This is a genomic window from Brevibacillus fulvus (assembly GCF_016908525.1).
Lineage (GTDB): Bacteria > Bacillota > Bacilli > Brevibacillales > Brevibacillaceae > Brevibacillus_G > Brevibacillus_G fulvus.
Map to the genome: position 1 here is coordinate 1 of NZ_JAFBEB010000005.1, position 115343 is coordinate 115343.

Genomic DNA, 115343 nt, shown 5'->3' on the forward strand with positions numbered 1-115343 from the left:
TACAAAGAATCGCTATTACACGGTAAATAATTTAGGGGTTGGCAAGTGGTACATTTTTAATTGCCATTTGCTACATTTCTTACTTGCCAAAAACACATAAATTGATGATTTTTCTGTACTGAAAAGGTAAATAGTATTCTTTAGCGAGTGTTCAGGAGGGAGAGACGAGCAATCCGATTGACTTTTCTGAAGCGCCGCTCTCTGATCAGGGATTCTTAGAGTTTTTCAGTTAGAGTCGAAAAGATTTTGCAGTGAGTCTGATTGACGGTTCTCAACATGGTTACCGATCGACCGCAACCGCTACATATGAAACGGTACAGAGGGCCGGCAGTAACCAAGACCGTCCAGATCCAAGCGCAGCTGTCGGAACGATTAACGGGTTTCGTGAACAGTACCGGTTACACAGTAAAGGACGTGGTAAACAAAGCCGTTGAGGATTTTTTGGAGAGGTATGGTGGATAAGGAGACCCAAAGGCTTCCTTTTTGTTTAGAGAATCTATAAGAAAACAACAATAATTAAAAAGAGCCTACCTCATTCGACATTATCGGGTTGTGGGAAGCACCTATTTGTAAAAGAAAAAAGAGCCCAGATATCGGGCTCTTCTTAATATATGTTACTTAGAAATGTTAACTGTTACGTTTGCTGCTTGAGAGTTACCAGCTTTGTCCGTAACATCTGCACCAGTAGCTGGTACGAGTGTTTTAATTACAAGATCTTTAGTCAGATCGAGGGTTGTTGCAGTTGTTCCCGGAACAGCAGCGACAGCAGCCTTTGCTGTAAATGAGAATGTATCATTTACCGCATTAGTTCCAGACAGAGTCAAGGTCAAACCGTCTCCGATATCCACACCATCAGTGTAGTTGATGTCAGCACCATAATTTGTACCACCATCTTTAGAAACAGCTACCTTAGTTACAGCACCAGTATTTGCGTCAACTTCAGTAACTTTAACTACAAAATTAGTGTCAGAAGTACCATTGAATGTACCACCGATAGTAGCTGACCCAGTTCCAGATGGAGTTACTGTTCCAACTTGAGCATCTTGAGCTGGAGTTCCAGGGCTATCGGAACCTTGTTTTACAGTCAGTTTGACTTTGTTAGCGAAGCCAGAAACAGGATCTGCAACCAGTTCACTATCAGCCAAGGTCAATTCAGAACCACCTTGAGTAATGGTGAATTCTGTACCTACACTAGTGTTAGAAACAGAAGCCAAAGCTTCACTGAAAGTGAGCTCAACTGTTTTGTTATCAAGTACACGGGCTGATTGGAGAACAGGCGCTGTATTATCAACAACATCAACTGTAGTAGTTACAGGAGTGATTGTTGTTCCAGCCGCGTTTTGTACTCCACTGATAGTGAAGATTGCCTTATCGGATGCAGAGATAGCCTCTGTATCTGGCAAGTCAATGATTGCTTTCATTCGGTCATCAGAGAGTGTAATAATAGTACCCTGTGGCAATGCTTTACCTGCCAGAGTATAGTTGCTAACATCTGTTGCAGAACCAGCTACAGCGCCACCTTTTACTACTTGCTTATAGTCAACAGTGATTTTGTTATCTTTATTATTTGAACCCTTAACATCACTTGGATCAATTTTGAACTCACCTGTTGGTGCAGTACCAAAATCAATTGTGCTAGTGAAAGCAGCAGAAGTATTAGCAGTTTCTGCTAAGTCAGACACCGCATCTTTGGCAATGATAAAGGTGTATACACCTGAAAGCTGAGTAGCAGTTTTAAGTTTAACAGTCGCTTTAGTTGCACCATCAGCAATTGCAGGTTGAGTAGTGTCAAAGAAGTTAGCAGTTGCATCAGTTCCGTTCGGTGCAAGTACGCGGATTTTTCCTTCGTCAAAGCCGTCAGTTTGACCAAGTACACCTTCGCTAAAGTTAACAATGATTGCTTCTGTTTTACCATCAGCTGCTTTTTTAGCCTGAATGCTTGTGATCGCAGGAGCTGTTGCATCTTTAGTGAGAGTCACTGTTTTAGTAACGGCTGCAGACTTATTGCCCAGAGTATCAGTGATGTCTTTGTTGAATACCACAGTTAAAGTTCTAGAAGTAGCAGTTGTGTAGAGCTTATCTTTAACTGGGATAATGAATTGAGTGTCAGAATCAGTAGCCCCTGGGGTAGCAACAGTAATGGTGTCTATGTTAACATCTGCAAGCAATTCATCTTTGATTTTGGTACCGACAGCTGCTTGAACGGAGGCAAGTGTAACCTCTTTATTAAAGGTAACAAGAATTTGATGGTCTCCCTTCGCAGCCAAGCTGACAACTTGAGGAGCATTTGCATCTGTAGTAATGGAGAAAGTCTTGGATACAAGAGAAGTAACGTTATCTGCTGTATCAGTCAGATTCACAATCTCAAGAGTGTGAGTTTTAGATGCATCCAAGGACAGGTTGCTTAATGTTAATTTAGAACCTGCCACAGTTGTTCCAGCAACAGCCCCATCAATCTTGACTACCGCAGCAGCTTTAACTGGCTCAGTAAAAGTAAGATCTACAGAAGAAGCAGTAGCACTATTAGTTTTAGAAACGATAGTGGCTACATCAGGCTTAACTGTATCCTCAACAGAGATTACTTTGGTGAAAGTTGAAACAACTTTCGTATTATCTGCATCTAATTTTACACCTTTAACTGTTACTACAACATCTGTTTTAACTTTGATTGGGGTATTTGTTGTTACAATCAGAGTTTTCCCATCTTCTTGTAATTCTCTGGTGTCACCAGCAAAACCGTCAAAGGTTACGTTTGCAGGAAGTTCAGCAGAATCCTTATCTACTACATCACTGAACTCGATTTTGATTTGAGAAGCGTTAATTGCACTTACACTTTCAACTTCCAGATCGCCTGTAGGTTCGTCGCCACCCAAATCGGTTACTGGGTTCACTTTTTCACCTGTAGTACCGTCTTCTTTGATAGCGGTATAATCGTTATCTTCGAAGTCAGCAGCAGTTGGCTCATGGTAAGTTTCGCCATCCAAGAGTGCATCGATCGTAGCAGCACCAGACGGTGTTACGAATACAACTTTATCCAAGTTGGTTACCATGTCGGCAATGTCTTCTTGGAACAAAGCTTGGGAATCATCAGACAGAAGTGCATCGTAGGAGTAATATCTGTCAACATCTCCGCCGATGTAGATACCAGTGCCAACGTTTGCTGCGAATGCGGATGTAGCCAAGCTTGCTACGACTGCGCTGGAAAGAACAGAAACAGCTACTTTTTTATTCACGTACTACCCCTCCAAAAATTGATAGGATTTTCTCGTTTACGATGATTCAGGAGATTGATTATGTAGGAGATCAGAGGGCCGAAACCCTCTGATCCCATCATCTATTTAGGTCCCCTGAACACCTGTTATACTCGATCGGAGTCCCAAGTTTATTTATTATTCGTTGATGTCGAAGTCAACTTCTTGCTCATCGCCATCTACAGGAACTACAGTCAAAGTACCTTCGGATGGATCTGCACCGCCATCAAGAGTGATGTCGATTTTCACTTCACCATCTTCAATTACATCTGCAGGATCGAAGGAGTACTCTTCGCCATCGATAGTAACTACGAGTTCATCGATGTCGGAAGCATCTACATCGCTACCCAAATCTGCAGTTACACGAACGATTGTTGCTGCACCAGCAATGTCAACTTTTTTACCAGCTACGTTGTCAACGAATTCACCATCAACTGGTTCTTCATCGTCATCGTCGCCGTTGCCAGCGTCATCGTTCAAAGATGCAGCCCATTGATCCATATCGTCAACGATGTCGTATTCGTCAGCGTCATCGCCAGCTACCACACGAACAACGTATTGATATTCGTCACCGCTATCTTCGGTTTGAATCAAGAGGACATAGTCATCTTCATCTACATCGCTCAAGGAATCTGGACCGTCAGCATCGTAGTAGGATACATCGTTGTCAAGGCTGTAACGAACCATGTCGCCATCTTCGTTTTCATAGGAGATTCTGTCGTCTTCGAATTCATCAACGCGAACTGCTTTGATGTCATTCACATCGACATTTTCCCAATCGTCTTCATCAGCGAGTTCAGTGTCATAGTAGTCACTGTCAGTCCAGTCAACCAAGTTTACAACATCGTCAACTACGAGCTCATCACCATCAAGCGTGAAGGCAATGAAGTCACCTTGTTCGAATACATCTTCAGCATCGTTCACATCGTCATCCAAAGTGTATTCCACTTCTTCAACTTCACCGTTTTGGTCTTGATCCTCAAACAGTGTTACGCTGTTTTTCGCATCAGAGAAGCTGCTTACCAAACCGTAGTGAACATCGCTAGCTGCGCCGTCGCCACCTACTACGAAGATGAATTCAACTTCATCGTCATCGTTGGTTACAACAACAACATCGGAGTTGTCTTTCTTCGCAACAGTAGAGAATTTGGTTGTTTTCGGATTGTCGATTTCAGCCAAATCAGAGTCTTCGTCAACTTCTACACCTTTGTGCAGATCCCATACAACCGTGTCATCAGTTACATCGTAGGTAGTACCATCGATTTTCACACTGTCGCGGTCTTCGTCAGCAGCGTCATCCCACTCTTCGCCAGAGATAACATCACTGAATTGAGCGTCAACCAATTGAACTTCATCTACATCGTTGTTGTTGTCATAAGAAACTTCAACAACTACCGGTTGTTCTGCATCTGGAGTCAGAGCAGCAACTACATCGCCGTCATACTCTTTGCCATCAACATCTTTGATGTCGTCTTTTTCAAGACTGATGGTCTCGGATTTGCCTTTTTCTGTGTACACTTTGAATTTGTATTCGTCATCGCCAGCATCATAGGTAGCTTGACGAGTTACTACAGCGTATACGCGTTTCGATTTAACATCATCCAAAGCTTCGATGTGACGGATACGACCGGAAGCGTCGAGGTATGCTTTTACTTTCACACCATCGAGGTCACGGATGGTTTGTTCGTCATTTTCATCGTTGTTTGGATTCAATTTTTCTACATCTTTGTTGCCGTTATCGGAGTAAGAAACACCGCGGAAACGATATTCTTTGTCACCGATTTTCAGACGGTTGTCGCTCTTGATTACAACGTCGTCTACTTTACCTTCTACTACGTTGCGAGTAGCGAAGATCAACGGTTTGTCTTCATCGCCATCAGCATAGTAAACGTTGTAAACGTCCATTGGTTGCAAGTCAGCCAATTTCGCTGGTTTGCCGTTCAAGAATACGAGGAAGTCTTCGCCTTCTACTTTGTCATCCAAATCGAAGGAACCGTCTTCCAGGTTTTTAATTTTGTTGTTGGATACTTTTTCGATTACTTCAGAACCGTATTTGGAATCGGTGTCGATGTCTGGTTGAACATCGTCAACAACGCTCAAGTAACCGATTTTGCCTTCGCCGTTCAAAACGATTTTCACAGCGAACGGATAGCTGTCAGCGAAGTCGTCAACCAATTCTTTCAAGCCTTTTACAGCATCTTTGCCATCTTCATAACGTTTGAAGTTGTAAGTGATTTGTACATCTTCATCCAGTTTGTAGCCACGGCCAAGGCTGTCGAGGTTGATTTCTACATCTTCCAATTTTTCCAACTCATCGTTGTCGTTGCTTTCTTCGATATCGATATCGTCGCCAGCGTCAACGTTTTTGCCGTCAAATTGGATTGTATCCAAACGGTCGTTGATTACAGTTTCGTCTTCGGAGTTTTCCATCCAAACTACTGTATCTTGAGCAGCATCTTTGATCCATACTTGAACGTGTTGTCCAAGGAATTGGTTAGGATCGATACCAGCTGCCACTTTGAAAGTTTTGGAAGAAGTTTGTTTGTCGTTATCGTTGTCAAGAACAACGTTGCGCAAAGTAACTTCGTCGCCTTTCAGATCGCCAAGACCTACAGCAGGTACGTTCTCAACGAATGGCAGAGAGTCGTTGCTCAGGTTGTTATCGCCAGTCCACTCCATGTCACGAACCGTTACATCGAGGTACTCGCTGAGCAAAGTTTGACCTTTTTGCTCTTCGAAACGAAGTTCAGTACCGTAAGATACTTGTTTCATCAAGTCAACGGTCAAAGCGTTGTCCAGGAAAGTGAAGATGTCACCGCGAGTAGCTGCTTTGTTAGGATCAACGATTGTTTTGGTGATTCCCAACTCGGAAGCTTTGCTGATGAAGTTGTTTGGCCATACGCCTTTAACAGCTGGCTCATAACCAAGTGCACGAACGATCATGGTGATCGCTTCAGCATAAGTTACTTGAGCTTGTGGTTTGAAGGTTTTGTCTGCATAACCTTTAACGATTTCTTGGTTAGAAGCTACGTTTACGAAACCAGCGAACCAGTCAGTGGTGTGAACGTCAGCAAAATTGTTTTGGTATTGAGCCAATTTCGCTGCTTCTTCGAGACCGCGAGCACGAGCAACCAAAGTTGCGAACTCAGCGCGAGTGATCGTACGGTCTGCACCGATTTGACCATCTTCATAACCAGCTACCAAACCGAGAGCTTGGAGGCGGCCAACAACTTGTTGAAGCGCAGGATCTACAGTTTCAGCAGCTGCAGGAGCTGCGGTTTCTTCAGTTGTAGTGGTGGTTTCTTGGGTAGCTGCAGCATCAGTAGTAGTAGTTGCTTCTTCAGCACCTACAACTGCAGGCGCAACGGTCAGTGCGAGTGCACTAGCTAATACACTGTTAACAACCTTTTTCATAATCTTAGGTTCTCCTCCTCTAGTATAAACAAATTGTTCTTGGGGAATAATTGCCTTACATGTATTTTTCTTTTTAAAGCCCGAATCCTGCAAGCGCGTTTCACCTCCTTTCGCAGGATCGTGGTTTTGCCTATGTTTTTATTTTTGCAATAAATCTTTTATTGTGTAAAAAGCAAACAATCATAAGTGTACCACAGTTGGTAGAGTTCGTGAATCTGTTTTTACACAATTCCCCGTTTTTCTGTGACATTCTATTAAACGCTTCACGATTCGAAAAGTTGCGGTTCGGTTTTAAAAATTTTTTCTTTTTTTTGTCGAACCGTCTCGCAGCCATCGTGATTGGCTACAATTCGTATTATAGGTTGTTCGTCAGCGTAAGTCATCTACAACCTTTTTCCAATCTCAGTCGGGTTATTTTTGTTCCTCTTCTGTTTGCGGAACACCCAGCGAATTCTCGAAGCTGACGACGGCCAGATTGTAGTCGCGCAGCGCTTCCTGATAGTTGTTTTCCTGCGTGGACAGCTCTTCTTCGGCCTGGATCACATCGAGCGTGGTTGCCAAACCGTTTTGAAAGCGCAAGTTGGTCAAACGGTAGTTTTCCGCCGCCGATTCTTTTGCTTTCAGCGTAAATTCGACCGTTTGTTTCGCCGCATCAAGGTTATAGTACGCCTGGGCGACATCGAGTTTTACATTATCCTGTTCTTCCTGAATGCCCAGTTCGGCGGCATCGATGTCGTTATTTGCCTTTTGTCCGGCATAAGACACGGCGGAACCGTATTTGGCGATAATGTCATAGTTCAATTTGGCCAGGGTCAATTCTTCCTGTGCCTGAATGATTTCCACACGCTGTTTGAGCGCTTTTTCCGTTGCCTCCTGCAGACTCATGCTGATCGGCTGCAGCTGTTTGTTCTCCGGACTGAGCACCCATTTTTTATTCAAGTCGACACCAATATATTGATTGAATTTCATCATCGAGGTTTTCAGCGTATTTTCCGCGCTGACCAGGGCAGCTTGCGCCTGCGCTACGCCCATTTCCGCCTGCAGAACGTCGGATTTCGCTTTGGTGCCGACCTTCAAGCCCGCTTCCGCTACTTTCAATTGCTCCTGGGAACGAGTCAAACTTTGTTTTTTCAATTCCACCTGCGCTTGCGCATTCAGCAAATCATAGTACATTTGCTGGGTGGTCGCTTTGGTCGTGTTTTCCGTATTTTTCAACGAAAGCGCATTGACCCGTTTGGTCGACTCCGCTTGCGCCGGGCTGCTGTATTTGCTTTGCGCCTGGGAGATATCTTCGATCGCGTCATTGGAAATGTGGCGAGCGGAGTTGCGGGCGAGCAGCGCATTGGTATTGGCGGTATCAATCTGGATGCGCAACGATTGCAATGTTTTGTTTGTTTTCAACGCTTGGGCGATCGCCTTGTCCAACGATAACGGCTCCGCTTCGGCAGATGCTTGTGTGCTGTCAGCCGCAGGTGCGGTCGTTTCGGCGGTTGTTGCCGCAGCATTGGCAGCTCCGTTTGCGGTCGTCGCCGCAGCAGCCGGCGCCGTTGTGCTGGCCGCAGCTGTTTCCGTTGTTGTTGTCGCAGCTGTCGCAGCCGCCGTGTTGGCAGTCGTCTTATTGTCTGCCGCATAAACCGAGCCGGCGGTGATGGCAACAGCAGCTGCCACCGTCACGGTGATCCATTTTTTCGAATATGGAAAATTCATCATAAACACTCCTTTTTCAGCATTGTTATCCATTTTGCAAGCCAGTTCCCTGCGTAAACCTGGACTTTACGAGGTTCATTCGGATTGTCCCAACGATACTATACCATAGTCAATCAATATTTTATTGTATCTAGAGATATATCCTATAACAAATTTCTTACAAATTTTTTAAAAACACACTAGTTTATTTCTGGTAAACTTTTTTGACGTCCTGTTGCCGCTTCGTCCTTGCAACCGCTGACAGGCATGTTATCCTTGTTTACAGAGGTGATACTATGCTGGATCAATACAAAACCGTCGCCGGGTACGGAGAAGATGAGATCGTGATCGAACGTTCCCGCTTTATCGGATATGCCCAACGCGCCACCACCGAAGAGGAGGCGGTGGCCTTTATCGCCATGATCAAGAAAAAGCATTGGGACGCCACCCATAACTGCTCCGCGTTCGTAATCGGCGAACAGGATCACATCCAACGTTCCAGCGATGATGGCGAACCAAGCGGCACAGCCGGCAAACCGATTCTCGAGTGCATCAAGAAAAACGGCTGCAAAGATACCGTGGTCGTCGTCACCCGCTACTTTGGCGGCATCAAGCTGGGCGCCGGCGGTCTGGTCCGCGCCTATACGGCCGGTACCGTCACCGCCTTGAACGCCGCCGGCATCGTCGCCCGCATCCTCCATCAGGAAGTGGTCGTCAGTGTCGATTATCATTGGTGGGGCAAGGTGGAAAACGAACTGCGCATTCGCGCCAGCCGGGTCAAAGATACGGTCTATACGGACAAGGTCGCGGTGCATATTCTCGTCCCGCATGGCGAAGAAGATGCGTTTGTCGCCGACATGATCGAACTGACCAACGGCCAGGCAGCGATTACGCTGGGCGAAAAAGAGTATGTGGAAGTACCGATAACCGCTGTTGGCGATGAAGCAGAAAGAAGCTGACCAGGGATGATTCCTGATCAGCTTCTTCTATTATATATTACAGTTTTTTCAGCTGCTTCATTACACGAACGGTAATGACCGCCATGTCAGCCCTGGTCAATTTTGATTCCGGCAAGAATCGATATGTTGGTTTTTTTGCATTCGCATCAACCGGTTCGCCAGTCATCAGTTTTGCTTTCGTTACCGCCAGCACCGATTGGGCTGCGTAATAACCAACATCTTTTCCATCTGTAAACAGCTTTTCCAGATTCGCTTGAGCGGCTTCCGGAGTTCCAGTTGTTTTTAAATTCATCGCGCGAGCAATCATAATTGCTGCTTCTTGACGAAGCAATGGCTCATCCGGTTCAAAGAAACCAGGCTCCGTTCCGCGCACGATCCCGGCGCGGGCAGCTGTTTCGATGTACTTGTACTCGTAATCCCATGTATCCCAATCGGGCTTCACATCGCTGAATGTCGGGGAAACAGGATCATCTCCATCGTAAGGACCGTCATTGATTGGCAGATCCAACGCTTTTACCAGCATCGTTGCAAATTCTCCACGGCTGATATCCAGATTGGCTCCAAAGCTGCTTCCGCTGTAAGCCGACATGATCCCTTTGGAATAAAGAGTTTCCATATCGTCACGAGCGTAATCGTGGTTCACCACATCGTCAAAAGACTCTTTGTTTTTCAGAACAATGTAGTAACCGAAAGCCCGAAACGGAACTGTGATTGTTTGGTTACCTGTATTCACTACGCCGCCAAGGCTATGCCAATCTCTACCGTCAAAGAAGAATACAGAAAGAACGTTGTTGGCAGCATTAACGACTGAAGTATCGTAAGCAATCGTTAAGGTTCCTTCTTTATTCGGTACTAAATTCTCATCATAGCGAGATTTAAAATCGTCCGTATCCCCTTCATCGTCATAGGGATCTTTCCCGCCGGGATTATCTTCATAACCGCCATCAATGTAATAAAGCGGACTTGCGTAATTAAACTTTTCTAACAGCGTATCATTGTCTAATTCCAAATCATCTGCCAGATCATCGCCCGGAATCGTTACTTGCCCGGTTGTTTTATCGGCAATCCCGAAATACAACGGCACATCTGTATAAATGCGAGCGTTGGGATTATCCACTTTTTTCCCGGCTTCATTATCGTCAGGTGACATAAGAACAGTACCGGTTGGAAATTTCAAAGTCAGTCCTTTATCAAACAGGGAAAAACTAACTTTCTTACCCAAAGTATCCCGATACTCAGCGCCGCTGACAGAAGAGTTGGCATTGTAAATTTCCACTTGATCGTTATAGCTGTTGTTTCCAACTTGCACCGTAAATTTAACTGTGTTTAACCCCTTTTTCAAGGATACATTCGCTGTAAAGACATAATAGGTTTTAGGCACAGCCTTACCAAGATCTTCGTCAAAGGTGAAATCTCGATTGGTGGTATTTTCTACGGTTGCCTCCACTTTGCCGAACATCACTTTATCCGCGTTTTCAGCGAAAATCTTGATCGGTATACTGTTGCTGTTCACGATAATGTACTCATCGCTGTCTCTAATTTTTGTGGGAGATATGATTTCCCAACTGTTTGTTTGTTGATTGATGGTGATCTCATAGCGAACTCTGGCGCCGTTATCGTCTTCAGCGACGATCGTATAGATGGTTTTTCCGTTCTTCTCTAAGATTAACGGGAAAAGATTTAGCGCTTCCTCCTGATCATCAGGATCAGTTACCTTATCTTGAACACTTTTTAAAATCTTATTATATTGCGTTGTGCTCATTTCGCCTTCAAAATCATTTTTGCCAGACGATTCAAAATTATATTCCTCAAAATAGTCGGTGATATCGTCGTCATCCGGCAATTGATCCAGCGTATCCAGATATTCGTAATTTTTCCGGTCTGCTTTCCAGTCACCATCATCATTGACAAAATCAATGATCCGATTTCCGTTTTTCTCCACATAAACATGTGTAGCATCATTGACTTCGAAGGTGAAATCGGTGAGGAATTCCGCTCCTGTTTTATATTCCGAATCGCCTGCATCCTTTTCCAAATCAACATTCTTGCCGTTTGCGTTCACTTTCAGCTTTACTCCGGTAATGGTCGGAGCTTGCGAAGTGATAAACAAAATGTCATAGGTGAACGTATATTTTTTATTTAAAACAATTTCCAGCTTATTCGTACCTTTTTTCAATCCGTCACTGATTTTATCATCCAGGATACGGAATGTATCTGTCTGTTGACTGGTTATTGCCAAAGGTTCACCGTTCAATTCAGCTTCCAAGGTGGAAATGGTAGTGTTATACACTTTCCCGTCAAGATTTGGAATATCATCGATGTCATTAACGACAAAACCATCTTCAAAAGATCGCACTTTTCCGCTGCTATCGACATAAGTCAACTGAACAAACGGAGAGACATTAACCTCCAGATGGTACTCCGGGGTATCCGCCGATTCCCCCCCATTTTCATAAGAAATTTTTAGTACCCCTTCACCAGATCCGAGACTTTTAAGGGTAAATTCAAATCCTTGACCGTCAGCTGTCGAAAATGAATTGAAGTCAATATCACTCATTACATCGTTATTGTAGCGGATCGTGAAATTACTTTCGTCCAATGCCATGTTTTGTGTATAAACCTTAAACTTGGCAGGAACCGTTGAGATAACGTTGTTTTCCGTGGTGGACAGCGCACTTGACAAATACTCAACATTCCCAAACAAAGGTTTGTCTTTGTCTACATAAGTAAACAGGTATTTATAATTGTTCATGCTTGTACTACCTGCTGGCGAATGGCCACCGGATGAATCAACTTCGTCATAACTATAACTTAAGGAGACACGATACGTGTGATCTTCCGTTAACGAAGAAGAAGAAACTGCCGCCGGCTTATTCAACTTATAGCGATTGAATCCGTCTTGCGTTGTCCCTTCCTTCGTCAACTCGCTTCCGGATATTTCAAAAGTGATTGGGGTTGCGGAAGCATTGGTAGTATCCTCAACTTTTACCTCAAACTTGAGATTCGTATTCCTTGTTTCGTCAAATTTAATTGCAGCGTACCCAACGAAATCGAAACTGGTCACATCGTTATACAAATTTACCGACTTATCCGGATTCAAAGCGATCGAGCCCAGGCTAACATCATAAAAAAGGCTGTCTTCGTCATCTTCTGAAGTCAAAATAAAAATAGTCCGATCAATTTCGCCCACTTTTTTGTTGTTATTGATTGCAGTGAAAGCTAATATGTTTTCCCCCAGCCGAGCAGGCAAGTCGGCGGAAAAGAGACCGGTCCGGCTAACTGTTGCCTCTACCGCTTCCCCTGTTGTTTTGTTTCGGATTTCTACTGTGTCTGCGTTGGTTGCCTTCCCGCTGACCCGCAGTTCCATATTATCCGCGGAATCAACAGTTATAAAAGTTGTATCTATAGGCTCAAGCGGAGTATCTTCAATTGTCAGATTGCTGAGCAACGGCGTGTTATTATACTGCACATAAAAATTGAGGTGCTCTGCTGTTGTATTGCCTAACTTTTCATAAAAGACAATCTGGTTTAATCCAGCACTTAACGGAATATCGCTAAAAGTGAATCTGTTATTGGTTCCCAGTTTTGGCGGTGTTTTTTCCAGATCATTGACTGTTTGACCGTTATTGGTAATGATCTTTATTCGCAAATTACTTCCGGTCAGGCCAGCGCCATATGTACCGCTTAGCGTAATCTTCGAATCACCAAAAACTACCGCATTATACGGATCAATCCCTTGGTTTTGATATCCATCCAGTATAATCGGTCGATTGTCTTCGGTCGGGTTGTATTGATAATAAATATAAGCTTTATTTCCTGTGCTTACGATTTGTGCCATCAAAACGTTAGCACCTGGACTTAAGTTGAAATTTTTAATGGTATAGGACGGATTAACAGGGTCTGTTGTATCCGGCAAAGTTTGCAACGGATCACCGTTTAACGTAATGCGAATTTGTGGACTGAGTTCTGTAGTTCCGGAAAAAGCAACTTTCAAACCTGATATAGTTTGGGAGCTAACGACGTAAGCTTTTGATTGTGATGTTCCGTCACCACTTGATGCAACAGGTACCGCAGTACTGGCATCAAAGTTAATCGTTTCCGCTGCAAGAGCCACTCCCGCCGGCAGGAGACCTGTGATCAGCAACAGCATCGACAAGCTTGTCGCCAGCCACTGCCTAATTTGTCTCATTGATGTGCGCAATTCTTTTCACCTCTCCTTGAGTTTTAGCCTGGTTGGGCTGGAAAATTTGCATTCGATTAGAACTACTTCTTCTATCTTTTATGTATCGGCAATTCGAATCTTCAATTTTAGACAAAATCTTGCAAATAGGCATTTTCGCCTAACTGGACCGTACCACAAATCAAAAAGCCGACCTGCTCAGGCAGATCGGCTCGTTATGATTAGTGACTGCGTCTTTCCGTATATTTGATTTTCAACCGCCGATAGGCATTGATCAGCGGGCGATAACGCCGCCCGACAAGTCCGACGATCTCGGTGCCGATATGAACGGCGAACAGCAAAATCGCTATGAGAATGATGGTCGTCCACAATTGGGTTGTCTTGGACAGAACGATGGCAATCGTTCCGAAGAAGATGCTGATTGCATAGATCGTCAAAACGGTCGCCCGATGGGAGAGTCCCATATTTAACAGGCAGTGATGCAAATGACCCTTGTCCGGAGCCGAGATCGGTTTGTTATTGACAATCCGCCGCACAATCGCAAAAAACGTATCCCACAGCGGCACACCCAACACGACGATCGGGATGATGAACGAAACAAACAACGCTTCCTTAAAGCCCATGATCGACAGAGCCGCCAGGTTGAATCCAAGGAATAACGATCCGGTATCGCCCATGAAAATTTTCGCCGGGTGGAAGTTGAAGTACAGGAACCCGAGAATTGCCCCCAACAATACGAAGCAGTAAGTGGCGACATCATTGTAATAGGCGCCGGCACCGGAATAACCCATGATCAGCGCGACGACGGCCATAGTGCCGACCGCGATCCCCGACACCCCGGCCGACAATCCGTCGAGACCGTCAATCAGGTTGATCGCATTGGTTACCCCGACAATCCAAAAGATCGTGATCGGAATCGCCAGCCACGCCAACCAGCCGCTGCTGAAATCGATATATCCGTTATAGGGCAAATGAACGATGCCGATTTTCAAGCCAAACGGGATCACGACAACCGCTGTGCCGACCAGCTGCCCAAGCAGCTTCCACTTGGGTGACAGCTGAAATTTGTCATCCAGCATCCCGGTGAGCATAATGATTGTCCCGCCGACGAAGATGCCCAGCATTTCCTCTGTTTTCTCGTAGGGGACAAACAGAAAGAAAGAAACCAGGTATCCAATGTAAATCGCCAGTCCGCCCAATCTTGGCATAATCCGCTTATGTACCTTTCTTTGGTCGGGCGCATCGACGGCGCCAATCTTGACGGCCAGTTTTTTGACATATGGCGTTGCGATGAATGTAACGATGAGCGAAGTCAAAAGTCCGTAAACAAGACTAGACATCCGTTCTTTTCCCCTCTCTATACGATTCCGTTATCCTTTTTTATGCTTTCTTTGTTTCCCGAACCACTTTCCACAAAAAGCGCGGAATAGCCAACTGCCTGCGCCAGCGCGACGGCTGGGACAGCAACCGGTACAGCCATTCCAGATGCAATCGCTGCCAGACGCGGGGCGCCCGTTTCACTTTCCCGGCAATTACATCAAAGCTGCCGCCTACCCCCATCATCAGCGATACCTGCAAATTTGCGGCGTAACGGTCCATCCAGAGATCCTGCTTCGGCGCTCCCAATGCCGCAAACAGCAACTCGGGTTTGTGCTCGGCAATCTCTTGCACGATCGCCGCTTCCTCGTCTTGGGAAAAGTACCCGTCGCGATGTCCGACGATCTTTGCCCCGGCATACCGCTCGGCCAGACGTTCGGCTGCCAGTCGGTTTACTTCCGGAGAAGCTCCCAACAAGTAGACTTTCCAACCGCGCTGATCGGCAACCTGCATCAACGCTTCCAACAATTCGATTCCAGTTACGCGTTCATAAATCGGCAAGCCCAGCCACTTGGCCGCGTAAACAATGCCAATCCCATCGGGAACCACATAGGCTTGCTCGACAATTCGACGGAATTCTTGATGTTCTTGCGCAATCATCACGATTTCCGGGTTGGCCGTGACCACATGCGTCTGTTCACCGCGCTCGATCCGGTCGACCAACTCTTCCACCGTCTCATGGAAGCCGCGGATTGAAAACGGTATCCCTAATATTCTCGCGACTTTCATTGTGAATATATTCCACCTTCGCTACTTATATAGACACAGACGTCAAAAAAACGCAAAAAGTTGCACCTTAGCCATTCTACTCCAAAAGAAAAGCACATTCAAGAAAAAATCATGAATGTGCCTCTTGTTGTGCCGAAAGAGCAAACATAATGTCTCCTTCTGCCACGATTTTCTCATCCACTTTGGCGATGGCATGGCCTTTGCCGATCGAACCGCGCAGCCGCGTCAACTCCACTTCCAGTGTCAATGTATCGCCGGGTTTTACCTGCTCCTTGAATCGGAAGCCGTCGACACCGGCCAAAAAGCCCAGTTTCCCCTTGTTTTCTTCCATGCTCAGGACGGCTATGGCCCCTACTTGCGCCAGCGCTTCGACAATCAATACGCCGGGCATGACCGGATAACCGGGAAAATGGCCTTGGAAAAACGGCTCGTTAATTGTCACATTTTTTTGCCCGACGACTCGTTTGCCGACCTCCAACTCGATGATTCGGTCGACCAACAGGAACGGGTAGCGGTGTGGAATAATTTTTTGAATTTCCGCACTGTCCAAAAGCGTTTTTGTATCCATTTGCACAACTCCATTTCCATCTTTTTGTTGACTTGCTGATGCATGAAGAACTTCCGCGAAACTTAGACTATGGATAACTCCCTTTCTCTTGATGGGAACGGGGTTAAGATAAAGGGGCACGCCCACTGGCCGGGCCGTGCTCTTTTCCTTATTATAGCATGCGATTCAACAAACGAAACTTGATGACATAAACCGCGCTGGTGACAAAGGAAAAGGCGATCACCAGCCACAGCAGCGGCTCCGCATATGGCACTTCAAACATCAGCAGCGGAAAGGTGATATAAAACAAAACCGTGGTGATTTTGCCAAACACGTTGGCCGGCACCGTTTTTTTGCCCCGAAAGTGAAAAAACGCGGACACGACAATCATGCCCAAATCCCGGGCAAAGAAAAACAGGGCGGCCCACACACTGATCCGCTCTGTAAACAATAACGAAAATATGACCGCCATCATCATCAACTTGTCCGCCAGCGGATCCATCATCGTACCAAAGCTTGTTACCAGTTTATACTTGCGAGCGATGTAGCCGTCGACAATATCGGTCAATCCGGCCAGTACCAGGATGCCAAAAGCAATGTGCGTGTGATAAGATCCCGGCAAAAAGAAAATATATAAATAAACAGGTATCAGGACAATACGAAAAAGCGTAAGCAGGTTTGGAACATTCACGGATATCCCTCCGCCGTACCGGTTGCGGCCGCAGCCGACAGGTACCTTTATTAGACGAGCGCTGTCCCCTTGTAATTGCCACTCTATTATACTCTGTGGCCAATAAAGGCAACAAGTCTGTTCTGTCTCCTCCGCTTTTTTTGGGGAATGCTCGTGTTGCAAAGAAAAAGACCTCATCCCTCTTGTCGAATGAGGTCTTGTTCGCGGTTTCACGACTCGCTCATGTACCGGAAAAGATCAAGTCATACATATGTTTGTATGTGTTGAGATTAAACACTTCTGAAACAGGCTGATCGCCCAGAACGCCATATCCGATGATCAAGCCAATCAACAGTGAAAAAAAGAGCAGAAACGGAATGATCAAGAGCCTGGCAATAACGGCTGCCCACGTCCGATTGGTTCTGGTCGGCTTTCTTTCCCTTGCTTTCGGCCTGTCTTGCGGGAAGCTTTTCCCCTTGGTCTGATCCATTCACCTTTCCTCCATCATTTTTTCACTTAGCGGCTGCGCAATTGATTGGCAATGCCCATCATCTGGTCGGTGATGGCAATCGCCCGCGAATTGAGCTGATACGCCCGCTGCGTCGTAATCAGGTTGGTCATCTCAGCGCTAACATCGACGTTGGACGCTTCCAAAGCCCCTTGGCGAATCGTCGCAGTCGATTCCTGAAACAACATCCCCGGCTGTTCGCCCGGCTGCAAAACCAAAGCGTATTCATTTTGCCCGATTTGCGTATATTGCTCAGGGTTGTCCACTTGCCACACCGGAATGCGGGTCAGGGTGTCCTCGCCGTTTACAAAGATATGACCATCTTCCGTCACTTTAAAGTCGTTGCTGGCCACTTCCACCGGTAGACCATTTTCATCAACCAAAATGTCTCCATTGGCCGTCGTCAAAAAAAATGTGCCCGTCGCCTCATTTGGGCTAAGCTTAAATGAGCCGTCCCGGGTCAGACGAAACTCTTCCTGCAAAAACACACCGTTTTGATCTGTTGTCCGATGCGTCACCATGAAATAGCCTTTCCCCTGAATCATCAGGTCGGTGGGCACATCGGTAGTTTTGGCGCTGCCCTGCGACAAATCGAGTTTGGTCGTCCCAATTTTGACGCCCCGACCGATGCGCAAGCCCGCCGGCGAATTCCGTTGTGTGTCTGTCGCCGGCTGTTCCCGCATATTGTCGGCGAGCAGCTCGGAGAAGGAAGCTTCGCGCCGCTTATAGCCTATGGTGTCTACATTCGCCAGATTGTTTGCCGTGTTGTCAAGCGCGGCCTGCACAGTGCGCAAGGCCGATGCAGAGATATTGAGAGATTGCATGGCTCAAACTCCCCCTTCCTATCCGTTTACGCGGCCAACTTCATTGACCGCTTTATCCAAAGTACCGTCGAGCGTGGTGATCACCCGTTGATTTGCCTCATAAGCCCGCAATACCGCCATCATATCGGTCATCGTCTTGGTCGAGTCCACGTTGGAGCGCTCAACCCATCCCTGCTTCACGCCGAAAAACCCTTGAACAGCCGGATCATACGGGTCGAGATCGGCGGGCTGTCCCTGCCCGCCCCAGCGAAAGACGTTGTTGCCTTCCCGAATCAGTTGGTTTGGGTCAGTGACAAGTTTTAAGCCAAGCGAATAACCCAGCTGTTGAGTTGGGTCCGCTTCATCCAGTCCGGCCGGTCCCGGCAAGAACAATTCGCCCCGTTCGTTGAAGACAACCCGATCGCCGGTGGAAATCCCTTGCGGATCATTCAGTCGAATCGCCCGGTTTTGGTTGTCGAGCACATAGTAGCCATCAGGTGTTACCAGATAGCCATCGGCATTCACATTAAAATTGCCGTTGCGCGTATAACGGATTTGCGCCGGATCGGTTAACGGCTGAGCCGGATCGTCCATTCGCGCAATGCCAAAAAACAGGCTGCGTTTGACCGGTCGGCCGTCTTCACCCTCGACCGGCGGGAGGTTGTCCATCAAAGCGAGATCATACGGATTTTTCGTCTCGATAATATCCCCCTGCGTAAAGATCGGCAGCGCTTCCGACATATAGACTCCCGTATGCAACGTACCAATCGGCACAGGTTGTCCGGTAAAATTGGGCAAACCATCTACCGTCGGCCCTTCAGGATCGCGAATTCGGGAGAGCAACTGTTCCGGAAACGCCCGCAAAACCCCTTCATCCGCTTTATAGCCTGGCGTATTCACATTGGCCAGATTGTTCGCCAAAGCTTCCTGACGACGCTGCATCGCCAGCATTCCGGAAGCGGCTGTGTATAGACCCCTGATCATCGGTTATCCCCCTTTCCTGTTTGCATTTCGCGGCTTCAGCTAAAGAGTCGCTTGTTGCGGCTGCTCGGAGCCTTGTCCAAGTATTCCAACATCATTCCCGTCCCTTTGGCTACGCACATCATCGGGTCTTCCGCTACCAGGACAGGCACTTTCAATTCATCAGCCAGCAACTGGTCCAGTCCGTGAATCAAGGCGCCTCCCCCTGTGAGGGAAACCCCCTTATCAATAATATCGGCAGAAAGTTCCGGCGGTGTTCGTTCCAAAACATTCTTGGAAGCTTGTACAATCGCACTGACCGATTCGGCCAGGGCTTCTTGGACTTCTGCGGAGTGAATGGTAATGGTTTGTGGCAAACCGGTTACCATATCTCTCCCGCGAATGTCCATTTCGTCCTGGCGTCCGCCGGAAACCGTTCCAATCTGCACTTTGATATCTTCAGCCGTACGCTCTCCTATCAGCAACTTATATTTGTTCTTTATGTATCGCATAATTGCCAAATCAAATTTATCGCCAGCTACTTTGATAGAGGAAGAGGTGACAATGTCGCCCATCGACAATACCGCCACATCAGTGGTGCCCCCGCCGATATCGACTACCATATTGCCGGAAGGCTGGTAGATGTCCATTCCCGCGCCCACTGCCGCTACTTTCGGTTCTTCTTCGATAAATACTTCCCGCGCTCCGCCGCTGCGCTCCGCCGCTTCCCGAATCGCCTTTTGTTCCACAGAGGTGATGTTTGTCGGGCAGCAAATCAGGATACGCGGGCGCGCAAACACGCTTTTACCGCCAATTTTGGCAAGAAAATGCTTCAGCATCGCTTCGGTTATCTCAAAATCGGCAATCACTCCATCTCGCAAAGGCCGGATCGCGACAATGTTACCTGGTGTACGACCAACCATTCGGTGAGCTTCGTCCCCCACCGCCAATACCTTTTTGGATTGATTATCAATGGCAACAACCGATGGTTCGTTCAGGACGATTCCCTTTCCCCTAACGTAAATCAATACGTTGGCCGTTCCTAAATCGATCCCGATATCTTTGCTAAACATGAAAGGTCCTCCCTGTAAAATACATTAACTCTACTTTATCATAGGTTTTTTTTCGTGAGAGGACAAGGAAATCCTTTTAGAATTTGTCGAATTTTTACTTATACACTTTCTTCCTGTTCGATTCGGACTTTTTTGCTCTTCCGTTTATATTTGATTTTTGTCGCCTCCCCGCCGCGCAAATGCCTGATGGCTTTGTGGTACTCGAGAATCTCTTTCACTTGATTGGCCAATTCCGGATTTATCTCTGGCAGCCGTTCCGTCAAATCCTTGTGGACTGTGCTTTTGGAAACTCCGAACTCTTTGGCGATCATGCGAACCGTATTACGCGTCTCCACAATATATCGACCGATTTTGATGGTTCGCTCTTTGATGTAATCATGCACGCTACTCGCCTCCCTGTATCGAGATTGTCTGTTACAATATATGGGTAGGCGAGGACACATATTCTACGTTTCCAAGCCTGACAAGCCAGCAAGACCATATCTTTTTTAGACAGCGTGTACACATCAGGAAAGACATGGCCGATTTTTCAGCTGCATAAACCGGCTGCGGTATATCAATGAAGGTTGTTTCCTGACCTAAAACAAAAAAGGCTGCCGGGATTTCCGGCAACCTGCGCGGAGGACGACGCCTCCATTCACATCCTGTTTATTGCGATTCCGTTTGACTTTGTTTCATATATTGCTCGGGATTGACGTTATTGCCGTCGACCCTTACTTCAAAGTGCAGGTGGATGCCGGCATCCTTCTCATAGACATTCCGTCCGGCTGTTCCGATCGGCTGTCCTTGCGTGACTTCATCCCCCGGTTTGACTGTTACCTGCTCGAGGCTTTGATACACCGTCACCATTTTGTTCGGATGCTCGATTTCTACCTGGTTTCCAACCAGCGGATCATTCTCCACTTTGGTCACTTTCCCGGCCAGTGCTGCCGTTACCTGAAACGCTTTGCCATCGGTCGAAGTCAGGTCAATTCCCGTGTGCGGAATATAGGAGTCATCGTATTTGACCAACGCAGCGGCCTGTGTTTCGCTGGAAGCCTGTTCATCATAGTAGTTCATGCCCACTTTGTAGGAGACACCTTCAGCCACCGGCATTCCCAATTGCGGTGTCGCATTGCTGGCCGGGACCGCTTCCTCTTCCTGAACGGTTGGCTCGCTTTCTTCCTGCTGAACAGCTGCCGTTTGCTCCGTCTGTTCGGACTCGGTCACCAGCGAATCAGTCAGGCTGCCTTGATACCACATCACGAATGCTAGAATAATTGCTGCGGCTCCGATGTAGATGGCGGGAAAGGCCCATTTCTTTCCGAGAAAACTTCTCCAGCTGCTTGTCTTTTTAAACGGAATCGGTTGATTTTGATTTTTTTGTTCATCCATTATTTTCATCACCTCATCACTCAGTATCACCAGTTTTTTACTGTATAAACCTGAGCGAGGAGGGAAAATTAAAAATTTGGCACAAAAAGACAGACGCTACCCTTTCACCGCCTGTTGATAGTTTTGCAAGGCGATTCCCTGGTAGAAATATTTGACGATCTCTTCCGCTTTTTTGCCGGCCTTGGCCATCCCATTGGCCCCCCATTGACTCATGCCCACGCCATGGCCGTAACCGCGTGTATGAAATACGATCGTATTCCCGCGAAGTTCCATCGTAAAGGCTGAAGAATTCAGGCCGAGTTTTTCGCGAATTTGCCGGCCGGTAAATTCCTTGTTTCCAATCTGGATCTTGCCGATGCGATTGCCGGCTGTCCGTTGGATCACTTGATACCAGCCGCCTTGTCGCGCGGCCGCCAGATCAAGCTTCACGCCCAGCTTTTGTTCCACTTCGGCGACGCTGATCGGCTTGCTCTCTTCATAGCGCGGAGAATTGACATCCCACGGACTGGCTACACTGCGCAAATAAGGAATCGGCTGCTGCCAATATTCGCTGGCATCTTCGGTAAACCCATTGCTGGTTGAAAAAAACGTCGCGTCGATCGGATCGCCCTGGTAAGTCAGGATCATTCCCGCCGTTTCCAGCACAGCTTGCCGAATGCGCGCGTTTTTCCATTCGAATTGGTCGCCCCAGTTCTGCTTGCGCTGTTCTTCATCGAGATACACCTGATGTTTGACCGTATCCAGCACTTGCCCACCATCGGGGACATCGCTGAAATCATTGGCATTGATTCTGCGGATAATATAGGTGCGCGCGGCCATTGCCTGCGCTTTTAGTGCCTCCAATTCAAAATCGGCCGGCATCTCCGCAGCTACCACTCCTTCAACATAGCTTTCAAGCGGCACTGTTTCTACAACTTTTTTTTCCGAACGGTAGACTTTGACGGGGATTTGATTTGGCAGCGACGCAGGAGAGGCCAGACTTTTGCCAGCTGGCTGAACGGGCGGCGTTGCAGGAGAGAAGTAGTACACGAGCGTGGCAGGCACCGCTACCACCAACAACGGAAGAGCAATGAACAAAAAGAGTAGATAACGTCTCATCTTACTTCCTCCCTGAAAGATATCTGGACAGCTTGACGATTAAAGTCTATGTCCCCAGGGAAAAAGATAGAACGAGAGAGACGAGAGACAAAAAAAGCAGCCAGCATTTCGCTGACCGCTTGTTGCTTGCTATTTAGGCAAAATTGGCGGAGAAGTTGACCTTGATCGGAGCGGTTCTAACATCATCCTCCACCGCAGCTTTCGGCTCGCTGACGGAGACCCGTTCGACCTGAGCGCCGAGGGCGCGAAGTTTTTCAGCAAAGTTGACATAACCGCGATCAAGGTGATGCAGTCCGAACACTTCCGTTTCTCCTTCGGCCACCAAACCAGCCAGCACCAATGCTGCTCCGGCGCGCAAATCGGTCGCCGTCACTTTGCTTCCGGTCAATTTGCCGCCACCTTCGATGATGGCGCTTCTTCCTTCAATTTTGATTTTTGCGCTCATCCGACAAAACTCTTCGACATGCATGAACCGGTTTTCAAAAACGGTTTCCGTGACGATGCTGGTTCCTTCGGAAGTAAGCAGCAAGGCCATCATTTGCGACTGCATATCGGTTGGAAAGCCTGGATACGGCAACGTTTTTACATCTACCGCTTTCAATGGCCCCTGCCGGCGGCATACCCGAATGCCGTTTTCGCTCTCAACCACATCCACACCCATTTCCCGCAGCTTGGCTGTGATTGGTTTCAAATGGTCGCAGATGGCTCCTTCAATAAATACATCGCCACCGGTAATCGCAGCGGCAATCATGAAAGTGCCCGCTTCAATCCGGTCAGGGATTACCGAGTGGACACAGCCTTTTAACTTTTCCACACCTTCAATCCGGATCGAACCGGTTCCGGCACCGCGAATCTTCGCGCCCATCCCGTTCAAAAAGTTGGCGAGATCGACGATTTCCGGTTCCTCTGCAGCGTTTTCGATTACGGTGGTACCTTCGGCAAGCGCGGCGGCCATCATTATGTTCTCGGTCGCTCCCACACTTGCGATATCAAGATAAATTTTTGCACCTTTCAACCGCTCGTTGGCTTTCGCTTCAATAAAACCTTGCCCAATCTCGATTTTGGCCCCCATCGCTTCAAAGCCCTTCAGATGCTGATCGATCGGCCGGGTGCCAATTGCACAACCTCCGGGCAAAGCTACCCGCGCGCTTCCTTTTCTGGCGAGAAGCGGACCCATTACCAGAAATGAGGCTCGCATTTTGCGAACAAGCTCATAGGATGCCTCCACGCTGTTGAGCGTCGTAGCATCTATGGTCAACGTCTCATTTTCATATGTAACTGTGTTTCCCATTGATTTCAGCAGATCACAAATCGTATAAACATCATCCAAAGCCGGCGCATCATGAATAACGGAGATACCTTCCTCCGCCAAGATAGAAGCGGCAATTATAGGGAGAACCGCATTTTTTGCACCGGACAATTTTACATTTCCCGCTAATGCCTTACCACCGCGGACAACTATTTTATCCAATGATTAACCCCTCCGCGTGCTTAGTATTCCGCTGTGATGATTGGTGTTCCTACAGTGAGCCGTGTCCCCGGTGATTGAGTGTCTCGGTGTGTCGCTGCCTGTAGATTCATTTTGCGACCGTTTATATTGAGAGACTGTTTCCACACTGGTGTGTAACCAGAAACGCTGATAACCGTCTCATCTTGTAAACGTTCAATTTCATTCGCCTGGAGGGAACGAAAAATCGACAAAATTTTACCCTCCTGTTGATCATCACCCAGTTTATCACTGTACATTCCACGAATACAAGTACTAAATTGCGGAATTATTCCTGCTGCCCTAAATGCTGTTTCGACCTGCTGCTGAAGTTTTTCAATATCTTGTGGTTCACTTCCTGTTTCCCGCAAAATGAGCACAAGATATGCATCCAACCCAGCCGAGTAGGGGACACCGACAAGCCGCAAATCAATTGCAACATGTTGAAAATTTGCCTGGGAATGGAAGGTGTAGCGTCCATTTTCCAGTTGCAAATCGTTTATTATTACCAAATCAAACCGATTGCTCCACTTATAAGCAAGTTCACCTAGTTCTTTTGGACTAGTTACGGTACCTAGTTCCACTCTGGTTCTCGTTTCGGCTTCTTGTATTTCTGCTCCCGTTGCTCGCACAGCGCGAAGCAAACCGTCCAATTCCCCGGTGTAACCTTGCTTTGCTTCAACCGGTATTAAATATAGCACTGCTGCTGCAATGAATACAATGGCTAGCCACCCATATTTTTTCCCCATCGACAACCTCTCCCCGTACAATACATTCTCTATCTGTAAATCTCAGTTTGTACGAGTAACTGGTTGGATATACCAGCGGAGGGAAAAAACTAAAAAAAGTTTCGCAGCAACAGCGACCAGCCCAAATAATCAATAAAAAACCGGGCGACACCATAGCCGATGAAGATGGACAAAATGATTTGCAACAGTTTGGCTTGTCCGCTGTCGGCTTTTTTGACAAACAGATCAAAACGAAAAACTTGCAGAGCATACCAGCTCACCCCGATGCAAACGATCGAGACGATTATGCCCAACACCGCTGTTACGCCAATTGTTTCCACGCTGATCCACACTCCTTGCAGTTGATGCGAGCTTTGTTTGCTTTTACACACTAAAGCAAAAGTCCGCTTTTACCATAGCAAAACAGGGCTGCTTCTGTAAAGCCGCCCTGTTCGCTACTCTTTACTCTCCCGGTTTCATGATTCCGCCAAGGTCGAAGCCGCTGTTAAAATGCTGGTGGATGAATTCGGAAGGAAGCCCGGGGAACAATCCGCCCAACAAGGTCGCCAGCGCGGCGACACCGATAATGAAGGCGGCCCCTGCCGGGATTTTGACGGATGCCTCCGTCTCTCCTGAGCGCATATACATTTGCCGGATAAAACCGAAGTAATAAAAGAAGGAAATGGTGCTGGTCGCCAGCATGATTGCGGTCAGCCAGTACCTTCCATTGGCCAATGCGCTCATCAACAAGTAAAACTTCCCGAAGAATCCGGCTGTCACCGGCAACCCCGCCAGAGAGACGACCAGGATCGTTACGGCTACAGCCAAGACGGGAGCGCGATGATACAAGCCGGCGAACCCTTTCAGCTCCTCCGTCCGCTGATCGCGCGAAATCGTTTCAATCGCCGCAAACAGGCCAAAGGTTCCCACCAAGTACGCCAACAAATAAAAGATGACTTGTTCAAACGACAGCTGGGTCAAAGACACAAACGGAATCAATAGATAGCCGGCATGGGCGATTCCCGAGTAGGCCATCAGCCGTTTGAGATGGACTTGGCGCAGGGCCATCAGATTGCCAATCATCATCGTCAAGCCGGCGATAATGGACAGATAGCCGCTCAATTCGGTCAACAGCAAGCTTTGCCCTTGTTCCGTCAATACTCCGCCGTACGCGAGCAGCACCAGCCGAACGATCAAGGCAAACCCGGCGGCCTTGGAAACGACCGCCAAATAAGCGGTCACCGGTGTTGGGGCGCCTTGGTAAACATCGGGTGCCCACATATGATTGGGAGCTGCGGCAATTTTAAACGTAAGGCCGGCCACCAGAAAGACAAAGGAGATAAGCACCATCGCCCCAAAGCCACTGTTGGCCGCCTGCCCGATCCGCGACGTCATTTCATGCAGATTGGTCGTGCCGCTCAATCCATATAAGTATGACATCCCAAACAAGGTAAAGGCTGAGGCAATACCGCCGGAGACCACATATTTGAACGCCGATTCATTGGAGGCAAGCCGATGTTTTCGGATGCCGACCAAAATGTAGGAGGAGAGCGACAACAGTTCCAGTCCGACAAACATGGTGATCAGATCGGCGGAGGAGGCCATGACCATCGCCCCCAGCAAGCCGATAAGCAGCAAATAAGAATACTCCCCATGGTGCGGGATCGCATCTCGTTGAAGATGAGAGAACGACAGCAAAAAAGTAAAGGCTACCCCGCTGACAAACAGCAGTTTAAACGCATTTCCGAACGAATCGATCCGCAGCATATCGGCCATAAAGCCAATCGGCTGCCCGACGGTTTGGATGTTTTGCCAGATGGCCGCTCCCGCCAGCACGACGCTGACCAGGGCTAGCCAGCCGAAAAGCTGCCGGGGCAGCCGTCTTCCCGCCAACAGATCGAGCAAGGCCAGCAGCACAGCGCCCCCCAGAACGATCATTTCGGGACGAAGGTAAGTCCACTCAACGGAAAAAAGATTGTTTGCATCCATGGCCTAACCCCCTATTCCCGTTACGACCGGAACGATCGAATCCAGTGTTTTTTGCAGCGGATCGCTTAACACCGCAGGATAAATGCCGATCAGAATAATCACTCCCAAGAGAACGACTAGCGGAATCGCCTCCATTGGCTGGGCATCAGCCAATCTCGTCAACCGCGACGGCGTCGGGCCGTACACAGCCCGTAAGACGGCGCGCAATACGTAGATTGTCGTAAAAATCAAGCCAATCGCGCCGATCGCAGCATGCAGCGGCATTGCTCCAAACAATCCCATCAAGGCGAGGAATTCGCTGATAAACCCGGACATGCCCGGCAATCCCAGTGAAGCGAGGGCACCCGCCAGAAAAACACCGCTGATAAACGGCATGCTTTTGGCAATTCCGCCAAGCTCGGTAATGGTTGAGGTTCCAGTACGATCCCAGATCACTCCGACGATAAAGAACAGCAACGCGGAGATCAAGCCGTGTGACACCAGTTGAAAGATCGCCCCCTGAAAACCGATCGAATTCATCGCCGCAAATCCGAGCAGGACCATTCCCATGTGGCTGATGCTCGAATAGGCCAGAACCATTTTCAAATCTTTCTGGACTGTCGCCAGCACCGCGCCATAGAAGATATTGATCAATCCAAACACGGCGAGCCAAACGGAAAATTCATACGCCTGGTCCGGGAAGAAGTTGATGCCAATCCTCAGCAAGCCATAAGCGCCCATCTTCAGCAAAATTGCCGAATGGATCATGACCACCGGCGGCGGTGCCTGCACATGCACGTTCAACATCCAACTGTGGAACGGAAAGATCGGCAGCTTGATTCCAAAAGCGATAAACAGCGCCACGAACAGCCCATACCGATATTCCGGCGACAGGTAGCCAGACAGCGGATCATCCGGATTGGTCAAAACTTGCTGCAGTTCACCGAAGTTTACCGTTTGCAGCTGTACGAAAATCGCGATAAAAGCAAGCAGCAATATGGCAGAACCTATGCCATTGTAGAGCAAAAATTTGTTGGCTGCCCGCTCCCGTTCCGCGTAGCCCCAAATGCCCAGCAAAAAATACACCGGTATCAGGGTCAGCTCAAAAAAGAGGAAGAACAGGAACAGGTTTTGCGCGGAAAAGACGCCAAACATGCCGATAAGCAACAGATGGTACAAAATAAAATATTCGCGCAACCGCCTTTTCATCTGCCAGGAACCGACCGCAGCCAATGTGCCGATGATCGCGGTCAACAGCAATAGCGGCATTGAAGCGCCATCAATCCCCATCTCGTAGCGGATCGGGAAAAAGGTTAACGATCCGTTTTGATCAAGTCCGATCGGAATTTTGATCCAATCGCGCCTTTCGATGAATTGCAAGCCTGCCGAATAATCGAACCCGGCGAACAGCATCAGCGACATAATCAGCGGAAGCAGCGTGCCCAACACACCGATCGTTTTAATCGTCCCCACCATCTGCTTGGGCGTGAACATCAAGACGACGATCACCAGCAGGGGCGAAAAGGTAATGAGCGACAGCAAGGTGTTATTGACCAAAGCTAACACCTCCTTGCGTGGTAATGCCAATGAGCAACAGCACAATCCCCAGCAATACGATCAAGCCGTAGGTTTGCATCTGGCCGCTCTGGAGTCGGGCATGCAATCCGCCTAAGCCATTGGCCAATTTGACAGCGAGCTGAACCAGCCCGCCGATCAAATAATGATCGAACAAATCAAGCAGCATGCCGATTCCCCGCAGCGGCACAGCCAAACCATACCGGTAAATCTCATCCAGATAAAAAGCGCGATTGGAGAGACGGTACAACCAGGGCAGCGGGCGGGCAATCCATGTCGCTGCGATCGCCTTTTTCACATAGATCAGGTAAGCCAGCACAATGCCGGCCAAAGAAACCAGCACGCTGACGACCGACAGCCATGGAGCATGCAGCTCGGCTGCTTCCGGCATGGCAAAATGGATGGATTCTCCTACATCTCCGGCCAACTGCCAGTTTTCCAGCAACGGGGCAAACGGCATGTTGAGAAAACCGGACAGCACCGCCAATACGGCGAGGACCAGCAGCGGGATTCGCATCACGGCAGAAGGATCTTTCGCCCGACTGATCGCCTGGCTGACCGCTTTGCCGGTAAAAGTGAGAAAGAATAAGCGAAACATATAGAAGGACGTCAAAAATACGGTAATCACGGCAATCCACAACAAATCTGCGCGCTGGGCCGAGTAGACGGCCGAGATGATCTCCTCTTTGGACCAGTAACCGGAAAACGGCGGAATGCCGGCAATCGCCAAGCAGCCGATCAGAAAAGCGATTCCCGTTACCGGCATCTTTTTCAACAATCCGCCCATTTGAAACAAATCTTGCGTATGCACCGCGTGGATCACACTGCCCGCCGCCAAGAACAGCAACGCTTTAAAAAAGGCGTGCGTGAACAAGTGAAATACACCTGCCGTATAGCCAATCGCCCCGGCTACCCCCAAGGCCAGCATCATATAGCCGAGCTGGCTGATCGTCGAGTATGCCAGTACCCGCTTGATGTCGGTCTGAGTCAAACCGATCAGCGCGGCGAAAATCGCCGTAAATCCGCCCGTATAGGCAACGATGTCCAACGCTGTCTGCGAATCGAGAAACAGTGGATAGGTGGCAGCGACCAAATACACGCCCGCGGCGACCATAGTGGCAGCGTGGATCAAGGCTGAAACGGGAGTCGGGCCTTCCATTGCGTCCGGCAGCCATGTATGTAAAGGAAATTGACCCGATTTCCCCACCGCTCCGACAAAAATGAGCACGGCGGTCAATGTGGTCATCCAAGGTTCCATTTTCCCCAAGGCGACGGTTTTGAAGATCTCCGAATACTCAAAACTACCTGTCCACCAGAACAGCAGAATGATGGCTATCAGTAACCCGACATCGCCGATTCGCGTGACGATAAACGCTTTTTTTGCCGCCAGCATCGCCTTTGGTTTGGAAAAGTGATAGCCGATCAGCAAAAAGGAGCAAACCCCGACCAACTCCCAAAAAATATAAAGCTGCAACAAGTTCGGCGACAGCACCAATGCCATCATCGAAAAAGCAAACAGGGACAAATACTGGTAATAGACGGGAACACGTTCATCATCCCGCATATATTCCTTGGAATAGATTTGCACCAGGAGGCTGACCACCGAGATGATGACCAACATCATTGCGTTCAACGAATTGATTTCATACCCCACCCGAATGACCGTATCCCGGATATTCATCCATTCCACCAATACTTTTTCACTGGCAGCGCCCTGATAACTTTGCCAACCGATCACCAAGGCGAGCACGCAGGAGAGTGCGGCAGCCAAAATGCCTACAGAGCTCGCTCCACCTCTCAATTGCCGGCCAAATGATACAAGGACGATAAAAGCAAAGAGCGGAAAGAGAGGGATCAGCCAGGCGTAATGCAATATTGTATCCAATTTATCTTCCCCTCCGTTTCTTCAGCGTTTCATCGTATCCATCTCATCCACATTAACCGTTTCCCGATTTCGGTAAAGGGCAATCAAGACAGCAATCCCGACAGCCACTTCAGCCGCAGCGACCGTCATGGTAAACAGTGAAAAAATTTGCCCGGTGATCGCAGGATGCAGGCCGAATTTGGCAAAAGCGATCAGATTGAGATTGACGGCATTGAGCATCAATTCGATAGATAACAGCACGATCACTGCATTGCGTTTGGTCAAAGCGCCATACAGTCCGACACAAAACAAGATCAAAGCGACCAGCAAATACGAGGTAACCGGAACGGTCATTTGCCATCCTCCTTTTTGGCCATGAGTATCGCCCCTACCAATGCGACCAGTAACAGCAGGGAAACAAGTTCAAACGGGATCACATAACGGGTGAAGACTGCAAGTCCGATCTGCTTGGGATTGCTTTGCTCAACTGGCTGCGGCGCCGCTTCCGGATTTGGCCATGGGCTTGCCTGAATCCCCAAAAAGACGAAGACAAACAGAGCAGCGACCAGCAAAAAGCTGATCAGCTTCCGTTTGTTCCGATGTGCTTTCGGTTCAACATCATCTTTTTTGGTCAGCATGATGCCGAACAGCATCAGAATCGAAATCGCCCCCGAATAAACCAACACTTGCGAAACCGCCACAAATTCTGCATCCAGCATGACAAACAAACCGGCGATGCACAAAAAGGTGATGCCCAGCGAAACCACCATGTGGACAACACGGGTAAAACTGATCATGAAGACGGCTCCCCCGATCGTGAGCAGGGACAAGATAAAGAAGGCGACGAATTGGCCGCTCATGACTAATTCTCCTCTCTGATGTTGGTTCGATTCCCATCGAGCCAAGTCAAGTCTTTATAAAGTTCGTCGCGGCTGTAAACCGCCAACTCAAAATTATTCGTCATGACAATTGCTTCTGTCGGGCACACTTCTGTGCACAAATCGCACAAAATGCAAATTTCAAAATTAATGTCATACGTGTCGATGATCTTCCCTTTTCTTTCGGGATCGGGATGGGGTTTTCCTGTCAGCTGAATGCAATCTGTCGGGCAAATCCGTACACATTGGTTGCAAACAATGCACTTTTCCGGCGAGAAGTGCTGAATCCCGCGAAAGCGCGACGGCATCGGGAAAGGTTCGTCCGGATATTTATGCGTCACCTTTTTCTCCGGCAATTTTTTCAGGGTAAAGCCTAATCCTTTCGTAAAGCCCAGCATCCGATTCCCCCCTGTTCAGCCAACCCCGGGCAACAGTCGCCAGAGTCAGCTATGCAAAAATGGACACAAATCCGGCAGTCAGCAGAATATTGAGAAAAGCCAATGGCAACAAACCTTTCCAGGCAAAGCTCATCAACTGATCGGAGCGAATGCGCGGCATCGTTGCCCGCAGCCAGAACTGCAGAAACACATATAATGAAAATTTTACCACGAACCAGACAATTCCGGGAATAAAGGATAACGCCGGATGAATCGGCAGCCATCCGCCCAGAAAAAGTACGGTCACCATCGTGCCCATGGCAAACATATACACATATTCCGCCAGCATAAACATGGCGAAGCGAAAACCGGAATACTCCACATGATAGCCGGCGACCAGTTCCGATTCTGCTTCCGGCAAATCAAATGGCGAACGATTGAGCTCCGCTTGCGCCGCAATGATAAAAATGAGAAAAGCCAAAAACTGAGGGACAATGTTCCAGACATCACGCTGCGCCTCCACGATCTCGCGCAAGTTCATACTGCCCGTCAAGATGACGATCCCGACGATCGACATGACCAGCGCAACCTCGTAACTGATCATCTGCGCCGCCGAACGCAAGCCGCCGATCAGCGCATATTTGTTGTTGGAGGCCCAACCGGCCGTGATTACACCCAGGACGGTAATGCTGGACAACCCTACATAATATAAAACACCAATATCCAGATCTGCAAATTGCAGACTTTCTGTAAACGGCATGACCGCAAGCACGGTAAAAGCCGGTGCATATGCAAGTACCGGCGCCAAAGCGAACAATATCCGGTCAGCTTGCTTGGGACGGGTGTCCTCTTTCAGCAGCAATTTGCTCACATCCGCAACCGTCTGCAGCAAGCCAAGCGGCCCCACTCGGTTTGGACCGGGACGCAATTGCATCCAGCCAATCACTTTTCGTTCAAAATAGATGGCGTACGTCACGAAGACGAGCACGACCAGCAGCAGCGCAATAGCGGCGAGCACGATCAAAAGCAGGTTCCACATCGTCAGAGGCTGTTGCACCAACTCCCGCATCAAGCGTCGACCTCCCCGAGGACAATGTCAATACTGCCGAGAATCGCGACCATATTGGCCATATTCGCCCCCACCAACAGGTGCGGCAAAATCTGCAGATTCATAAAGGACGGGCGGCGCAATTTCAACCGCCACGGCTTATCCTTCCCTTGACTGGCAATATAGACGCCGATCTCACCGCGGGGCGACTCGATGCGCACATAAGTCTCTCCTGCCGGCGGACGGATCACGCGGGGAACTTTCCCCATAATTTCCCCGTCTGCCGGGAATTGCTGTACGGCCTGTTCCAAGATGCGCAAAGATTGCTCGATTTCCGCCAAACGCAGCCAGTACCTGGCCAAACAGTCCCCTTCCACGGCGGTGGGAATCTCAAATTCAAACCGGTCATACAGCGAGTAGCTTTCATCTCGGCGCAAGTCCCATTTGATTCCGGTACAGCGAAGCATCACACCGGAAAGGGAATAATGCAGGGCGGTGTCGGCATCATATTGACCGATGCCGGCCAGCCGATGAATAAAAATTTCATTGCCTGACACCAGCTTGTGATAGTTGGGCAGCTCCTTCTTCATATATTGCACAAAATTTGCCACTTTCTCAATCCAGCCGGGCGGCGCATCCCATTTCACCCCGCCGATTCGCATATAGTTGAAAGTCATCCGGGCGCCGCACAGCTCATTGAGCAAATCGAGAATGCTCTCCCGATCGCGAAACGCGTAGAGAAACGGGCTCATCGCCCCGATATCGAGCAAATAGGTTCCCCACCAGACAAGATGGCTGGCGATGCGATTGAGCTCCATGGCGATGATGCGCAAATAATCGGCGCGTTCGGGTATCGCCAATCCCATCATCGTTTCCACTGCGTGGCACAGCACGTAATTATTGGTCATCGCCGCCAAATAGTCGAGCCGATCCATGTAAGGGATGATTTGCGTATAGGTCAAGTTTTCCGCGATTTTTTCCGTTCCTCTGTGCAAATAGCCCATCACCGGAACTGCTTCTTTGATCGTTTCCCCCTCGATTTTGACGACAAGCCGAAATACCCCATGGGTACTGGGGTGCTGTGGTCCGACATTAAGCAACATCTCTTCGGTGCGAATTTCCGGAGCGGGAGAGATCACGCTTTCAGTGGGCGGCTGATTTCGAAGCATCCGTTACACCTCCTCATCATACTCGACATAATCTTTGCGCAATGGGTAGCCTACCCAGTCGTCGGGCAGCATGATGCGGGTCAAATTGGGATGGCCGGCAAAGTGAATGCCCAACAAGTCGTACGTCTCCCGCTCGCTCCAGTCGGCGCCTCCCCAAATCTCGGCCACCGAGCAGACAGACGGATTTTCTCGCGGCAACACGATCTTAACGGCGAGGTTTTGCCGATGTTTGTAGGAGTAGAAATGGTAATACATCTCCATCCTGTCTTCATAATCGATGCCATGCAAATTGGACAAGTATTCGAAGTGCAGTGACTCATCTTCTTTGAGAAAGCGGGCCACTTCCTTCCACTGTTCTTTTTGGATGACCAGCGTCGGCACATGTTTGGCCAACTCATTGATGTAAGCGTTCTCAATGGCCGACTCGCCGAATTTCTCGCCAATCCGTGTTACATACCGTTCAAGCGGTGTAAGCTGTACATGCTCCTCCATTATGGATTCGTCACCCGCTTTCCGGTTTTCGCTTCATAACGAATCTTCTCTTGCAGCTTGTTAATTCCGTAAATCAGGGCTGCCGGATTTGGCGGACAGCCGGGAATGTAGACATCAACCGGTACAATCTGATCGACTCCTTTGACGACACTGTACGATTTCACATACGGGCCGCCTGCCGTAGCGCATGACCCCATCGCAATCACCCACTTCGGGTCGGGCATTTGATCGTAAAGTCGGCGAAGCAGCGGCGCCATCTTTTTTGTGACCGTCCCCGCCACAATCATCAAATCGGATTGGCGCGGCGATGCCCGAAAGATCACACCAAACCGGTCGAGATCGTAGCGAGCTCCCCCCGTGCTCATCATCTCAATGGCACAGCAAGCCAACCCGAATTGCAGCGGCCAGAGAGAATTGCTGCGAATCCAGCCTTTTACCGTTTCCACGGTGGTAAACAATACATTGCGATTCAGCTCTTCCCGCAACTCCGGAGCAATTTCATCCAAGTTCAGTTCCATTCCAACGCCTTCTTTCTCCATGCATATAGGAGACCTACTGCCAACAGCGCGATAAACACGACCATTTCCACGAGGGCGAACAAGCCTAATTGGCGATAAGCAACCGCCCACGGATAAAGAAACAAAGTCTCGACATCAAAGATGACAAACAACAAGGCATACAAATAGTACCGCACATTAAAGCGCCCCCAACTGTCGCCAACCGGAATATTGCCGCTCTCATAAGTCGATTGTTTTTCGGGTGTGGGATTGTTGGGACGAAGCAGGGGACCGATCCAACTGACAGTGGCCACCGGGAGCAAAACGCCAAGCAACAAGAAAATTGCAACCAATACATAGGGATTGGTTTCCATGGAATACTCCTCTCCCCTCCATTCCATTAGACTGGCAGGAACTTTTGCAGCAGCCGCTACAATTCCATCCTATGCGCAAAACTATGGTTTTTTGTCCGCTGCGCAAAGAAAAAAGGTTGCCACGGTAAAGTGACAACCTTGTCTTTCGGCTGCGCCGTTTCACGGAAAAGACGTTATTGCAACGTTTCCGCGTAGCGATCGCCGAGAAAATCTTCGTAAATCCGTTCCCAAACAATCGTAAACTCCAGTTTTTCATCATCGGGAATATCAAAAATATTGTCAATGGCTTCTGTCATATACGGAGTCAGTTTGATCAAAACTTCCCGCAGCATCGCATCGTTGGTGTTTAACATTTCTTTCAACTCATTTTTCGATAAAGCGAAACTGTTGTCGTCTTTTTCATGCAGCATCAGGATCAGTTTGCTAAACACCGGATGAACCAACGCTTCCAATTTGATATGATTTAACGCGATTTGTTCCGCTTCGGTCAGCACAAAGATTTCCTGAACCTCAGGGAATGGATCGACCGGCACATCCCAGGCACCGTCTTTGTCCAACACGATTCCCCATTTTTTGAACAACTCAATTGCCGCCTCCCGACTTTCCGGGTAGGAGAAATTGGAACGTTGCAGAAATTTTTTATGCTTCTCCAACAGATTGACATAATTGTTGTACTGCTGTTCGGATTTAAACATGTCCAAAGTGGGAACCGTAAACGTTCCTTCCAAGCCTTTTATCTCATCGAGCGCCTTGTTCATTTCGTCTTGCGTATCAAATTTGGTGACCGCGTAGCAGATGGAATGGAACAGGACGTTCATCTCATGCGATAATACACTTGCCCAGCCATTCGCTTTATAACCGCTGGGAATGACAACATCCTCCCGATTTTTCCGCACTTCTCTTATGGTTTGCATGGATCCACTCTCCTTGTTAAGCAACATGCATTTTTAACCGCCGTTATTTATTTGCCCTGCCAATCGTTTTCCTATGTAAAGAACAGGTATATTATATACATAAACTGAACCAAATTACCAATTATGAAAAATTTGCCTGTCCAATTGAGGAAAAATCCCCGTGCTGTACAGCGCGGGGATTTCTGTTTTACAAGCTGTTGGTGATGTCCAGACGTGCCAGGGCACGCTGCAGAGCAAGTTCAGCACGACGTTGGTCAAGGTCCGGTTGTCTCTCGTTCAAACGCTGCTCGGCACGCTGTTTGGCGCGCTTCGCACGGTCCACATCGATATCTTCCGGCAACTCGGCTGTTTCAGCCAAGATGGTTACCTTTTCGCCATGAACTTCCATAAAACCGCCGCTCACGGCAATTTTTGTTTCCTGATCACCGTCTGTTTTAATCCGAACAGGCGCAACTTTCAGCGGGGTAACGAGCGGCATATGGTTCGGCAAAATACCGAGATCCCCTTGAACGCCACGCGCGATCACCATCGATGCTTCACCGCTGTATACAACCCGTTCAGGAGTTACGACTTCAACAGTCATCTTACTCATTTATCGTCTCCCCTTTCCAGGGTTGTCTTACGCCAGAGTTTTCGCTTTCTCAACAGCTTCTTCGATTGTCCCTACATACATGAATGCTGCTTCAGGAAGATCGTCGTGTTTGCCTTCCAAAATCTCCTTAAAGCTGCGGACAGTTTCTTTCACAGGTACATATTTACCTGGGATACCGGTGAATACTTCCCCAACGAAGAACGGTTGAGACAAGAAACGTTGAATCCGACGAGCTCGAGCAACCGTTTGCTTATCTTCATCGCTCAATTCATCCATACCCAAGATGGCGATGATATCTTGCAACTCTTTGTAACGTTGCAGAATTTTTTGCACGCCGCGCGCTACTTCATAGTGCTCTTGCCCGACGATATCCGGAGACAACGCGCGGGAAGTAGAAGCAAGCGGGTCTACCGCAGGGTAAATCCCCAACTCGGAAATACCGCGGTCGAGGTTGGTTGTTGCATCCAAGTGAGCGAAGGTCGTTGCCGGAGCCGGGTCAGTATAGTCATCGGCAGGCACGTAAATCGCTTGAATGGAAGTAACGGAACCTTTTTTCGTAGAGGTAATCCGTTCTTGCAAGCCACCCATTTCTGTTGCCAAAGTCGGTTGGTAACCTACCGCGGAAGGCATACGTCCCAGCAACGCGGATACCTCGGAACCAGCTTGGGTGAAACGGAAGATGTTATCGATAAAGAGCAACACGTCACGGCCCTCTTCATCACGGAAATATTCAGCCATTGTCAATCCGGTCAACGCTACGCGAAGACGAGCACCAGGCGGTTCGTTCATTTGTCCGAATACCATCGCGGTTTTGCTGATAACGCCGGAATCCTTCATTTCATGGTAAAGGTCGTTCCCTTCACGAGTACGTTCCCCTACACCCGCAAATACGGAAATACCACCGTGCTCTTGGGCGATGTTGTGAATCAATTCCTGAATGGTAACGGTTTTTCCTACACCGGCACCACCGAACAGACCGATCTTACCACCTTTGATATAAGGAGCCAACAAGTCAATAACTTTAATCCCTGTTTCCAGGATTTCAACGGTTGTTGCTTGATCCGCGAAAGATGGAGCTGGGCGGTGAATCGGGTCACGACGTGGGACATCGCCCATTTCTTGCAAGTCGATCGGTTCACCCAATACGTTGAACACACGACCCAACGTAACTTCACCAACCGGTACAGAGATAGGAGCACCTGTATCTTCCGCTTCCATCCCGCGAACCAAACCATCTGTAGAAGCCATTGCGACGGCCCTTACAATATTGTCACCCAAGTGAACCGCTGCTTCCAATGTCAAGTTAATATCACGTTCACCAGAATTTTGCGCTTTATGTTGAATTTTAATCGCATTGTATATCGCAGGTAACGAGCCTTTGTCGAACTCGATGTCAACAACCGGACCCATTACGGATACTACGCGTCCTTTCGCCATCTTACTTCTTCCCTCCTGTAAAGCCGTTTTGGAAGTTTGCCATTCCTATGCTTGTGCGTTTGCACCGGCAACGATTTCTGAGATTTCTTGCGTAATCGCGGCTTGACGCGCGCGGTTATAGAAGAGTGTATATTTATTGATCATTTCCGTTGCGTTGTCTGTTGCGTTCCCCATTGCAGTCATCCGGGCACCGTGTTCAGACGCCTTTGCTTCCAGCAACGCGCTGTAAATAACGGTCTCTGCATATTTCGGCAAAAGGTCAACCAGCACTTCTTCAGCAGAAGGCTCGTATTCATAATTGACGCCAGACGTTTCCCCTTCGATCTGATCAAGCGGGAGCAAACGGTTGACAGACGGATTTTGCACCAGTGCGCTTTGGAATTGGTTAAAGCACAGGTACAACTCATCAAGCTGGCCGTCCGCAAACAATTTCACCGCTTCACTGGAAATTTTGCGGATTTGCGAGAAAGATGGACTGTCAGGCAAACCGACGATTTCCTCGATCACCGGATAGTTGCGTTTGCGGAAATAATCCCGACCTTTGCGGCCAATCACAAAAATGCTGTATTCATCTTGTGACTTGTGACGCTCGTTGATCGTTTGAATGACTTTGCGAATGATGTTGCCATTATAACCACCAGCCAAACCACGGTCGGAAGTAATGACAATATATCCTGTCTTTTTCACCGGACGGGTTTCCAGCATCGGATGTTTAAACCCGTTTGTGCCTCCAGCGATGCTGGCAATGACCTCTTTAATCTTGTCAGCATATGGGCGTGCAGCTACCGCTTTTTCTTGCGCGCGGCGCAACTTGGCAGCGTCGACCATCTTCATCGCTTTGGTAATCTGACGGGTATTCTTGATGCTCTTAATGCTTCGTTTAATTTCCCGCATTCCTTTAGCCATGCGTTTCACCACCTTGTGGATGCATGCCGAGCGCTCGTGAGCGACCCGGCATACATAAGATGTCTTCTATCGATTAGCGGCTTACAGCGAAGCCCTTTTTGAATTCGTCGATCGCCGCTTTCAAATCATCTTCATTTGGCAATTCTTTGGTTGTGCGAATGTGTTCGAAAAGCTGCGGCTTGTTGGCATCGATGTAAGCGAGCATTTCTTTCTCGAACCGCATAACATCGGAAACCGGAATATCGTCAAGGAAGCCTTTGGTTGCAGCATAGATCGACACAACCTGTTTTTCAACCGGCATTGGCTCGTATTGGCCTTGTTTCATAATTTCCGAAACGCGTTGACCACGAGTCAACCGGGCTTGGGTTGCTTTATCCAGATCGGAGCCGAACTGAGCGAAAGCAGCCAACTCGCGATATTGCGCCAAGTCCAAACGAAGCGGACCGGCAACTTTTTTCATTGCTTTAATTTGTGCAGACCCACCTACGCGGGATACGGAAATACCGGTGTTTACCGCAGGACGTTGACCCGCGTTGAACAGGTCGGACTCCAGGAAGATCTGTCCGTCGGTAATGGAAATTACGTTGGTTGGAATATAGGCAGACACGTCGCCTGCTTGTGTTTCAATGAACGGCAACGCCGTCAAGGAACCGCCACCCAACTCATCGGACAATTTCGCTGCACGTTCCAGCAAACGGGAGTGCAGATAGAATACGTCCCCAGGATATGCTTCACGGCCTGGAGGACGGCGAAGCAACAGCGACAACTCACGGTATGCCGCAGCTTGTTTGGACAAGTCATCATATACGCACAGGACGTGTTGTCCTTTGTACATGAAGTATTCACCCATCGCTACGCCGGCATATGGTGCCAAGTAAAGCATTGGCGCCGGATCGGAGGCGGTAGCGGATACGACGATCGTATAATCAAGCGCGCCGTGTTTGCGGAGAGTTTCCACAACGTTGGCAACGGTGGATTGTTTTTGACCGATTGCGACATAAATACAAATCATGTTTTGACCTTTTTGGTTGATGATTGTATCCAGCGCAACTGCAGTTTTACCCGTTTGACGGTCACCAATGATCAATTCGCGTTGTCCACGGCCAATCGGAATCATCGCGTCAATCGCCTTGATCCCGGTTTGCAGCGGCTCATGCACGGATTTACGAGCCATTACGCCAGGTGCCGGGCTTTCAACCGGACGGAATTCCGTCGTATTGATCGGGCCCAATCCATCAATCGGTTGTCCCAATGCGTTAACAACACGGCCGAGCAAAGCTTCCCCTACTGGCACTTCCATGATGCGGCCCGTACGTTTTACCGTATCGCCTTCTTTGATCTCACGGAAAGGTCCAAGAATAACAACACCCACGTTGTCTTCTTCAAGGTTTTGCGCCATCCCCATTACGCCATTTTGGAACTCCAGCAGCTCACCAGCCATCACTTTGTCCATACCATGTACACGAGCGATACCGTCGCTGACCTGGATAACCGTACCTACGTCTACTACTTCAATTTCAGATTTATAATTAGCGATCCGCTCTTTAATAAGGGCGCTAATCTCTTCTGGTCTGATTGCACTCACCAATGATCACCCCATTCATCCAAGCTTCTTATAATTGATGGGCGAAGTGTTCCAATTTGCTCTTGATGCTTCCATCGTAAAGACGGTCGCCAATTTTCACCACAACGCCACCCAAAATCGAAGGATCTATGACAGTCTGTATGCGCAGTTTTTTGTGAACCAGCTTGCCAAACTGCTCGGAAATTCGCGCTTGCTCTTCCTCGCTGATCGGTTTCGCCACGGTAACCACTGCATCCGCAATGCCACGTTCTTCATTGGCTTGTTGGATAAAAGCTGCTACAATCGCTGCCAATTCTGTTTCCCGGCCGCTGTCAAACAGCACGTCCAGCAAGTTCATCACTTCCGCTGTAACGTGTGCGGCAAACAAATCCTTAAACAATTGCTTTTTACTGTCTGCAGAAATGTGTGGGTGCATCAAAATCTTGTTCAAATCCTCGCTTTGATTGACCACACTGACAATATCATTTAATTCCGTTTCCATCTGGTCGATTAGTCCGCGCTCTTTTGCTACCTCAAACAGGGCACGAGCATACCGCTTCGCAATGCTGCTCATAGGCGATCTCCCACTTGTGCCAGGAATTTATCGACAGTCGCTTTTTGCGCAGCTTCATCCAGTTCTTTCTCGATGATTTTCGATGCCAGCATTACGGACAATCCAGCCATTTGATTACGCAATTCTGCTTTCGCTTTCTCTACTTCCCGCGCCAGTTCTGCACTTGCTTGCTCTTTCAAGCGAGCTGCTGTTTCCTGGGCTTCCTGAATAATCCGGGAAGATTCTTCGTTTGCTTGTTTGGTTGCACGCTCGATAATGCCTTTTGTTTCAAGGCGAGCTTCATCAAGCAGACGGCGTTGCTCCGCCAGCAACGCTTCCGATTCTTGCCGGTTGCGTTCTGCGGTCGTAATTTCGTTTTCAATGTGTTGTCGGCGTTTTTCCATGATTGCCACGATCGGTCCCGCGGCAACTTTTTTAACAATAAGTAATAAAATGAGGAATACGATGAGTTGTACCAACATCGTGCCCCACTCCAAGGAGACGGCGCCAAAGTCAATCATTTTGTTCACTCCTTCCATGCTTTCAGGAGAATCATTTGACTATTGATTCAGTGATCTTTTACAAAAGAGAGGCGAAGGCCACGCCCCCGCCCGTATTTACTCTATGGCCAAAATTACAGACGGCCGAAGAGGATAAAACCGATTGCAACTGCGATAATCGGCACAGCCTCAACAAGACCGAGACCCAAGAACATGATCCCCATCAAGTTACCGCGTGCTTCTGGTTGACGCGCAACACCTTCAATTGTACGAGAAATAACCAAAGAGTTACCAATCGCTGCGCCCAAAGCAGCAAGACCGAATACGACACCAATCGCAATAGCTAAACCTAGAGTTTCCATTAATAAATACCTCCTTAGAATGATAAACCAAATGATTAGAATTAATGTTGGTCATTAATCTGTTGCGAAATGTAAACCATGGTCAGAGTGACAAAGATATAAGTTTGGATCGTCCCTACGAATACGGAATAACCTAGCCATACTAGCAGTGGAATCGTTCCAAATATCCCTACTCCCAAGAGGAACGCAATCAAAACCTCACCGGCAAAGATATTCCCGAAAAGACGCAACGGCAATGTCAGTGGTTTGATGACGATTTCCTCAAGAAGATGGATTGGGTTTAAAAAGGTATGCTTCGCCCAACCGCCAAAACTTTTGCGTATACCCAGATAGTGTGAGTAAAGCAAAACAGCTATGGCCAAAGCAAAGGTAACACTAGGCGTAGCGGTAGGAGATTTCCACCAGCTGACGACAACTCCATGTCCTTCCGGATTGTGAAGTTCCTCTTCGATCACCTGGCGCTTCGCTTCCGCCGCCTCCGGAGAGGTCGCCGTAGTCAGTTTGTCCATAAGACTTTCGCTAACTTCATGGTGGCTAGTGTTGATGTTGAGCACAAGCCCCAGTTGGTTACCTACAAAGATATAAAGCAGCAGCGTTAATCCCAACGTGATGAAGCCGGCTGCAACCTTTGGCTTCATAAATCCGCCGGCGATACCCTGAACAAAATCAGCAAACCATTCCACCAGATTTTGTTTTCCTTTTGGAACGCCAGCCGTCAGGTTTCTTGTCAGAGCGACAAGCAGCAACACCACTACCAATGATGTTACAATCATCATTATGATGGCTGATATATCAAATACTAGCCCATTCCATTGAAACCGCAACGATTGATGCATCTAATTCACCCCTTTCTATCGAACGGTATACCTAGCGAAATACACAAAAACCAAAATACACAAATTGATCTATTTTAAGGAGCGATAAACAAAAGGTAAACTGAGCAAAGGGACCAAAAACAGTCCGATTAATGCACCAGATAAGATAAACAAATCGGGAAATCGAATGGTAAGGAAAACAACGAAACCGGCAATCAATAAGCGTTGCAGCATTCCGGTTCCCTTCGGCCGGACGGTTGGATCTGTTGCAAACAAACCAACCCTCCAGATTTTGCTGAGGAGGACAGCGCCGTTCAGAAGACTTCCACCCATGCCAAGCAACAAGCTTTGCAAAAAAAGCCGATGTTGTGGCAACAGCGCCCAGAGTATCGCTGTAATAGCGATGCTGTAAAAAGCAAAGCGAAAAGTCATACGCATCGCCGCAGTAAACGTTTGCATCTTCCATCTCCCTAGAGGTATGAGCGTATGATCCGATAGACACTGTAGACACCGATCCCAAGGCCGATCAAGAGTCCTATCATCAGAAACCATGGGCTGGTGTTCAGCAGTCGGTCGATATATCGCCCCAACATGACACCCGATATGACACAGACGGCCATATCCACACCTATCAAACTGATCAAGGTAAAAGCTTGCCATGGATTATCCAGTTTCGACAAGTGTCCAATCTCCTTTCAAACTTGGAGAAAGCAGGTTACTTCTGCCATGCCCTCATACATATTAACGAACAATTATTAGCTTTGTCAACTTGTCATTCCCTTCGTACACAAAGCGTTCACAAATCCGCCGGATTGCGCAATGTTCGCCCTGCTTTTTGACACATTTTGCTTTACGCACAAGAGGCAGGAATCTGTCAAAAAGGGGCCTTTGGGCTTAGATTACCCAATATTTTTCTAATTATTCCCTATCGAGACGGGGTTTCTATGATAGCGCTTTCTCGCTCCATACCAAAACAATTCTGCGCGGCTGAAATGTTTCCTTCCTTGTTTTGTGCACTTTGTCAAAAAAACCACAGTGCCGTTTATTTGCACTGCGGTTTGTCCCCAGTTGTCCGTTATTGCAACGCCCGATATAACGCTACGGCACAAACAGCACGGGTCGTCGGTTTGTTCGGTTCAAACTTGCTCCCTTGCAGATCGATGATACCCGCTCCCACCAGATTGTTGATAGAAGCGGCTGCCCAACCGGGCCAACTGCTTTGATCCGCCGGTTTTTGCGCTGGCTTTGCTGTTTTCTGCAGCACGCGGTCAAGGATGACGGCTGCTTCCGCTCTGGTTACCGCTTGATCCGGCCGAAATGTTTGGTCGGGATACCCTTTCACCAAACCTTTCTCCATCGCTGCCTGAACAGCCGCCTGGGCATAGGCGGGGACGGCATCCTTGAAATTCAGCCGGGGATCGTCCGGCAGTTCCCATTGAAACGCTCTCGCCAGCAAGGTAACGTATTGCGCTCTGGTCAGGGAAACTTCCGGACCGAACAGATCCTCGGTCAGCCCCTTCACCAGCCCGCGTTGTGCCAGGCTGGTAATTTCCGCTTGTGCCGGATGATGAATGATGTCGAAGAAAGCGACGCCATCCGGTTTATCCAAGTAGTAGGGAAGGTAGGTGCCATAGGAGTTTACCTGGTAGACCCAATTTCCCTTGCTGTCTACTGTCCCTGGCAATGTATCGTACGTACCGTTTGTTTCATTCACATAGAGCAGACCCACGCCTTTTCCGTTCATCCAGCTTTTCGGCGTAAACGTCAGCTGGGCCGGGGAAACGGCAAACTGATCCTGTTTCCCCTCTTTTAGCGCTACCGGTTTGATTGTAAATCCATAGCCGGCCAGCTTGTAGTCCAGCTGTCCAACCGGGGCTGCCACCGTTGAGATGGACGCCTTCTGCAAATAGTCGGCCGATTTGGCGAACGAATAGCCGAGATCGAGTTCACTGCCTAGCGAGAGCGTTCCCGGGGCGCTGGGAGTCACTTCTTTTGTCGTCAAATTCTTCGCTGGATTGTATGGCTGCAATACCGAAATCTCATCGAGATAGATGGTACCCTTCACCGGTTTGTCTTCATTTTCGGCACGATTCACAACATAAATACTCTTCAGTTTCAACGGATAATTTACGCTGCCGGAGAAGTAGCCTTTCACCTGTTTCCAGCCTGTCCAGTTGATCTCGTCGGCCAGATCGAGGTAAACCGTCTTGCCTTTGGCGTCAATTACTTCCGCCCGCAGCCAGTGTTGACTGTTGTCGCCATAGACCCAAACTCCCAGCCCGATCGGCTTCCCAGGAATATCCAACGGTTTAGCCGCGAGATTTCCGTAAGCGATGCGTACATCGTTCGGGGAAGCATTGCTGAAATTGTACTGCAATTTTGCCGCTTTCGCCGAGCGATAGACAGGTTCTGTCACGGCCGCGAACGATCCGCTGTCGCTAAGCGAGCTCGGATAGCCCGAATGGAACATTCCTGTTTGCTGGTCAAAGTTGATCCACGGTTGTTCAGTTTCTCCCACCATAATCGGCACGGTCGTGCTCACGCCGTCATAGGTGACCGTCAGCGTATCAGCTCCGCCCTCGTCACCGGCGACCAGCTGGAGTTGATCGTTGACCGTTGCTTTGGATGAGCTGACCGCGGTTTGCACACTCAACGGTGTGGCCTGGATCAGTTGGCCGCTCTTGGTTTTCACTTTGATATCCAGCTTCACGGTGCTTCCTTGTCCGATGTTGATCGGATTCGGTGAGACGATGAGCTGCGCCACTTCTTGGCCCGAAATGACATGAAGCTGACGATTGCGGGTAACCCCATTGACCGTCGCCGTAACAGTCGTCGTTCCTGATGCCGTGGCGGTAAACTGCTGGTTGGTAAAGTAACCGGCATTCAGATCGCTGACGCTCCATTGAATTTGGCTAGGGTCAATCTGATAGGGCAGATAGTGATTGTCATAACCCTTGGTCGTAAAGCCGACTGTCTGGCCAATCAGCATTTCGGTCGGGCTATCAACGCTAAATCCAGCCAGAGTTCCCGGCGGAGCAGTATTGTAAACTGCCACCCCTGTTGGCACTCTGCGCTCCGAACCGCCTTTCGGTTGGTTGATCAACTTGGCCTGAGTGTCGCCCAACATTCTGGCGGCCATCGTGGTCGATCCTCCCCCGTCAAAATTGAGGGCGCGATACGCTCCGAGCTCCACCATCGTTTGGGCCAACTCATCCAGCAAGATGCCTTTTGCTCCCTCGACAGCGACCAGATAGAGCGTTTTCCCGTCCTGGGAGACCCCTACCGCTGTCCGGGAGTTGGCCTGCTTGATATAGCTGTCGGTCTGGAACGACGATAACGGCTTGCCTTTATCGACAATCAGGAAGCTTCCGCCGACAGCCTGCGTCCAGTCCGTTGTCGTCGGTGTCGTTAAATATTCCACAGAAGCCGTTGAACCTACGGGGAAGTTTTTCGTCAAAAAAGCAGCGGCCGCTCCGTGTCCCCATAAAACATAACCGTTATAAGGGATATAAAAACCCGGCTTGTTCACATGAACTTCTTTCACAACATTGTCGACGACCAATACTTCGACAACATCCTTATAGCCTGAGAGCGCTCCCAAACTGGTTTTACCGAAGCTTGGCGTATAAAGATTCAGTTGATTCTGATGGCTTTTTCGCCCTTCACTTGGATTGTATTCTTCTTTGTTAACCCCTTGAAGCGGATAACTGGCGCCATTTTGCGCCGTCACTTTTCCGCCAAAGCCAAAATGCTCCAGCATCGCCGTCTTGTCGCTGGTAATCCCCAAACTGTACCAATACGAGATTAACCCCATCGACGAGATCAGTTCCCGATCTTTCATCACAATGCCAAAAGGGGCTCCGCGTTTGTTCATGTTGAAGAAATCGGCGTTAATCGCGGCCACGGCTCCCGTTTCCTTGGCCATATTGGTGACAGTTTGCCGCTCCGTCAGCTTTCCGTTCGTCCCGTACACCGGTTTGACTTCAACATAGGGATTGTTCAAATCCACTTTCGTCACATAAATGGTGACCGGGCTGCCCGCATACGCCTTCGAATATTTCAGGAGGGTTGTCCCTTCCCCGATCGGGGTTTGCCAGTCAAGGTTCAAACTGCTGGTGACCGCCCGTGTTGCTTCGGCAACATTTACCGGCAAAGAAACAAAAGCCCCCCACGCCAAAACGGAGGCTGCGAGTAGCGAAATCATCTTGCGCGCTCTCATGTTGATAACTCCTCTCCCATAACAAAACCTATCTATCTCTTTCTTTTTGAACATCTAATTAGACGCTTTTTCCAATTTGATAGTTTCAAGCAAATCGGAAAATTTTTTCTGGTAAAACCGACCAGTTGCACGCGAAAACGGAGAGATCCGTAACAGACCTCTCCGATGTAATGGATTGTTTATGGCTGAAAGGGAGCCGGACGTTCCGCTCTCAACCCGAAATGATGCAAAATGGCCTGTACGATTCGTTCGGACGCTTTCCCGTCCCCGTAAGGATTCGCCGCTTTGGCCATCTCTTCATATGCCGCAGAATCCGTCAACAACTGGTTGGTCATCTCATAGACCTGCTGTTCATCCGTTCCCGCCAATTTCAGCGTGCCGGCAGCGACTCCCTCGGGACGTTCGGTCGTGTCGCGCAACACCAGCACCGGCACGCCCAGGGAAGGAGCTTCCTCCTGAACACCGCCGGAGTCGGTTAAAATCAGATGAGCACGACGGGCAAAATTGTGGAAATCGAGCACATCGAGCGGTTCGATCAATTGAATGCGCTCGTGGTTGCCCAGCAGTTCCTGCGCTACTTCCTGCACCGCCGGATTTAAATGGACGGGATAAACGACGGCAGTTTCCGGATGTTCATCGACAATTCGCCGGATGGCGCGGAAAATACGGCGCATAGGTTCGCCCAAATTTTCGCGACGGTGTGCGGTCATCAGAATCAACTTTTTCCCGGCGGTTTTTTCCAGCACGGGGTGAACGTAATCTTCCCGAACCGTTGTTTGCAAGGCATCGATCGCGGTGTTGCCGGTCACATAAATCGCTGATTCCGGTTTGTTTTCCCGCCGCAAGTTGTCTGCCGATCCGTTCGTCGGCGCAAAGTGAAGGTCGGCCATCACTCCGGTTAATTGCCGATTCATCTCTTCGGGAAACGGAGAGTACTTGTCCCAGGTACGCAGACCCGCCTCAACATGGCCTACTGCCACCTGGTTGTAAAATGCCGCCAAACTTGCGACAAAGGTGGTCGTCGTATCCCCGTGGACCAGCACGATGTCCGGTTTGGCTTCCTTCATCACCTGGTCGAGACTCTCCAGGGCGCGGGTAGTGATTTGCACCAAGGTCTGCCGTTCCTTCATGATATTTAAATCGATGTCCGGCTCGATGCGAAAGATTTGCATGACTTGATCCAGCATTTGCCGATGTTGGGCGGTCACGCAGACGATTGACTCAATGGTTTGTTCGTGTCGTTTCAACTCATGGACAAGCGGTGCCATTTTAATCGCTTCCGGCCTTGTCCCAAAAACGGTCATAACTTTGATCTTTTTCATCTTTTATTCACCTACTTCGTGCCAAACAGACGGTCGCCGGCATCGCCCAACCCAGGTACGATATATCCATGATCATTCAGGTACTGATCCACGGCAGCGACATAAATGTCGACATCGGGATGCTCCTCTTGCACCAGCTTGATTCCTTCCGGTGCGGCAATCAAACACATCAGCTTCAGATTTTTCGCGCCGCGATTTTTTAAAGCGGTGATCGCCGCTGACGCGGAACCGCCGGTCGCCAGCATCGGATCGATGACAATCAGATCCCGCTCTGTAATGTCGCTTGGCAGTTTCACATAGTATTCCACCGGTTTCAATGTTTCCGGATCACGGTAGAGACCTACATGTCCGACTTTTGCAGCCGGAATCAGCTTCAGTATGCCGTCAACCATTCCTAAACCTGCGCGCAGAATTGGAATCAGCCCTACTTTTTTCCCGGAGATCACGCGTGATTGACAAGTAGCCACCGGCGTTTCGATCGTCGTATCTTCCAGCGGCATATCGCGGGTGATTTCATAAGCCATCAACGTTGCTACTTCATCAACCAATTCGCGAAACTCTTTTGTCCCTGTATTTTTATCACGAATGAAAGTTACTTTATGCTGAATTAATGGATGGTCCAATACATGAACTTGGCTCATTTTCATTCCTCCGTTTCCAATTCTGTACATCCTTATCATAATATAAGAGCAAAAAGGCTACGTCAATTTATCTTTGGACAGGCAAAAACCCGTTCGGTCGCAAACGATTGTTTGCCGAACGGGTTTGGATTGCTGTTGCCAGCACAAGTCAGATCACAAGCTCAGGATACATCGGGAACCGGCTGCAGAGTGTGGCCACCCTTGCTCGCGCCTGTTCATGCACTTCCTGATTTTCCGGATTTTTTAACGTCATGGCAATGATGGAGGCAACCTCTCTCATCGCTTCCTCGTCAAAACCGCGACTGGTGACTGCCGGTGTCCCCATCCGAATGCCGCTGGTCGTAAACGGACTTTCCGGATCGTATGGAATCGTGTTTTTATTGGTCGTAATCGACACTTCATCCAGCAGATGCTCGGCCACTTTTCCGGTTAGACCAAGATTGCGCAGATCAACCAGAATCAAATGGTTATCGGTTCCGCCGGAAACAAGATTGAGCCCTTCCGCTTTCAACGCTTCCGCGAACGCGCGGGCATTGTTGATGATCTGTTGGCTGTATTGTTTGAATTCCGGTTTGAGCGCCTCGCCGAAAGCAACCGCTTTGGCTGCAATTACATGCATTAACGGACCGCCTTGTACGCCGGGGAAGATCGATTTGTCGATCGCCTTGGCAAATTCCTCTTTGCAAAGGATCAAGCCGCCGCGCGGACCGCGCAAAGTCTTGTGCGTCGTAGAAGTAACAAAATGCGCGTATGGCACCGGATTCGGGTGCAAGCCGGTAGCTACCAAGCCGGCGATGTGGGCCATATCCACCATGAAATACGCGCCTACTTCATCGGCAATCTCGCGGAATATGGCAAAATCGATGAAGCGCGGATAAGCACTTGCCCCAGCGACAATCAACTTCGGTTTATGCTCCAATGCTTTCGCCCGAACGACATCATAGTCGATCGTTTGCGTTTCTTGATCAACCCCGTACTCCACAAAGTTATACAGCGTACCGGAGAAGTTGACCGGGCTGCCGTGAGTCAAGTGACCGCCATGGGAAAGGTTCATCCCCAATACGGTATCACCCGGCTGCAATACGGCAAAATATACCGCCATATTGGCTTGCGCTCCGGAATGCGGCTGAACATTGGCGTGCTCGGCGCCAAACAGCTCTTTTACCCGATCGCGGGCGATATTTTCGACAATATCCACATATTCGCAGCCGCCATAATAACGGCGACCCGGATAACCCTCCGCATATTTGTTGGTCAAGATCGTCCCCATCGCTTCCATTACTGCGCGGCTGACAAAGTTTTCCGAAGCGATCAGCTCGATTTTGTTGCGCTGGCGACCCAACTCCAGATTAATCGCTTCTGCAACTTGCGGGTCTTCATTTCGCAAAAACTCTAACATCCCAATTCCTCCTCAACTGCAGTTGCCTGCCTGATCAATAGTTGATTCTATTTCATAAACGGCACGCACTCCGCCAATCAGCTTGGGTCTGGTACGTGCAGCCGTTACATGCGCTTCTCCAATCCATTTTTGCTTCAACCTGAGCGGAACAGCAACATGTCGCAAATGCATTCCGATCAAAGTACCGCCGATGTCCAGTCCGGCATGGGCCCGGATATGCTCCACGACCACCGGTGACGTCATCTGCGCATAAGCATGAGCCGCCATGGACCCTCCGGCCTTCGGGACAGGAACAACCGACACCTGCTCAAGATCGTATTTCTCCATCGTGTCGGCTTCCACCACCAACGCTCGATTCAAATGCTCGCAGCATTGAAAAGCAAGGGCAAATCCGAACTTCTCCTGCATAGCGAGAATGCCGCGATAAAGCGCCGCCGCCACCTCCTGGCTGCCGGCTTTGCCAATCTGTTTGCCCAACACCTCGCTTGTGCTGCAGCCTACTACGAGCAGCTTGCCAGGGGTCAACTCGGCCAGTTCGCATAGTTCCGCAATCGCTTCTTTCACCTGCTGTTCAATCAACTGGAGATCCATTTAACGCACTCCCAATTTCGCTTCCGCGGCCTTGATCTTTTCAATTCGCCGTTCATGCCGGCCGCCAGAAAATTCAGTCTCCAACCAAATTTTCACGATGTCAAAGGCAAGACCCGGACCGATCACGCGTTCACCCATTGCCAAAATGTTGGAATCGTTATGTTCGCGGGTGGCCCTTGCGGAAAACGTATCATGCACCAAAGCGCAGCGAACGCCGGGAACTTTGTTTGCCGCGATGGTCATGCCAATTCCCGTGCCGCAGATTAAAATGCCGCGGTCAAATTCTCCAGCCGCTACCTTCTCGGCAACCGGCAAAGCATAGTCAGGGTAATCCACCGAGACCTCACATTCACAACCAAAGTCTTCATACGAGATATTCATTTGTTCCAACAATGTTTTGATTTCTTCCTTCAGCTTGTATCCGCCATGATCAGCCGCAATGGCTACGCGCATCTCGATCCCCCGCTTCCAGACTTATTCCCTTGTATTATACCTCATTTTCCCAAAAGGAAACAGTGAACATTCAACTTGCTTGATGGCAAAATTATTCGTATTTAAATCAAAAAGAAGATCCCGGAATGTTTACCAGTCTCTTCTCTTCTCTCATGATTCCCGCGTGTGCGCCTGGATCAGTTTTTGATACAGCCGATCCAGCAAATGGTCAATCTCTTCTGCGCATTTCTGGTAATCATACAAGCTGCCGCCGAACGGATCGGCAATATCCCTGTTCGGATCGGCGTTGGCAAATTCGGTCAGCGTATAGACTTTCCCTGCCGCTTGGGGATAAAAACCGTGAATCGCATCTTTATGCCCCCTGCTCATCGTCAGGATGAGGTCGGCCCATTGGATCAGTTGCTCATTCAACCGCCGCGATTGGTGATCGTGCAGAATGCCTCTTTCCGCCAACACCTGCAAAGCATAATCCGATGCCCGTTGTCCATCAAAAGCAGCGACTCCGGCTGAACGAACCTCAAAGTTGCTGCCTGCTGCTTTTGCCCGGAACAATGCTTCCGCCATCGGACTTCGGCATGTATTGCCCGTGCATACAAAAAGTATTCGCTGCAATGTGTGGACCTCCTGTCTGTCGTCATCAGTTTTTGCCTTGAAATGGTTATAGCATAAATTTCAGCCCAAATGCAAAGAGAATGAGTCCGCCCAATACTTCACTGTACTCGCCCAGCCAGCCGCCAACGGTACGGCCAAGCAGCAATCCAAACCCTGTCATCAGCCCGCCCATTATGCCAAACATGGCAACCGCCAGCAGTTTGTTTACTTCGATCAGACCAAACGAAAAACCGACCGACAACGCATCAAGACTGACGCTGAACGCAAACATAAACAGTCCCAGCCCTTTGGTCTGCATGATACTTTTCTCTTCCACCCGAAAAAATCCATTCCATAGCATATGTAAGCCAATGAACATCAGAATGATTCCTCCGACGATCACTGCAATGTCACCGATCATATCTGTCAAATAAATCCCGATTACGATGCCAGCCAACGGCATACCAACATGAAACAGTCCGATCGTGACGCTCACTTTGATTATTTCTCGCAGCCGTATTCCGACCATCCCTACACCGATTCCTAAAGAGAAAGCATCCATACTGATCGCAAATGCTATCATGAGCAGGGTCAAAAATTGGCCCCAGTGGAATAAGGTAAACTCCACGCTTCCTCCTCCTCTCGTCCCTTCACCATATGCGGACAAGAAGGAAAACATGCAGGTTAAACGCGGATAACCTGCCCGCCAGCGGCCTTTTCCATGCGGTTCATGATCGTAATGCCGATTCCCGTTTTAGGAACCGTCATACTGATGATAGATTGAACTTGAAACTCATCAAACATACGCAAACTGGCGTACAAATTTTGCGCTACCGTCTCCAAATGTTGGAGTGAGCCGCAGCTGATCACAATATCGGCGCAAGGCTCAGCCTCCCAGATCGAGGCAAATTCTTCCGGAACGAGCACGCCTGTCTTTAACCCGTTGCTTTTCGCCTGTTCAAGCAATTCTTTCATTTTTACAGCAACTTTATCCGCTTCTCCCTCGACCAGCCACATATCGCCACCGGGTGCGTAATGCGTATATTTCATGCCGGGTGCGCGCGGGGTTTCTCCCGCATCGGCCTGCAGGGCGGGGTCCAGCCTTACTTCCCCAATGACCGCAGCGATTTGCTCCGCGGTTATGCCGCCCGGACGAAGGATCAACGGCGGTTCGACCGTTACATCCAGCACTGTTGATTCCACACCGATTCCGGCAGTGCCTCCATCAATCAAATAAGGAATCCGCCCGTTTAAATCGGTTCGTACATGCTCCGCGGTTGTCGGGCTGGGCTTGCCTGAGCGATTGGCACTTGGCGCTGCTACCGGAACGTTCGCTTGCTTGATCAAGGCAAGCGCTACCGGATGATCCGGCATGCGAACTCCGACCGTATCCAATCCCGCTGTGACGAGATCAGCGACCTGAGCGGATTTTGGCATAATCAAAGTCAGCGGCCCTGGCCAAAACGCCTCGATCAAACGGTTCGCGCGTTCTGATACCTCGCGAACCACCTGCTTCAACTGCGTCAAATCGGCAATATGCACAATCAACGGATTATCGCTCGGTCTTCCTTTGGCCTGATATATTTTTGCCACTGCTTGATCAGACAGCGCATTCGCTCCCAGACCATAGACGGTTTCCGTCGGGAAAGCAACGATCTCTCCCTCGCGCAGCAATTTTGCTCCATCCACAATCTGTGCACAACTTTCCAAACGCTCCACATTTTTATCCACAACAACGACTTTTGTATCAGTTTGTTCCAACATGAGTGCAATCCTTTCCATATCATGGTTCCATCAGCCATTCTTTTTCACAGTATAGAGTTGTTCCAAAAAGTTTTCAACAGCCTGTGGGTAAATTGTGAATAACTTTAAGAGCTTATCCACCTGCGCTTTGTCACCAAGTCAGATTGACCGTGATCCTTCGCCGAAAAACCGAGTCTCTCCCCTAAAACCAGGAAGTTACCATGTCCCAGAAGTAAGAACGCACGCTGATCTCCGGTCCTGCCGATGCCACCGCGACAGTCTCCTCCTTTTTATCCACAAAATCCATAGGTTTATCCACAGTATCCACAGTTTCCTGATCATTGTCCCCAACGATCGTTCTATCATCAAGCAGCTCGGACTTGTCCGTCGGCTTTTCCGCGCTCGGTTCAATCGCATCCCCGTTGGCCATATCGATAAAGCAAAGCGGCGGGAACAGGACACACCACCAGTTTTGCCCTTTTGCCTCGCCAATTCTGACCCGCAGTGCCTCGTAGTTACCCGCCGGATAAACGTAGGAACCGTACAGCTTGGTCGGAAAAGGCACTTGTCCAAAATCGACCACCGCTTTGTAGGCAAATCCTCTCTCGGCGATCGTTTCGTCAACCAATTGCTGCAATTCTGGCAATTTTCCGCGCACGTAAACTTCCGCTTGGTCATACGAATGCAAATCGCTCACCCATTGATTCATTCGGGCAACGATCGCGTCGCGTACTTCCCGCTTTACCCATTGATCCCGAACCGAATCGCTGTTCGCGATAATGCGCAAGCGAATCGACTTTTCCGGAATCGGACCATTATCTATCACATTTGCGGCATTCAACTGATTCTCCCAACTCATCCATGCCACAAGAAATGCTGCCAATAGAAAAAAGAACCGCTTCATGTCCACCGTCTCCCCGTTTTCTGACTTCTCTCTTTACCAGTCAGTATGAACAGAAATTACGGAAAACATACCAGCAGTTCTCTCTTTTTTCTATCAACCTCGCCAACCGAGCACGACTCGCTCAATGCCGGCCAAATCGGCCACAACACAAACCTGGTCGATCGCGCCGGAAGCACGGAGCAGATCGGCAACCACAGGCGCTTGATAAATCCCTACTTCAAACCCTACCAACGCCTTGGGGCGGAGGATTTGCGGGAGTTGTGCACAAAGCTGGCGGTAACAGTCTAATCCATCTTCGCCGCCATCCAAGGCCAGCCTTGGTTCAAAATCGCGCACTTCCCGATCCAGTTCATCGACGTCCTCGCTAGGAATATAAGGCGGATTGGACACCAAAATGTCCATCTGCTCGCCGGACTGCAAGATCGGGCTCAATAAATCACCTTGCAAAAAGCGGACCCGCTCATCAACACCGAGTCGTTTGCTGTTGCGTTTGGCGATCGCGATCGCTTCAGCGGACAGATCGATTGTCGTTACCTGCCAATCGGGACGCTCACATGCCAGCGTCAAGGCAATCGCACCGCTGCCGGTGCCCACATCGGTTACTTGCAGCGCCTCCCCCGCAGGCCAGAGTTGATCGGCCCGCAGCAAAATTTGCTCGATCAAAATTTCCGTTTCCGGGCGAGGTATCAACACACCCGGGCCAACAGAAAATGGACGCCCGTAAAATTCCTGTTCCGCCAGCATATACTGAATCGGTTCATGGGCTGCTCTGCGTTTACAGAGAGTCTCCAACCGCTCCAACGCATCCGCTGCCATCCGTTCGTGCAACGAGGCAAGAAACGTCGTCCGATTCATGTCCAGGCAATGTCGCAGCAACAGCTCCGCTTCAAAACGGGGGTCCTTTGTTCCGGCCTCGCGTAAAAACGAAGAAGCCCACTGCAGGGCCTCTTGAATGGTATAAAGCTGATTACGCGGTTGCATGCTGACTTTTCAAGAGCTCTGTTTGCTCATGCATGATCAGATTATCAATGACTTCGTCCAGTTCTCCCGCCAAAATTGATTCCAAACGGTGCAAGGTCAAACCAATCCGGTGGTCTGTCACACGGCTTTGCGGGAAATTGTAGGTGCGAATCCGTTCGCTGCGGTCCCCGGTTCCGACCAGACTGCGCCGTGCAGCATCTTGCTCCGCCATCGCCTGTTGCTGATAGAAGTCAAACAAACGCGCGCGCAAAACCCGAAGCGCCTTATCCTTATTGGAGTTTTGCGATTTCTCGTCCTGGCAGGAAACGACGATACCGGTCGGGATATGCGTTACGCGAACGGCCGATTTGGTCGTGTTTACGCTCTGACCGCCTGCACCGCTGGAACAGAACGTATCCACCCGAATGTCTTTTTCGTTGATTTCCACTTCCAGATCTTCTGCTTCCGGCAGCACAATCACTGTGGAAGTCGACGTGTGGATCCGGCCGCCGGATTCGGTTGAAGGAATCCGTTGTACACGGTGTGCGCCGCTTTCAAATTTCAATTTGGAGTAGGCGCCGTGGCCGCTGACAGAAAAAATAATCTCCTTGAAACCGCCGATATCGGTCGGATTTGCCTCCAATACCTCCACACGGAAACCTTGCCGTTCGGCATAACGGGTATACATCCGGTAGAGATCGGCCGCAAACAAGGCAGCTTCGTCACCGCCGGCAGCCCCGCGAATCTCGACAATGACGTTCTTGTCATCGTTTGGATCTTTCGGCAACAACAAGATTTTCAAACGATTCTCCAGTTGTTCCTTGCGTTTGCTCAGCTCGGAAATCTCCAGCTTGACCATATCGCGCATTTCGTCGTCGAGTTTTTCTTCCAACATCGCCTTGGCGTCGTCCAGCTGCGAGTTGACAGATTTATATTCACGATAAACCGCAACGGTTTCTTCCAATGACCGCTGCTCTTTGGAAAGGTCCCGTAATTTTTTCGTGTCGCTGATAATATCGGGGTCACAGAGTAAATTGGTTACTTCTTCATAACGCTCTTCAACAGCAGATAAGCGTGCAAACATTGCTTTCACCCCTTATCCAAAATGCTTTATAACATTATAATTATAGTAAATCGCGGACAAAAAGTAAATATAGAAAAGCCCGGCAAATGCCGAGCCCGCACCGTTAGCGAACGAATCCATCATTTGAGGTGATGTGAAAATCATAACGGGGTACTTTTTGCCTCAGCCTGGCGATTACTTCTCGCTCAATAGACCGGGCCTGGCCGGCTGTCACGTTTGGAACCAAATCCAAGGTAACATATGCGTTTCCGCCGTGAAGGGTGACACGGGCGTTTTCCACTCCGTTGACGCTTTTTGCCATCATGACCATGTTTTCAATATCAACCCGATTGTTGATTACCGCGGAATGGCCGATGCGCAGATTCGGGTTTTGGTTGCGCCCCATTACATGATCACGATCCTCAATCGCCGGTGCTTGTCTGTCCAACTCGTCGTGATTGCGGTCGTTGATCAGCGTCGCGTTCGCCTGTGGATCGAGGCTGCGCGTACCCATGCTCCGCTGCTGGACATCGTTGCGGCCACATCCGGCGAGAGCGACGGCAATCAGACCGACAATGACCGTTCGAAGCAGCAGGTTGTAAACAAGCATCTTCCGTTGCATGAAAAAGCCACCTCCTGTTTTGCCTAGTTTGCGCATCTGTCAGATGGAGCATGCAAAAAGAAGGTGGCTTTGTTGCTGCTATTCATTTCCGTTCCATTGCAGGCGGATGATAGTAGTGCTGCCGACATACACTGCTATATGTATCATTGCCGCCAATTTCAATCGTTTCTCCGGTATAGACGGGTTGTCCATTTTTGTATTTCAATATATGCGTCGCTTTCTTATTGCAAAAGACGCAGACCGTCTTGATCTCCTCAATTTTATCTGCTTCCGACAACAAATATTGGGTACCCTCAAACAGCTCATTTTTGAAATTCTTCAGCAATCCGTACACAATTACCGGTATGTCCAGTTCATCCACAATCAAAGTCAATTGCTTAACGTGTTGACGATGCAAAAATTGCCCCTCGTCCACCAGCACGCAATGCGGCTTTTCCGCTTCGCCCAAGACGATGGCAAAAATATCGGTGTCATTGCCGATCGGGATCGCGTCGCGGCTGATACCTACACGGGAAGCGACCTTGCCTACGCCAAAACGGTCATCGATTGCCGGCGTGAACACCATCACTTTCTTTCCCGACTGTTCATAGTTGTGGGCAACCGTTAACAATTGAATCGATTTGGAAGCGTTCATTGCTCCGTAGCGAAAGTACAATTGTGCCAATTTTGCGTTCTCCCTCTAACCTCAACGGTTCCTGTTTTTTTCCTTCACCACAAAAAGAATAGCAAGATCGACCAGAAAAACAAGACTTGAAAAAGCAGAATACCACTTGGCGGCAACTTTCGGCAAAAACAAAACCAGGCAGATTTCTCCACCTGGTTTTGAGAGCACTCAATCTTATTAGGAAAGATTGTATTTGCGTTTGAAACGATCTACACGGCCACCAGCATCTACAAATTTTTGTTTACCTGTGAAGAATGGGTGACAGTTAGAGCAAATCTCTACACGAAGAGCTTGTTTCACAGAACCGGATTCAAACTCATTACCGCAAGCACAGGTAACTTTTACTACATTGTAGTTTGGATGAATACCTTGTTTCATTATTTTCACACCCTCTTTTCCGCCCTGAATCGTTTGCCGAAACAGAGTTATATAAAACGCATGTATTAAATATTAACACGAAATATATTCGTTTGCAACTTCCTCTATCAGACCAAATTTTTCCGGCGGCGCAATTCTTGCGGCGGAACATGGGTAAACGATCCGATGATCACATCCGGCAGTTCTTGCTGATAGATCTCGATTGCCTGCTTCATGCCGAAAATTTCTCCCTGAGCCTTGGGAATCATGGCCAAATAACTTTCCGGATCGATGTTGAGATTGCGAAGTTGAATCAATTTGATCCCGGTTCGGCGAATGAACTTGATCATCGCTTCCATCTCTTCCTCACGGTCAAACACGCCCGGGAAACAGAGATAGTTGATCGAGGTGTAAACACCTTTCGCAGCGGCATACTCGGCCGATCGCGCCACGTTTTCCAAAGTGTAGTGACGAGGACGGTAATACGCATTATAATGTTCATCGATCGCGCTGATAATACTGACTCGCATCAAGTCCAATCCGGCATCAACGATCCCTTTGATGTGATCAGTCAGACCGGCATTGGTATTGATATTGATATAGCCCATATCGGTTTGCTGACGGACTCTGCGCATCGCCGGTATAATCAGGGAAGCCATCGTCGAAGGCTCTCCTTCGCATCCTTGGCCAAAGCTGATGATGCTCTCCGGTGTTTGCAAATGGTGCAGCATCACTTCGACCAACTCGTCTTCCGTCGGTTTAAAATTCATCCGCGTTTGCGGCGACGGGAATCCGCTGTCTTCCGGCTGTTCGGAAATACAGCCGTAACAGCCGGCATTGCACGTATAGGAAACCGGCAAGCTGCCTTCCCAGCGGTGGAAAAAGTTGTTGGAAGCCGTCAAACATTCATATTCCAGCGCACAATGGGACAAATGCTTTAATATCCGGTTGTCCGGAAAAGCGGTCAATGTCTCCTGCACACGGTTGCGCAGCTCGTCCATCGGGAAATTTTCCGGATTCCATTTATGCGGTTCGTCGCTTTTTCGTCCAGCAATCCAAAACCCGCCATCTTTCCACACGACCGCTGTATAGCCGAATAGCGGAAATTTGCTATCTTTGTTCGTCTTGACATACCCGGGCAAGAGCAACCGCGTGTACCCTTGCGGAATCAGCGCGCCAACCGCGGTATAACCGTCAAGTTTCAGCATTTCCCCCGTATCAGGGTCCAGTCCGACCGGCACGGTTTCCGGCAAGCTGACCAACGTCGCCCCATCCGGCAGGGGAATTAACTCTTCTTCCAATATTTCAACCAATATATCACCGTTGCGGCCAACGGCTAAAATGCCCGGGTGATCATAAACTTGACCTTTCCCATCTGCATAAACTAAATTCATTTGTGTATCGCCTCACTTCTTGACCATTCCAATCATTTTACCTTATTGGCGAGGCGATGTAAATGTGAAGCATTACCTGCTCAGGTAACGGAGTGGATTTACCGGCACATTATCCTGCCGCACTTCAAAATGAAGGTGATACCCGGTGGAGTCGCCGGTGTTGCCCATATATCCCAAAACATCGCCACGATTGACGATCTGGCCGACATATACAGAAATTTTCCGCATATGGGCATAAAAAGTTTGCAAACCGTCTCTATGATCCAGTACCACCAAAAATCCGTAGCCGCCATTATTGGCTCCGGCTTGCACAACTGTTCCTTCTCTTGCGGCGCGAATCGGCGTCTGCTCTTCCGCCTGATTCCACAGATCCAACCCTTTGTGCATTTTCCCCCACCTGCTGCCAAACCCGCTGGTAATGGTTGGCGAATCAATCGGCCAATCCATCGTGCGGCTTCTCGTTGCTTTTCGACTGGCCAACTGCGCCATCTGTTTTCGCAGCTGCACATTGCCGGCAAGCAGCGGTCTGCTGACCGGCAGAGGCACATAGACCGTCTGTCCCACGTAGAGATTGTCCGGCATCAATCTGAGCAAAGGGTTGCGGTCAATCAAAAGTTCTTTTCTGACTTGATATCGTCTGGCAATGCTGTCGAGCGTCTCGTCGCGGGCAACTGTGTGCGCGATCTCGTTGCGGCGAATATTGAGCTTGATTCCGATCCCCACCATATTGGGATTGTTTAGCCGATTTTCTTCAATGAGATCTTTTAAATCAACACCATATTTGTAAGCAATTTCCGAGAGGGTGTCTCCCGGCTGAACCATATACGTAATCACCGTGTTTTGCACGGCATTCTGCGGCTTAGTATCTTGCAAGGCAGCATACGGATTAAACGTCTGCAGCAAGGTCTGCTCGACCACAGACCGTTTTGCCTCCTCCTGGCTGCTCCAGTTGGACGGCAAGTCCGAATCGTAGATTTCCATCTCGGGTCCCTCCTCTGCCTACTCTATTTTTCTACTTTATGCGTTCAGAACCCAAATATGACCGTTGCCCCGCGTTTTTGACCATAAAAAAACTCGGCACCTGCGATCCGTGCCGAGTGGCAGCGAGGTCTACGATCTACGAACTCGCCGATGTATTGGTTGTTTTCGTTTGGCTTCGCCCATTCTTCGTTTCAATGGATTGCAAAAACTCAACATTGGTTTTTGACTCGGCCAATTTTTTCAAGAAAGCTTCCACATAATCATGGCTTTCATTCATGTTTTTGCGGATTGCCCAGAGTTTATCCAATTCTTCTTTGCTGAGCAATAATTCTTCACGGCGCGTACCGGAACGGCGAATATCAATCGCCGGGAAGATTCTCCGTTCGGACAGTTTCCGGTCAAGATGCAACTCCATGTTGCCCGTTCCTTTAAACTCCTCATAAATCACATCATCCATGCGGGAACCGGTTTCGACGAGCGCTGTGGCCAAAATCGTCAAACTGCCTCCCTCTTCGATGTTGCGGGCTGAACCAAAGAAACGCTTAGGCCGGTGAAAGGCTGCTGGATCAATACCGCCTGACAACGTTCGTCCGCTTGGCGGGATGACCAGGTTGTAGGCCCGGGCCAATCGGGTAATGGAATCGAGCAAAATTACCACGTCTTTTTTATGCTCAACCAGCCGCTTTGCCCTTTCCAGAACAAGCTCCGCCACTTTGATGTGGTTTTCCGGCAGTTCGTCAAACGTCGAGGCAATGACTTCGCCGTTCACCGAGCGCTGCATGTCGGTTACTTCTTCCGGACGTTCATCAATCAGCAAAACGAACAAATGAATATCAGGGTGATTGTCTGTAATGCTATTGGCAATCTCTTTTAACAACATGGTTTTTCCGGCTTTTGGCGGCGCAACGATCAGACCGCGTTGTCCAAGTCCAACCGGAGCGATCAGATCCATCAATCGCGCGGAGATTCTCGTAGGTTCTGTTTCCAGAACAAGCTTTTTTTGAGGATAAAGCGGTGTAAGGGCGGGGAAGTGAAGACGTTCTGCAGCGAGATCGGGGTCATGTCCATTTACTGCCTCAACCTGCAACAGTCCGAAATACCGTTCGTTTTCCTTCGGGGGACGAACCTTTCCTGAAACAAGATCTCCTGTTCTCAGGTCGAACCGTCTGATTTGCGATTGTGAAATATAAATGTCTTCGGAGCTTGGCAGATAGTTAATCGGTCGCAAAAAGCCGTACCCTTCGGAGAGAATCTCCAGCACACCCTCCATAAACATTAACCCATCTCGTTCAGCCCTTGCCCGTAGGATTGCAAAAATCAATTCTTTCTTCTTCATCTGTGAATAGTAAGGAATCTGGTACTCTTTGGCGAGCTTATACAGCTCAGTCAGTTTCTTTTCCTCTAGTTCTGATATTAACACTAATTATTCCACCACTCTTTATATCATCTCGTTTTCATTCTTGTCTGTTCTTTGCTTTACCATACAAGCCGAGGCTTGCGCTCTAAGCGGTGGGTACCATCAATAAAACGGATCGTCCCTGTTTTGGCTCGCATAACCACCGAATGAGTCGTCGCCGTGTTCCCCTGAAAACGAACGCCACGCAGCAGCTCCCCGTCGGTCACCCCGGTCGCTGCAAAGATTGCATCGTCTCCGCGAACCAAATCATGCATAAACAGGACTTGATAAGGATCAGCCAAGCCCATTTTCTTGCATCGCTCGACTTCCGCTTCATTTTGCGGCAACAATTTTCCCTGGATTTCTCCTCCCAGGCATTTCAAGGCAACAGCAGCGAGCACACCTTCGGGAGCGCCGCCGGAACCAAACAAAATATCCACGCCAGTGTCGGGAAAAGCGGTATTGATTGCAGCCGCCACGTCTCCATCCGGAATCAGTTTGATTCTTGCTCCCGCTTTCCGGATTTGTTCGATAATGGATGAATGGCGATCGCGATCGAGGACCACTGCCACCAGATCGCTGATATCCTTGTTCAACGCCTGGGCCACTGCCTTCAAATTGTCTTCCACCGGTGCATTGATGTCGATTTTCCCGACTGCCTTGGGTCCAACCGCAATCTTTTCCATATACATGTCAGGCGCGTGCAATAAGTTTCCGCGATCGGCAATGGCAATGACCGAGATGGCATTCCATGTCCCTTTTGCCACGATATTGGTCCCTTCTAAAGGGTCGACCGCCACGTCAACACGCGGCTCTACGCCTTGGCCAAGCTGTTCTCCGATATAAAGCATTGGCGCCTCGTCCATTTCACCTTCGCCAATAACTACCACGCCATCCATTGGCACATTTTCAAATTCTTTTCGCATTGCGGTTGTAGCTGCATCGTCAGCCTCGTCTTTTTTACCCAGCCCCATCCAGCGAGCTGAAGCAAGCGCGGCTGCTTCTGTAACCCGTACCAATTCAAGCGACAAGCTGCGTTCCATCGTCAGTTCTCCTCCCACGGGTTGTTAACACTTTATGTTTTCTGTACCGTTCGATGACAAGCGTCGAACGATCGCTCCCAGTTGCTGCAATTTTCCCACAAGATTCTCATACCCGCGATCAATATGTTCCAAACCATCCAGTTGAGCAACACCTTCGGCGACAAGCGCGGCAATAACGAGTGCAGCACCGGCGCGCAGGTCGGACGCAATTACTTTCGCTCCCAACAGACTGCTGCCGCCTTCAATAACCGCCGAACGTCCCTCTACCTTAATATTTGCGCCCATCCGGCGCAATTCGTCGATATGCCGGAAACGGTGCCCATATATGTTATCGGTTACAATACTCGTTCCTTTAGCCAAAGTTAGCAAGGATGTAATCGGTTGTTGCAAATCAGTGGGGAATCCGGGATAAGGGCTGGTCTTAATATCGACAGCACGGTAATTTTCCTGGCCGATGACCCGAATGGTGTCATCCCCTTCTTCTACCGTTACGCCGATTTCGCGGAGCTTGGCTGTCACCGATTCCAAATGTTTTGGAATTACATTTTCCAGCGTGACATCTCCACGCGTGGCTGCTGCCGCAATCATATAGGTGCCCGCTTCAATTCGATCGGGGATAATCGTATGGCGGCAACCGCTCAGCTTGCTTACCCCTTGTATCCGAATGACGTCGGTACCCGCGCCCTTGATGTCCGCTCCCATATTGTTCAAAAGCGTCGCTACGTCAACGATCTCCGGCTCTCTGGCCGCATTTTCGATCACGGTCGTTCCTTCCGCTTTCGTTGCCGCCAGCATAATGTTGATGGTCGCACCAACACTAACCGTGTCCAGGTAAATCCGTGCTCCACGAAGACGTTCTGCTTTGATAATCATGACGCCGTTGTGATTGTGCACCTCCGCGCCCAGTGCCTCAAAACCTTTGATGTGCAGATCTACCGGACGTGGCCCCAGATCGCAACCTCCCGGCATCCCGATTCTCGCTTCACCAAACTTGCCCAATAAAGCTCCCCACAAATAATAAGAAGCCCGCAGCTTTTTCACCTTGCCATTGGGCATTTCCATCAGTTTCATCGGACGACTGTCCACTTCCATCCAATCTTCCTCGAACAGCACATCTACACCCATCTCGCGCAACAACTCATAATAAATACCGACATCCTGTATGCTGGGCAAATTTTCAATGACCACAGGCCCATCAGCCAGCAAAGCAGCAGGAATAAGCGCCACCGCACTGTTTTTTGCCCCGCTGATGGTGACATGTCCCGCGAGCGGCTTGCCTCCATTGATAAACAGCTTTTCCATATTCGGTTCTCCTCGGGCTCATCTGTTTTTCATCGATACTCACACTATCTTGTTGCCAGTTGGACCACATAGCCGCTTTCGGGAAAGGAGCACCTTCTCCACTGGAAAAGGTGCTCGATCACAAATCGTCAAGTTCGAAGATTCCTCTTCGGCCAGTCCGTCCTTATTCCTTTTTCATGCTTGCCCAATCCGCCAAAAACTTTTGCAAACCGCTCTCTGTCAGCGGGTGGACCAACAGTTGTTTGAACACTTTAAACGGTATCGTGGCAAATTCCGCTCCGCGCCGCGCCGCTTCAGTTACGTGAACAGGATGGCGAACGCTGGCGGCGATAATTTCCGTTTCAATGCCATGCACCGCAAAAATTTCCGAAATTTCACTGATCAACCGCAACCCGTCCTGACCAATGTCATCCAGACGGCCGACGAACGGAGAGACATACGTTGCCCCTGCGCGCGCCGCCAGCAACGCCTGGTTGGCGTTGAAGATCAGCGTTACGTTGGTTCTGATTTTTTGTTTCTTGAAATGTTTGACCGCCTTCAGACCTTCTTCGGTCATCGGGATCTTGATGACGATGTTTTTGGACAAGGAGGCCAGTTTTTCGCCTTCCTCAATCATCCCTTTGGCGTCAGTACTGATCACCTCAGCACTGATCGGCCCGTCGACAATATCGATAATCTCTTTGAGCGTCTCGATAAAATCGCGGCCTTCCTTGGCCACAAGCGAAGGGTTGGTCGTGACTCCGGCCAAAACACCCCACTCATGAATCTGACGTATCTCTTCGACGTTGGCTGTATCAATCAGAAATTTCATGAATACCCTCCTGCTTTATACGCGGTTGTTGCTGCCGAACAACCGAATTTTTCCCCTCACAACCTCTTTGATTGCTTCGCGTGCAGGACCGAGATATTTACGCGGATCGATTTCATTCGGTTTTGCGTTCAAGATGTCGCGGATCGTTTGCGTGCAAGCTACCTGGTTTTCCGTGTTGACATTGATTTTGCCAACACCCAGACTGATCGCTTTTTTGATCGCTTCATCAGGCACACCGGAACCGCCATGAAGCACGATCGGCGCGCCTATATTTTTCGCTACTTCTTCGATAATATCGTAGTGAATCTTCGGTTCGCCTTTATACATACCGTGAGCAGTTCCAACGGCAATCGCTACATAATCCACTTTTGTCTCTTCCCAGAAACGAATCGCTTCTTCCGGTTTTGCCAAAGCGGCATCTTTCTCATCAACAGAAAGATCGTCTTCCACACCGCCAATTGTACCCAACTCACCTTCTACAGATACGCCAACGGCATGGGCTGCTTCCACCACCTTTTTCGTCAAGCGAATGTTTTCTTCATACGGGTAATGAGAACCGTCAAACATTACGGAAGAAAAGCCGGCGCGAATGCATTTCATTACCACATCGAAGCTGCTCCCGTGATCCAGGTGAAGCGCAATCGGTACACCCGCGCGTTCAGCGGCTACTTTGGCGATGGCGACTGTATAATCCAGTCCCATATATTTCATTGCCCCTTCGGACACGCCAAAGATAACCGGGGATTTCTCTTCAGCGGCAGCCTCTGTAATCGCTTGCGTAAATTCAAGATTATTAAGGTTGAATTGTCCAACAGCGTACTTGTTCTTTTTGGCATCCTCTATAAAAGCGGTCATAGGTACCAATGGCATGATTAATATGGCTCCTCCCATAGTGAACTGGTGTGTGACTTGGCTTATTATACCACAACGAAAAATTTCTTAACAGATTTTAGCCAACAAGTTGCTGACTCACAGCCAAGCGAAGTTCGTCAATGTCAAACGGCTTCGTAAAATGAGTAAGCGCTCCCAGTTGCGTTGCCTCTTTGATCATGTCCAATTCACCGTAAGCCGTCATCATGATCACTTTAATATCCTGGTTAATTTTTTTGATGTGCTTTAATATTTCTATGCCATCCATGCCAGGAATTTTCATATCGAGGATCACCAGATCGGGAGATTCTTTTTCGACGATCTCCAAGGCCATTTTTCCGTTTGCAGCTTGGAACGTTTTGTAACCCTCTTTGCCCAGCACCTCATACAAAAGGATCCGAATGCCATATTGATCATCAACAACCAAAACTTTTTTCTCCTGCATCACAAGATTCCCCCCGCACATCTTCTGTATTTATTAATTACTGTTTAATACGAGTTATCAATAGGAAAATCCTGCCTGTCGCTAGATTTTTTTAAAATCCTTATAAACAACTGCTGCCACTTCTGGGAAAACACTCCGGAATATTGTACAATTAGGAACTGCTGAATGTTGTTATTTGCCGGTGGCACGGGAGGGTTCCCAAGTGTTTGAACATGTCCTGCTTATCTCCTTCTTTACTTTAATTATACATACATCGGAAACGCTTTCCTATGCAATCCGGCTGGCGGGAGTCCGCACCGGGAAACTGGCTGTCGCCCTGTCGTTGACCGGAGCGATCGTGCTAGTTTCGCGCACCTCCAATATGTTGCAAGGGCCGATGTTGGGCGGATTGATTGACATGGCGGGCAAATTGCATTTTGATGTGCAAAATGACTTGCGCATCGTCATCGCGGCCGCTTCCGTCGGAACTGCTTTGGCGATTCTGCTGTTCCCCACGGCCGTAGCCTTGTCGACTCGGCTGATCGCCCATCTCGAAGTGGCTGGTTCGATACCGCAGATGCTGAAAAATTCCGTTTCCCTGCAAAGCATCAAACACGCCGGCCACCATCTGCGACTGCCCAGATGGGAAATGCTCAGCCGTTTTCGACTGGGCAGTGCGCCGGTTCGGCTGTTGATCTTGAATTGCATCGTCACCTCGATCTTTACGGTCAGCGTCTTGGCTGCCCTGTATGCCTCCTTGCTAAATCCTGAATATAAATTGGCGGTAACGATGTCGTCCGGGTTGATCAACGGGTTTGCCACGATCATCTTTACCATTCTGATTGATCCGCAGGTCGCCTTGCTGACCGACAGAGCGATGCAAGGAAAAACCGGTCAGGAAGATATTCAAAAGACACTGGTCTGGTTAATGTTTTCCCGTTTCTTCGGCACGCTGCTCGGCCAGGTGATTTTTGTTCCCGCCGCATATTGGGTTGCCTGGATCGGCCCTTTGTTTCATTGACCATCCGCCACCATGAGCGAGCAATTAAAAACGCACCTTCATCCCGCGGGAAAAGGTGCGTTTGTTTTTGAGTTATGTGTAAAGAGGCAATACTTGCCCCTCCATTATCGTTTATGTGCGAGCGACGCTTTGACAAATTCGCGGAACAGCGGCTGCGGCCGGTTCGGACGGGAAGTGAATTCCGGATGGAATTGCGTTGCCACGAACCAAGGGTGATCCGGAATCTCTACAACCTCCACCAATCTGCCGTCAGGTGTCGTGCCGGATACACGCAGGCCAAGGCTGGTCAACCGCTCGCGATATTCATTGTTCACTTCATAACGGTGCCGATGCCGTTCATAGATGAGCGAACTGTTATACGCTTGCTCCGCCAAACTGCCCTCGACCAGCTTGCTCGGTCCGAGTCCCAGGCGCATCGTACCGCCTTTGTCCTCGATCTCTTTTTGTTCCGGCAGCAAATCAATTACCGGATACTTGGTGTTTGGATTGATTTCCGAACTGTTGGCCCCTTCCATGCCGGCCACATTGCGCGCATATTCAATGACCGCAATTTGCATGCCGAGGCAAATGCCCAGGAACGGAACTTTCTTTTCCCGCGCGTAACGTGTCGCCTCAATTTTCCCTTCAATGCCGCGATCGCCAAATCCGCCCGGAACCAAAATTCCGTCAACATCGCCCAGCAATTGTTCAACATTTTGGCTCGTTACCTCTTCCGCGCTGACCCATTTGATCTCGATGTCCGTATCGTTCGCATAGCCGGCATGATACAACGCTTCGGCAACAGACAGATAAGCATCATGCAATTCTACATATTTCCCGACGATGGCGATCCGGGTTGTATGCTGCAAGTTTTTGATTCTGTCTACCAATTGCTTCCACTCGGTCATATCAGCTTCGGAACAAGTCAGTCCCAGATGACGGCAGACGTAGTCATCCAATCCTTGCGCCTGATATTGCAACGGCACTTCATACAACGTTTCCGCATCGATCCCTTCGATCACTGCATTTTTGTCAATGTCACAGAAAAGCGCCAGTTTGTCTTTCATCTCTTGGGAAAGCGGATGCTCTGTCCGGGTTACAATCACATTTGGCTGAATCCCCAAACTGCGCAGTTCTTTCACGCTGTGCTGGGTAGGTTTGGTTTTCATTTCACCCGCCGCCTTGATATACGGGATCAAGGTTACGTGAATGTACATGACATTTTCGCGGCCAATATCGCTTTTAATTTGGCGAATCGCCTCCAGGAAAGGCAAACTCTCGATATCCCCTACAGTCCCGCCGATTTCCGTAATGACTACGTCAGCACCGGTTTCCCGTCCTGCGCGGAACACGCGTTCTTTAATCTCATTAGTGATATGCGGGATTACTTGAACGGTTCCGCCAAGGTAGTCGCCTCTCCGTTCTTTGGCGATTACAGCCGAATAGATTTTCCCTGTTGTCACGTTGGAGTTGGCGTTGAGATTGATATCAATAAAACGCTCATAGTGACCCAAATCGAGGTCAGTCTCAGCCCCGTCATCGGTCACAAACACTTCACCATGTTGGTATGGGCTCATCGTTCCCGGATCGACGTTAATGTATGGGTCAAATTTTTGCAATGTTACCTTCAGACCTCTGTTTTTCAATAATCGACCGAGCGACGCTGCGGTGATCCCCTTACCCAGTGAGGATACAACCCCACCTGTCACAAAAATATACTTCGCCATCGTTTTAGTCCCCTCTTTCCCCTGTTCCAATATATCAATAATCAATGCGAATGATTGACGAGACGGCTTTAAAAAAGAAAAAACAAAAGCGATAACCTAACCCGTCATCATGCGGGTAGGGGCACTTTTGTTTTATATCTTTCCATATTTGAACTCTCTTCATGTAAAGCCCAAAAAGTATTTTATCTGTTTAGAATGCGGAAGTCAAGGAATTATCAGTCATCATTTTCCTCATCCAATTCTTCCTCTGCATCAAGCTCTTCCAGTTCTTCATCATCGCTTTCAAAAATCTCGTCTTCTTCGACAATCTCGTCGGTTTCCAAATCCTCGTCAATATCGTCGATATCGGCGTCTTCATCAACGAAATCCTCGTCTTCTTCAAACAAAGCGATGTCCTCGTCCTCGAATTCTTCAACCAGGTCTTCTTCCACTTCGTAATCGTCGTCGAAGTCATCGTCAAGAACAACCTTCTTCTTCTTGCCGCCTTCCTGCGTTTCTTCAACGGTATCAGTCGGGTACCAGCGTTTCAGTCCCCAAGTATTTTCGCCCAGGCAGACGAAACGGCCATCAATATTAATTTCTGTATATACTTGTGCAATCATGCCCATTTTTTGCTCTTCGGTTAAGTGGCGCAGAGCGGAGATTCTATCCATCAGCTCACGGAAATTATGAGGGTGGTTGGTTTCGCGCAAAATTTCATAAGCGATATCAACCAAGGCCATTTCATTCAGTTTCTCTGACTCAATATGTGCAAGCAATTGACTCACGGAGGGCACGTCCTTTCACAACAATAAATTGGCTATGTTACAGTATTCCTTATTTTAGACTAAAATGCAAGGTTTTCAAACGAATCGGCCCACATTCGCCGCCAGCCCAACGCGGATGCGGCATCCGCTCCCGTTCGTCCGCCGTCTCCCTATTTTTCCGTAATCTCGCGCAACAGCAGCGCCGTCTGCTTTTCGATATATTCCTCCAGCGTGTAATGCTTCCGAAGCGCCCAGCGGCGAAACACCCACATCTCGCCAAGCACGAGTATATTGTCAGCCATCAATTGCACATGTTTTTCATCAATGTGAATCGAACCGTCCTGGATACCGGTCCGCAATATCTCTTCGAAAATTCCGCGAATTTCTTCTTCGCGGCGCAGCACGTAGCTGATTGTCCCTGACGGCAGCGACTTCGTCTCTTGATAGATCAGCAAGACGCGGTCGTTCATCTGATCCATGACGCGAAAAAAGCTGCGCAAAGCCATTTTCAATATACGCAATCCGTTTCCGTTAAAAGTGAGCGCTTCGCGCAGACGGTTTTCCACCTCAGCGTGAATCGCATCGCATACGAGATACAATACGTCTTCTTTCGATTCAATATATTCATACAAGGTGCCGATGCTAAAACCGGAAGCTTTGGCGATCTCCCGGGTTGTCGTCTTATGAAATCCTTTATGAATAAACAGCTCAACCGCTGCTTCAACAATTTGATCGCGTCGTTTCTCGATCAGTTTTGGATCTTTCACAAGCGAAGGAATTTTTTTCTTCTTTTCCAACAAGTTGCTGTGCCACCTTTCCCCAACTGAGCGTCTGATCGGCGGTTCTTTTGCTGCCAAAACCAGTCAACGTCTCATGTTTGCATACTATTATACGTGAGTGAAAAGGTAGGGACAATCTCTAATTCCCTCGCTTGTTTTGCCCGCTGGCTCAATCCTCGCTGGCCTTTTTCTCCTTTTGTTCCAGACGGATGTCGGCAAGCGATTTGATCTTCGTTGCCCGTATCCGTTTGTGGCGCGGCAACTCTGTCGGTTCTAGGTTGTTGGCTTCATCCCGCATCAGTGCGGCAATCCCCACTGCCTTTCCTCTGGCGGCCTGACAATATTCGCAATCATCCTCGCGATGCGGCTGGTACTGTTTCGGCTCCGGATAGGAGGTAATCACTCCTTCGAAGTTTCGCAGCACAACTTTCTCTGCCGACTGGGAGATCACATAGTTCGGCATAACCGGTATCTTTCCGCCTCCATGCGGGGCATCGACCACAAAGGTAGGCACGGCATACCCCGACGTATGGCCACGCAGATGCTCGATGATTTCGATCCCCTTGCTGACCGGCGCGCGGAAATGGCCGATTCCTTCCGACAGATCACACTGGTAAATGTAGTAGGGACGAACGCGTATTTTGACCAGATCGTGCATCAGTTTCTTCATGACATGCGGACAGTCGTTGATTCCGGCCAAGATCACCGATTGGTTGCCGAGCGGCACTCCGGCATCAGCCAGCATCTCGCAGGCGCGCGCCGCTTCCGGGGTAATCTCCCGCGGATGATTAAAATGCGTATTCAACCAGACAGGGTGGTATTTTTTCAAAATGGCACAAAGGTTTTCCGTAATTCGCTGCGGAAACACGACCGGCGCTCTCGTCCCGATCCGGATAATCTCCACGTGCGGAATCTCCCGCAAGCTTTTCAGGATATACTCCAAAATACGGTCATTGATCAGCAAGCCATCCCCGCCGGAGAGCAACACGTCTCGCACCTCGGGTGTGCGCCGAATGTAATCAATGCAGGCATCCAGTTGTTTCTTGGGTACCCCCATGCCGATCTGGCCGGAAAAACGGCGGCGCGTGCAATACCGGCAATACATGGAGCATTGGTTGGTGACCAGAAACAGGACGCGATCCGGGTAACGGTGTGTCAGTCCAGGCACGGGAGAATCTTCATCCTCATGCAGCGGGTCCTCCATATCGTATTTCGTCCGGATGATCTCCGAAGAGATGGGCACCGATTGCATCCGCACCGGATCGGTCGGGTCATCCGGGTCCATCAGCATCGCATAGTAAGGCGTAATGTTCAGCGGAATCGTCTGGTTGGAAATCCGCACGCCCTGTTCCTCATCAGGCGTCAGATGAATCACTTTCTTTAAATCGTCAACCGTGCGAATCGTGTTGGTCAATTGCCACATCCAATCGTTCCATTGCTCCTCACTGACCTCTTTCCACAATTCGACGTCGCGCCAGTTTCTTTTTGTTGACGTTAGCATTGCAAACTCCCCTCTCTTGCCAGCAATTTTTATCCTGCAAGAGCAGAGATGCAATCTTCGTGCCACCGTATTCAAAACATTCAGACTACGGTTTTTTGGTCATTGTGCCTGGGTAAATGCCTGTTTTTCGGCAGCAGAGTGCCGGTCATTCGGCAGTTATGAGGGATGAATCCGGTTCGCCAACTTGTATTGCAGCGTTTGCCGGGGAATCCCCAACAGTTTGGCTGCTTGCAGAATGTTGCCTTCCGTTTCCCGCAACGCCTGGCTGATCAATTCTTCCTCCAGCTCACGAAGCAGTTCCGGCAGCTTTTGCCGCTTGCCGGCATCCCACTCCACGCGAATCTGCGGTTTCGAGGCCACTTTTTCCCCCAAGTGCGCGGGCAGATGCTCCAGCTTGATCTGTTCACCGTCCACCATATTCATCGCCGCTTCAATGACATGTTCGAGTTCGCGCACATTTCCCGGCCAGTCATAATGCTGAAACAAACGTTTTGCCTCCGGAGAGACTGCCGTCACTTTCATCTGGAAGCGTTGATTGTACTTGTGTATGAAATGACGGGTAAGCAGTTCGATATCTTCTTTCCGCTTGCGCAACGGCGGAATTTCAAAGGAAACGACATTGATCCGGTAATACAGATCGGTCCGCATTCGCCCCTGCTTCACAACCTCCTGCGGCGGCTCGTTAATCGCTGCCATCAGTCTGACATCGACAAACGTCGTCTTGCTGTCGCCAATCCGGCGAATGTGGCCATCCTGCAAGACTCTCAGCAATTTGGCCTGCAAATCAAGCGGCATGCTGTTCAACTCATCGAGAAACAGCGTACCGCCGTCGGCCAATTCAAACAACCCTGGCCGGTCATCCGCACCGGTAAAACTGCCCTTGGTCGTGCCAAACAAAATGCTTTCCAACAACGTCGCCGGCAAAGCGGCGCAATTTTGCGCAATAAACGGCTTGCCGCTGCGTGCCGAAGCTTGATGGATCGACTGGACGAACAGCTCTTTGCCCGTTCCCGTCTCGCCATAAATCAACACAGGCGAGGAGGTCGCTGCTGCTCGTTTCGCCCGGGCAATCAGCTGCTGCATTTCCTGGTTGTCAGTCAAAATATCGGCAAATTGATACAAATTGGGATCAGGCTCCCCCCTTTTGCCGCGTTTGTTTTTGCCCAGCTTGGCTTGCAGGTCGATCAAGCGGCCAGACAATTCTTTCAGCTTGCCGATATCTTTGGCCACCTCAACCGCGCCGACCAAACGCTGTCCCACATGCACCGGCAGAGTGGTATTGACCGTCTCCACTTTCATGCCGCGCCAGTTGGTATAGGTTTGTGGCTGGTTATAGATCGGCTGCCCGTTTTCAATCACCCGCAAAAGCGTGCTGCTGTCGCGATCAAGCGAAGGGAATACCTCCAACAGCGGTTTCCCCAGGACCTCCTCCTGGGTCAAGCCGTCAAGGCGGGCGGCCACATGATTGTAAAATATCGTAATTCCGTTGGCGTCGACAACATGGATGCCTTCATCGATGGTGGCCAGAATAGCTTCAAGCATTTGCGCTGTTTCCGACATTGTCATATATGAAACACGCCCCTTTGCAGAACTGCCGCAAATTCGTCAGTCTGCCGAATTTCCGGCACAATCAAACAGAGAACGGCTGTAATCCTCAATCGGACACCTCTACCTGAGAAGCAGCAAAAATCGTGCCAGAGAATCGGACGCTTGCCATGCGTTGTTGCCGAACCGCAGGCCACCGCCTGCTCATTGCCACTGAAACAGAAGGTGCAGTTCGTAATCGCCGGCATACTGCCCATTCAGCCAAACCTGGTACGCGAGCAAAAGCTGGGCAGGCCGGTCCGCTTCCCGTTTGATCTTCACTTTGCGGGTATGGGTCTCCATCGTTAAAGGTCCCATTGGGCTGTTGTAAATCGTTTCACTTGTTTTGCCTTTTGCAAACAGTTGTTTCATTTGCAATTTGCCCTGGCGCAACAACGTGACGTCCGCTTCTCCGACCTTGAGCACAGTTTGGATCGTTCCGACTCCTTCCAGACTCTCTGGATAGGAGAAGTACCATCCGTTTTCCTTTTTCGTTCCCCTGCCTTGATAGGAATAGCGGGTTTGCTCCGTTTGCCCGTTGGCCTGATGCGTTACAGCAAGCTGTATCTGTACGTCCTGCATACTGCTCATCCCCGCTTCAAAAGTGTATTTCTTTCATTGTAACGACCCCTTCCGGCCGATTGCAACCGGCTATCCCGACGCACAAAAGGGCCGCCCATCCAGGCAGCCCTTTCTTAGCTGTTATTTCACGAAACCGAGAATCAGTTCGCGGACAATTTTCGAAGCAACAATCTGGGTCATTTCACTATGATCGTAAACCGGCGCAACTTCTACCAGATCACAGCCAATCACATTCGCGCCGTTTTGCGCCATGAAATGAATTGTCTCCAGCAGCTCGCGGGAGGTGATGCCGCCTGCTTCCGTGGTGCCTGTCCCGGGAGCGGCCGACGGATCAAGCACATCGATATCGATCGTCAGGTAAATCGGGCGATTCCCGATCGTTGGCAACACTTGTTTGACCGGTTCCAGCACATCGTATTTGTACAGATGCATATTTTCCTTCGCCCATGCAAATTCTTCCTTCATCCCGCTGCGAATGCCAAAGGAATACACATTTTTCCCGCCGATCAGATTGCACGCTTTTTTGATCGGGGTGGAGTGAGAGTATTCATATCCCTCGTAGTGGTCGCGCAGGTCGGTATGGGCATCGAAATGGAAAATGACCAGATCCTGTTTATACTTCTCGTAAACCGCCTGAATCACCGGCCAGGTTACCAGATGCTCCCCGCCAAGTCCAATCGGCATTTTTCCGTCCGCCAATACTTTGCCGACAAACTCCTTGATCGCTTGCAAGCTTCCTTCCACATTGCCAAACGGCAGCGGAATATCGCCGGCATCGAAATATTTGACTTCCTCGAGCAACCGGTCCAGGTACGGGCTGTATTCTTCCAACCCGATGGAGACTTCCCGGATGCGGGCAGGGCCGAAGCGAGAGCCTGGGCGAAAGCTTACTGTCCAATCCATCGGCATGCCGTATATGACAGCCTGGCTTTCTTCGTAGTCAGCATGGCTGCGAATAAACACCTTGCCGGAGTATGCTTCATCAAATCTCATCTTCCCAGTACCCCTTCCCGTTTAGTCGCGCGTCAGCTCTTCGACAAATTTTGGCAGTTTGAAGACAGCGTGGTGAATTTCCGGCGAATAGTATTTCGTATCCAAATCTTTGATTTGCGCCGCATCCACTTCGATTGGATCGTATTTTTTCGATGCGATCGTAAAGCTCCACAAGCCCGATGGATAGGTTGGAATGCTGCAAGTATACAACCGGGTGATCGGGAAGATCGATTTCAGATCTTTAAAGACACGTTTGATCAACTCGCGGTTGAACCAGGGAGATTCTGTTTGCGCCACAAGAATTCCATCCGGTTTCAACGCATCGTAAATTCCTTGGTAGAAGCCTTTTTCAAACAAGCCGACTGCTGGTCCCACCGGTTCAGTGGAATCGACCATGATCACATCATATTCCCCTTTGTGCTCATGGATATGTTTTACCCCGTCGATCACCTGTACGTCGACACGGGTGTTGCCCATCAATGCGCTGGCGATGTGCGGAAAGTATTTTTTGCTGGACTCGATTACACCGCCGTCAATCTCGGCCAAGACCGCTTTTTCCACGGCGCTGTGCTTCACGACCTCGCGAATCGCTCCGCCGTCTCCACCGCCGACAACCAATACTTTTTTCGGGTTGGGATGAGTGTTCATCGCAATATGGGTAATCATTTCGTGATAAACAAATTCGTCCACATCTGTGGTCATCACCATGCCGTCAAGCACCAGCATTCGGCCAAATTGCTTGGTATTGATAATATCTATTTTTTGAAATTCGGTTTGTTCACTATATAGCGTTTCGGAAATCTTTGTTGTAATTCCGTGGTTTTCCGTTTGTTTTTCTGTATACCACAATTCCATTTCCATCGACATCGATATGTAACCTCCTCTTATCTGAACAATCCCGGACTGCTCAGCTTCAAATAATTAGATGATTCAACAGCTTGGTCAACAAGAAAATTATAGATGCTCCCCCTCAAAATGCAAGTACATTTTCACTTGAGACAAGGATTTGCTTGAAAAAAGTATACCATTTGCCAAATCCAACCATACTAATAATAGCCTTCATCCTTTAGTATGTCCCAATTTTTCATCTCTCGCTATTCGCACGAAAGGGGTTGAACCGACATGGAAGTGATTCCCGAAGCACCCTTACTTCGGTATTTGCGCTGGACAAAAAAATTCATAAAACTCGCCATACTTTGTATACTGCTCGCCTCTTTTGCGCTTCTGCTGTTGCTTCTGTATTTGCGCTCGCAACCCCTGCCGGCGGCAAGCGTCAGTCAGACGACCACGATTTACGCCAAAAACGGCGAGGTGCTGGACACGCTGCACCGCGGCATCAATCGCTACGTCGTTCCGCTGGACCAGATTGCCCCGACAATGCAACAGGCCACGGTTGCCATCGAGGATCGCTATTTTTGGGACCACTATGGCTTTGATTTGAAGCGTTCGGCGATGGCGGCTTATGTCGATTTGAAGAACATGAACAAGCTGCAAGGCGCCAGCACGATTACACAGCAGCTCGCCCGCAATCTGTATTTAACCCAGGAAAAGACATGGCGAAGAAAAATCAAAGAAGCATTGCTGGCGATTCAGCTGGAATTCAACTACAGCAAAGAAGAGATTTTGCAGATGTATCTGAATCAAATTTACTACGGACGCTCTGCCTACGGAGTCGAGTCCGCCGCCTTGACCTATTTTGGCAAACATGCGAAAGACTTGAGCTTGGCGGAAAGTTCCCTGTTGGCTTCGATCGCCAACAATCCTTCCTATTATTCGCCTTATGACCATTTTGATCATGCCAAATCCCGGCAGAAACTGGTTTTGGATGCGATGCAGCGGGATGGCTACATTACGAAGGAACAAGCGGAACAAGCTTATCAAGAAAAGATAACGCTGGTGCAAAAAAATGAAAAAAACACAGCGGACATTGCCCCTTATTTCCGCGATTATTTGGGCAGTTTGTTGCGAAACAAATACGGCATTGACGAGGAACAGTTTATTCATGGTGGTTTAAAAATTTATACCACACTTGATTACGACATGCAAAAAAAGGCAGAAGCGGCAATTGCCAAAGTGATGCCGAAAGACAATCCGGAATTGCAAACGGCATTGGTCGCGATCGAACCGGCAACCGGCGAGGTCAAGGCGATGGTTGGCGGAAGGGATTACAGCAAAAGCCAATACAATCGCGCTTTCGCCAAACGTCAGCCCGGCTCTTCCTTTAAGCCGTTTCTTTATCTCGCCGCCTTGCAAAACGGCTTTACGCCGCTGACGATGATGAAAAGCGAACCGACCGTTTTTACGTATGACAACGGCAAACAATACATTCCCAGCAATTTTGGCGACCACTATTTCCATGATTTTATCAGCATGCAACAGGCGATCGCCACTTCGGACAACATTTATGCCGTAAAAACAATCGAACAAATTACGCCAGCCAAACTGATCGAACAAGCCCATGCCGTCGGGATCACCAGCCAGCTTCAGGCTGTTCCTTCGCTGGCTTTGGGGACCTCACCTGTTTCTCCTTACGAGATGACAGTCGCTTACAGTACATTGGCCAATCAAGGAGAATGGGTCAAACCGATCGCCATTACCAAAATCGTCGATAGTCAGGGAAATATTCTCGCGGAGGAAAAACCGGAGAAAAAACGGGTGGTCGATCCAGTCCCCAGCTTTCTGCTGACCCATATGATGCAAGGTGTGTTTGAGGAATCAAACGGCACGGCACATCGGGTCGTCAGCAAACTCAATCGGCCCGTCGCCGGAAAAACCGGAACCACCGACTATGACTCGTGGCTCAGCGGGTTTACGCCCCAACTGGCAACAACAGTCTGGATTGGCTACGACAAAGGCCGCAAATTGGATGAAATCAGGGAATCGCGCCTCACCGCACAAATTTGGGCAGAATTCATGGAAAATGCCCTGCAAGATCAACCGCCCGCCTTATTTGAGATGCCGGCAGGTGTTACCTCGGTATACATTGATCCGGCAAGCGGAAAGCTGGCGACCGAGCATTGCCCCAACCCGCAGCTTGTCTATTTTGCCAGCGGAACCGAGCCTCAGGAATATTGCACCGATCATATTCCCGACCCAGACACTCCGCCGGCACCGATCAAACCGCCCGCTGATCAGTCTTTTTGGCAGCGGATGGGCAGCTGGTGGCGAAATTGAGAAAACAGGGAGCCGTCCAACGGTCGGTCTCCCTGTTTTTTGTCGCCATCTAGCTGAACTGTTGCTCTCCCCCGCCGATCACGCCATTGCCGTCGGCAAACAAATGATCGTTTACAATCGTGATCAAACCGGCGTTGTCCAATTGTTCCAACACTTCAAACAGACTGTCCCGTTTGCCCGCAGGCAGCTTGCGAACGTAGTTGTTAATTTCTTCAGGCGTGGCGTTGCTGCGAAAGTGCACCCCGCCATGCCGGACAAAATGGTCTTCCGTACCAACTTTATTTCCTGCAGCCAACAAACGACACCTCCTTACGAACGATTATCCGTAGTGTGCCGAAGTTTCTTGCGGACCATAACCTGAAAAATCATCCAGTTGTTTTCATGTAAGCCTATACATAATGACAGACGGGAAAGGAGGAAGCCCCCTTTCCCGTCCGTTGACCTAGTGTAAATGTTATAGCTTCAGTTTACCCGAGAGTCGAATTGTGAACAATTGTTTTCACAATTTGTTCACATAGCGTTCAAATTTATGCCTTGAGCGCTTCTTTCAAAGGTTCCGGCGAATTGTCCCACATTGCAGGATTATGCTCCATCAGCAGCTTTTTGAGGGCTTGTTTCGCTTTGTCGTCAAGTTCATCCAACATATAGCGGCGCTTCATCGAATAGTCCATCCGGTTCACGTGCTCTGCCAAAATCTTGTAACCGCGGCGCGCTTCCCGATCGATTTCCATATAGCACGCCGTTGCTCCGGCATAATAAGCGCCTTGTTCATTGCGATCGACAGTCACCCATACCAGCCAGTACGGCTTGCCGTTCGGCACCTCTTCTTTGTTGGTTGTCCATTTGATCCCTTTTTCCACAGCGCTTTTGGCGTGCAGAGCGCCCATGTCAATGTAGGCTTCATCGCCATCGATAATGACAGAGGAGACTGCGCCCAAATCAAGGGTTCCTTGGCCAAATCCGCCATGAACGTCCGTTTTCCCGCTAATAATCGTAAAACCGTTATTCTTCTTGCTATCGAAAAGATCCATTCTGGTTCGACACCCTTTCAGCCACTAACTTCTTCCCTCTATTCTAACCTGAATTTGAAGCGGAACGCAATTTGCCAACTTGCATCCTCCCTGTTCGGCGGCCAGCCTAGTTGGTCGTATGGTTGCGGATGCCTTGTCTCTCCCAGGCGTTGGCGATGATTCGGAAAGGGAGCCGGTAGTCGGTTGCCTCGTGTCCAGCGACAGTGCTTTTGTCGGGATATCCATACCCTTTAGTCACCCCAAAGGAAAAGCTGACCTGGAAATAGACGGCATACTCACCGCCTTGTTTAAATCCAAGCTGCTTATCTCCCATCAAGGCATTATCCACGCCCAGCTCACGATTGCCCAGTTTTTCCACGAACCGCTTGGCACCGCCCCAGTGTGTCCCATCAAGCTTGGTCAGCTTCAACACCGATTGCAATGGCGTATTTCTTTGTCCGGTTTCGGATATCCAGCTTTGCGCAGAGACAACCTCGGGAAACTGCCCGCTGAACGGATGACGATGGCGTTCGGTTAAATTGATGCGGGTCAGAATGCGTTCACCCGCATAGAAATCATCAGCCTTGCTGTCCAGGTAGCGATCTCGCGAATGGTACTCGCTCCATTCGGCAGTATGCAGCAAGCTGCCGCTCGCATTCGGTTCAAAAACCTCAAATTGGGCCATTGCCCCTTTTACCTGGATCGTATACGTCCCGTTTAATGTCGATCTGATCGTGTCTTCTACACAGCTTTCCCTGTCACCATCGTTCCCTTCCTCGTCCCTTTCGCATTTGGCATAGGTGACAGCGAACTGAATTTCGTAGGGAACGGTAATGGAAAAAGCCTCGACTTCAGCCAAATATTTCTCTGTCTGCAACACCGCTTGCCATGTCGTTTGCGTCGGAACGATCGTCCCAGTATAAACGTTGGATTCCAGCGGCCGTTTAGGATGGATGCGAAACGTTTGATCCACGCCCGGACCGGTTACCTTTAGCGGAACGCTCTCCGGCCAAGCCGTCAGCGAACTCGTTTTGCTATTCCACTGTCTTGGTTCATAGTCGATCTGAACATTTTCATATTCATCCGCGGAAAACCGCCTCTCGTAGCGTGCCACCTGTTCACGGATCAGCTCGTCAATCTGCTGGTCCACTTGCCGGAACGCACGATCGATTTGCGTTTGATCGATTTCCACCTCGATACGAGCCGGCTCCCGCTCCCAAACGCCATCAGACGCGCTAACCAGTTTTCGTTCCTTTGAATCGTAAATATGGATGGACATCTGCCCGCCGTCGATCACACCACCCGGCGTTGTTGGTTCGCTTTCCGGGTCAATGATCAGCGTAAACGTGAAGGTACAGCCATTCAAAGCCGGATACAGCGGATCATTCACCTTGATCTTGAAGGTGTATGTTCCTGGTTTCGTATCATAATGAGCGAATATCTTATCAGCAAAATCATCCGGCAGATCATTGGACAAACTCGATTCAAAGGTGGCTCCGTAGTTGTAAGAACCGCCTGCGGTTTCCACACTGTCCTCTTTGCTCGTCAGCATCAGCGCGAATTCATCCAGACTTTCCGCCTGAATCGTGACCGATCCGACATGGCCGGGACCGGGAGCGACATTGAAATACTGGTCGTCCCCTGTCAGGAAATGCAGATAAACGTGATCACACGACAGCTCCTTTTTGACGAATTTTACATACAGATAACAGGTTCCATCCAGCGATTTCACCTGAATCTCCACCGTGTAGACATCCTGGCTGTCGGGGATCGTTATAACATTGACCGTATCTTCTACTGTTTTGACAAGACTGCCATTTTTCCGCAAAAGAAACGTTGCTTTCGTATGCTGTCCGTCTACATCGGCAGCCAATCTTACCGTGTTATCCTGCCCGGCGTAGATCGGCACCAGGTACGGATCTCCCGGTGTCTTCCCACTGCCGCCAATCGGCTTGTCCTCACCTGCCGCCCTCACGAACAAGTCCAAATCGCTGCAATAGAAATTGGTTGGCGGCAGGTCCGGATCTTTCGGATGGACAAATTCAATATAGTGGGTACAGGTTTCGTCTCCGTAGCTTGTTTCAACGGTGATCGTGTACGGTTGCGGATAGACTCTCAACTCAGCCGTAAAGTGGTTCGTTTCATCATCATAGTAATATTCTCCGCCGCGATACAGCGTCCAGAGAGCCGTGTATTTGCGGATTCCGTTCGTAATAGACAGTTCCAGTTCGTTCTTCTCTGTCGTATTCAGTTCAATTTGGAACGGATCGGCGGCAGTCCCCGTCCCGGAGAGAACGATCGGTTTCCCGTTGATATTTCCGGTGATAGTCAAATCGTCACAATCCAGTCCTACCTCGATGAAGACTGTTTTGACACAAGTTCCTCCTTCAATCGTGGTGGTTAGGGTCAACACATAGGAGCCGTTCTTGGTAAACGTATAGGAGAACGGATTTTGCGAATTGCCTCTGGCCAATGACACCGCGCTGCCTTTTTCTTTCAGATCCCAGTCGCCTTTGTAATTGGTATAAAATCGATTAAAGACCAGTTTAAAATCAACCGTGTCCGGTTCGGTCAGTCTCAAGGTGTACTCATCTCCGGCTAGACCGGTTCCCCCCATCGGTTGCTCTCGGCCATTGATCTTTGCTTCAATTTCGGTGACAGAACATATGCTGATCACGACTTGAATCTTCCACGGTTCACAGTTCCTTTCTTCCCATTTGGAGCCTTTTCGGGTGCTATAGCTGATCTCATACGTCCCAACCTGATCAAAGGCTACTTCTCTTCCGCCGAGACCTTTCGCCGGTAAATCCAAATAGCTGCTCGTAACGAGGGCCTCCCCATTTCCATTCGATTTATCCTCATAATACAAGTCGAAAACCGTTCCATCCGGCTTTTTCACATGCCAGTACACTTCGGCAGCTTGCGTAATGCCTTTCTCATCGACAAACGTAGAATGAAGCGACAGGCTTCCTTTAAACTTCACATCCGTCAGCACTTCGCCATTGCGAATCAGATCATTGCCGCGATGCACGACCGGACATTGCACTTCTCCCTGATAATCCCGATCCTGGATATAAAATGCTTTGACCCAACATTCTGAACCATCTTCAGCCAGGAAAGACAGATAGAAAGTCCCCGATGTCGGGAAGGAATACAAGCTGACCTCGCTGGCCGGTTCGTCATTGATCGGCTCGCCATCCTCGAACGATCCGATAAAAAACGTCCCTTCCACTCCACGGGTATCCAAGTGCATGTAGTCCGTGTATGCGCCCAATGGCTGCGGATTTCCCTCGGCATCTGAACGGACGGGAGTATCGGTAAGTTCGGCCCCTTCGCCACCATCAGAGTAGGAGGTAATATACATCGTCAGATCGCAGTTGTCTCCAGTCGGAATCTCTTCTTCTTTGAGCAGAGTCGCGGTAAACAAACAATAAGTCGCATCCGCAGGGGTAAACTCCAGATCGGTTTCGGAAGTCACCAGCAAATTCGCAAAGGTGGTTCCCGTTCCAGCCGTCACCCCGTTGACCCGCAATGTTCCAGCCACCGGAAAGATGAGTTTTTGAATCGTATTTTTGCCGTCCGGCATTTCGAACTCATCGCCGTTTTGCAGCGTTTCTTCCGGTTCGCCGGAAACCGTCAGACTGGCCGAAAGGGGCCGGCATTGCCCAGCTCCGACCTGAAAGGTCACGGTGACAGGATACGTTTCGGCCTCGCGCCGGTGATAATCCGTGACAGCCAGACTCACCAGATACGTTCCCGGCTTTTGCGGCGTAAATGAAATGCCCGGCGGTTTGTTCGCTGAGCCACTGGTCCATTCCGCCTCTTTCCGGCCCGGTTCTTCCAGCACCGTGTATTGATCATTGGTTGTCTTGTTCATCACGCTAAAGTTGTCCACGATCACAAACCGTTCATAAGCGGAATACGCGGTCGCTTTCCCCGTGATAAGGATCGGTTGCCCTACCTTGTAGCCTCCGCTCGGCTCCGCACTCAACGTAATGCTGGCGGTTGGGACGCGGGTTTGTTGATATTCCGCGACCCCAATATATTTGACCCAATCATGCGGCGGCGTTCCATACTTGCGATAGTCCTCAAAAGCAGGTTCCAGCCCTCTCCCACCGGAAATATTGATCAGTTCAGAAAGGGAGTACAGGACAAAATTGGCACCAGTATTTGAATGAACCTCATACCGGGTGATTCTGGAACGAACGTGTTCATAGTCACTTCCCAAAAGCTGTTCCCATTGCTGAACGGTTGCTTCAGTTATCATAGGATAGCCGTTATCTTTGGTTTCCTTTATATCAATAAGAGAGATCCCATCTCCCTCAATCGTGCCGCCGCCCGGGAGAACACCGCCTACTTTTATATGGATTCGAGAGAGAACAAAACTTGATCCAGTCGGAACATCTGCAGGGTTACTCCCTTTGGCATCTACAGATAAAGAGTAGGTTGGACTAACAGGAACATGTTGCTGATCCTCTCGCGGTGCAAAATCTTTATCTAAATAGACCAAGGAAACAGGAACCGATTGAGCTGGAGGTTGTGCAGCTTGCACTGTTTGTAACGGTATAATCGGAGTTGCGGCTAACGCAAGCAACAGAAATGAGAAAGAACAGAAAAATATCTGTTTCAGTCTTTTTCTTCGTTGTTTACGCTTGCTGATCATTTGCCATCGTTCCCTAGAAGTTCAGTATTACGAGCCTGGCTTATTGAAGAAAATGACTTTTCTCTGATATTAATCATATTTAAGCTTGGGAGTTCCCAACAGTAAGTTAAAATACTAAGGGAATCCATAATCACATCAATGGAGATCGTTCCTGTTGCAGGAAGGGCGAAATTTTTACCCGGTTCTAATCGTTTAAAGTCTGTTCCATCTCCATCCCAATAAACCACTTGTGCTTGCCTCCGGTATTCGATAAAAGGCAAGTTTGGCACTTTGCCATAAACTTTTCCCTCTTTTACATACATAGAGTTTTTCAATTGATTGGTCCAACCCATTGCTTCCGCAACGTAACGTTTACGAGTATCAATCATTTTTAACGTGTGAGCCAGTTCTGCTCTCGTAAACCGATCGGTTGGCAAAGCAGTTTTAAGGAAGTAATTATACTCCTCATACGCAAAATAACCCGGTTTCTTTCCTTCTAGACCATTTTTAAATCGCCAACTTGATACCAACAAGTGATTAGTAAATGTGTACTTCATCGGCTCATACGTCTTATGCCCCCACGCATTGGTAATCCATGCCGCGGCTTCATAGCGAGTCATTTGCGCATTGGGGTCAATCTTTATATCCGGCGAGAACCAGTTCGCTTTGGCGACCTGCTCATAAACCCCTCTTGCCCAATGGTTGCCGATGGCCGGATAAGGGGCTTTCTCCTTCAACCCCATCACTTTGGCGAGGCTGGCCAGGAACTGCGCCTGTGTCACCGTTTCATCGGGGCGAAACGTTCCATCGGCATACTTCCAGATCAAGCCTTTTTGCAGCGCCCAATCAATCTCTTTTTTCGCCCAATGGTTGGCGTAATCGGAAGTGGCGGCCGTGACGGACGTTGGCTCCGACAACAAAACCGGGACGATTCCACAAGTGGCCAGCAAGGCTGCCAGCATGGTTTTGGCAAGTTTCATCTTCTTCATCCTTGTTCCCCCTGTTTAATCCTGCAAATCATGGTCTTTGAGATATTGGCTATACTTACGCACGATCGCTGCCGCATCTCCATAAGTGATCGCTTCCTCTTTCTTCTTGGGAAGCCAGCTTGCAATCTCGTCCACCTTGACCAGCGCGGTATTCGCTTTCCGATTGATTCCCGCCGTCACGAAACGGCTGGCTTCTTCGGTCGTCAAAGGCTGATCCGGCTTGATTTTGCAAGAGCAGTCTATCAATCCCTCCTTTTTGGCGGTGGCATAGTATTCGGCCGCCCAATGGTTTTCGGCTCCATGCGGAACGATTACGCCCTTCTCCTTCGCGTCATATTCCGTGATCAACATTTTTAAAAATTCAGCTTGGGTAATTCGTTGATTCGCGTTGGGACTCGCATTGAAATACCCTTTCGAGACAGCCCATTCCAAGTCTGTCTGAGTGCTGATGGCAAAAGCAGAAGGGAGTTGGCCCAGGTCGCCGCTGGCCAGTCCATAGCCGCTTGCAAAACAAAGCACCCCGCCGACGAGTGCAAGATACATCTGTCTTTTGTTCACATTCCCACCCTTTCTTTTAAATATAAGGCAAATACTTACAATTTTAACTATTATCTTCTGTTTGTTTGGGACAAAAAAACAGCGAAATCGATCATGCCAACCGCAAGAACATCATGCTGTTCCCCCTCTTCTCTTACCCATTCCGGCGATAAACGATATAATTAGGCTTACATACATTCTTTTCGAGTGGTTTTTTTAAGTGCAGCGAGAGACGTTAGGGGCATTAAATTGATCCAGCGAGAGGTGAAGGTGGAGTATGCCAGAAGCAGCGAACGAGAAAAATATTCACGTTTGGAAGCTAATCTTGAAAGGACGGCGCAAGCTTCATTTAGCAATGATTCGCTGTCCGGACCTGGAATTGACCCGAACCCAGTTTTATCTCATTAAACTGATCGAGCGTGAGCAACCGTGCAAAATTTCTGCCTTGGCTGAGCTGATGGAAGTTACACCCAGCGTCATCTCAACCATGATTAACCGGCTGCAACAAAGCGGGCTGGTTATTCGGGAATACAGTAAAAGCGATCGGCGGAGTGTGTTTGTTTCCCTGACCGATCGCGGACGTGAAGTTGTGAAAAAAGATATGGAAATTTCCCAACAGGTGGTTTCGAACTTTCTTCACCGCTTGGAACCGCATGAATTGGAAACGTTTGCAGCTTTGCTCGAGAAAATCATTGAGCCTGCCGATGAAGAGTAGCCAAATGGAAAAGAAGGCGCCAGCCCAACAGTGAGCTGACGCCTTGTTTGATAGGGTCGTCCAATTGCAAATTTATTGTTTCAAAGCAGCAACTCCGCTCGCTGCGATTCCGCGCAATTCTTCGATGAATAACAAGCCTTTTTCAATCTCTTCTTCCGTGTAACGCTGCTTGCTTTTTAGCGTGAAAATTTTGTGCTTCATCTCGTCATAGGGAAGATTGTTAAAATACAAAATGGTGGAAACCAATTCAAGAAACCGCGAATTTTCCTGATTCAGACGGACGATCAAGGGCTCACCCTGGCCTAAATTGATGTTATGGTAACGCAAAAATTCATGCCCCGCCTCATTAAGGGTATATCGATACAGCTGGATCGCTCCGCGCGTTTCCATCTGTTCGTCAATCAATCCCAGATTGCAAAGCTCGTCCACCCGCAAAGTAAGCTCTTCCGAATACGGCCCAAACATATGAAATTCAAAGCGCTCTTCAAAATCGACCTGCATTTGCTTGGCTATGTACACCATTTTTTGCAGTTTCTTCCGACCACTTACCTCACCTGCAAGCTCAATCAGACGCACTATTTTGGCGTGACCCTTAAACATCCTCCATCACTCCTAGACGTTCTCTAATCTTCCCGGAGATCTCCTTCGGCAGGGCTTGTATTTTGTCCATCGGAAAATACAATTTGTAATCAAATCGCCGTTTTCCGCTGATTGCTTCCACTATCACCGATTTTTGCGACAATTCGACCAGCTCCCCCGACTGCATCTGCAGCATAATCGGGATGCGCTCCTCTTCCTGTGAGGTTCGATAAAAATCATAAGGCAAATCAGAAGTGGAATCCACTTCCAAGTAATAGTCAGGATCAATGCCTGCTTCGCTAAATATTTCTTTCAGTTCGGCAAACAGCTTAAAATCCCTTGGATTGTATTCGACATATTTCAATAAATTCCTGTCTAAAAATCGTTCGCACAAATCGCTTAATATTGGGTCCTCTTCCGTTTTCCACTGCTGGATGTAGAACAAAACAACCGCTTCGTCAAGCGAGAGGTAATCGCGAAGCGCTACCTGTTCGCGAAAAAATGGCAGCAGCTGGACAGGCTCGATTCGGTATTCATATTCATGATGGAACAAATATTTGGCACGTTGGAAAATTTTCCGCAATACAACTTCCGCGCTGCGTGTCACCGGGTGAAAGTAAACCTGCCAGTACATCTGATAACGCGACATAATATAATCTTCAACCGCGTGCATCCCGCTGTATTTGAAAAAGACGCCATCTTCATGCGGTCGCATTACCCGCAAAATCCGTTCAATATCGAAGTTTCCGTAATTAACGCCCGTATAATACGCATCCCGCAGCAAATAGTCCATCCGATCGGCATCAATTTGACTGGAGATGAGACTGACAATCAATTTGTTTTCATACGTTTTGGCGATCACTTCCGACACTTTTTGCGGAAACTGGGCACCCATCCGGCGCAAAATTCGATTGATATTCGTGTCTCCTACCAGGATGGCTTTCGTCCAATCTTCGTGGTCAAAACGGAAAACTTTCTCAAATGAATGGGAAAAGGGACCATGTCCCACATCATGCAACAAGGCTGCGCACAGACAGAGCAGTTTCTCATCGCGGGACAACTTGATGCGGCCTTCGAAAGTTTCCAGAATGCGCCGCATGATTTCGTAGACGCCAAGCGAATGATTAAATCGGCTGTGCTCTCCGCCATGAAAAGTAAAATAGCTTGTCCCCAATTGTTTGATTCGGCGCAAACGCTGAAATTCAGGGGAGTTGATCAAGTCCCAGATCAGCTCTTCCCGAACATGAACATAGCGGTGTACCGGATCTTTAAATACTTTTTCCTCGTTAAGCAGCCCTGGCCTCGTCATTTGAGCCCCTCCTCCCAGCCGTCAAACAGTTTCCAATTATTATAGCATAAACGTATGGCAGAACCTATCAAGCAAAAAACAAGCCGTTATGAATAACGGCTTGTTGTTTTGTTCGATCACTATCGAGTATGCGAGGGAAATGTTCTGGCCAGAAACTCCGCCAAATCTTTCGGCAATGCGGCCTCGACGGACACCTCTTGTTTATGCACCGGATGGATGAAAGAGAGCGCGATGGCATGCAGCGCCTGATGGGACAGCCCTTTCTCCCCGCCATACAACGTATCGCCCAGCAGCGGATAGCCGAGATGCTGAAAATGCACACGGATTTGATGCGTCCTTCCGGTTTCCAGTTCAATGCGAACCAGCGTAAATTGTTCTGACCGAGCGACAACCTGAAAGTGGGTGACGGCCGGCTCTCCCTGTTTGACCACCCTGCGCTTGGTTGGATGGCTATGGTCACGGCCAATCGGCGCCGCGATCGTTCCGCTTTCCTCGGACAGATGGCCGGACAGCACAGCCAAATACTCGCGGCGGATGTCCTTGTTTCGCAGAGCGCGATCGGCCAATTGGTGCGCATAGCTGTTTTTCGCCAGCAACACCGCACCGGACGTCTGTTTATCCAGCCTGTGGACCGGATGAACAGCCCCCGTCTCCCCTTTTCCCTGCAAATACAGGCGTACAACGTCAACCAGCGTTTCCGTCTGTTCCTTGTTGATCGGATGGGTCATCATACCCGCTCGTTTGTTGACGATCAAGTAAAATTCATCTTCGAACAAAATGTCCAGAGCTGCCAAACGAGCCGATGGCTGCGCAGTTGTCTCTTTGGCTGACGGCGTGCGTTCGGCGATGCGAACCGAGACGCGATCTCCTTCCTTTACCTGTCTGCCCAGAAACGGAGGCTTGCGGTTAAGCTGAATACCTTTGCTGCGGGTGAGACGCTGCAGCATCCTCCCCGATACGGCCAGTTTGCCGCGAATAATCTGCTCCACGGTCATCCCTGCATCCTCTGCAGTTACTACATACTCCAACCAGTTATTTGCCACGAATGATCCCTCGTTTGCGTATCACGTATTTGCCCTCATTTTAGCGAATGACAAAGAGATTAGCCAGCAATGAAAACAATTGCTCTATGCCGTCCCTACCCAACAAAGAGTTGCCGCCAAAGCAAGTCGTCAAAATCGTCAACAGCCTTTTCTTGCCCCATCTCCAACAGCTGGGTGGCATAAGCTTCATCGATGTGAAAGACCGCGCCAATCAAGCGGCCAGCAAAAAATTGATGCAAACATTTTCGGCAATAACGCGAGATCATATTCACCAGCAACCTTTCCATACTTTATTGTATTTAAAGTATATAAAAGTCCGGTTAGTTTGTAAACTAAAGTGTTTAAAAAGTTAAAAAACAAACAAAAAAGAAAAACATCTCCGGCAAATAGAGATGTTTTTCAGTGTGCAGTCCGTCTTGACTGCATCGGCTAATTGGGGTAACTGCTATTTCAAGTTCTCCGGATTTAACCCTTGCAAGGATTCAAGCACAAAGCGTCCGTCCTTGCGAATCAGGACGTCATCAAACCAGATTTCGCCGCCGCCGTATTCGGGACGTTGAATGTTGACCATATCCCAGTGGACGGTGCTGCGATTTCCGTTATCGGCATTCTCATACGCTTGCCCCGGAGTAAAGTGGAAACTGCCGGCGATCTTTTCATCAAACAAAATATCATTCATTGGATGCAGGATGTAAGGGTTGACGCCGATCGCGAACTCGCCGATATAACGGGCTCCCTCATCGCTGTCGAGAATTTCGTTCAATCGTTGGCTGTCAGTGGAGGTAGCCTCGACAATTTTTCCGTTTTGGAAAGTCAGGCTGACCCGCTCAAACTTGCTGCCCATGTATTGAGTCGAAGTATTAAACGTAATTTTGCCGTTGACCGAGTCTCGTACAGGAGCGGTGTAAATCTCCCCATCCGGGATGTTGGCTTCACCTGCGCAGATGATCGCGGGGATGCCTTTGATCGAAAAAGTCAGCTCCGTGCCCGGTCCAACCAATTTCACCTTGTCGGTCCGCTCCATCAACTGCTTCAATGGCTGAAAAGCTTGCTCCATTTTTTCGTAATCAACCGAACATACATCAAAGTAAAAATCCTCAAACGCTTCCGTGGACATATTGGCATTTTGCGCCATCGCCGGAGTCGGATAATTGAGCAACACCCAGCGGACATTGGAGACAACATAATCATTTACCGGTTTCAACCCCAATTGGTGAATTCGGCGTTTTTCCACCGGCACATCGGACAGTTCGCTGTCATTGGTAAATCCATTGATGACAACGTTGGTTTGAATGTCGCGCCACATCGGTTCCTGCCATTTCCGCAAATAAGCGGTGCGCTCCTCCGAAGTCCCCAACAACAGCTCCCGTTGGATTTTCGAATCAATCACATTCACATATGGATATGCCCCTGCTTCATATGCTTGTCTGACGAGTTCTTTCGCCAGATCCAAGCCTTCGCCGCGCACCTCGATCATCAAGTTTTCTTTGGGCTGCAATCGGACAGAGTGGCGCAATAAAGTTTCGGCCAATTTTACGATTCGTGGGTCCAACATCTTCCATTCCTCCGCTTCTGCTTGTTTTACAACTTTTACCTATATGATAAAATAAATTTTACCGCAATTCAGCCTATACATCCAGTATATTTCCGGCAATTTTATGAATTACAACAACTTGCTTGCTTTCGCACTTGTTCTTCGTTATCCTAATACTACCAATTCATTATCATCAGACCAATCGAGGGAGCGTAGGAGCACATGAACCGTTACGCAGTTTTCGCGTTTTAGGCAGAGGTTCGATTTAGAGGGAACACCGTTGCCTCTCACCCTGTGTCCAAACGAAACTGCAAGACGTTTGCCTCCGCGCCATTCCGGCTGGTTCTTAACGGGAACATTGTTACCATAAAATGTTGCCTCAAGCTGTTCCTTACATGAACGGTTCAGCACCCGGTTAAAATGATGGGGAGAGAAACGCATGCGGTTCGTCGGCCGTTTGCGTTTTTTATTTGTAAAGCAAAGTACTGATCGATTTTCAGAAAAGAAGGAAACAGGAGGCGTACGATGTATTGGTGGGCATGGGATCTCAATCTGAAGATCAGGCTTTTTGGCGAAATGCTTTTTCAAGTCTTTTTCTGGATGTATTATCCCTTTATTGCTTTGTATTTCAGCGACGCTTTTGGCAAAGAGCTGGCCAGCTTTTTGCTGATGATCCCCCCGTTGTTAGGAGTATTCGCCAACTTGTTCGGAGGAAACATGTCTGACCGTCTGGGACGGCGTCCGACAATGCTGCTGGGCGCATTTTTGCAAGCAGCGATGTTTGGCCTGTTCGCTTTTTCTCCTTCTCCGTGGATCGATTATGTTGCGTTCATCGGCATCGGAATTGGCGGAGCCATCTATTGGCCAGCGAGCACCGCGATGGTGGCCGATCTTACCCCTGAAGAAGATCGGCGGCTCGTCTTCGCCACCTTTTATACCGCGACCAATATCGGCGTCGTGATCGGACCGGTGCTTGGGTCGTTTTTCTTCCTGCATCATCGCACCGGTTTATTGATTGCCTGCATGGCCGTCTGTCTGGCATACGGAATTGTCTTGTCAATGATCCTGAAAGAGACTCGTCCGCCAAGCGATCAAGCGAAACAGCCCGTCGCCGGTCTCAGCCAACAGCTGCGCAGCTACTACCTGATTTTCCGCGACAAGCTGTTTGCCTATTACACGCTCGCCGGTGTATTGATCAGCGTAGTATTTATGCAGCTCGATTTGTATTTGGCGGTGTATGTGAAAGAACACGTCCCTGAACAAATGCTGCTGCACTGGAACGATTGGCGCTTTATATTGGGCGGGACGGAAGCGTTTGGCTGGATGGTCGGGCTGAACGGCCTGCTCGTCGTTCTGCTTACGCTTTCCGTCACCCGATGGTTTGCTTCCTGGAGCGATCGAAACTCGCTTATTGTCTCCAGTATCCTTTATGGTCTGGGCATGTTTTTTATGGGATTCACCAGCAATCTCTGGCTGCTGTTCGGATGTATCGTTGTGTTGACCTTTGGCGAACTGATTCGCACACCTGTCGCGCAAAGCTTCATCAGCAAATATGCGCCCGAGGACAAACGCGGCCAGTACATGGGGGCATCCAGCCTGCAATTTACAATCGGCCGCTTTCTTGCTCCGGTCATTATCAGCTTTTCCACTTGGCTGACGCCGCAGGGCGTTTTTACAGTCATTTTGCTGCTCGCTTTGGCCAGCGCCCTGCTTTATGCATTTATGTTTCGCTATCTCCGCTCGGCATCCTCCCAGCCGATGGTCCCGTCGGCTTCGGAGCGGGAATCATGAGTCCCCCAACAAACAAAAAACTCACGCAAGTTTGCTTATCTTTCAATAAGCAACTTCGTGAGTCTCCTGTTTAACGCTCGAAATGGATCAGACAGTCTGTCAATCAGTTGGTTTGACTGGCAGGCTGGCTGGTCGATTGCTGCTCTTTCGGCTTTTCCTCCGCCTGCGTCTGAACTTCTTGCGGCAACAAGTAATCCTGCTGTGCAAAGCGTCCCTTGATCCACAAATACGTGTCGTCATAAATCGCCCGGCTGTCCGGATCAGGATTGTTTACGGCGGCCAGCAAGCTTTTCGAGCCGTAATAGTAAGCGTGGATTTTCTCCTTGTCGATGCCAAGCTTATGGGCGGCGATCAGTTGATTGTAATAGGTCTGGAAATATTTCAGATCGCGAACCATGCGATCGTCGCCTTCAATTTCGATTCCCATGCCATATTTGTTGGCCACTTCCAGCGTTGCTTCGATACGGTCGATCGGAATGGGGTTATTGCCGTAATAGTTCGGTTGAACAAAAGCGTAATCAAATCCGAGCTGCTTCCATTCACTCAGCCCCGGTGCGCCATAGTACGGTATCCAATAATAGCGCAGTCCCTGTTGATGAACCATGTTGGCCGTCTCGATGATCAACTCCCGTTCGCGAGGAACCGCGTCGTCAATCAATTCGTTGTACCAGTAAATCCCGTCCAGTTGCAAATATTTAAATTCCGCTTTGTCCCAGCGCATTTTCAGTTGATTGAAATACCATTCCAAGGCTTGTTTGCGGTATCCGAAGGCGCGTTCTTCGCCAACATCGCTCGCTGAAAATGACAGCGAATCCTGATCTTCCCGAACCTTGCCAAAATCAGTCTGTTTCGGGTTGGGATAAGGAAGCGTCAGAATAACTTTTTCCTTCACCGGCGCAATATACAGTGTGCCGCGGCGTTTGTTGTACTCCATCATCGCTTCATTCAGGGCATCCAGTTGACGGCCCGGCCGGAACAAATCGTTCAGGTAATTTGTCCAGCCTTCTGCAGTCGTCTCCAGATTCGGATACGGAATGAAATGAACGGCATCAAACATCTGATCGCGGATGATGCCATCCGGGGAAATGTAACCGACCAGCGGCAAAAAGTCTTCCTTTTTCCAGGTGCCCAGATCGCCGTATCCTCCCGAGTAGGCCAGAACCATATTTTTTATGCGATCGTTCGCTTTTTCATCTTCCCATGAGACAGACTGCGGCGCAGGCGGCAGCATGACATACCGGACCTCATCCTGCTGCTCCTCCGATCCCCACACTTGCAGCTGGCGAGCGAAGACAAACACCTTAACCGGAAAACGCACGCGAACGTAGCGAACATCGGTACTCGGCACATCCACTTCCAGGGTGCGGACCAGTTTGGTTTCCTCGGATGCCGGGACGGAGTGGGTCGCTTTTCCTGCGTACAGCCACGCTTTCCCGTCTTTGGACAGATCGACTTCCATATAGGCCGGAAGCGTAATCCCCAATTTCTTATCCTGCTGAAAGCTGAGGCGCACTTTTTGTACTGGCGTTTCCTGCGGCAAGGTCAGCGTGATCTCCCGGCCAAACTGCCTCAAGTAACCGGTCCATGTATCGGACGGCTGCACCAGCCCCCCGACAGGACCCGGATACGTCTGTTCGAGCTGATGGAAATACGTATCCGGCGTTCCCGTCGTCTTTACGCTAAAAAAGCTGTCCGGTGCATAATTGATCAGCTTGTCCGCCGTATTGTCCGGCATAGCCGAGTCGCTTGGCCCGCCGGCGACAACTTCCACGGGAAGGCGAATCGATTTATACCCGACGGACACGGTGATTTGTCCGGTACCCGCACTCGCTCCGGCAGTAAACGTGCCGTCTGGCGAAATTTCTCCGATTTCCGGCCGGTCCAACGTGAAAATCGGGGTAAAGGGCAGCTGCTCCGTGCCGATCGCCTTCACTTCCAAGCGGCGGCTCTCTCCCGGATGCAAGGTGATCTTCCCGGCGTTGACGCTGAAATTGAGCGTTTCCGCCTGTTTCAACCGTTCCTGCAGTATCCGGTCAGCAACCACGGTTGCTTCCGCGCGGGTGACTTTCTCCAAAGGATGAAAGCGACCATTACTGCCGTTCATCCATCGTTTCGCTGTTACCACCTTGACGGCTTCTCGGGCAAAGTCGGCGATTTCCGCTTCATCCGCATACTGAACAGTCGATTCGCTTGCCGGTATCATGCCGTTGACAGGAATCAGGCGGGCCAGCAGCACAGCCATCTCCTGGCGGGTCAACGGTTCTGCGCCTTGCAGCAAACCATCCGCTCGTCCTTTGACAATTCCGGCCTCGATCAGGGCATTGACATAGTCTGCGTACGGGCTGTCCGCCGAGAGATCGGCGAATGGAGCTTGCCTTTCGCCGCTGGGCAGCATGCCGATCACTTTAGCCAGCAGCAGCAAAAAATCTTGGCGCTTGATCTGTTGATCCGGCTCGTAGAGCTCTTCTGTCACTCCTGAGACCAGCTTGTAAGAAGCCAGGCGTTCCACCGCTTCTTTGGCGTAGCTTTGATCCAGATCGGCAAATCTGTTCGCATCCTTTATGATAGGTGCCGTTATTACCGCGTCATCGGTGACATCCGTCTCTTCTGCCCAACTCAGGCCAGGTTGGGTTAACAAAACAAGAGCCGCTCCCCACGCCATGCACTTCCTTGTAATCCAGTTTCGTCCCTTGCTCATCGTTTCTCCCCCAATTTCTCCCTTACAGCTCCGCTGGATTACTCCCGTTCGGTTTTGGCCGCGGCGGCTTTGGACCATAAAACTGATAATAATCCACTTTGATATTGCCGTTGTACAGTTTCCGTTTTTTGCTGGCCCTCCGCCCAAAATGGCGCTCAAACTCTTCATCGGAAGTAATCACATAGTAAGACCATGTATCCAGCGCGGAAAAGACCTGTCCCATCTCGTGATACAATTTTTCTACCTCGCGGCGCTCGCCCAACCGTTCTCCGTATGGAGGGTTGCAGATGATATACCCGTATTTACGTTTGGAACGCATATCGGCTACATCCATCCGCTGAAAATGGATTTGCTCCTCTACCCCGGCTTCCATCGCATTGCGGCGAGCTACGCGCAGCACCTGTTCGTCTATATCGGTACCGATAATCTCCAGTTTGCGGTCATATTGGGCCAGGTCATGCGTTTCGGCCCGGGCTTCCCGCCAGTACTCCCGGGGAATGCACGGCCAGCTTTCCGACACAAATTCACGGTTCATCCCGGGGGCAATGTTTTGGCCGATCAAAGCTGCCTCGATCGGGATCGTTCCCGAACCGCAAAACGGATCGATCAGGACACGATCCGGTTTCCACCGTGAAAGCAGAATCAGCGCAGCCGCCATCGTTTCCTTGAGCGGCGCAGTCCCGATCAATTCCCGGTATCCCCGTTTGTGCAAACCCGGCCCGGACGTATCAATGGTCAGCGTCGCCACATCCTTCAACAAAGCAACTTCTATTTTGAACTGAGGCCCGTTCTCCTCAAACCATTCCCGCTTATATTGCTTTTTCAAGCTTTCCACCACTGCTTTTTTGACAATGGCCTGGCAGTCGGAAACACTGAACAGAGTTGATTTCACCGACTTGCCTTCCACCGGGAACGCGCCATCTTCCGGTATCCAGTCTGCCCAAGGAAGCGCCTTCGTTTGTTCAAACAGCTCATCAAAGGTAGTGGCTGTAAATTCGCCGATTTTCACCCGAACGCGGTCGGAAGTGCGCAGCCAAAGATTGGCCCGCGGTATGGCTGACAGATCAGCCTTAAACGTTACCTTTCCATTTTCCACCTGCACATCGGTATACCCAAGATTCTTCACTTCCTCTGCAACCACGGACTCGAGACCAAAGGTTGCGGTGGCAATCAACTCGACATTTGGCATAACTGTATCTCCTGTTCTTGCTTTGGTTAGCTTCTGTTCTTTTGCAGACACATACGCCTATATCATACCCCATTCGCTTGGGGAAGGGAAAGGAAAGAGATGAAGCAATTCTCCATCTTTTTTACAGCGATGCATGAGCCACTGGCTGTCGGTGAAAATAACCATAATTTCATGGAAAAGGAGCAAGCTACATGCCGGAATTGCCGGAAATGGAGACCTATCGAACCTTGCTGCAGCAGCGCATTGTCGGCCAAACGATCGACATGGTCGAAGTCGAGCGGGCGAAAACGATCAACCTGCCAGCCGACGATTTCATCCGAACGATTCGCGGCTGTATTGTCACGAAGATGGAGCGCCGGGCGAAGTATTTGCTGTTTCATTTGAGCTTTGGCCATGTATTGTTGCTCCACCTGATGCTGGGAGGATTTCTGTATTACGGAAGCGAGCAAGATCGCTTAAACCGCACCGCACAAGTGGTCCTTGGCTTCGCCGACAAACGCTTGTATTTTCACGGCTTGCGATTAGGCTATTTGCATTTGCACAGCGAGCAAACCGTTGCCGCCGAATTGGCTGACTTGGGGCCGGAACCCTTGGACGCCGCTTTTACGCTCGCCGATTTTCGGCAGGTGCTGCACAAGCACAGAGGAATGCTCAAGCCTGTGTTGGTCGATCAGCATGTCATCGCCGGAATCGGCAATTGTTATTCTGACGAAATTTGCTTTCAGACGGGGCTATTGCCCAAGCGGCGAATCGACACAATCACCGACAGCGAGCTGACCGGTTTGTACGAATCGATCCGCACAGTGTTGCCGGCAGCGATTTCCGCCGGAGGATATATGGAATATCCCTTGTTTCAAGGCGACAAGTTGACGGGTGGCTACAATGACCGCTGTCTTGTCTATGACCGCGAAGGACAGCCTTGTCTGCGCTGCGGCGGGAAAATCATCAAGGACAACATCGGCAGCCGAAAAACATTTTATTGTGCCCAATGTCAAAAATAGCCAATCGGCAGGCTTACGTGCTAAAATATGGATGATGTCTGCAACACGATGCAGACCCACGGAATTTCTGAAACCGTAGAAAAAGGGGCGGCCTCGATTCATGAACAACCAACATCGCATCCTCATCTTTACAGGGGGAACATTAGGGGAATGGGCCTTGGAGGAAATACGCGACGATGATCTCATCGTCGGAGTAGACCGGGGAGCCCTTTTTCTGATTCGTCACCAACTGCAACCGGATCTCGCCATCGGCGATTTCGATTCGGTCACCGGGGCTGAAGCAGAGGAAATCCGAACCAACAGCAAAACATACATCAGTTGCGATCCGGTGATGAAAGACCAAACCGATACGGAGATGGCCTTTCACTGGGCGCTCCAGCAAAGGCCAGCGGAAATTGTTTTGTTGGGTGCCTTGGGCACACGCTTTGACCACACGCTGTCCAATGTTCACTTGCTGAGCTTGGGCCTTCGCTTCCATATACCATGCCGAATTTTGGATGAAAAGAATGAGCTGTTGCTGATCGACAAACCGATCCAGATCGAGCGTGGCCGATTTACCCATGTTTCCCTTCTGCCATTCGGTTGGGAAGTAACCGGGATCACGCTGGATGGATTTCAATACCCGCTGCATGACGCTGCTTTGCGAATAGGCGACTCGCTGGGTATCAGCAACGTGCTCCTCTCCGATTCCGGGTCCATCAGCCTGAAAAACGGACAGCTGCTGGTGATCAAAAGCATGGATTGACTTAGGGAAAGAAAGGATGGTTTCCAATGTCAGAAGAAACTTTATTTCAGCAATTTTCGTTTGTTCGCAATCATACGTTGCAGCACTTCGACTCGCTGACTGAAGAAGTGGCTGACCAAATACCGGCAGGATTCCGCAACAACATTCGCTGGAACCTCGGCCACATTTATGTCTCACTCGAAGGATTCCTGGCAGTTACCACCGGACAGCCAGCCAATTACCCTGATGGCTTTGCCGATTTCTTTAAAGGCGGCAGCAAACCGACTGACTGGACGGCAGAACCGCCCTCCCTCCGTACGCTTAAAACATTGCTGGAAGAGCAAGTTGGCCGAGTAACCGACATGTTGACCGGCCGTTTGGAAGAGCCGCTGTCCAAACCGTTTTCACTCGGAGGCGGCAGACTTGTTCTGAATACGATGGGGGAAGTGCTCGGCTTCACATTGTATCACGAAGGATATCACCTTGGGGCGATCAGTGGCCTGTTGCGCGGGATAGAAGGCACTCGTTAGCATCAAGTCGCGGAGAGCATGGGATGTGCTCTCCTTTTTTGTTAAGACGGCCGCTCAGTCTTCTGCTTTTTTTCAAAAAGCTGCGCGGGCAACTGACCATACCTTTCCCCTTCCTCTGCAATACACTACTGGTAGAGTCTCATCAGACCTGCCAAACTTGCCTGCCAGAGGAGGGAACCAATTGAAAGCCCTGCCGCAAAATGCGAAGAAGCCAGTTTATCAGAAAATCGCCCATCAATATCGGTTGCGGTTTCTCCGTATGGAATCGCACCGTTCGCTCTACAATCCCGGAGCCCTGCGCGTGGAAACCGACAAAGGGATCTTTTTGCTAAAGCCTTACCTCCGCTCGAAGCAGCGCTTGGCGAAGCTTTCTGCCTACATGAAAAAGCTGCAAAAAGCCGGTTTTGCCAAACTTCCACATTGGCGGGAGACACCAAGCAAGCAGAGATGGGTAGAAGTCGAAGGAAGACTGTTCTACCTGACCGACTGGATTGAGGGACAGCCCTTTGTCGCCGATGAGCATCATTACTTCTTATTAGGGCAAACGTTGGCAGAGCTGCATCTTATCTCCCGTACATTCACACCTTCTGTTAAACCTGTTCCAATTGCCAAGTGGAAGAAGCTGCATAACTCCTATCGCGAATTTCGCCTCCATCTTCCGAAAGTCTCTAAACAAACATCGGAAGTTGGCAGATGGTTTACCCAGCACGGCCCTCACTGTCTGACACTCTCTGCACAAGGCTGGAGTACAATTCAATTGCCGAGAATCCAACGCCTGCTGCAGGCGGAAATGGCGCGTCCCAGCTTCATTCACGGCGATGTGACAACCCCCAACCTGATCTCAACCAGCTCCGGTCTCTACTTGATCGATTGGGATTTTGCCGGGATTGGCTCTGCCTACCTGGAACTTGTGCAAGCCTTGACCAATACAGCGGATTTCAACATTCCTTTCCTCGACGCCATCCTGGCGGGCTATACGGAGGTACTCCCCCTTCGTCCTGACGAGAAATTGTTGATCAGCGCCTTGTTCAAGCTGCCGCGTGAAGCTTGGAGCGTCTGTATTCGCACAGCTCGAAAGCTGCCGCCGCGAGCTTTTCAGCCTTTGCGTCAAACCTGGCAAAACAGGCTGAAAGCGATCAACTGGGTGGAGGAATGGGCTTACCGCTAAATTTGCGGCTGACAGCCTACAGATTGGGAATCTGCCAGTCGATCGGCCCGCTCCCGATTGAGCGAAGAAATTGATTCGTTTTGGAGAAAGGTCTGCTTCCAAAAAAGCCGCGGCTGGCGGATAACGGACTGGGATGAGGAGAACTGATAATAAAATGATGACCATTGGTGATCAGTTCACGCTTTGCCTGGGCATGTTTTCCCCACAGCAAAAAGACAAGCGGTCTTTCCCGTTGGTTCAGCGCGGCAATCACTTTGTCGGTAAACTGCTCCCATCCCTTTCCTTTATGGGAGTTGGGCAGACCTTCCCTGACGGTCAAAACCGTGTTTAACAGCAAAACCCCTTGCTCTGCCCATTTGATCAGATAGCCGTTATTGGGCAGATCACAGCCAACATCTGCGCGCAATTCTTTGAAAATATTTTGCAAAGACGGCGGAATGGCTACTCCCGGCTTCACAGAAAAACTTAACCCATGCGCCTGTCCCGGCCCATGGTAGGGGTCCTGGCCCAGAATGACCACTTTGGCCTGTTCGTAAGGCGTATAGTGAAGCGCATTAAATATGTCATACATATCAGGATAAATTGTGTGGCGTTGATATTCCTCTGCCAAAAATTGACGCAATTGAGTATAATACGGTTTGGTAAATTCCTCTTCCAGCAGCGAAGCCCAGTCATTGCGCAAAATCTGTTTCATTGTTAGCAACATCCTCACTGACGTATAATTTCTACAATTGATTATACTCGTTCCGACTGCATCAGCCGATCAAAAAATGGCTCTGTCAAAAAAATTGAAGCTATTTCCTTTTGACTACATAATATGGCATATATTATATTATTCTTAATTATTATAAAAATATAGAAAAAACAGGGGGTTAAACATGAAAAAAGCACTCTTTACCGTCCTATCCTGTCTTTTGGCGTTAACTGTTTCTGCTTGCGGCAGTTCTGGCCAAAGCCAAAGCACTTCGGGCAACGACAGCTCAAATGGAGCTGCCGCACCGGCTGAATCCAGCGCTCCCGCAAAAGAGAAATATGTCTTTGGTACAGATGCGACTTATCCACCATTTGAGTTTGAGAAAGACGGCAAATATGTCGGAATCGATATCGACTTGTTGAATGCCATCGCGGAAGCCGAAGGGTTTGAAATTGAGATCAAGCCGATGGACTTCAAAGGGATTATCCCGGGGATCACCTCCAAGCAATTGGACGGTGCTGCCGCTGGTATCAGCATCACTGATGAACGCAAACAGGTGATCGACTTCTCGGAGCCTTACTACCAAGCCGGACTCTCTCTGGTTGTCCGCGCAGATAACGAAACAATCAAAAATCCGGAAGACCTGAAAGGCAAAACGATCGCGATCAAAAAAGGTACCACCGGCGCCAAATTCGCAGAAGAGCTGGCGCAAAAATACGGCGCGGAAATTAAATATTTTGATGACAGCCCTGCCATGTTCCAGGAAGTCGTTAACGGCAACGCCGACGTAACGCTCGAAGACTACCCTGTTGTTTCTTACAAAATTGCCGTTGACCCCAACTCCAACCTGAAAATCGTCGGTGACCGTCTGAATGGTGACTATTATGGGATTGGCGTCGCCAAAGGAAATGAAGAGTTGCTCAAAAAGATTAACGATGGTTTGAAAAAGGTTCAGGAGAGCGGCAAATACGACGAAATCATCAAGACATATCTGGGTGAACAAAAATAATGCGGTGCAAAAGGACGCGACAGCGTCCTTTTTTTGGAGCAATTTCATACGAGAGGGGAGCGAACAGTGAAAAGTTCATGGCAAGTTATTGTGGATGCATTACCGATTTTGGCAAAAGGTTTGCTCGTGACGATCGAGATTACGGTGCTTGCTCTTATTATCGCCCTGATTATCGGGCTGTTTATTGGTTTGATGAATACCGCACGAACGAAAATTCTGCGGTCGATCGGAACGGTCTACATTGACATCATTCGCGGCACGCCGCTGCTCGTGCAAATTTTTATCATTTACTTCGGGATTCCCTATGCGCTTGATTTTCAAATTGACGAATTTGTCGCGGGGATTGCCGCCATCAGTTTAAACGCTTCCGCTTATTTGGCCGAAATTTTCCGCGCCGGTATTCAATCTGTCGATGGCGGACAGATGGAAGCTGCCCGTTCGCTCGGTTTGACGCGGGGACAGGCCATGCGGTTGGTTGTCTTGCCGCAAGCGGTGCGAAGAATGATTCCGGCCTTTGTCAACCAGGCGATCGTCAGCATGAAAGATACGTCGCTGTTAACCGTTATCGGGATTCGCGAGTTGACCAACAGCGGGGAAATTATTATTTCGGGGAACTACCGGTTTTTTGAGATTTGGATTACCGTTGCCGTTTTTTATTTTGTCTTTATCCATTTGCTGACCTTGTTCTCCCGCTATCTGGAAAAACGGTTGGCCAACTAAGCTGCTGTCAATCCCGGCATGCTCACATCCAACGGGGAAACCGGCTGTTTGCCTTCTTAGAGCATCATGTTTACGGTGCTCTTTTTTCTTTGATGGGTGCCAAATGCTGTCAGTTCAATTCGCCGCGATGTGGGGAAAACTAGAGGTGTTCATCTCCCCCTGCAAAAAATCGTGCTTTCTGTTATAATTCTGTACGGTACGTCAGCGCAGACGTATCGGGTGGGTGAGGGTTTATTACTTAAAGAAGGGACTATGATGCGTACAGCTGTTAACAAGGAGCTGCTGGCTGGTCTGACCTCTTATTTTACCAGTGTGTATGTAATTGTCGTGAATGCGATCATTCTCGCCGACGCTGGCATTCCTCTGGAAGCAGGAATCACGGCTACCGCGCTTACCGCTTTTGTCGGATGCCTGTTGATGGCCTTCTGGGCGAAAGCGCCGGTCATTCTTGTCCCGGGAATGGGCATAAACGCGTTTTTTACCTACACTGTTGTTCGCACGATGGGGCTATCCTGGCAAGAAGCGCTTGCTGCTGTCTTTTTGTCCGGACTGATTTTTTGCCTGATCGCCTTCACCAAACTCGCTCAACTGCTTAGTCAAGCGATTCCGGCTTCCCTGAAGGAAGCGATCAGTGTCGGAATCGGATTGTTCCTGATCTTTATCGGCCTGCAAAAAGGCGGAATCATCGTGAATAATGAAAGCACCTTCGTTGCCCTCGGCGATCTCGGCAGCTTGCCTGTCCTCGTGACCGTGATTGGACTGGTGCTGAACATTGTGTTGCATGTAAAAAATATAAAGGGAAGTTTCCTGATTGGCATCGTCACCAGTTCATTGATCGCCTGGCTGTTTGGGCTGATTGATTTGAGCGGGATGCAATGGGAGGGCATTTCGTTTACTGAATACAGCACCGTGGTCGGATCGCTGTCTTTTGCCGATCTCGGTCAATTTGGCTTCTGGATGGCCACCTTCTCATTCACGATGGTGATTGTTTTTGAAAACATGGGGCTGTTGCACAGCTTGCTTGAAGACAAACAGAAGTTCTCCCGTGCTTACCAAGCGAACGCGATCTCGGTCATGGGAGCAGGGCTGCTCGGTTCCTCTCCCACAGTGTCGGCTGTGGAAAGCGCCGCCGGAATTGCCGCAGGAGGAAAAACCGGAACGACTGCGATCACAACCGGCCTCCTCTTTTTGCTGACCTTGTTCTTTATTCCGGTCATCAAAATGATTCCGGATCAGGCTGTTGCTCCGGTATTGATCATCATTGGCGGACTGATGGTGCAAAATATCCGTCACTTGCCACTGCAGGACTTCTCTCAGGCGTTTCCCGCCATTTTGATCATTGCCCTGATTCCGCTGACATACAGTATCGTCGACGGAATTGGCTTTGGCTTCATCGCGTATGTGTTGATCCAATTTGCCCGGCGCAAAGTTCGAGAATTGCCGCTGACCCTGATCTTTATCAGCGCCTTGTTTTTATTGAACTTTATTGTGCAAGCATAACGAAACCACTCGGTGGCTGCTGTCCATCGAGTGGTTTTATTTGTTACTTTTCAGGAGACAACAGGCGTGGTTTTTGCATCGGTTGCGGCGATAAAAAAGCAAGCAATGCACCCAAGCCCCAAAAAACGACCGTGACCCATAAGATCGGGTTGTATGCGCCAAGATAATCATAGACCCAGCCGAATGGAATAGGCCCAAGAGCCGAACCAATCACCGTCGCCGCTGTGGTCACGCTGTTAATGCTGCCGAGATGCTTTCTGCCGAAGTAGTTGGGCCAAACCACATTTAACGGAATATTCATAAAGCCCTGCGCTACTCCCCAGGCAATCGCAAAGCAAAATACCATCGCATCGGAATGGGCAAAGATCAATAATAGCGGAGCGGCGATATTCAACAGCAAAGTCAGGCCAAACATCGTATGAACCTTGACCCGCTCCACGATAAAACCGGAAGCAAGCGAACAAACGAAGCTTACCAGCGGTACCAGGCTTAGCACAAACGCGGTCGTCGTCCGGCTGATATGATGCTCCTCCATAATCGAGAAAATTTGAAACGTCACTCCCGTATAAATCATTGCCGGGATCGCCGTACAGATCAGCATGAACCAAAAAGCCCTTGTCTTCGTCGCTTCGGCCAATGTCCAGGAGATATCGGTCACCGGGCTGGAACCGGCTTCCCCTTCTTGCTTGTCAGCGATTTGATCAGGCTGCAAACCGACCTCTTCCGGCCGGTTTCGCACGAAAAAGAAGGCGATTGGCACAAAAATCAGGAGCAACGCTGTCCCCAGTACCATCCAGGCAACCCGCCAGCCGTAGCTTTCGATCAACCAGTTGCCGAGCGGGGGGAAACAGGCTGCGCCGAGCAATCCTCCCAAGCCGGCGAAACTGAGGGCGCGTCCCCTTCGTTTGATAAACCATTGGGAAACGAGCGTATTGGGAATAAGCGTAAGAGAACCTTGCCCAAAAAAACGAACCATAAAAAATCCGACAAATAAGGTGAACGGTCCCGCGACGGTACTGTTCCAAAAACAGGCAAGCCCCAAACAAACGCCGGCCAAAGTCATCATTACCCGCCGGCCATAGCGGTCAACCGCCTTTCCCACAAGAAACAGCAGCAATCCGGAAATCAAGGTGGCCAATGAGTAAATCCCCGATACGGCCGTCCGATCCAGCTGCAAGTCATGGATATACGACTCAATAAATACGGAATTGGAATAAGTTTGCCCCGGTCCGGAAAAGAAAATGCCGATTGCGCTGATCAGAACAATAACCCATCCGTAAAAAAAGGACACATTGATCGGAACAGACTTGTAGGAAAGCTTTGTTGACAGATGATTAGATGACACGCGCGTTCCCTCCATTGCCGAGCGGAATTTTACCATTTTTCAAGCAATACTGAATATATACGACCCGGCGCCATCATTTGTCAAGCAAACGTCGCCAAACAATTCCGGCAAAAGGGCTATGCAGCAGTCATCGCATTTCGTCATAAAAAAAAGCACCGTATCGGTGCTCTTGTCGAAAAGAAACAACCGCTTTCGCAGGGCGGCTTTGTCCACCCCCCAGCGAAAACGGTTTCCAACAGCTTTTTCTACAAACTTGCCAAGTATTTATCACCTTTTGCTTGATCGTATTGGCCTTCCCATTTGGATATAACCACTGCGGCCAAGGAATTGCCCAATACGTTGACCACCGTGCGCGCCATGTCGAGCAGGCGGTCAATTCCAGCGATAAAGGCTAATCCTTCCAACGGGATCCCCACCGAGCCAAGTGTAGCCAGCAAGACGACAAAAGAAACCCCTGGCACCCCGGCAATTCCCTTCGATGTGACCATCAACACCAAGACGAGCGTGATCTGCGTGCCAATCGAAAGATCGATCCCATACATTTGGGCGATAAACAAAGCTGCGATCGCCTGGTACAATGTAGAACCGTCCAAGTTAAAGGAATACCCCGATGGAACTACAAACGATGTAATTGCCTGCGGGCAGCCGAATTTCTCCATCTTCTCGATGATTTTCGGCAACACGGCCTCCGAACTCGCCGTGGAGTAGGCGAGCAGCATCTCGTCTTTCAAAATCTTCATTAGAGAAAAAATACTCGTTCCAGACATTTTTGCCACGATCCCAAGTACGACAACGACAAAGAAAATCATCGCGCCATAAACAAGCAAAACCAGTTTTCCCAAAGGAGTCAGCGAACCGATGCCAAATTTGGAAACCGTAACACCAATCAAGGCGAATACTCCAAATGGTGCGAATTTCATAACTTGATTGGTAACCCAGAACATTGCATCGGCGACACCGCGGAAAAAGGAAACGACCGGTTTGCCTTTTTCACCGACGGCCGCTACACCCAACCCAAACATGACGGAGAAGAAAATGATCGCCAACATGTCGCCATTATACATCGCTTCGAAGATGTTTTTCGGCACGATGTTGACAAAAGTGCTGACCAAGCTGTGGCTCTCCGCATTATGCGCCGTTTCTACATAACTGTTAATGTCCGTTTTGGCCAAGTCATGCATATTGACACCGGCCCCTGGTTGAAACAGGTTGCCTGCAAGCAGTCCAATGATAATCGCCACCGTTGTGACAATTTCAAAATAGAGCAGCGTTTTCCCGCCGATTTTGCCGAGCTTTTTGGTGTCCCCAACACCCGCTACACCTACAATCAATGTGGAAATGACGATCGGGATCACGATCATCTTGATCAGGCGCAAAAAGACGTCGCCAATCGGCTGCAAGTAGCTGGCAACCGTCGGATTGCCGTAGAAGATGGCACCGACAATAATCCCGGCGATCAGCCCAAGCAAAATTTGCAAAGCAAGTCCAATTTTTTTCATTGGAAACCCCCTTTTCTCTCTCTGTTAGTTCATCTAATGAAGACACAAAAAATCCCGGATCAGGGAAAAGAGTTGTCCATTTTGCACAGACAAAAAATAGTCGAATTATGTCGTCTATGTTACAATTTTAGCAGAGAGCGGAGAGTAAACACAATATACTATCAAATATTACATATCGCACAACTTGCGCTATTCTGCTGAAAAAATTCTATTGGCAACAAATAACTTGATTCAACGCTTGCTGTTTATGAAAAAATTAATTACAATACATGGTAATGTAGTAATCATATAAGGTAAAGCAATGAAAAGGACCAGTAGGGAGTAAATCAGGTTTAGAGAGTTGACGGTTGGTGCAAGTCAATCCTTGGTTGCTCGTGAACTCGCCTTTAAGCTGCAAATATGAACGGTCGCTTCGCGCGCATCCAAGTAGTATTTGCCGTTTTCCGCGTTAAGGAGCAGAGTGAGTGTAGTTATACACTAAGTTGGGTGGTACCGCGGGAAGATTTCAACCTCTCGTCCCTTTTGTTCAGGGATGGGAGGTTTTCTTATAGGAATCCCTTACATGAATGACAGGAGGCACTGACATGGTTTTCGATCACCGACAAATTGAAAAGAAGTGGCAACAATACTGGGAGCAAAATAAAACATTCAAAACGCTGGATGACAGCAATCGCCAAAAGTTTTACGCCCTTGACATGTTTCCCTATCCTTCCGGGGCAGGGTTGCATGTTGGGCATCCCGAAGGATACACGGCAACGGATATTCTTTCCCGCATGAAACGGATGCAAGGTTATGATGTTTTGCATCCAATGGGCTGGGATGCGTTTGGCTTGCCAGCGGAGCAATACGCGTTGGACACCGGTAACGACCCTGCTGAATTTACGAAACGAAACATCGACAATTTCCGTCGCCAAATTAAATCGTTAGGATTCTCTTATGATTGGGATCGTGAACTTAATACCACCGACCCGGATTATTATAAATGGACACAATGGATCTTTACGAAGCTTTATGAAAAAGGCCTGGCCTATGTTGATGAGGTTCCGGTAAACTGGTGCCCGGCATTGGGAACGGTATTGGCCAACGAAGAAGTCATCGACGGCAAAAGCGAGCGCGGCGGCCACCCGGTTGAACGGCGCCCGATGAAACAATGGATGCTGCGGATTACGGCGTATGCAGAACGGCTGCTGGCCGACCTGGAAGAGTTGGACTGGCCGGAAAGCATCAAGGAAATGCAGCGCAACTGGATTGGTCGTTCCGAAGGGGCCGAAGTAACCTTTGCGGTTGACGGACACGATGAGACTTTTACCGTGTTTACCACTCGGCCGGATACGCTGTTTGGCGCCACATATGCTGTGCTGGCACCTGAACATAAGCTCGTCGAAAAAATCGCCACTCCCGAACAAAAGGCAGAGATCGAAGCCTATCTGGAGAAAGTAAAACGGAAGAGCGATCTGGAACGCACCGACCTCAATAAAGAAAAAACCGGAGTGTTTACCGGCGCTTATGCGATCAATCCGGTCAACGGCGAAAAATTGCCGATCTGGATTGCCGATTATGTGCTGGCCGGGTACGGAACCGGTTCGATTATGGCCGTTCCCGCCCATGACGAGCGCGACCACGAATTCGCCAAAGCCTTTAACTTGCCGATTAAATCGGTAATTGCCGGCGGTGACGTTGAAGAAGCGGCTTACACAGGCGATGGCGAACATATCAACTCCGGCTTCCTCAACGGGTTGTACAAAGAAGAAGCGATCCAGAAAATGATCGAATGGCTGGAAGCAAACAACAAAGGGAAACGAAAAGTTACCTACCGTCTGCGCGACTGGCTGTTCAGCCGTCAACGCTATTGGGGCGAGCCGATTCCGATCATCCATCTCGAAGACGGCACGATGAAAGTCTTGCCTGAAGATCAGCTGCCGCTGGTATTGCCCAAGACGGACGAAATCAAACCTTCCGGAACGGGCGAATCGCCACTGGCCAACATTCACGACTGGGTTAATGTCGTCGATCCGGAAACCGGCTTGAAAGGACGCCGCGAAACAAATACGATGCCGCAATGGGCTGGAAGCTGCTGGTATTATTTGCGGTATATTGATCCAACCAACGCGGAGCAGCTGGCTGATCCGGAAAAACTGAAAAAATGGTTGCCGGTTGACATTTATATCGGCGGTGCTGAACACGCTGTTCTCCATCTACTGTATGCTCGTTTCTGGCATAAATTCCTCTACGACATTGGGGTGGTGCCAACCAAAGAACCATTCCAGAAACTGTTCAATCAGGGAATGATTCTGGGCGAGAACAATGAAAAAATGAGCAAATCGAAGGGGAATGTCGTCAATCCGGATGACATCGTGGAAAGCCACGGCGCTGACACGCTGCGCATGTACGAAATGTTCATGGGGCCGCTGGACGCTTCCATCGCCTGGTCGACCAACGGCTTGGACGGATCCCGCCGCTTCCTCGAGCGGGTATGGCGTTTGTTTGTCAACGATAATGGCGAACTGAACGAGAAAATCAAGGAAAACTGCCAGTCCGATACGCTGGAACGCGTTTACCACCAAACCGTCAAAAAGGTAACGGAAAACTATGAAGGTCTGCGCTTCAACACCGGCATTTCGCAATTGATGGTCTTCATCAATGAAGCGTACAAAGCGAACGAATTGCCAAAAGCCTACATGGAAGGCTTCGTCAAAATGCTGTCGCCAATCGCCCCACACCTGGGAGAAGAGTTGTGGCAAAAATTGGGTCATACGCAAACGATCACCTATGAACCATGGCCGAAGTACGATGAGTCCAAACTGGTTGAGGACGAGGTTGAGATCGTTCTGCAAATCAACGGGAAAGTCAAAGAGAAACTGATGATTCCGGTTGATGCCGGCAAGGAACAAATGGAACAGCTGGCGATGAATAACCCCACCATTCAAGAACTGGTGGCCGGCAAAACCGTACAAAAAGTCATTACCGTTCCAGGCAAGCTGGTGAATATCGTTGTCCGTTAAAATAAGCAAGAGCTGCTTCACTGTTGAAGCAGCTCTGTTTGTTGACAAACTTTGTGTTGTATTGCGAATGGGCCGTTTTCCAAGCCGAGCGACTAACGAGGCCCTGGCCAGCGAGCGACGTGGCCCGGGGGATCAGCAGCGTAACGTTGAAACAACTGCGCAGCGGCGCTGCTTTTGCGCTGCCCACGGGAGCGTCGCAAGCGAACCTTTTCGCTTCCTGGCGGGCGAAGAACGGAGTCGAGGCAGGGAGAACGGCCGTTTTTTACCGACAATCTCGTTTGGTCTTCAATATAAATCAAAGAGCTGCTTCACTGTTGAAGCAGCTCTGTTTGTTTTTCATACTGTTCATGTTGCCAATTCAGCCAGCCGTTAAATTCAACGGTCTGCAAAAATTTGACCAACCGCGGAATAACCGGTTCTGCTTCCTGTCCGAACCGGTTGACCAAAATTTCCGCGATCTCGCTTACGGTATGCGCTCCTGTGCAGCATTGCAGCACCGTATTGCCCAATGGATCGAGTTCGATCTGAATCATTTTCGGCTGTTGCATGTAGCGGATAGAGAATCGCTCCAGCCAACTGGTTCGCGGGATCAGCAGCAGATGCTTGTCTCCCGTTGTGTGCAGACGAACATGTTCCTTCAGAATCGGTGTCATTTGCAGCAGGTTCGCTCTTTTACGTCTTGTCAACCCAAGCATGCTACGACCTCCGTTTTCCATTGTCCGTCTTCGATACGGATACCCACCACAATAGCAGGGTGAGGATGAAGAACAAGATGACGGATACCAGCCCATTCGGGAAGGTGACCTGTTCCGGCATTTTCACATTCAGCCAAATCAATATCGCAATCACGACGCCAATGAGCGACTCACCGGCGATCAATCCAGAGGCAAACAAGGTGCCTGTCTCCACGCGCTTTGCTTGCAACGCCGCGTCGGATGTCAACCGCTCCACCAGCCAGCGAACAATCCCGCCGATCATGATCGGCGTGCTCGTATGAACCGGCAAATAGATGCCAACAGCCACCGTTAACGAGTTCAGCCCCAGACATTCAATGACAATCGCAGAAGCGGCCCCGATGAAAATCAAATCCCAAGGTAAATTGTTGGCCATAATGCCTTCGACGATCAGCTTCATCAAAACGGCTTTCGGTGCCGGCAGCACTTCCGATCCCATCACATAGGTGGCGTGGAGCACGGACAGCACAAACCCGATCACCAATCCGGAAACCAGTACGCCAATCAGCATGGCAATTTGCTGTTTCCACGGGGTTCCTCCGACCAGAAAGCCGGTTTTTAAGTCTTGCGAAATATCGCCGGCAACGGCTAATGCCGTACAGACGATTGCCCCCACTGTCAAGGAAGCAACCATTCCTGTTGGTCCTGACATACCCGATAAATGAAAGACAAAGGTTACGATCAACAGCGTTGCGATCGTCATGCCGGATACAGGCGATGAGGAGCTGCCAACAATTCCCACGATGCGGGATGCTACGGTTACAAAGAGAAAGCCAAAGATGGCAATGGCGATACCGCCGATCAATCCTACGTTGGTTAAAGGAGCAAAAGCGATGACCAGGATCAACAAGATAATGCCCAACACCAGCCATCCGGCGGGAATATCGCGGTTGGTTCGTTCGACGAGCTGGTTTCTGTTCGTTTGCTGCTGGAATCCCTTTAGCGTATCCCGCAGTGAGCTGCCCAGCGTCGGCAGCGTTTTCAACAAGGTGATCAATCCGCCTGTCGCTACCGCCCCCGCGCCAATATAGCGAATGTATTCACTCCAGATTGCCCAGGCGTCCATCTTGCCAATCGGGTCGGAAGCAGGAATGACCGGATATGGATTGGCTGCGCCAAAAAAGCTGATCATGGGGATAATCACCAGCCAGGCCAGCAAGCCGCCCGCCAACATCTGTCCAGCGATGCGCGGTCCGATAATATAACCGACTCCCAGCAAAGCCGGATACGTGTCGATCCCGATCACCGCGTTTTTAAACCGGTAAATTCCCGTTTCCACCTCCGTCTTGAACAAGAGAAAGCCATCTCCCAGCGCTTTAAACAAGCCGCCGATGGCAAATCCGGCTACGACCAGTTTGGCGCTGGTGCCCCCCGTCTCACCCGAGATCAAAACTTCCGCGCAAGCTGTCCCTTCCGGATAGGGCAAGTGGCCATGTTCATTGACAATTAACATCTTCCGCAAAGGAACCATCATCAATACCCCGAGAATCCCACCCGTCAGCACGATAAAGGCGATCATCGTCTGACTTGGCGTCATCTCCCAAAAAAACAGGGCGGGGATGGTAAAGATTGCTCCTGCTGCCACCGCTTCGCCGGCAGTCGTCATCGTTTGTACAATATTGTTCTCCAGGATGGATTGACGCCGAAAGATCCCCCGCAAAATCGCCATCGAGATGACTGCGGCGGGAATCGACGCACTGACGGTCAATCCAATCTTTAATCCCAAATAAGCATTGGCCGCACCAAACACAACTGCCAGTATGATTCCCAGGATAATCGCGATTGCCGTTAGTTCCGGCAGTGACCGAGAAGCGGGAATATAGGGAACAAACGGTTCTGCTGCTTTTCTCGATGAATCAGCCATTGGAACACCCTCCTTTTTGAATCAAGGCAAACGAACGCATATGGGACAGCCTCTACTATTATTTGCTATTTTAGGCAGACTACACATGCCAGAGGAGGATTCAGAATTCTGCTGCAACAAAAAAAGAGCACGCTATGGTGCTCTCCAGCTTTCGCTTTCCAGATTGATCCACTGCAATTCTTCGGCCGAGATGTCCAAATTCATCGCCAGGAAGCAGTCCCGCAATTCTTCGACCGTCTGCGGACCGATAATGGCGCAGGTTGGAAACGGTTGATTCAACACGTATGCCAACGCGACGTGATTCGCCGTATAAAAAGCTCCCAACCGCTCTGCTGCGGCGCTGGCACGACGGTAACGTTCCCAATTGTCATCATTGTAATAGACCCGTGCGATGTCCGGATTCGGCTTGTTTCCGGGTGTGAACCGACCCGTAAAAAACCCGCTCGCCTGCGACGCCCACGATAGCACAGGCATCTGCGTACGCTGATGCCATCGTTTATATTCCTGATCAAGGTAAACCGTACCGGGCCAACGCGGTTCATTGTTCCGGGCCAGGCTAAACGACGGGCTGTTGACCACCAATCGATGGTACCCTTTTTGATCTGCATAACGATTGGCCGCCTCGATTCGTTCACAGGACCAGTTGGACACACCTGCCCTTTTTACCCGGCCTGCCCGTATATGTTCCTCCAACATATCCATTAATAAATCGACTGGTACGGCAAGATCATCCCGATGGAGCACATAAAGATCAATATAATTGACCTGAAGTCTTTCCAAGCTTTCCAGCAAATCTTGCGTAATGTCTTTCGGATTCACTCTGCTGGACGATGGATCGTGCCGGCCATCCTCTGAAACGAAATGGTGTCCTCCCTTATCCATAATCACGATAGCTTCACGATTCCTTCGCGCTTGCAACCAGTCGCCAATCATTTGCTCGCTCTTTCCTTGATTGTATAGATGAGCGGTGTCCAGCGTATTCCCTCCCAGCTCAACAAAAGCGTCCAGCAGGGCAAAGGCCGTTTGTTTGTCCCGGGACAAACCGGAAGTGCCCAGAATCAGGCGGGATAATGGTTTGTCCACCCCTGGTATGGTCAAATACTTCATTGTCGCTGCTCCTTTCACCGAGTTAACAAAACAATCCCTCCCAGAGTGCGGAGGGATTTACACGACATATAAAGACGGTCACACCCCGGCTTGCTGATCCTCTGTTGCCGCCTGTCCTTTTCTTCGCAACAACTGCTGCCTCCACTTTTTAAAGAGGGCGGTTTGGGACAACAGGGTAAACAGCACAAACAAGGTCAAGATCAAGCTGATCGGGTTCGTAAACAAGCTCGTCAGAAATCCGAGAATGCTTCCTTCTTCGGAAATAATCGCTCTTCGCAGGTTGGTATCCATTTGCGGCCCGAGAATAATTCCCAAAACCATCGGCCCAGTCGGAAACTTGTGCAATTTCAACAAGTAGCCGATCACGCCAAAAGCGATCATCCAATACACATCCACGACGCTGTTGTTAATCCCGTAAGCGCCGATTACGGTGAAGAAAATAATCACCGGCATCAAAATATATTTCGGAATCAAAATGACGCGGGCGAAAAAGGAAACAGCCGAAAGGCCCCAGACCACGATGAACAAAATGGACGCGATGGCCGCACCGAGAATAATCCAGAAGATCTCCGGTGACTCCACCATCAGCATCGGTCCTGTCTTCAACCCGTGAATGGTCATCGCCCCGATGAGGACGGCCGTGACCGCATCGCCCGGAATTCCCAAGGTAAGCATCGGGATCATCGCGCCTCCGTTGGTGGACATAATCGCCACTTCCGGCGCAATCAACCCCTCGTACGCGCCTTTGCCAAACGGTCGGGTCGGATTTTTCACCGTTTTTTTGGCGTGGTCATAGGCGATCAACGAAGAAATCTCCCCTCCGGCCCCTGGCAAAATGCCAATCACTACGCCGATCAGCGACGTGCGGATGGTGAGGGGTAAAAATTTAATCAAATAAATCAGCGGCGGAAGCAGTTTGCCAATCACGACATTGACTTTGGTCTTGCCCAGGTTGTGCAGCTGCATCAGCACTTCCGACAAACCGAACAGTCCCAGCATACAGGCGATATAATTGATGCCGCTCTTCAACTCCAGGTTGCCGAATGTAAAGCGTTCCACCCCAGTCAGCGAGTCCATCCCCACCAAACCGAGAATGATGCCTGCACCCGCGACAAAAATCGCTTTCGGCATGGAACCTTCGCTCAGTCCTCCCACGAGCAGCAAACCGAGAAACATAATCAAAAAGTAATCACGGGCGGCAAAACCGAGGGCAAGTTCGCCCAGATAGGGTGCTGCCAGACCGAGGAACAACAGGCCGATCACGCCCCCGATCGCGGCGTAAACGGTTGACAAGCCAATGCCAATCCCCGCTTCTCCTCTTTTCGTCAAGGGATACCCGTCAAAGGTTGCTGCCAAGGAAGAGGCAGAACCAGGGATATTGACCAAAATTGCGGAACGCGCGCCGCCATATACGCCGCCATAATACACGGCAATCATCGTAACCATCGCAGCAACCGTATCCCAGGTATACGTCAGCGATACGAGCAGGGTGACTGCCATTGTCACGGATAAGCCCGGCAACAGTCCTTTAATAACGCCGAAAAGGGTTCCGAGGGCAATGAGAATTAACATTTTAAGATCCAGGAAGGGCAAAAGGATCTGGTCCAACATTTTATCCTCTCCTTACGATGGAAACACGATGTGGAAGACATGGGCAAATATATAGTAACAAGCGATAGACATCACCGCGGAGACGACAAAGCTCCGAAACATCTTCTGCCTGCTGAGCAAAAGCATGGCGGCAAACAGAAACAGGAAGGAGAGGAGCATAAAGTTAAAGTAATTCATGAGAATCGCAAACAGCACAACCAGCCCTGTAAACAAAAGCAGTCGAATGTTGATCTCC

The 115343-nt window shown here is 49.4% G+C and carries 104 protein-coding genes and 1 other annotated feature (1 of these 105 running past the window's edge); of the genes, 13 read left to right on the forward strand and 91 right to left on the reverse strand.

Annotated elements, in window-relative coordinates; translation table 11 throughout:
* Positions 1-614 precede the first annotated feature (614 nt).
* The 3 genes from JOD01_RS08580 to JOD01_RS08590 form a co-directional block, all read right to left on the reverse strand.
* Positions 615-3233: a hypothetical protein gene (locus JOD01_RS08580; RefSeq protein WP_204517867.1), complete on the reverse strand. Its 2619-nt coding sequence runs from the start codon at positions 3231-3233 to the stop codon at positions 615-617.
* 156 nt (positions 3234-3389) lie between these two features.
* Entirely contained in the window at positions 3390-6758 is a 3369-nt protein-coding gene (locus JOD01_RS08585) for an S-layer homology domain-containing protein (protein WP_204517868.1), read from the reverse strand.
* 318 nt (positions 6759-7076) lie between these two features.
* Positions 7077-8372 carry a TolC family protein gene (locus JOD01_RS08590; protein ID WP_204517869.1) on the reverse strand — a complete coding sequence of 432 codons (1296 nt, stop codon included), beginning with the start codon at positions 8370-8372 and terminating at the stop codon, positions 7077-7079.
* 275 nt (positions 8373-8647) lie between these two features.
* Here JOD01_RS08590 and JOD01_RS08595 point away from each other — a divergent pair, with 275 nt between their 5' ends.
* A complete protein-coding gene (locus tag JOD01_RS08595) occupies positions 8648-9310 on the forward strand; it encodes a YigZ family protein (RefSeq protein WP_204517870.1) in 663 nt (220 codons plus the stop codon).
* A 37-nt stretch (positions 9311-9347) separates the two neighbouring features.
* On the opposite strand, the gene JOD01_RS08600 is transcribed toward JOD01_RS08595, so the two are convergent.
* From JOD01_RS08600 to JOD01_RS08895, 60 genes are all read right to left on the reverse strand, one after another.
* Positions 9348-13511 carry an S-layer homology domain-containing protein gene (locus JOD01_RS08600; RefSeq protein ID WP_204517871.1) on the reverse strand — a complete coding sequence of 1388 codons (4164 nt, stop codon included), beginning with the start codon at positions 13509-13511 and terminating at the stop codon, positions 9348-9350.
* Positions 13512-13711: 200 nt separating this feature from the next.
* Positions 13712-14830: a glycosyltransferase family 4 protein gene (locus tag JOD01_RS08605; protein ID WP_204517872.1), complete on the reverse strand. Its 1119-nt coding sequence runs from the start codon at positions 14828-14830 to the stop codon at positions 13712-13714.
* 40 nt (positions 14831-14870) lie between these two features.
* Entirely contained in the window at positions 14871-15596 is a 726-nt protein-coding gene (locus JOD01_RS08610) for a WecB/TagA/CpsF family glycosyltransferase (protein WP_204517873.1), read from the reverse strand.
* Between the two features lie 109 nt (positions 15597-15705).
* Entirely contained in the window at positions 15706-16164 is a 459-nt protein-coding gene (gene fabZ, locus JOD01_RS08615) for a 3-hydroxyacyl-ACP dehydratase FabZ (protein ID WP_204517874.1), read from the reverse strand.
* 151 nt (positions 16165-16315) lie between these two features.
* A complete protein-coding gene (locus JOD01_RS08620) occupies positions 16316-16834 on the reverse strand; it encodes a CDP-alcohol phosphatidyltransferase family protein (RefSeq protein ID WP_204517875.1) in 519 nt (172 codons plus the stop codon).
* A gap of 220 nt (positions 16835-17054) precedes the next feature.
* Positions 17055-17303, reverse strand: coding sequence for a DNA-directed RNA polymerase subunit beta (locus JOD01_RS08625; protein ID WP_204517876.1), 249 nt, complete (start codon positions 17301-17303; stop codon positions 17055-17057).
* Positions 17304-17329: 26 nt separating this feature from the next.
* The gene (locus tag JOD01_RS19865) at positions 17330-18145 is read right to left on the reverse strand and encodes a flagellar hook-basal body protein (protein WP_204517877.1); all 816 of its coding nucleotides are present in this window, start codon (positions 18143-18145) and stop codon (positions 17330-17332) included.
* 18 nt (positions 18146-18163) lie between these two features.
* Positions 18164-19108 carry a flagellar hook-basal body protein gene (locus JOD01_RS08635; RefSeq protein WP_204517878.1) on the reverse strand — a complete coding sequence of 315 codons (945 nt, stop codon included), beginning with the start codon at positions 19106-19108 and terminating at the stop codon, positions 18164-18166.
* A gap of 35 nt (positions 19109-19143) precedes the next feature.
* Positions 19144-20157: a rod shape-determining protein gene (gene mreB, locus JOD01_RS08640; RefSeq protein ID WP_204517879.1), complete on the reverse strand. Its 1014-nt coding sequence runs from the start codon at positions 20155-20157 to the stop codon at positions 19144-19146.
* Between the two features lie 98 nt (positions 20158-20255).
* Positions 20256-20540, reverse strand: a complete 285-nt coding sequence (spoIIID, locus tag JOD01_RS08645; RefSeq protein WP_204517880.1) for a sporulation transcriptional regulator SpoIIID — start codon at positions 20538-20540, stop codon at positions 20256-20258.
* 265 nt (positions 20541-20805) lie between these two features.
* Positions 20806-21531 (reverse strand): stage II sporulation protein SpoIIQ, encoded by a 726-nt coding sequence (locus JOD01_RS08650; RefSeq protein ID WP_204517881.1) that lies wholly within the window; start codon positions 21529-21531, stop codon positions 20806-20808.
* Positions 21532-21627: 96 nt separating this feature from the next.
* Positions 21628-22629: a stage II sporulation protein D gene (spoIID, locus tag JOD01_RS08655; RefSeq protein WP_204517882.1), complete on the reverse strand. Its 1002-nt coding sequence runs from the start codon at positions 22627-22629 to the stop codon at positions 21628-21630.
* Between the two features lie 133 nt (positions 22630-22762).
* A complete protein-coding gene (murA, locus tag JOD01_RS08660; protein WP_204517883.1) occupies positions 22763-24100 on the reverse strand; it encodes a UDP-N-acetylglucosamine 1-carboxyvinyltransferase in 1338 nt (445 codons plus the stop codon).
* Between the two features lie 20 nt (positions 24101-24120).
* Entirely contained in the window at positions 24121-24864 is a 744-nt protein-coding gene (locus tag JOD01_RS08665; protein ID WP_204517884.1) for a YwmB family TATA-box binding protein, read from the reverse strand.
* 89 nt (positions 24865-24953) lie between these two features.
* A complete protein-coding gene (locus JOD01_RS08670) occupies positions 24954-25184 on the reverse strand; it encodes a DUF1146 family protein (RefSeq protein WP_420829077.1) in 231 nt (76 codons plus the stop codon).
* A 121-nt stretch (positions 25185-25305) separates the two neighbouring features.
* Positions 25306-26832, reverse strand: a complete 1527-nt coding sequence (gene nuoN / locus JOD01_RS08675; protein WP_204517885.1) for an NADH-quinone oxidoreductase subunit NuoN — start codon at positions 26830-26832, stop codon at positions 25306-25308.
* Between the two features lie 3 nt (positions 26833-26835).
* Positions 26836-28305: a complex I subunit 4 family protein gene (locus JOD01_RS08680; RefSeq protein WP_239565350.1), complete on the reverse strand. Its 1470-nt coding sequence runs from the start codon at positions 28303-28305 to the stop codon at positions 26836-26838.
* Between the two features lie 52 nt (positions 28306-28357).
* Positions 28358-30271, reverse strand: a complete 1914-nt coding sequence (nuoL, locus tag JOD01_RS08685; protein ID WP_204517887.1) for an NADH-quinone oxidoreductase subunit L — start codon at positions 30269-30271, stop codon at positions 28358-28360.
* Positions 30272-30292: 21 nt separating this feature from the next.
* A complete protein-coding gene (gene nuoK, locus JOD01_RS08690) occupies positions 30293-30604 on the reverse strand; it encodes an NADH-quinone oxidoreductase subunit NuoK (protein ID WP_204517888.1) in 312 nt (103 codons plus the stop codon).
* A complete protein-coding gene (locus JOD01_RS08695; RefSeq protein WP_204517889.1) occupies positions 30601-31110 on the reverse strand; it encodes an NADH-quinone oxidoreductase subunit J in 510 nt (169 codons plus the stop codon). The genes nuoK and JOD01_RS08695 overlap by 4 nt, the downstream gene beginning before the upstream one ends.
* A 2-nt stretch (positions 31111-31112) precedes the next feature.
* Positions 31113-31526, reverse strand: a complete 414-nt coding sequence (gene nuoI, locus JOD01_RS08700) for an NADH-quinone oxidoreductase subunit NuoI (protein WP_204517890.1) — start codon at positions 31524-31526, stop codon at positions 31113-31115.
* A 49-nt stretch (positions 31527-31575) separates the two neighbouring features.
* Positions 31576-32577, reverse strand: coding sequence for an NADH-quinone oxidoreductase subunit NuoH (gene nuoH, locus JOD01_RS08705; protein ID WP_420829078.1), 1002 nt, complete (start codon positions 32575-32577; stop codon positions 31576-31578).
* A complete protein-coding gene (locus tag JOD01_RS08710) occupies positions 32574-33722 on the reverse strand; it encodes an NADH-quinone oxidoreductase subunit D (RefSeq protein ID WP_204517892.1) in 1149 nt (382 codons plus the stop codon). The genes nuoH and JOD01_RS08710 overlap by 4 nt, the downstream gene beginning before the upstream one ends.
* A 3-nt stretch (positions 33723-33725) precedes the next feature.
* On the reverse strand, positions 33726-34214 hold the full coding sequence (locus JOD01_RS08715) for an NADH-quinone oxidoreductase subunit C (protein ID WP_204517893.1): 489 nt from the start codon (positions 34212-34214) through the stop codon (positions 33726-33728).
* Entirely contained in the window at positions 34214-34732 is a 519-nt protein-coding gene (locus JOD01_RS08720; RefSeq protein WP_204517894.1) for a NuoB/complex I 20 kDa subunit family protein, read from the reverse strand. Before JOD01_RS08720 ends, JOD01_RS08715 begins: the two co-directional genes overlap by 1 nt.
* Entirely contained in the window at positions 34723-35085 is a 363-nt protein-coding gene (locus JOD01_RS08725) for an NADH-quinone oxidoreductase subunit A (RefSeq protein ID WP_204517895.1), read from the reverse strand. Before JOD01_RS08725 ends, JOD01_RS08720 begins: the two co-directional genes overlap by 10 nt.
* Positions 35086-35258: 173 nt before the next feature.
* A complete protein-coding gene (locus JOD01_RS08730) occupies positions 35259-35999 on the reverse strand; it encodes a DUF6042 family protein (RefSeq protein WP_204517896.1) in 741 nt (246 codons plus the stop codon).
* Between the two features lie 187 nt (positions 36000-36186).
* Entirely contained in the window at positions 36187-36591 is a 405-nt protein-coding gene (locus tag JOD01_RS08735; RefSeq protein ID WP_204517897.1) for a F0F1 ATP synthase subunit epsilon, read from the reverse strand.
* A 27-nt stretch (positions 36592-36618) separates the two neighbouring features.
* On the reverse strand, positions 36619-38028 hold the full coding sequence (atpD, locus tag JOD01_RS08740) for a F0F1 ATP synthase subunit beta (RefSeq protein WP_204517898.1): 1410 nt from the start codon (positions 38026-38028) through the stop codon (positions 36619-36621).
* 45 nt (positions 38029-38073) lie between these two features.
* Entirely contained in the window at positions 38074-38934 is an 861-nt protein-coding gene (gene atpG / locus JOD01_RS08745; protein WP_204517899.1) for an ATP synthase F1 subunit gamma, read from the reverse strand.
* Positions 38935-39007: 73 nt separating this feature from the next.
* Positions 39008-40519, reverse strand: coding sequence for a F0F1 ATP synthase subunit alpha (gene atpA / locus JOD01_RS08750; protein WP_204517901.1), 1512 nt, complete (start codon positions 40517-40519; stop codon positions 39008-39010).
* A gap of 28 nt (positions 40520-40547) precedes the next feature.
* Positions 40548-41072 (reverse strand): F0F1 ATP synthase subunit delta, encoded by a 525-nt coding sequence (locus tag JOD01_RS08755; protein ID WP_204517903.1) that lies wholly within the window; start codon positions 41070-41072, stop codon positions 40548-40550.
* On the reverse strand, positions 41069-41572 hold the full coding sequence (atpF, locus tag JOD01_RS08760) for a F0F1 ATP synthase subunit B (protein WP_204517904.1): 504 nt from the start codon (positions 41570-41572) through the stop codon (positions 41069-41071). Before atpF ends, JOD01_RS08755 begins: the two co-directional genes overlap by 4 nt.
* A gap of 113 nt (positions 41573-41685) precedes the next feature.
* Positions 41686-41913 carry a F0F1 ATP synthase subunit C gene (gene atpE / locus JOD01_RS08765; protein ID WP_204517906.1) on the reverse strand — a complete coding sequence of 76 codons (228 nt, stop codon included), beginning with the start codon at positions 41911-41913 and terminating at the stop codon, positions 41686-41688.
* A gap of 41 nt (positions 41914-41954) precedes the next feature.
* Complete coding sequence (gene atpB, locus JOD01_RS08770; RefSeq protein WP_204517908.1) at positions 41955-42749, reverse strand: F0F1 ATP synthase subunit A; 795 nt, start codon at positions 42747-42749, stop codon at positions 41955-41957.
* Positions 42750-42818: 69 nt separating this feature from the next.
* Positions 42819-43187: a hypothetical protein gene (locus JOD01_RS08775; RefSeq protein ID WP_204517910.1), complete on the reverse strand. Its 369-nt coding sequence runs from the start codon at positions 43185-43187 to the stop codon at positions 42819-42821.
* An 11-nt stretch (positions 43188-43198) separates the two neighbouring features.
* Positions 43199-43408 (reverse strand): AtpZ/AtpI family protein, encoded by a 210-nt coding sequence (locus tag JOD01_RS08780; protein ID WP_204517911.1) that lies wholly within the window; start codon positions 43406-43408, stop codon positions 43199-43201.
* A gap of 395 nt (positions 43409-43803) precedes the next feature.
* On the reverse strand, positions 43804-46947 hold the full coding sequence (locus JOD01_RS08785; RefSeq protein ID WP_204517918.1) for a phosphodiester glycosidase family protein: 3144 nt from the start codon (positions 46945-46947) through the stop codon (positions 43804-43806).
* Between the two features lie 179 nt (positions 46948-47126).
* A complete protein-coding gene (gene wecB, locus JOD01_RS08790; protein WP_204517919.1) occupies positions 47127-48269 on the reverse strand; it encodes a non-hydrolyzing UDP-N-acetylglucosamine 2-epimerase in 1143 nt (380 codons plus the stop codon).
* Positions 48270-48280: 11 nt separating this feature from the next.
* On the reverse strand, positions 48281-48910 hold the full coding sequence (gene upp / locus JOD01_RS08795) for a uracil phosphoribosyltransferase (RefSeq protein ID WP_204517920.1): 630 nt from the start codon (positions 48908-48910) through the stop codon (positions 48281-48283).
* 148 nt (positions 48911-49058) lie between these two features.
* Positions 49059-50309: a serine hydroxymethyltransferase gene (locus tag JOD01_RS08800; RefSeq protein ID WP_204517921.1), complete on the reverse strand. Its 1251-nt coding sequence runs from the start codon at positions 50307-50309 to the stop codon at positions 49059-49061.
* Between the two features lie 12 nt (positions 50310-50321).
* Complete coding sequence (locus JOD01_RS08805; protein WP_204517922.1) at positions 50322-50900, reverse strand: TIGR01440 family protein; 579 nt, start codon at positions 50898-50900, stop codon at positions 50322-50324.
* Positions 50901-51353, reverse strand: coding sequence for a ribose 5-phosphate isomerase B (gene rpiB, locus JOD01_RS08810; protein ID WP_204517923.1), 453 nt, complete (start codon positions 51351-51353; stop codon positions 50901-50903).
* 150 nt (positions 51354-51503) lie between these two features.
* The gene (locus tag JOD01_RS08815) at positions 51504-51965 is read right to left on the reverse strand and encodes a low molecular weight protein arginine phosphatase (protein WP_204517924.1); all 462 of its coding nucleotides are present in this window, start codon (positions 51963-51965) and stop codon (positions 51504-51506) included.
* Between the two features lie 46 nt (positions 51966-52011).
* Positions 52012-52527 (reverse strand): manganese efflux pump MntP, encoded by a 516-nt coding sequence (locus JOD01_RS08820; protein ID WP_239565351.1) that lies wholly within the window; start codon positions 52525-52527, stop codon positions 52012-52014.
* 101 nt (positions 52528-52628) lie between these two features.
* Positions 52629-53708 (reverse strand): L-threonylcarbamoyladenylate synthase, encoded by a 1080-nt coding sequence (locus JOD01_RS08825; RefSeq protein WP_204517930.1) that lies wholly within the window; start codon positions 53706-53708, stop codon positions 52629-52631.
* Between the two features lie 181 nt (positions 53709-53889).
* Positions 53890-54591 carry a stage II sporulation protein R gene (gene spoIIR / locus JOD01_RS08830; protein ID WP_204517935.1) on the reverse strand — a complete coding sequence of 234 codons (702 nt, stop codon included), beginning with the start codon at positions 54589-54591 and terminating at the stop codon, positions 53890-53892.
* Between the two features lie 93 nt (positions 54592-54684).
* Positions 54685-55572 carry a peptide chain release factor N(5)-glutamine methyltransferase gene (gene prmC / locus JOD01_RS08835; RefSeq protein ID WP_204517939.1) on the reverse strand — a complete coding sequence of 296 codons (888 nt, stop codon included), beginning with the start codon at positions 55570-55572 and terminating at the stop codon, positions 54685-54687.
* Entirely contained in the window at positions 55559-56635 is a 1077-nt protein-coding gene (prfA, locus tag JOD01_RS08840) for a peptide chain release factor 1 (protein ID WP_204517940.1), read from the reverse strand. Before prfA ends, prmC begins: the two co-directional genes overlap by 14 nt.
* Before the next feature lie 103 nt (positions 56636-56738).
* Complete coding sequence (locus JOD01_RS08845) at positions 56739-57236, reverse strand: sporulation protein (RefSeq protein WP_204517941.1); 498 nt, start codon at positions 57234-57236, stop codon at positions 56739-56741.
* A gap of 82 nt (positions 57237-57318) precedes the next feature.
* Positions 57319-57900, reverse strand: a complete 582-nt coding sequence (locus JOD01_RS08850; protein WP_204517942.1) for a thymidine kinase — start codon at positions 57898-57900, stop codon at positions 57319-57321.
* Between the two features lie 177 nt (positions 57901-58077).
* Complete coding sequence (gene rpmE, locus JOD01_RS08855) at positions 58078-58278, reverse strand: 50S ribosomal protein L31 (protein WP_204517947.1); 201 nt, start codon at positions 58276-58278, stop codon at positions 58078-58080.
* Positions 58279-58385: 107 nt separating this feature from the next.
* Positions 58386-59651, reverse strand: a complete 1266-nt coding sequence (locus JOD01_RS08860; RefSeq protein WP_204517949.1) for a radical SAM family protein — start codon at positions 59649-59651, stop codon at positions 58386-58388.
* 72 nt (positions 59652-59723) lie between these two features.
* A complete protein-coding gene (locus tag JOD01_RS08865) occupies positions 59724-60632 on the reverse strand; it encodes a M23 family metallopeptidase (protein WP_204517951.1) in 909 nt (302 codons plus the stop codon).
* 136 nt (positions 60633-60768) lie between these two features.
* Positions 60769-62052, reverse strand: coding sequence for a transcription termination factor Rho (gene rho, locus JOD01_RS08870; protein ID WP_204517952.1), 1284 nt, complete (start codon positions 62050-62052; stop codon positions 60769-60771).
* A gap of 56 nt (positions 62053-62108) precedes the next feature.
* Entirely contained in the window at positions 62109-63071 is a 963-nt protein-coding gene (gene glpX, locus JOD01_RS08875) for a class II fructose-bisphosphatase (protein WP_204517954.1), read from the reverse strand.
* A gap of 24 nt (positions 63072-63095) precedes the next feature.
* Entirely contained in the window at positions 63096-64373 is a 1278-nt protein-coding gene (locus JOD01_RS08880) for a UDP-N-acetylglucosamine 1-carboxyvinyltransferase (RefSeq protein ID WP_204517959.1), read from the reverse strand.
* A 163-nt stretch (positions 64374-64536) separates the two neighbouring features.
* Entirely contained in the window at positions 64537-65184 is a 648-nt protein-coding gene (gene fsa, locus JOD01_RS08885) for a fructose-6-phosphate aldolase (RefSeq protein ID WP_204517961.1), read from the reverse strand.
* 15 nt (positions 65185-65199) lie between these two features.
* Complete coding sequence (locus JOD01_RS08890) at positions 65200-66054, reverse strand: class II fructose-1,6-bisphosphate aldolase (RefSeq protein ID WP_204517962.1); 855 nt, start codon at positions 66052-66054, stop codon at positions 65200-65202.
* Positions 66055-66133: 79 nt separating this feature from the next.
* On the reverse strand, positions 66134-66499 hold the full coding sequence (locus tag JOD01_RS08895; RefSeq protein WP_204517964.1) for a response regulator: 366 nt from the start codon (positions 66497-66499) through the stop codon (positions 66134-66136).
* A gap of 202 nt (positions 66500-66701) precedes the next feature.
* On the opposite strand from JOD01_RS08895, the gene JOD01_RS08900 reads away from it, so the two are divergent.
* Positions 66702-67499 carry a lipid II flippase family protein gene (locus JOD01_RS08900; RefSeq protein WP_204517965.1) on the forward strand — a complete coding sequence of 266 codons (798 nt, stop codon included), beginning with the start codon at positions 66702-66704 and terminating at the stop codon, positions 67497-67499.
* A gap of 104 nt (positions 67500-67603) precedes the next feature.
* Here the strand turns inward: JOD01_RS08900 and JOD01_RS08905 are convergent, their stop codons facing one another.
* The 8 genes from JOD01_RS08905 to speE all read right to left on the reverse strand — a co-directional run bounded on the left by JOD01_RS08905 (position 67604) and on the right by speE (position 76245).
* Positions 67604-69205: a CTP synthase gene (locus JOD01_RS08905; protein WP_204517967.1), complete on the reverse strand. Its 1602-nt coding sequence runs from the start codon at positions 69203-69205 to the stop codon at positions 67604-67606.
* Between the two features lie 215 nt (positions 69206-69420).
* The gene (rpoE, locus tag JOD01_RS08910; protein ID WP_204517968.1) at positions 69421-69972 is read right to left on the reverse strand and encodes a DNA-directed RNA polymerase subunit delta; all 552 of its coding nucleotides are present in this window, start codon (positions 69970-69972) and stop codon (positions 69421-69423) included.
* Positions 69973-70121: 149 nt separating this feature from the next.
* Positions 70122-70751 carry a TetR/AcrR family transcriptional regulator gene (locus tag JOD01_RS08915; RefSeq protein WP_204517970.1) on the reverse strand — a complete coding sequence of 210 codons (630 nt, stop codon included), beginning with the start codon at positions 70749-70751 and terminating at the stop codon, positions 70122-70124.
* Between the two features lie 148 nt (positions 70752-70899).
* Entirely contained in the window at positions 70900-72231 is a 1332-nt protein-coding gene (kamA, locus tag JOD01_RS08920) for a lysine 2,3-aminomutase (protein ID WP_204517972.1), read from the reverse strand.
* Between the two features lie 156 nt (positions 72232-72387).
* Complete coding sequence (locus JOD01_RS08925; protein WP_204517973.1) at positions 72388-73797, reverse strand: sigma-54 interaction domain-containing protein; 1410 nt, start codon at positions 73795-73797, stop codon at positions 72388-72390.
* 183 nt (positions 73798-73980) lie between these two features.
* Complete coding sequence (locus JOD01_RS08930) at positions 73981-74397, reverse strand: YwiB family protein (protein WP_204517975.1); 417 nt, start codon at positions 74395-74397, stop codon at positions 73981-73983.
* A 120-nt stretch (positions 74398-74517) separates the two neighbouring features.
* Positions 74518-75390 carry an agmatinase gene (gene speB, locus JOD01_RS08935; RefSeq protein WP_204517978.1) on the reverse strand — a complete coding sequence of 291 codons (873 nt, stop codon included), beginning with the start codon at positions 75388-75390 and terminating at the stop codon, positions 74518-74520.
* 21 nt (positions 75391-75411) lie between these two features.
* Positions 75412-76245 (reverse strand): polyamine aminopropyltransferase, encoded by an 834-nt coding sequence (gene speE, locus JOD01_RS08940; RefSeq protein WP_204518144.1) that lies wholly within the window; start codon positions 76243-76245, stop codon positions 75412-75414.
* 267 nt (positions 76246-76512) lie between these two features.
* Here speE and JOD01_RS08945 point away from each other — a divergent pair, with 267 nt between their 5' ends.
* Positions 76513-78564: a transglycosylase domain-containing protein gene (locus JOD01_RS08945; protein WP_204517979.1), complete on the forward strand. Its 2052-nt coding sequence runs from the start codon at positions 76513-76515 to the stop codon at positions 78562-78564.
* A 49-nt stretch (positions 78565-78613) separates the two neighbouring features.
* Here JOD01_RS08945 and JOD01_RS08950 read toward each other — a convergent pair whose 3' ends face one another.
* The 5 genes from JOD01_RS08950 to JOD01_RS08970 form a co-directional block, all read right to left on the reverse strand.
* A complete protein-coding gene (locus tag JOD01_RS08950) occupies positions 78614-78859 on the reverse strand; it encodes a hypothetical protein (RefSeq protein ID WP_239565338.1) in 246 nt (81 codons plus the stop codon).
* 232 nt (positions 78860-79091) lie between these two features.
* Complete coding sequence (locus tag JOD01_RS08955; RefSeq protein WP_204517981.1) at positions 79092-79595, reverse strand: YwhD family protein; 504 nt, start codon at positions 79593-79595, stop codon at positions 79092-79094.
* 106 nt (positions 79596-79701) lie between these two features.
* Positions 79702-83841: a hypothetical protein gene (locus JOD01_RS08960; RefSeq protein WP_204517982.1), complete on the reverse strand. Its 4140-nt coding sequence runs from the start codon at positions 83839-83841 to the stop codon at positions 79702-79704.
* Positions 83842-84233: 392 nt separating this feature from the next.
* Entirely contained in the window at positions 84234-85205 is a 972-nt protein-coding gene (locus JOD01_RS08965; RefSeq protein WP_204517983.1) for an S-layer homology domain-containing protein, read from the reverse strand.
* A 15-nt stretch (positions 85206-85220) separates the two neighbouring features.
* The gene (locus JOD01_RS08970; RefSeq protein WP_204517984.1) at positions 85221-85763 is read right to left on the reverse strand and encodes a hypothetical protein; all 543 of its coding nucleotides are present in this window, start codon (positions 85761-85763) and stop codon (positions 85221-85223) included.
* A gap of 256 nt (positions 85764-86019) precedes the next feature.
* Between JOD01_RS08970 and JOD01_RS08975 the strand changes: the two genes are divergently transcribed.
* Positions 86020-86457 (forward strand): MarR family winged helix-turn-helix transcriptional regulator, encoded by a 438-nt coding sequence (locus tag JOD01_RS08975; protein ID WP_204517985.1) that lies wholly within the window; start codon positions 86020-86022, stop codon positions 86455-86457.
* A 72-nt stretch (positions 86458-86529) separates the two neighbouring features.
* Here JOD01_RS08975 and JOD01_RS08980 read toward each other — a convergent pair whose 3' ends face one another.
* The 5 genes from JOD01_RS08980 to JOD01_RS09000 form a co-directional block, all read right to left on the reverse strand.
* A complete protein-coding gene (locus JOD01_RS08980; protein ID WP_204517986.1) occupies positions 86530-87057 on the reverse strand; it encodes a YwgA family protein in 528 nt (175 codons plus the stop codon).
* Positions 87050-88345: an HD domain-containing protein gene (locus JOD01_RS08985; RefSeq protein ID WP_204517987.1), complete on the reverse strand. Its 1296-nt coding sequence runs from the start codon at positions 88343-88345 to the stop codon at positions 87050-87052. The genes JOD01_RS08980 and JOD01_RS08985 overlap by 8 nt, the downstream gene beginning before the upstream one ends.
* Positions 88346-88464: 119 nt before the next feature.
* A complete protein-coding gene (locus tag JOD01_RS08990; RefSeq protein WP_338028544.1) occupies positions 88465-89388 on the reverse strand; it encodes an RluA family pseudouridine synthase in 924 nt (307 codons plus the stop codon).
* 95 nt (positions 89389-89483) lie between these two features.
* Positions 89484-89660: a hypothetical protein gene (locus tag JOD01_RS08995; RefSeq protein WP_204517988.1), complete on the reverse strand. Its 177-nt coding sequence runs from the start codon at positions 89658-89660 to the stop codon at positions 89484-89486.
* A gap of 173 nt (positions 89661-89833) precedes the next feature.
* Positions 89834-90943, reverse strand: a complete 1110-nt coding sequence (locus JOD01_RS09000) for an aminopeptidase (RefSeq protein ID WP_204517989.1) — start codon at positions 90941-90943, stop codon at positions 89834-89836.
* Between the two features lie 504 nt (positions 90944-91447).
* Between JOD01_RS09000 and JOD01_RS09005 the strand changes: the two genes are divergently transcribed.
* Positions 91448-92713 carry an MDR family MFS transporter gene (locus JOD01_RS09005; protein WP_204517990.1) on the forward strand — a complete coding sequence of 422 codons (1266 nt, stop codon included), beginning with the start codon at positions 91448-91450 and terminating at the stop codon, positions 92711-92713.
* 103 nt (positions 92714-92816) lie between these two features.
* On the opposite strand, the gene JOD01_RS09010 is transcribed toward JOD01_RS09005, so the two are convergent.
* Both JOD01_RS09010 and JOD01_RS09015 read right to left on the reverse strand, forming a co-directional pair.
* Positions 92817-95411 carry a DUF4855 domain-containing protein gene (locus tag JOD01_RS09010; RefSeq protein WP_204517991.1) on the reverse strand — a complete coding sequence of 865 codons (2595 nt, stop codon included), beginning with the start codon at positions 95409-95411 and terminating at the stop codon, positions 92817-92819.
* Positions 95412-95433: 22 nt separating this feature from the next.
* Entirely contained in the window at positions 95434-96600 is a 1167-nt protein-coding gene (locus JOD01_RS09015) for a THUMP domain-containing class I SAM-dependent RNA methyltransferase (RefSeq protein ID WP_204517992.1), read from the reverse strand.
* A 191-nt stretch (positions 96601-96791) separates the two neighbouring features.
* On the opposite strand from JOD01_RS09015, the gene mutM reads away from it, so the two are divergent.
* The 4 genes from mutM to JOD01_RS09035 all read left to right on the forward strand — a co-directional run bounded on the left by mutM (position 96792) and on the right by JOD01_RS09035 (position 100023).
* Positions 96792-97601: a bifunctional DNA-formamidopyrimidine glycosylase/DNA-(apurinic or apyrimidinic site) lyase gene (gene mutM / locus JOD01_RS09020; RefSeq protein ID WP_204517993.1), complete on the forward strand. Its 810-nt coding sequence runs from the start codon at positions 96792-96794 to the stop codon at positions 97599-97601.
* Positions 97602-97701: 100 nt separating this feature from the next.
* Positions 97702-98346: a thiamine diphosphokinase gene (locus JOD01_RS09025; RefSeq protein WP_204517994.1), complete on the forward strand. Its 645-nt coding sequence runs from the start codon at positions 97702-97704 to the stop codon at positions 98344-98346.
* A 26-nt stretch (positions 98347-98372) separates the two neighbouring features.
* A complete protein-coding gene (locus JOD01_RS09030; RefSeq protein ID WP_204517995.1) occupies positions 98373-98855 on the forward strand; it encodes a DinB family protein in 483 nt (160 codons plus the stop codon).
* Between the two features lie 181 nt (positions 98856-99036).
* Positions 99037-100023, forward strand: coding sequence for a phosphotransferase (locus tag JOD01_RS09035; protein ID WP_204517996.1), 987 nt, complete (start codon positions 99037-99039; stop codon positions 100021-100023).
* Between the two features lie 16 nt (positions 100024-100039).
* Here JOD01_RS09035 and JOD01_RS09040 read toward each other — a convergent pair whose 3' ends face one another.
* Positions 100040-100717 (reverse strand): uracil-DNA glycosylase, encoded by a 678-nt coding sequence (locus JOD01_RS09040; protein ID WP_204517997.1) that lies wholly within the window; start codon positions 100715-100717, stop codon positions 100040-100042.
* Positions 100718-100901: 184 nt separating this feature from the next.
* On the opposite strand from JOD01_RS09040, the gene JOD01_RS09045 reads away from it, so the two are divergent.
* The 3 genes from JOD01_RS09045 to JOD01_RS09055 all read left to right on the forward strand — a co-directional run bounded on the left by JOD01_RS09045 (position 100902) and on the right by JOD01_RS09055 (position 103946).
* Entirely contained in the window at positions 100902-101726 is an 825-nt protein-coding gene (locus JOD01_RS09045) for a transporter substrate-binding domain-containing protein (RefSeq protein ID WP_204517998.1), read from the forward strand.
* A gap of 144 nt (positions 101727-101870) precedes the next feature.
* Positions 101871-102446: an amino acid ABC transporter permease gene (locus JOD01_RS09050; RefSeq protein WP_476695687.1), complete on the forward strand. Its 576-nt coding sequence runs from the start codon at positions 101871-101873 to the stop codon at positions 102444-102446.
* A gap of 252 nt (positions 102447-102698) precedes the next feature.
* Positions 102699-103946: an NCS2 family permease gene (locus JOD01_RS09055; RefSeq protein WP_204518000.1), complete on the forward strand. Its 1248-nt coding sequence runs from the start codon at positions 102699-102701 to the stop codon at positions 103944-103946.
* A 43-nt stretch (positions 103947-103989) separates the two neighbouring features.
* On the opposite strand, the gene JOD01_RS09060 is transcribed toward JOD01_RS09055, so the two are convergent.
* Together JOD01_RS09060 and JOD01_RS09065 are read right to left on the reverse strand one after the other, a co-directional pair.
* A complete protein-coding gene (locus JOD01_RS09060) occupies positions 103990-105291 on the reverse strand; it encodes an MFS transporter (RefSeq protein ID WP_204518001.1) in 1302 nt (433 codons plus the stop codon).
* Between the two features lie 245 nt (positions 105292-105536).
* On the reverse strand, positions 105537-106790 hold the full coding sequence (locus tag JOD01_RS09065) for a cation:dicarboxylate symporter family transporter (protein WP_204518002.1): 1254 nt from the start codon (positions 106788-106790) through the stop codon (positions 105537-105539).
* 292 nt (positions 106791-107082) lie between these two features.
* Positions 107083-107314, forward strand: a binding site (T-box leader).
* Between the two features lie 60 nt (positions 107315-107374).
* Here JOD01_RS09065 and leuS point away from each other — a divergent pair.
* Positions 107375-109792 carry a leucine--tRNA ligase gene (gene leuS, locus JOD01_RS09070; protein WP_204518003.1) on the forward strand — a complete coding sequence of 806 codons (2418 nt, stop codon included), beginning with the start codon at positions 107375-107377 and terminating at the stop codon, positions 109790-109792.
* Between the two features lie 308 nt (positions 109793-110100).
* On the opposite strand, the gene JOD01_RS09075 is transcribed toward leuS, so the two are convergent.
* The 5 genes from JOD01_RS09075 to JOD01_RS09095 all read right to left on the reverse strand — a co-directional run.
* On the reverse strand, positions 110101-110487 hold the full coding sequence (locus JOD01_RS09075) for a PqqD family protein (RefSeq protein WP_204518004.1): 387 nt from the start codon (positions 110485-110487) through the stop codon (positions 110101-110103).
* A 1-nt stretch (position 110488) separates the two neighbouring features.
* Entirely contained in the window at positions 110489-112390 is a 1902-nt protein-coding gene (locus JOD01_RS09080; protein ID WP_204518005.1) for an OPT family oligopeptide transporter, read from the reverse strand.
* Positions 112391-112522: 132 nt separating this feature from the next.
* Positions 112523-113497, reverse strand: a complete 975-nt coding sequence (locus JOD01_RS09085; protein ID WP_204518006.1) for an aldo/keto reductase — start codon at positions 113495-113497, stop codon at positions 112523-112525.
* Between the two features lie 78 nt (positions 113498-113575).
* Entirely contained in the window at positions 113576-115108 is a 1533-nt protein-coding gene (locus tag JOD01_RS09090) for a tripartite tricarboxylate transporter permease (RefSeq protein WP_204518007.1), read from the reverse strand.
* Between the two features lie 12 nt (positions 115109-115120).
* Positions 115121-115343, reverse strand: partial view of a tripartite tricarboxylate transporter TctB family protein gene (locus JOD01_RS09095; protein ID WP_204518008.1) — the final stretch only. Its footprint extends 281 nt past the window's final position; the window shows 223 of its 504 coding nt (coding positions 282-504); the start codon falls outside the window, past its right edge — the gene reads right to left on this strand; its stop codon occupies positions 115121-115123.

Bases quoted from the DNA above. Each gene is read 5' to 3' on its own strand.
- JOD01_RS08975 (WP_204517985.1), top strand. From the start codon at position 86,020: ATGCCAGAAGCAGCGAACGAGAAAAATATTCACGTTTGGAAGCTAATC.
- JOD01_RS08755 (WP_204517903.1), bottom strand. From the start codon at position 41,072: ATGAGCAGCATTGCGAAGCGGTATGCTCGTGCCCTGTTTGAGGTAGCA.
- JOD01_RS09045 (WP_204517998.1), top strand. From the start codon at position 100,902: ATGAAAAAAGCACTCTTTACCGTCCTATCCTGTCTTTTGGCGTTAACT.
- JOD01_RS08785 (WP_204517918.1), bottom strand. From the start codon at position 46,947: ATGAGAGCGCGCAAGATGATTTCGCTACTCGCAGCCTCCGTTTTGGCG.
- atpD (WP_204517898.1), bottom strand. From the start codon at position 38,028: ATGGCGAAAGGACGCGTAGTATCCGTAATGGGTCCGGTTGTTGACATC.
- spoIID (WP_204517882.1), bottom strand. From the start codon at position 22,629: ATGAGACGTTATCTACTCTTTTTGTTCATTGCTCTTCCGTTGTTGGTG.
- JOD01_RS08965 (WP_204517983.1), bottom strand. From the start codon at position 85,205: ATGAAGAAGATGAAACTTGCCAAAACCATGCTGGCAGCCTTGCTGGCC.
- prfA (WP_204517940.1), bottom strand. From the start codon at position 56,635: ATGTTTGCACGCTTATCTGCTGTTGAAGAGCGTTATGAAGAAGTAACC.
- JOD01_RS08610 (WP_204517873.1), bottom strand. From the start codon at position 15,596: ATGAAAGTCGCGAGAATATTAGGGATACCGTTTTCAATCCGCGGCTTC.
- JOD01_RS08960 (WP_204517982.1), bottom strand. From the start codon at position 83,841: ATGATAACTGAAGCAACCGTTCAGCAATGGGAACAGCTTTTGGGAAGT.
- JOD01_RS08985 (WP_204517987.1), bottom strand. From the start codon at position 88,345: ATGACGAGGCCAGGGCTGCTTAACGAGGAAAAAGTATTTAAAGATCCG.
- mreB (WP_204517879.1), bottom strand. From the start codon at position 20,157: ATGTTTAGCAAAGATATCGGGATCGATTTAGGAACGGCCAACGTATTG.
- nuoN (WP_204517885.1), bottom strand. From the start codon at position 26,832: ATGGATGCAAACAATCTTTTTTCCGTTGAGTGGACTTACCTTCGTCCC.
- JOD01_RS08595 (WP_204517870.1), top strand. From the start codon at position 8,648: ATGCTGGATCAATACAAAACCGTCGCCGGGTACGGAGAAGATGAGATC.
- JOD01_RS08880 (WP_204517959.1), bottom strand. From the start codon at position 64,373: ATGGAAAAGCTGTTTATCAATGGAGGCAAGCCGCTCGCGGGACATGTC.
- JOD01_RS08635 (WP_204517878.1), bottom strand. From the start codon at position 19,108: ATGATCAGGGGTCTATACACAGCCGCTTCCGGAATGCTGGCGATGCAG.
- JOD01_RS09005 (WP_204517990.1), top strand. From the start codon at position 91,448: ATGTATTGGTGGGCATGGGATCTCAATCTGAAGATCAGGCTTTTTGGC.
- JOD01_RS09025 (WP_204517994.1), top strand. From the start codon at position 97,702: ATGAACAACCAACATCGCATCCTCATCTTTACAGGGGGAACATTAGGG.
- speE (WP_204518144.1), bottom strand. From the start codon at position 76,245: ATGGAATTGTGGTATACAGAAAAACAAACGGAAAACCACGGAATTACA.
- atpB (WP_204517908.1), bottom strand. From the start codon at position 42,749: ATGCATCAATCGTTGCGGTTTCAATGGAATGGGCTAGTATTTGATATA.
- JOD01_RS08825 (WP_204517930.1), bottom strand. From the start codon at position 53,708: ATGTTGGAACAAACTGATACAAAAGTCGTTGTTGTGGATAAAAATGTG.
- JOD01_RS08820 (WP_239565351.1), bottom strand. From the start codon at position 52,527: ATGATAGCATTTGCGATCAGTATGGATGCTTTCTCTTTAGGAATCGGT.
- JOD01_RS08725 (WP_204517895.1), bottom strand. From the start codon at position 35,085: ATGGAAACCAATCCCTATGTATTGGTTGCAATTTTCTTGTTGCTTGGC.
- JOD01_RS08800 (WP_204517921.1), bottom strand. From the start codon at position 50,309: ATGTTAGAGTTTTTGCGAAATGAAGACCCGCAAGTTGCAGAAGCGATT.
- JOD01_RS08710 (WP_204517892.1), bottom strand. From the start codon at position 33,722: ATGCTTCGAAATCAGCCGCCCACTGAAAGCGTGATCTCTCCCGCTCCG.
- speB (WP_204517978.1), bottom strand. From the start codon at position 75,390: ATGAGATTTGATGAAGCATACTCCGGCAAGGTGTTTATTCGCAGCCAT.
- fabZ (WP_204517874.1), bottom strand. From the start codon at position 16,164: ATGGATACAAAAACGCTTTTGGACAGTGCGGAAATTCAAAAAATTATT.
- spoIIR (WP_204517935.1), bottom strand. From the start codon at position 54,591: ATGAAGCGGTTCTTTTTTCTATTGGCAGCATTTCTTGTGGCATGGATG.
- JOD01_RS08715 (WP_204517893.1), bottom strand. From the start codon at position 34,214: ATGGAGGAGCATGTACAGCTTACACCGCTTGAACGGTATGTAACACGG.
- JOD01_RS08735 (WP_204517897.1), bottom strand. From the start codon at position 36,591: ATGAGTAAGATGACTGTTGAAGTCGTAACTCCTGAACGGGTTGTATAC.
- JOD01_RS09010 (WP_204517991.1), bottom strand. From the start codon at position 95,411: ATGAGCAAGGGACGAAACTGGATTACAAGGAAGTGCATGGCGTGGGGA.
- JOD01_RS08665 (WP_204517884.1), bottom strand. From the start codon at position 24,864: ATGGGGAAAAAATATGGGTGGCTAGCCATTGTATTCATTGCAGCAGCA.
- wecB (WP_204517919.1), bottom strand. From the start codon at position 48,269: ATGAAAAAGATCAAAGTTATGACCGTTTTTGGGACAAGGCCGGAAGCG.
- rpiB (WP_204517923.1), bottom strand. From the start codon at position 51,353: ATGCGCGTAGCCATTGCGGCTGATCATGGCGGATACAAGCTGAAGGAA.
- JOD01_RS08720 (WP_204517894.1), bottom strand. From the start codon at position 34,732: ATGGAACTGAACTTGGATGAAATTGCTCCGGAGTTGCGGGAAGAGCTG.
- rpmE (WP_204517947.1), bottom strand. From the start codon at position 58,278: ATGAAACAAGGTATTCATCCAAACTACAATGTAGTAAAAGTTACCTGT.
- JOD01_RS09030 (WP_204517995.1), top strand. From the start codon at position 98,373: ATGTCAGAAGAAACTTTATTTCAGCAATTTTCGTTTGTTCGCAATCAT.
- JOD01_RS08805 (WP_204517922.1), bottom strand. From the start codon at position 50,900: ATGGATCTCCAGTTGATTGAACAGCAGGTGAAAGAAGCGATTGCGGAA.
- JOD01_RS08890 (WP_204517962.1), bottom strand. From the start codon at position 66,054: ATGCCATTGGTACCTATGACCGCTTTTATAGAGGATGCCAAAAAGAAC.
- atpE (WP_204517906.1), bottom strand. From the start codon at position 41,913: ATGGAAACTCTAGGTTTAGCTATTGCGATTGGTGTCGTATTCGGTCTT.
- JOD01_RS09085 (WP_204518006.1), bottom strand. From the start codon at position 113,497: ATGAAGTATTTGACCATACCAGGGGTGGACAAACCATTATCCCGCCTG.
- glpX (WP_204517954.1), bottom strand. From the start codon at position 63,071: ATGGAACGCAGCTTGTCGCTTGAATTGGTACGGGTTACAGAAGCAGCC.
- JOD01_RS08845 (WP_204517941.1), bottom strand. From the start codon at position 57,236: ATGCAACGGAAGATGCTTGTTTACAACCTGCTGCTTCGAACGGTCATT.
- nuoI (WP_204517890.1), bottom strand. From the start codon at position 31,526: ATGCTGGGCTTTACGAAAGGATTAGGCTTTACCCTGAAAAAATTGCCG.
- JOD01_RS08865 (WP_204517951.1), bottom strand. From the start codon at position 60,632: ATGGAAATCTACGATTCGGACTTGCCGTCCAACTGGAGCAGCCAGGAG.
- JOD01_RS08695 (WP_204517889.1), bottom strand. From the start codon at position 31,110: ATGAGCGGCCAATTCGTCGCCTTCTTTATCTTGTCCCTGCTCACGATC.
- mutM (WP_204517993.1), top strand. From the start codon at position 96,792: ATGCCGGAATTGCCGGAAATGGAGACCTATCGAACCTTGCTGCAGCAG.
- prmC (WP_204517939.1), bottom strand. From the start codon at position 55,572: ATGCAACCGCGTAATCAGCTTTATACCATTCAAGAGGCCCTGCAGTGG.
- JOD01_RS08625 (WP_204517876.1), bottom strand. From the start codon at position 17,303: ATGGATCAGACCAAGGGGAAAAGCTTCCCGCAAGACAGGCCGAAAGCA.
- JOD01_RS08860 (WP_204517949.1), bottom strand. From the start codon at position 59,651: ATGAATTTAGTTTATGCAGATGGGAAAGGTCAAGTTTATGATCACCCG.
- JOD01_RS08905 (WP_204517967.1), bottom strand. From the start codon at position 69,205: ATGGCGAAGTATATTTTTGTGACAGGTGGGGTTGTATCCTCACTGGGT.
- JOD01_RS08650 (WP_204517881.1), bottom strand. From the start codon at position 21,531: ATGGATGAACAAAAAAATCAAAATCAACCGATTCCGTTTAAAAAGACA.
- JOD01_RS08945 (WP_204517979.1), top strand. From the start codon at position 76,513: ATGGAAGTGATTCCCGAAGCACCCTTACTTCGGTATTTGCGCTGGACA.
- JOD01_RS09090 (WP_204518007.1), bottom strand. From the start codon at position 115,108: ATGTTGGACCAGATCCTTTTGCCCTTCCTGGATCTTAAAATGTTAATT.
- upp (WP_204517920.1), bottom strand. From the start codon at position 48,910: ATGAGCCAAGTTCATGTATTGGACCATCCATTAATTCAGCATAAAGTA.
- JOD01_RS09075 (WP_204518004.1), bottom strand. From the start codon at position 110,487: ATGCTTGGGTTGACAAGACGTAAAAGAGCGAACCTGCTGCAAATGACA.
- JOD01_RS09065 (WP_204518002.1), bottom strand. From the start codon at position 106,790: ATGAAAAAAATTGGACTTGCTTTGCAAATTTTGCTTGGGCTGATCGCC.
- JOD01_RS08775 (WP_204517910.1), bottom strand. From the start codon at position 43,187: ATGCAAACGTTTACTGCGGCGATGCGTATGACTTTTCGCTTTGCTTTT.
- atpG (WP_204517899.1), bottom strand. From the start codon at position 38,934: ATGGCTAAAGGAATGCGGGAAATTAAACGAAGCATTAAGAGCATCAAG.
- kamA (WP_204517972.1), bottom strand. From the start codon at position 72,231: ATGCTAACGTCAACAAAAAGAAACTGGCGCGACGTCGAATTGTGGAAA.
- JOD01_RS08955 (WP_204517981.1), bottom strand. From the start codon at position 79,595: ATGGATCTTTTCGATAGCAAGAAGAATAACGGTTTTACGATTATTAGC.
- JOD01_RS19865 (WP_204517877.1), bottom strand. From the start codon at position 18,145: ATGCAATCTCTCAATATCTCTGCATCGGCCTTGCGCACTGTGCAGGCC.
- JOD01_RS09040 (WP_204517997.1), bottom strand. From the start codon at position 100,717: ATGAAACAGATTTTGCGCAATGACTGGGCTTCGCTGCTGGAAGAGGAA.
- JOD01_RS08680 (WP_239565350.1), bottom strand. From the start codon at position 28,305: ATGTTCACGCCCAAGCAGATGGTGGGGACGATTAAAACGATCGGTGTG.
- JOD01_RS09055 (WP_204518000.1), top strand. From the start codon at position 102,699: ATGATGCGTACAGCTGTTAACAAGGAGCTGCTGGCTGGTCTGACCTCT.
- JOD01_RS08980 (WP_204517986.1), bottom strand. From the start codon at position 87,057: ATGTTTAAGGGTCACGCCAAAATAGTGCGTCTGATTGAGCTTGCAGGT.
- JOD01_RS08590 (WP_204517869.1), bottom strand. From the start codon at position 8,372: ATGAATTTTCCATATTCGAAAAAATGGATCACCGTGACGGTGGCAGCT.
- atpF (WP_204517904.1), bottom strand. From the start codon at position 41,572: ATGATTGACTTTGGCGCCGTCTCCTTGGAGTGGGGCACGATGTTGGTA.
- leuS (WP_204518003.1), top strand. From the start codon at position 107,375: ATGGTTTTCGATCACCGACAAATTGAAAAGAAGTGGCAACAATACTGG.
- JOD01_RS08730 (WP_204517896.1), bottom strand. From the start codon at position 35,999: ATGCAAACCATAAGAGAAGTGCGGAAAAATCGGGAGGATGTTGTCATT.
- nuoK (WP_204517888.1), bottom strand. From the start codon at position 30,604: ATGACCGTTCCGGTTACCTCGTATTTGCTGGTCGCTTTGATCTTGTTT.
- JOD01_RS08925 (WP_204517973.1), bottom strand. From the start codon at position 73,797: ATGACAATGTCGGAAACAGCGCAAATGCTTGAAGCTATTCTGGCCACC.
- JOD01_RS08605 (WP_204517872.1), bottom strand. From the start codon at position 14,830: ATGTCTAGTCTTGTTTACGGACTTTTGACTTCGCTCATCGTTACATTC.
- fsa (WP_204517961.1), bottom strand. From the start codon at position 65,184: ATGAAATTTCTGATTGATACAGCCAACGTCGAAGAGATACGTCAGATT.
- JOD01_RS08930 (WP_204517975.1), bottom strand. From the start codon at position 74,397: ATGCAGGACGTACAGATACAGCTTGCTGTAACGCATCAGGCCAACGGG.
- JOD01_RS09000 (WP_204517989.1), bottom strand. From the start codon at position 90,943: ATGTTGGACCCACGAATCGTAAAATTGGCCGAAACTTTATTGCGCCAC.
- JOD01_RS09080 (WP_204518005.1), bottom strand. From the start codon at position 112,390: ATGGCTGATTCATCGAGAAAAGCAGCAGAACCGTTTGTTCCCTATATT.
- JOD01_RS09015 (WP_204517992.1), bottom strand. From the start codon at position 96,600: ATGCCAAATGTCGAGTTGATTGCCACCGCAACCTTTGGTCTCGAGTCC.
- JOD01_RS08895 (WP_204517964.1), bottom strand. From the start codon at position 66,499: ATGCAGGAGAAAAAAGTTTTGGTTGTTGATGATCAATATGGCATTCGG.